The following is a 115343-nucleotide window of genomic DNA, read 5'->3' as shown; positions in this document are numbered from 1 at the left end:
ATTTTGATATTTATACTCATCAATTACTTCTCCTTTTATTTAAAATTTATTTTATTTAAATAAGCTATTCCAAGAGCTATAGCATCATATATATCGCTTGTCTTTACCTTACAATTCCTATCAATGTATTCTCCAACATCAATTATATTTTTTCTTATATATGTAGCCACTTCTTCTTTTTTAGCCTTACCATTATTCATAAGATATTTTCTAATAGAAACTGGATACATATATTCAATCTCTATATTATTTAATTTAACAGTTCTCATTATTGCTCCTAAGAGTTTTCTTAAACTAAGAATTGTTTTAGAATTTCTGGAAGTGAATTGGTCTTCAACTAATACAATTTGAATATTACAGGTTGAAATTAATTCTTGAATTGAATTACAGATATAACACATGCGTTCATCTTCAGTATCAAATTTATCTTTTTTAGTTACTATTTTCCCATATTTCAATATTTCTTTATTTCTATTTATGACTGTCCATCCAGTACTGGACATTGATACATCTAAAGCTAAGACCATTGAATCCCCTCTTTCATATGTATTTTAACTTGTTCTATAGCATTAGTTAAGTCTGAATTGTTTGGTATTACAATATAATTTTCATTATTTAGAAAGTCTTTAAATTTAAATTTATCATCTTTTAATCTTCTCTCAATTTCCTTAAAATTATCACCTCTACTAATAAGCCTTTTTCTTAATGCAATTTCATCTGTATTTATAAAAAATGGTACTAACTTAGTTTTTGTTCCCATAAAATATTTTTCTAGTGCCTTATATCCACTTGCATCTACTATAGTCAAAGCATATTTTTTATTCTTTAATTCAGACTTATGTATACCATATAACCAAGTGCTGCCATCATGAACTATATATTTTCTCATTTCAATAAAGTTACTTTTTTCTTCCTTAAAGAAATTATTATCTACAAAATGATATGCTTTATTGATGATTTCTAAGTAATTACGAGGAGGTCTTGTTGTATGTGATATTAGAATTGGAATATTGAATTGCTTTGAGATTTCACTTACTATACTGTCTTTGCCTGAACCTGAATATCCTAAAAATACAAACATATTTTTTAATTTTTTCATATTTATAGTTCTACCTTACATTCAAACACATTAGGATTATCAATAATCACTTGATGAAGTCCTTTACTTAATACATCTACTAAATATTCCTCATCTTCACTCTCTATACATCTATCTCTAAATATACAATGAAATAGCTCATGTAAAAATGTAGCTTCTTTTACTCTTTGTGATTGTAGATTATTAGATAACTTTATTGTTTCAGTTCCATAATCTGCTAATCCATAACATAATTGATTGTTTACTAGAATAGGCTCTTCAGTCTCCTCTATTTTATAAAACAATCCCCCTACTTTTACTTCTTTTGGTATATTCATTGAGTACTCTCCAATCTTATTAAAATTCATATTTTATTGTGATTTAGATTTTCTAAAACCTTTATTTACATTATATTTGCAACCTTTTCCATAATGAGAACATAGGGTTTTACAAAAAAACTGATTACTTTTGTCATCGTTTTTGCACCAAACACTCTCATCATTAAAATCTATCTCTTTTATCTGTTTAACTGTATCAGTAACAAAGGCAATTAATTGTTGTTCTAATGCTTTAGTGTATTTAATTTTCACTATAGCTCTTTCGTAATTTCTTATATTATCAATCTTATTTCTTTCAATTAATACTCCTTTTTCATTTTTAATGTACTTGCACATATCAAAAGCTACATATTCAATCATTTTATCTGGATATTTTTCTTTAAGATACATTGCGTATAAGATAAGCTGCATTGATTTTTTAGATAAGTCTTTTTTAGAAAATTTACTACTCGATTTGTAATCTATAACATAAACTTTATTACCTATTATATAATATAAGTCTATGTATCCCCTCATTGTAATTCCATTAATATAATACTCAAAGTATTCTTCTATACAGTATTTATCACACTCAATTGGTACAAAATATTCTAGATAATGTAAAATACATTCTAAATAATTAATTCTTGAATTTGGTGTAGGAAAGTTGTAATCCATTAGATTTGCATATTCTATAACTTCATTATATTTTTGAATAGCTTCTTGATTTGTCATTTTTCTTTGTTGTAATTCTTCTAGTAATCTATGTAATTCATTACCATAATAACCATAGCAATTTTGTTCTCGATCTAAATTTTTAATATATGTAAGATAATATTGAAATGGACATGTATAGAATGTATTTAATTTACTAAAACTATATAATTCTCTAGACATCTATTTTACCTTTCTAGTTTCCTTTTCTATCTGACTTTTAATTTCTTTATATAATTCATCAGATATGCTAGCATTTATATCTATACTTTCTTCTTTTATAGCTTCTTTGAACTTATTTATAAATTTATTAATTATATCAAATCCTGCCAACATCATAGAAAAGAAAATCCCCACAGAAATTATTATTTTCATTACATTTTCAAATATACAATATGAATTTAAGTAATATTCAATATTGACATTTTTTGCAAAATATACATTACAAATAAAATTAAGAATTAAAAAAAGAGTTAATAAATACAATGCCCTATACTTATTATTAATCATACTATTCATTTTTATCACTTATCCTTCCAATTGACTTTAACTCCCAAGAATATATCATTATTTCAGATGCTTTATATCTCTTACTTGTATCTAATTTAATGAATAGTTCTTCTACATCCTTAATTTTTCCTGTACAACATTTCATTTTTTCATCTTCATCCAACTTATACTCTATTTTTACTAAATCACCTGTATATAATATCTCACCATTTTTTAATAATATTTCTTGCCTAACTTCTTGTACCATATAATCATCTCCTATTAATATAATTTGCTATTTTCATTTACTAATAAAGTTATCTATATCAATCCTACTCTTTAATAATTTTTCAAATATATATTTTCCCAAATCACTAGGACTATCTTTATAATCCAATAGATTATCTTCATCCCAAATTACACTTATTTTCATCACATCCCTAATATCTTGAACTAACTTATATATCTTAGCTCTCCATGCAATATATTCTTCATCTCCTTTAATTTTAAATTGCCTATCAAAAGCTATGATTAATTCTTCAATACCTAAATCTATTAACATCTTTTTTTGCTCTCTACTAAAATTACTTCCACATATAGCTACAGAAGGATTATTTTTATAAATAGTTGCCATCTGCAATACTGATTTTTCACCTTCAAATACTATTACTTTTTTAGCTTGTTTAATAGCTTGTTTATTTATATTTAGCCCATATAAGTTAAGACTTAACCTATGATTATAGCACTTATTGTCATACCATAATGGAATATATTTACCAAAACTTTTAGCTTTATCTTCATCTAAATTTCTAACTCTAATACCAATTGGTCTACCTTTGTCATGCCAACAGAAATGTGGAATTACTATTTGATTTTCATATGGATTATAATGTATTTGATATGTTTTAAGAACTTCAAAAGATATGTTTTCATTTTCCCACTCTTCGATTGGGACTTGTTGAAAAGTTTTATATATATATGGCTTTTTAGGGGTAGGAAGTAATTCTATTTGTATATCTCTAATATTATCTATTTGTTTTACTTTTTTCCTTATTCTAAATCCTTTTCTTAGGATTGGTTGATTTGAAATACCAAAGAAATCTTTTATTTCATTAATAGCGTCTTTAAATTCATATTTATTTATATGTATCAATAAATCTATTAAGCTACCTATATGACCACAAGAACTATAGCAATGAAATGTTTTGCTTTCTGTATAATAAAATAATTTATATGAATCACCATTATGACATAAACAAGTATTAAATATTAACTGTCTATCATTGCTTTTAGGAGATAAGTCCGAACCTAAATATTCCATAAAACTTATCACCTCTTCATTAGTCAAATCCTTTATTTCCATAGTCATCACCTAGTATGACAATTGTCCTCTATAGACTTTTTCACACCTTCCTATTTCTTCAAATCTACCAGTCTTACCATAAAATCTTAGTAGAATCACATCTCCATCTTGACCTCTTCTTGACTTATTTAAAAATAATAATCTGTATTCTTTTTGTAAATCTTTCATATCAAACTGAATATACTCTCTTTCAGTAGTCTTTTTTAGCTTATTATATTTTAGTCTATATGGTTTTAAAAAGAATTTTTTATTATTTGAATCTAATTCTAAATCATTAACTACTTTTCTCATAAGCATTAATAATCCACACACATTCTTTACCGCTTTAGCTTCTGCTAAATCTGAAGCTGATAAGTAAGAACTTTTATTCTCTTGAGCCGTTACTAATTGCATAGATAGAAGTGTTATTACATTGTATTTATTTCCAAAGTTATCTAGTAATTTAGAGTTTTCTATTAACCTTCCTGTATAATTTGCATCTGATGAATTTTCTGACTTGAATGTATCAACTGCTATTACAGTAAATCCCTCATGTGCTACAAGTTCTTTACTTTTTCTTAATATCTCAGATATCTCAAACTCTTCCATATATATAAATTTTAAACTTTCTTCAAATCCTCTGTCTTTTAAGAACATTTCTATCTTTTCCATAAGCTCTTCTTCAAACTCTGTGAAGTCTCCATTGTCAATTTTATTTCTATCTAAATCATGATAATTAAATATGTTGTATGCTATAAATGACACTAACATACTTTTAAAATATTGAGATTTTTGTTCATTCGCAAATATAACTACTTTTTCACCCTGATATATCATAGCTAATATATAATTAAAGAACAATAATGTAGTTTTTCCTATTCCTGAAAATCCAGATATTATATTTATACCCCCACCTTTACCAAGTCCATTAGTTCTATTTGATAATATTGGTAAACTATATATATACTTAAGTTCTTCATTATCACTTAACCCTATTTCTTTTTCATTATATTCAAAGATGATATTATAAGACGTTCCTGCTTCAGTTTTTTGTTTTAATTTTTCTCTATCATCTTTGGTAAGTAAAAGATTTTCTACCTTCATATTATTTTTTATGGAATTTACACTACATGAAGATATTAGACCCTCATAAAATTCTTCAACTTCTCTACAACTCATAGATTGGAATAATTCAAATGGAATAAATTTTAATTCATTATGATCCATCTCTTTTGTTATATTAAAACCTCTTTTATTTAAAGCGATTAATAGATTGCTTTTAGCCAAATCATCAATATATGCTGATATATTAGTTTCTTTTCCATACTCTATAGCAGATGATAAGCTATTCCAACCACCATACTTTTCATATTCAGATTTGAGTTTATTTGAAGATACAAATTTAGCCACACTCGCTTCATCGAGTTCACTATGAGTTTTAGACATTGTTCTTCCTAATGAGAAAAAGAATTTTACTTTATCTATTATGAAGTCATTTTCACTAATTTTATATTCACTAAAAAGAGTTAATGATTTTAGCATTGTTCCTAAAACTAAAGTTTCTATAATACCTCTATCCTTTGTTATTTTTTCATATGCACTCATTAAGTCACCTCTTTAATTTTTTCAAATAAACTTTTTCTTTTATTAGTAAGTACCTTTTTCGGAGCAATTACTTCATAATATTTTTCACTTTCTTTGTATATCTTTTCATTTTCTCTTTCATCTTTTATTTGCTTATTTCTAATTGTTATATCTCTAATACAACCTTTTAATATAGTAAATACATAGCATAATTTAGGATATTCTTCTTCTATATCTTTTCTGTAGTTAAGCAATTCTATGATTTCATCTTTTTTTTCAAGCATACAGTCATATAATTCTTCTCTTGTATAACCACTTTTTATTATCTCTTGTAACATCTTATTTTTTTGATTACTTATAACTGTATAGCCGATAATATAATCTATACCAAGCTGACATTGTTTCCAGAAATATATGTCCTGCTGCTCTTTTCTATATTCCTGTTCATTACAGTAATATCTATTCTGCTTATTTCCACCAGATGTAATATGTTCTACTTTATAAGCATCTTTTGTATCTAATTTTTTCTTACAAACCTTACACTTACAATTCAAACTTTCCCCTCCTTATGCTATGTATTTATTGCTACCTCATTTAAGAGGTAGCATTTTTTTTACTTACACTCTACTTTTCTTAACTGTTGTATTTTCTTCTTCAGATTTGCCTTTTGATTTGTTTGTTAGAGAATTACCATCATCGTCTTCCTCAAATGATAATGCTAGTACTGATTGAACTGCATATCTTCTTAAGTAAGTTTCTAATGCCCCTCTAGCTTGTATATCATTAGTCTTAGCTGGTTTAAATGGTGCAGAATTTGATTCTATGTATTCTCCTGATGAATGTTTAAGTTTAGTTTTTATATAGACTTTATCATTACCTGCATCTTCTGCTGACTGCATTAGTATTAAATCATGTTTTGCTAATAATGGATTTACTACTTTAAGAATTGTATCCAGATTTGCATATTTAGACCTAAAAAATGGATTTGTATTGTCTTTTTGAATTGACTCTATCTCTAAATGGAAAGCTATTAATGCTTTTGTTATTTCAATTTGGCTATCACTTTCTTTTAATCCTTCAATCTTATCTGAATATAAATTTGATATATTCTTTTTTATTTCCTCATTCACTACTTTTTTAATATCATCCATAATTGTAGTTTCTTTATTTTCCATTCAATCTCTCCTTTTAATAGTTTATTTAATTTATAATTTAGAATGGCACATCATCATCACTTATTTCAACTGTCTTACCATTTTTATCAATATCTCTTTGTTTTTCTTTTTCATCTTTTTCTTTTATTTTTTCTTTCATTGCTTCTATGTTTTTATCTGTAAATGGATAATTTTTATCGCTTAATATTTCATCTCCTTCTTTCAAAGGTTCGTCTCCACCTTCTATTTCTAAAAATGTAAAAGCACTTTTTTTGATTCTTGAACCGAAGCCAGCCGATTTACTTGTAATTATAGATTTTACTGTACCTTCAAGAAGACCAACATCTCCCACCTTATATAAACTTTTAAATCCTTCTATCATATCTTTGTTATGTATTCTAAATGTCAGATTGCAACCTTGCTTACCATACTTATTAATTAGACCCTTAATCTCTAAGTACTCACCTAAGTCATCTTTTTTTTCTTCTATATTTTCAATTAATGTATATGCTCTCCAAACTTGACTTGCCTTTATTGGTTTTACTATTTCTCCCTTGTCATCAAGTGGATTATCTTTGTCATCATATTTTTCTCTGTTGCAAAAAGTTCCTGATATCTGGAATCTCTCTTTCTTTTCACCATCTTTATAGTATAAGTTATTATCTAATGAACAAACACATCTAACTATATCTCCTTTTCCATTTTCTGCTCTAGTTTTTATTTCATTAGCGATTGTCTCTATCCCTAAAAACATTTGATTTGGTGAGCCATCTGACTTAAACATTGATGTAAAGTAGTCTACATTCACTGATTCATTTGGTGCCGTTTCAACTTTTAAAGTAAATCTTATTGCTTCTTGGCCAGTTCCTTCATTCATTCTAGCTATATTTAATATATCTAAAACTTCTCCTGATACAAATACTTGATTATAGTTTATTCTTTTTTCTGCCATTCACACTTCTCCTTTATATTTAAAATTTAATTGCTAACAAAACTTATTACATCATTAAGTCTTTATATTTTGGTAATGTTTTAAAAAAATCACATAAGAATCTCCATTCTTCCATTTTATGATTTTCTCTTTGACTTATCATAGATTTTATTTGTAGATAATTTAATGTAACTCTTGCAGTTAACATTAAACCAGATGGACAATTTGATATTATTATTTTCCAAAGATTTTCTTTTGTGGCTTCGACTTTTTCTCCATTTCTGAGAATAATATTATTAGAGTTATTCAATTTCAATTTTTCAAAGTTATTATACTCATGAATTAACTCACTTAGAAAACTTATTGTATTTTTATCAACATATTTATTACACATATCATTAAGATTAAATTTAGATAATCTATGCATTTTACTTTGACTTGAAACATAATCATTATGATGATATCTGTCCCATTGTCTCCACATATATTCTGACCATTGTAAATCCATTTGGACTATTATCCCTTTAGAAAAGCAATCATGACCTGAACCTTGTTTTGATTTGCCTAATTGATTTGCTCGTTTTAAATATTTTTCTGAAATGTTTACTTTTTTCATATCTATTACCTGTTGTTCATACATCGGATAACCACTTGCAATTATACTTTCTTTAATTCCATAAACATACACGTTTGAAACATCAATAATTCCTGGCATTTTTATTCCACTTACATTCAATTTATCAACTCCTAACTTTCTACTATAATATAGCCTTCTTTGTAATGTCTTCCCATATTGTTCACCCTTTTATAATACTTATAATTATTCTCTCCATCTAATCTTGGTACAAATACATCTATAGCATTAGAGTTGCTAAAATATTTGTTAGAGCCTCTATCTTTAACAAGTTTTAAATTTCCATCAACTAATATTTTAGTTCCAAATTTAAGATGATTATTGGCCACAAAACCATATTGTAAATTTTCTCCTGTAGCCGTCACAGCTCCATACTTACTATTTTCACAATTTAAAGAAGTATAATAACTTACTTCTCATGTCACAGGAATTAGTTTTTCTATTTTTATTCCTAGTTCTTTTTCTAAATTAATTCTTTTAATTTCTAATTTATATTCAGAACTATTCTTATATTTTTCCCATTCATTTTTATACATTAAATTAATATTCCTTGCTGTACCTGCCATAAGTTCCTTATTCATGTTATTATTAACAACATCTTCTGTATTGGCAAATACATGTATTGTACTACCAGCTATTAAAGCTCCTGTTATTAGCATGTTCTTACACCTCATAGATACCCCCTAATAATATTAAAATTATCATTTTAATTACTTTTTTATCCAACAATAATATCTTTTCTTTATTTTTACCTTCTCTATTTTATCTGTAGCTATATTGTATAATATACCTTCTAAGTTCTCAATAGTTTTTTTACATTTTTAGAATTTATATATTTCTCTTTTAACCCTTTATTATTTCTTATATTCATAATATCATTTATATACTGTATATCATTAGATATTCTCATCAAACTCGTAAGAAAATAAACAGAATAGCTTCTAGGAATTCTTCTCCTAATAACTAAATCTATAGCTGTTTTAGCAGCATTATAACTTTTTAAATGAGTATGACCTTCTTCAAATTTTTTATTTGTATTGTAGACAATATATCCAGTTTTAGATTTGATAATAATATATTCTTTTTTCTCATATATTTTATTTGTATCCATTATAAATCCTCGATTTTACGCCATATCATTTCTAACTTTCCATGTTTTCTATTTAATCTTCTTCTAATTTCATATGCAGATTTAATTTCTTCTTTTACATTTTGCCACTTCTCTAAAACTTCTTCATACTCTTTATTCTCTTTTTGCAAAAAGAGTATTTCTTCATTTAATTCATCAATTTTCATACTTAATTCTCTATTTTTTTCTAATAAATCATAGTGTCTTTGTTCATCTATAATTATTGAAATCACTACCTTTCACCTGCCTCTTATATGCCATTTTGAGATTGTAATGTACAAATATAAACAGTATTTTATACAAAGCCTTAGGAAGCCATATACGAGGTCATATTTTTAATTTTCTATTTTCCAATATTCTTGAATCCACCATTCTGTCTCTGTATGACTTTTAATCCATTTTCCATTTACTTTTTTACTTTTAGCTTTTTCTTTAGTTGATTTTAAATATATTAAATCATAAATTCCAATTTTATTATCCTCGAAAATAGCTTTATTTACTTTGAAAATTTTTGTATTACCTGAATTTATATTATACAATGTGACTTTAGGAGAGTATTTAGTATCTATATCTATTACTAAACAATATCTTGGATTTGAATTACTATCTTTTATGTCACACGAACCCACAAATTCAAAATAAGCTTGTATTTTTTCATTGATTGGTATATCAGTATTTTCAATTTGACTTTCGAGATATGAACATAATTTTTTTGTATCAACTTCTTTAAATATTTTTTCTGTTTCTTTATTAGAATATTTCCTCATAATTTCCATCTTGCATGGTAAACTATCTTTTTTAAATTGTTTTTTACTATATATTGAGTTATAGATATCATAAGTTTCTAAAAGTTTGTTGGACTTTCCAAATTCCTCAAAGAAATCTAATTTAATTAGTATAGATAATTGTTTAGAGTTTATATGTCCTTGTAAGTCATTCAATAGCTCTAAAAATGAATCATATTTATTATCTTTAAGAGAATATAGATATTCTCCTATATCAGAATTTAAAAATTTAATGGATTCAATTCCCTTGTAAATACTATTTTTATCTCTATTAAAGAAGTATTCAGATTTTGAGAATCTAAATTTAGGATTTTCTAACTTAATACCAAAATACTTTATTTCATCTGTTAATTTTCTTGTTCTTTCTGTATCTTCATTATATAAGTTGAATGCTACAGTATAATATTCTAATGGATAATGTGACTTAAGGTATGCACAATATAAGCTGTCATATGCGTATGAAAGACTATGTGAAGCATTAAAGGAATACGAGGCGGCATCATTTACAACTTGCCATGTGTCCTCGAAATTATTTTCAGTTCCGACTTTTTTAATCCAGTTATTTTTTAGTTTAGTATGCAATTCTTTTAACTCTTTTTCTTTAAATTTCTTTTTTGCTACTTTCTTTATAATATCATAGCTCTCGGATTCCTCTATCCCTAACCATATTAGATACTTCATTATAGACTCTTGATACATAAGGTAATGGTAACTATCCTCTAATAATATATCTAGTTCTTTAACATTAGTTGTATATGGCTTTCTTTTAATGAAATTGTCTAATAAAGATGTGAAACCTGGTCTAATGCTCGCTACAAACGCACTTGTTTCAGCCACACTTGATATTTTGTATTTAGATGCTAGGTTTGTCGCATAGTCTGAGTCTACTTGATTTATAGTACAAGTTAATTTATTCTTGTATATCTCATAGGTTTTACTATTTAATAAACTATTCAGTTCTTCAATTGTAGGAATATTAATATTTGCTAATTCACAAGTTTTTCTGATTAGTGACCATACTTTCACTGTTAAATAATCATTTTTTAAATACTTATACTTATCACAATAATATCCATCTATATTACAACATATCCCATCCTTAGTTTTTAATAGTCCTACTTCTTCATCTATTGGTTTATCATATATAAGCATAGAACAGGGTGAGAAGGAAATGCTTTCTACAACTCCTACAAATACCTTTGATTCCTTTATTATATCTCTCCAAGAATCATCATTTATATATTTATCTAGGTTTTTAGCCACTTCATCATACTCTGATAATTTCATATCATTTGCTTTACACCATAATCTAAATGCTGATGCATCTTGTAACGGCTTATAACTTATCATCCAAGCACAATTTTCTTCTCCCAGCAAGTCTCTAGTTGCTTGTATAAATGGTTCTGCATCTTCAGCATTTAAATCTATATCTGGTAAAGATTTTGCTGATAGTATTCTTTCAACACTCATAAATCTAGTAGGGAATAATGGTACTGGAGCATTTAATCTATCTATTTCAGTAAGCCCTAAAAGGTTAGTTATTATAAATGAAGGTGCTGAACCTCTCCCCGTTTTAGTAAGAAGACCATTATATTCTTGTTTGGCTCTTTGAACTATTTTATAATCTATAATAAAGTAATCCTCCATATGGGTTTCCTCTATAATATCAAATTCATATCTTATAGCATCTAAGTATTCATTCCATCTATTTTTAGATATATTTTTTCTTTTCTCTAACCATTCTTTATTTAATATCTCTTTCAGTTCTTTATTTGGATTTTTAGATATTGATGGCAACTTTATATCTTCATTTATTAATGTGATTTCTTCGCATCCATCAAATATTAGAGTATTTTTTAATGCTATTTCAACTTCTTGCCTTGTTAATACATTTTGTTTTTCATATCTTTTAAATATATCATCTGAATTTGGATAATCTAAAATAAATCCATCTTCTTCAGGATAATTTATACCTTTAGCTTTAAGAAATTTAGTTCTATATTTTGATTCTTCTGGATAAATATAATGGCTATCACTGGCATGTATTATATCTATATTATATTTGTTACTTAACTCTAAAACATCTTTGTTATGTAAAGCTTGAGTTTTATGAGGGTGGGATTGCACTTCAAGAAAGAAATTACCTTTGAAATGACTCTTTAGTTTTATTATTAGTTCTTCTCTATTTTCAAGTTTTAATACTCCAGCTACACATGCAGTAGTAATAACCACATCCTCTGGTTTAAATATCTCAAATAGTATCTTTTCATCTATTCTAGGTTTATAGTAATACCCATTTGTATTAGCTAAACTTAAAGCTTTATTTATTTGCTTATAGCCACTATTATTTTTAGCAATTATTATTAGATGATAATTTCCTCTATCTTTCTCATTTATATTATTTACATAGTAAAATTCTGCTCCAACAATCATTTTTAAATTGCTTTTATCACATAAAGTTTTTGCTTCATGTACATTTCCTTGATATCCATGTTCTGTTGTAAAATATGTAGTATGGCCAAGCTCTATTGCCCTATCTATATATTGTTGTGGCTTGGTAATTACATCTAAGGTTCTAATATTTGAGTATATTTTATGGCTATGATAATTATTATATCTCAATTAATCACCTCTACCTCAAAGTCTCTTTTAACAAATTCTATCTCCACTTAAATATTTTAATGTTTTTTATTCTTTTTCCATTCACTAAATCTTCTATTCATTTTGAAATTTTCAAATTCATAATCTAAAAATTTCTTTTTTTTGAATTGCTCCTTTAGAAATTTATTTGTGAATTCTTTTTTAGTCAAATCAATCACCTCCAAAGAGGGAAAGATATCCCTCTTACTTATATAATACTATCTGATTTTCTTTTAATGATTTTTGAACCTCTATAACTCTTTGATTTGATGAGCCTCTATATTTTAATGAAATGTCTCTTTTTGAAATGTCAAATTTACCATCTATTAAAACATCAATATAATCTAAAAATATTTTTCTTGATAGATCTCTTAATATTTCTTCAAACAAGTAACCTGACCAAAGCCAGATATTTTTATTCGTCTCTATTTTAACTCTTTTTAAAAAATCAATTAAATCATTATCCTTTATTTGTTGCAATGGTTCTCCACCTAATATATTTAAACCTACTATATTATCATTTTTTAGATATGAAATAATCTTATCTTCCACTTTATTAGACCATACATCTCCGTAATTAAAATCTTGTAAATCTTTATTAAAACATCCCTTACAATTATGGGTACATCCAGATACAAAGAGTGTTGTTCTTACTCCTGGTGCATTTGATACATCAAACTTTCTTATTTCAGCATATTTCATTATTCATAACCCTTTCTTATAAATGAAGTACTCTGTCTCCTATTTCTTGAGTACGACCTTTATTCCAAAAGTTAGTTCCTATATAACCACAAGTCCTTCTCATAACCTGCATTTCAGTCTCATCTCTATTTCCGCATGATGGACAATACCAAGTTAAATTTTCATCTAGTTTTATTTCTCCAGTGTATCCACACTTATAACATATGTCTGGCTTTGTATTTATCTCTGCATATTGAATATTATGATATATGTAATTTATGATTTGTTCAACTGCTTCAAGATTTCTGCTCATATCAGGAACTTCCACATATGAAATACATCCCCCTGAACTTATACTATGAAACTGAGATTCAAATTTTAATTTACTAAAAGCATCTATTTCTTCACAAACATGAACATGATAACTATTTGTATAATATAATTTATCTGTTACATTTTCTATTTCCCCAAACTTTTGTTTATCTATCCTACAAAACCTATATACTAAATTTTCTGCAGGAGACCCATATAAACCAAATCCTAATTTAGTTTCCTCTTTCCATTCCTCACATTTATTTTTCATGTATTTCATAACATCTAATGCAAATTTTTCTCCTTCTTCTTCTGTATGACTTATACCTAGCATAACTTGAACCATTTCATATATTCCTACATATCCAAGGCTTAAAGTTGAGTATCCATTTTCTAAAAGTCTATCTATCTTCTCTCCTTTTTCAAGTCTAGCTATAGCTCCATGTTGCCAATGTATAGGTGATACATCTGAGAGTGTTCCTTTTAGCATGTTATGTCTAGTTAAAAGAGCTTCTTTGCACAATTCTAATCTTTGATCTAATATCTTCCAAAATAAATTCATATTCTTATCAGCTACTATTGCAATTTGAGGTAAATTTAAAGATATTACACCTTGATTGAATCTTCCATACCATTTATAATTTTCATTTTTATCTTTATATGTGCTAAGATGACTTCTACACCCCATAGGTGGGAATGTATTTCCTTCATAATTAGTACGCATAATTTTAGCTGATTGATAATCCAAGTAATCCTATATTTCTATAGGTTCTGACTATATTATATTCTTATATTCTATTAACAAATATAAGAACCCTCGCACTTCCAGTCGGGATTTCCACCCATTTACCTGTACTCTACTTGCTTCTCCCCATAGATATTTCTTCTATGTTCTGCTTTCGATAGTCGATTGAGTTTTTATTGTATAAAATATCTTCCATGTATTTAAGTAAAGTCTATTTTCTTGAACTGATTGATATAATGAAGTTGATTTTCCTTCAAAATATTCGTTAGCTAATTGTACTAAAGAGTCACACTCTATTATTGTTTTATCAAATATATTAACAGCCATAACTGGATATATGTCATCTTTGTTTTTAGCATTTATATTCATAGGAACAAATCTAACATTCCCTATCTCATACCCTTTAGAATTATCTATCCTATCTATGCTAAGATTATTTTCTCCATATATTTTATATGATTGTTTATACTCTTCAAAGCAAAATCTAGCATATTCTGTATAGTCTTTAAATTTAAATTTACCATTATATCTTTCATAATCTTTTGAGTTTGGATTGCAGCATCTTTCTTTTGCATATCTATAAAAACTTCTAAACTATCTAAGATTTTTATCCCCTATTTCTTCTCTTATAATATCATTATAATATTTAGAACAAGCCTCAGTATGTAATGTTTTACCTTCATTTAGCTGTCTTCTTATAGAATTCAATATATTAGTTTTTATAGCCCCACATTCACAACATTTATAAGTACATTCATATTCATCTATACTTATTATTTCAATTCCATACTCTTGATATTTTTCTTTTAAATCTTTATACATGGTCTTATTTTTTCTCACTTTAATATCCTCCAAACTATATTTTAGAAGATATATTACACAATAACTTACCACAGGATTAGCATATCTAATTTTAGACTTAGCTTTCCCTGTTAGCACAATCATTCGTCATCATTTACTATGACTACTATACGTTGATTGCACACCCTATGTTTATAGGTTCACGAGGTTATTCGAAATACATTTCTGTATTAAGTCCCAATTATCTCTTAGGAACTAACCTTTTGGTTGTGCATTCAGCAGCTAATTTTGTGATGTAGTCATATTTGCCACCTTCTAAACAATTATCCTCATCAAGAAGATAAACTAGTTTAGGGAAAGCCTCCCCTATTTCTTGTCCTTTGTAATTTTTCATTCCTTCTAATCTTTGTTTTATCATTTCCTCACAAATAAGAGCCATCTCTTCTTCGTATTCATTTCCACTTTCTACTTCAAGATAAATTGTTGCAAATGGTGCTTGCACACCCAAATTATATTTCTATAACCACAGACTATCTCTTTACCATATTAGTTAAACTAACTTAGGTAGATGGCACTTCCCATATAAGAATTTCACTTATATAGTACATTCTTCATAATCCCAAAAGGATTGTATGAATTAGTCGTTACACCTTCAAAGAAATTTCTTTCTAAGCTTGGCTCGGTATTGACATAGTTAAAATAGTTTTATAAATACTTCCATCTAAATCCTGCAAATTTCTTTCGTTGGCCTTTACAAACTTTATTTAAATTTCCACTTTTCTTTCCTTTATAAAAAATCTCTGCTTCTGCAACACTATTAAAAATTTCTCCAGTATCAATATTTTTTACAGGTATGTTTTTAATTCTACTTACTGAATTTGGCTCTATAATCTCTCCTTTAGCATCTAGATATCTATAAATATTATTGAACCCCTACATACTGCACAAATGTGAGATAAATTAATGTTCTCTTTTAATGCACAAAGACTAGCACTTTCATATATATTTCCAGTTGTAATATTTTTAACTCTTTTAGAGGTTTTATTAAGAACTCCTTTTTTCCCATACATATGATTTAATTTGCCCATTTGAGAATTTGATATTTTCATCTTAACATCTTCAGTCAAAAACGAATTTTTCCCTCCGCCTTTTAAATTATATCCATTTTGAGTAGTAAGACTTTTATATTTTTTTATATAATAACTTTCTCTTTCATTTAAATCTTCAATATTAGAGGCTACATATAAAATTTCCCACTTGAAATTTTCTTTTCCATACTTATTTATAGCATTAGAAAAAGCATACCTATATCCATACTTATAACTATTTTCATGTTGTCTTTTTCTTGTTTTTAAATCTAATATAGTTTGACCTATATATATTTTATTGTTTATCAAATTAGTAACTTTATATATTATCATAAAACACCTATCTTAACCTTAGTTTTCACCGATAGCAGCTTATTTAAGCCACACCCTGTATTTACAGGTTCACCACCTCATAATCTATAATGTTTCCACTATAGACGGCCAAGTCGACCATTCGTTGTCATCAAAGTTGAAAGCTGGTATCTAATCGTTTGAACTCCTGCTTTTAAATCATCTAATTTTCTATCATCAGCCAATTCTTTAGCTAAATTTTCGTCTTTATATTTATCTAAATATTTCTTATAGTATTTATCATATGTTTTTCTTAGATAAGGTGCTAAATGCTTTACTGTGATACTCTGCCCACCATATTGATTACTAGCCACTTGAGCCATTATTTGAGTAGTTACAGTACAAGCAGTACTAAATGACTTTGGAGATTCTACTAATTTTTCATTTATTACTGTTCCATTATCTAACATATCTTGAATATTTATTAAGCAACAATTAAATATTGATTGTAATGTATAATCCATGTCATGCCAGTGTATAACTCCTTCATCATGAGCTTGAACTATATGAGGTGGTATCAATTTTCTTCTAGTTATATCTTTAGAAACCTCTCCAGCAATTAAATCTCTTTGAGTTGATGCGATTATTGAATTTTTATTTGAATTTTCTCTTAAAATATCCTCATTCGTCTTGCTTATTAAACCTAATATGCTTTCATCTGTTGTATTAATCTGTTTTTTGAACGATTGAACAGCTCTATAACCTTCATATGCTTTAGCTGTATCTTTTTGACCATAATGTATAAGTCTATCATATACAAAATCTTCTATTTGATGAATCGTAGGAATATTTTTCTTATTATTAAATTCAAATTCAGCATCATTTGCTATTAATTTTGAGATATCCTCTATGTAAATTCCACTTCCATTTTTCATTGCCTTTTCTATCGCAATCTGTATCTTTGTATTATCAAAAGGTACCTTGCTCCCATCCCTTTTAATTATTTCCATTAAATCACTCTCTTTCTAATATTTATTTTCAACCTTTAAATAATACCCTTTTTACATACATGTTATCAATAATATTCTGTTTCCATAAGTGGTAAATATTTGACTATATAAAAATTATATTATACTGGTAAGATTCTTTGAGTTGAAATTTGATATGTACTTGATTCTTTTCCTGTTGTAAACAATATAATTGCTAAAATAATACATAATGCTAAATAAATCACTTTTTTTATTATTTAATCCTCCTTACTTAAAAATTAATTTATAATATATCAATATACTGAACCATCTAAAAATTTATATCACTTTCCTTCAATATGTATTTATTAATTATTTTTATTATTGTAATCAGACCTTTATTAGTTATATCAATCTTAGTTGATATTGAGTTTTTATATGAAAAAATATGAAGTAAATGTTTATTTTCACTTTTATATATTGATATTTCTGTGTCATCTACATATTTTGTAAATTTATTTTTATTATAATTAAATCTACATATCCTTAAATAATCATCTATTTCTTTACTGATCATAAGTTCAGATTGTTTTATACACATATCTTTAAACTCATTTTTTACTCTGTCATTTTCTTTTTTTACAATTTCTTTATATCTATTTAAATCAATTTTTTGAAAAGCTATGTCTTTTATATAGTCTTCACATTTATCTATAAACCTCTTAAATATAGCTATTTTCATTGTTCCATTCACAAATGCAACTACTTCATTTCCTTCTTCTAGTTTTTTAATTTCTGTTCTAAAAATCATTTCCTCTTCATCTACACTAGCTACTATTATCATACTCATATATACACTCTCCCTTCCATTGCAAAATCTACTTTATTTTTTAATTAACATTTTTAATGTTCCTTTATTAAACCTGGCATAATTTTATTTACAGTTTTACAAGAAATCTCTAATTTAATTGTTTTTGTAGCTATACCAATTATAAATTCTTCAAGTTCTTTATTTTTTTCTAAAAATAATTGTATTGTTTTTATATCAACATCTCTTCCAGAATTATTTTCAGATAGATAATCAATCATATCATATATGCTATATATTTTTTTACACTCAATATTCCCTATTTTTTTAGATAGTTTCTTTTTAGATAACCCAGTTAAAATACCTGCATCTAAAAGAAATTGTAAACAGGTTACAAACATACCATTATTTTTATTTTTTTCTAATATATTTATTTTTTCTTTTCTGCTTGATGTACTTTTTAGTTTTTTGAAGATGTTTTTTACAAATAATGCTTCTTGCATTTTTTCCTCCTTAAATCTACTGGGTATATTATTCGTCATATCATTTATTTTATTTACTTTTTTATTACTTGAAATTTTTATTTATACATTTCTCCACATTTTTTACATTGATAAATAAATCCTATTTTCGTACTTAATTTAAATATATCTCCACCACATTCACATTTTTTTATTCTTATCATTTTCTTCTTCATATTTATACTCCTCAAAAGAAATTGTTAGCTAAATGTTGTATCTAATAATCTTGATACTTTTTTTATTTTCCAATCTACAGGCAATATTCCATTATCAATTAATTCTGATAGTAAACAATTATATTCATCAATTTTTATCATATGTCCAATTGGACAGTTTTTGCAGTGCTTAGACTTGATACAAACATATTTTATAGTATTTAAAGCAACTATAGTATTTTTTATATCATCTTGTGTTAATTCTATTTCTTTATTATCCATTTTTCATCATTCCTTTAAATTTACTAAATTTTAATATTTACAAGGCTTCTACTGCTTCTTGAAATTTTAAATCTAATACATATTTTAATAACTCTTTATCATATTTATAATTTAAATACTCATCTATAGAGGCTGTATAAGCATTTTCTTTTTTATATTTTTTTATATACCATTTTTGAAATTTAATATAATCTTGCTCTGTGAGATATTCACTTGATAAGTTCAAAAGACTTCCTTTTTTATTTAATATTTCTCTGATCATATGATTCTCCTATTTTTGATATATTCATTTCATTTACTAATGAATCTTTTTATTCTGGCACTTAACCTTATTATACTTATGACATTCTATATTTTTTCTATTTGATATAATTTCCAAAGATAATTTATAAACCAAATTTTGATTTATATTTTTCAATTTTTTAAATAAAGACAACATTTTTATTAATTCTTTATGTTTTTCATCAACCATAACTCGCCTCTTTCTTGACTTTGTATATTTTTATATTTACTTTGTTATAATTACATTGTATATCTTATACTGTACAATGTCAATATATTTTATACTTTGTTTACCTAATACACTGAATATATTGACTTTGTCAATACCGAATTGTATAATTTAATTAATGGAGGTGATATATTGAACACAATGATATATAATCTAAAAAAATTAAGAAAAGAATTAGGATTATCACAAAAAGAATTTGGTGATAAATTAAAATTAACATCTGCGTCAATATCAAAACTTGAAAATGGAGAGAGAAATATCACTGAAAGACATATTTACCAAATATGTGAGGTTTTTAATGTAAATGAAGATTGGTTACGAAATGGAAATGGAAAAATATTTAAAAATATAGATGATATTGAATTAGCAGCAATGATGGGTAAGACATTTTCAAGTAATGATGAATTCTTGAAAAAAGTCTTTTTAACATTTGCAGAACTTACAGATGATGAAAGAGAAGTTGTACAAAAAATAATAAATAAACTAAGTAAATAGCCCTAGAAGGGCTATTTTATTTTAGATATAAAACTTTTAATTATGAGTAAAGAAGATAAATCCATTTTTTTGAGCATCTTAAGTATTTCTTCTGTAACTTGCTTTTTCATTAAATCCCCCCATATAATAAATAAAATAATTATAAAGTTAATACTTTTTACCCAATCATCTCCTCACTCTATTCCCATTTCAGGAACATTTGTTCTTAAAGAAACTAAAATCCCTCAGCATTTAGTAAAATTGAAGTTATCTGCATCTGAAATGAATATTTCATATATGTATTTTTTTAATAAATACCTACTCTATTAAAGTAGATTGCTTGATTAAATAATAAGATTTTTTTTAGAAAAGTTCAATACTAAAATCGCAAATGATAACAAAAAATACAAAAATATTAATTTTTTTCCTATTTTCCTACATAATAATATTATAACTCTTTCTCTATAAATCATCAAGAACATACATTCGATTCTTTTAAACAAATTATTTACCAAATTCTATCTCTCAATATATTTGATAAATAAAATTTTAATTCTTTTGCTTTTCTAGGAGCTACTTTAATTTTTATATTATTTTCTGTTAAATATACAAAATTATAGTTCAAATTATTAACTTGTAACAAATTTATAAGATAGCTTTTGTGACATCTAAAAAAAATCCCTTCTTTTAGCTTTTCTTCAAATATATCAAGTTTTTCATTTATTATATATTCATCTGTTTTTGTTATAACCTTTAATTTTCTTTTAACAATCTCTGCAAATAAAATATCTCTTTCTTCTATTATTATGATTTTTTTCTTTTTTTTTATATAAATAACAGCCTCTCTTTTTCTCCAATCAATAGCAAAATCAATCATTATTTTTTCAAAATTTTTGTAGTATATTGGTTTTATTAGGTATCTAAATGCATTTATTTCATATTCTTTAACAACATCTTCATTAGATTCAGTAGTAAATATAATCTTAACATTTTTATTTCTTTTTCTAATTTCTTTTGATATTTCAAATTCATTTTTATCTTCTAAGTTTAGATCCATTAAAACTAAATCTACTTTTTTAGAATCTTTTTCTAAAAGTTCTTCTACATTTTTAAATAATAAAACTTCATATTGTTTTATTTTTATTTTCTTTAAAAAAATCTTAATAAAGTCATGAATGATATCTCTTTGCATATCATCATTTTCACAAATAATTATTACCATAATAATCACTCCTCAAAATATATATTTAATAAATATTATATATTTTTGATATCTGAGTTTTGGTAATTATTGTAATTTGTTGTATTATAAATACTTTTTTTATCATTTTATGTCTGTAGAGCTAATTTTTATATTAATATAATTTTGTTAATTCTTTACTTATAAATTGTCATTCAAATATAACTTTTAAGTTATTGTTATATCCTTAAAAAATAAATTGATAAATGAGCAAGAAAATTTAGAAGAGTAAAGTTGTTATTATATTTTTATAATTAATTAAATAGATGTTAAATAGATACTGTTCATTGATTAAAACAGAAATTAATAATAACAATTAAAACAGAAATTTAAATCAATAATTAGAAAATAATAATAAGCTACTAATTATAGTAATTGCAATTAGTACAATAAAATATAAATTTTAATAATAATATGTTGTTGATGTATTGTTGTTTTTTTAGAATAAGTTTCTTAAGAAATTGAATAATTATATATTCTTATTGGAAAATTAAGTTATTAATATGTATAAAAAACTTTCTATTGTGTATATAATTTAATTAAAATAAGCATAAAAAAATAGAGCTAATATAGATTTTACACTCTTTATAGCTCTATTTAAGTATTTTATTATTTGAATACAAACACTAATAGGAGTAGTCAAAATCAATTTTTTTGAACTACTCCATATATTAAATTGCTATTGCTAAACTTCCATTCTTATTTATGCTCTGAACAATCAATGTTCTTATAAATGCTCCTGGATTACGTATCTCATTATAGTTTGTATCTTCTTCGTCAACTGTATATTTATTAAACATATAATCTAATGCTGCTAGTACTCTATTAACTCCATATTGTACTGCTAATCCAACTAAGTCATTTATAATAATATCTTTTTCTATTTCTAATTTATTTCTTAAATCTTCTTCAAATAAATTATATCTATCTAAATTTAACTGAGATAATACTTTACTATAATTAGAACTCAAGGAGCATCCTGTATCATCAAAGAATTTTAATATTTTTATTCTTACAGATTCTGTATATTTCTCTGAGATGCTTTCTTTCGTCTCATAACGCTTTGTATCTATTGTATCATTACTTATATCAAATAAAGTTTTAGTGCTTCTTAGAAAGGTATCTATACGCTTGTTTGATTTCTTTATGTACTCTGGAAGTATAGAGATAAGATTATCTTTTTTAAATCGTATTCTCTTACCTAATTTACTTCCTTTAGCATCAGCCCAAACTAATTTTTTAATTTCAAGTTTTAACTCATTTACATTTTCAAAACTTAATAGGTGATTTAAAGTATCTAATGACATAGTCAAGTAACCTTTTCCACCATCTTCTTTTTTAAGATGATTTTTGTACTCTTCATCTATGACTATATCAAATTTACCTCTTTTTATTTCTGTAGAATAAACTAATCCAACTTGTAATAATACATTATGATTATGTCTTGCTGTAACAACAGAGATATTGCATATATCAGCTATGTTTTGAAATGATATTGATTTTCTAACATAGTTTTTATTAGATACTATAAAATGATATGCTAGATATTGCTTTATAGCACTCTTACTTAAAGTAATATGTTTATTTACATTAGTTACAATCTCTATTGTACCTATTTCTGTTTCTTTTTCTGTAACATAAGAAAACTCTGATATAGTGTTTAATTTAGGACAATTTGAGCAAAAGTCATTTAATTTATTACTATCAAAAGAAGGATTATTTTTTATTGCACAAGAATTACAAGCGGAATAGTCTATTTTTTCTACTTTTCTTATAGAAGTTTTAAAAACATCTAAGATATCTTTTAATTTTGATTTTGATATTCTAGCAACTGGTTTTAATTCTTGCATATTATAATCCTCCTTTCTTAGTAATATTTCTATAAAATTATTATAACACATATGGTTACATGTTGTAAGAATGTGTAACATTAGTATTCATTTTTTTTGATTTTCATGATAGTATTTCTGCCGCAGTTATACTTTTGCTCTGCTTTTCTTATACTCAATCCATTATCTAAATCATTTTTTATTTTTTTTACCTGCTCATCATTAAATCTTTTGCTTCTCCTACCTTGCTGGACTACATAATAATTTTCATTTTCTAAAGTCTCATATTCAATTCCAGCTTTATCTAGCTTCTCTTTTTTCGAACTATCTACAATAAAGACTACTTTATCTTTATATTTAATACTCATATTGTGATAACCCCTTATATAAATATGTTTTATTTTTGTATTAATAAATTATCTACCAAATCAATAATTAAATTAGCATTTATTAAAAAGTCTAATCCTAATAAACCATTTACTTTTTCTTCTGGGTCAATCTCTCCAAAATCTAATTTTATATTTTCAAGAGTTATATCACCACAAGCAACCTTATTAACTAATTTCCTTACTGAATATTGAACAGTCCCACCATAACCAGAAGCCTTTACAATTGTATCATCATCATTAAATCCAATATCTGATTCCTCTAAATAAGAAGAAGATATTATAGTATGAGATGCTCCAGTATCAATGATCATATCTTTTACAAGGATACTTTTATTTTCAATTAAGATTTCTATATCTGTATATAATAGTCCATTTTTATATTTGAAATTTTTCATACTACAAACCTCTTCTTATACCAATATGTTTTATGATATCTATTACAAATTCTTTATTCTTGGTGTTATATACAATTTCTTTATCTTTACATCTGTTGAATTCTTTTAAAGCCTCTTTATTGTTAGGAATAACTTTTATAAGAGCTACTTCATCTACATACTCCTTTTCATTTTGTATATGCGATTCCAAAATTTCTAATTTTACAAATGAATTAGGATATAAGTTTCTAACCTCTGACCATTTCATAGAAATCAACTCCTTTATAGTATAAGAATATTATAATATTAGTGAGGTAAAATGTAAATATTACCTCATTAGTACTTATTTTGTTTTATATCTTGTATGGTTCTTGTACTACAATTCCATTTCTCAGCACATTTTCTTAAACTCATACCATTATTTAAGTCTTTTTTTATTTCACTCACATCTTCATTATTAAATCTCTTACTTCTTCTACCTTGTGTAACTACATAGTACTGCTTGTCCTTCAGGTCAATATATTTTATATTAGAGTTGTCTAATTCATTTACATTCTTTTTTTCTACAAGCACAAATTCTTTATCTTTATATTTAATACTCATAATTCTCTCCTTATATAAGATTAATTACTACGGAGTAGAGACCATTATTTTTTTATGGATTATTATTAAAAATATATTATTATAAAAATAATCTAAAAATTTTACATTTATATAAGTTTATCTTAACCAAATTAAAAGTTTTTGTCTATTTGAATTACTACGGAGTACAGACCATTATTCATATTGGAGAATAGTTATTTCAATACTTCTGAATTACTACGGAGCTGAGACCATTATTCATATTAGAGAGCAGCAATTTCAAGAGGTGTAAAAGCTGAATTTTAGAATAAAAAAAACTTTTCGACATTATTTTTATCTCAAAAAACAGCTTTTTTAGTGGTTTTTTGAATTACTACGGAGCACAGGCCATTATTTGTACTTTTTGAAAAATACCAAAAAACAATTACTACGGAGCACAGGCCATTATTCATAGTTTTTAATTTTAAAATTCGAGTAATAAGAAATACATAAGACTAATTACTACGGAGTACAGACCATTATTTTTTAATCTACTATATAAGATGGTAAAGATAAAACTGTATTATTTATTAGACATTTCCTTTTTTCAACATCCTCATAGAACCAAATATCAAAATATCCATATCCTACATCATATTTTTTTATTATAAATTGATTTTCCATAATTTCTTTAAGTCCATCTTCAATATATTTCATATTATCTTTTAGTTTATTTTTATTATTTAAATGTACATACCATTTTAGTTGTTCTATATCAAATGTATATTTTTTATCTACTATGTTTACTCCTTGACTAATTTCAAAACTTCTTCTACCTTCAAGTAAGTAAGCTAAGTTGATAGACTGTGGTAGTTTTAATTTTTTTAATTCATTTTTATACATTAATTCAGTTGAGACTCTTTCAATTTCTTCAACAAATGCTTTTGTAACTTGAACAGCATTTCTTCCATTTATTTCTTCTATATGGATTCTTGAAAATAGGTTGAAACTTGTTTGAGATTTTAAGCTACCATCTTTTTCATATGTCTCAGTATAAAAAGTATAAAATGGTAACTTCATTAATTTATCTCTTACTTTCTGATAATTTGCCTTAGCATCTGTCAATCCTAAATACTTTAATAAATCTGATAAGAAAAAAGTATACGAATTTAAATAACTATATGAATAAGCGAATCTGATTATATCTAAATCTTGTTTGTCTAAAAATAATTTACTAATAGCTTTTTTTTCTGTTGTTTGATTAGTAAGTTCTAATTTTAATCCATCAATGTTTTTAATATCACTTGAATTAGGGTCTAAATTAAATTCATAAAACATATCTATCTGTGTACCAGAATCATTTATAGCATCATATGGATGTGATTGATATAAATTCTCATCTTTTCTTGCCACATTTAAATGATTTATTTTTCTGCCTCTAGTGTGAGGTATAAATATGCCAGGAGCTAATTGTGATGGACTTTTAATAATTATCTTGTTAATATCAAATTCATATTCATCTTGTAAGATTTTAGTGACACATAGAATCAAATCATGTGAAAAGGCTGAATTAATTTTACTATCACTTAGTTCTTCAAGATAAATATAGTCAGATATTTTATAAGATAAATTTGAAGACCATTGTTCAAGAAAATCTTTTCTTATTTCAAGTAATTCTTCAGGACTATCCACGGCAGCAGTAATAATCCTACCAGTTTTTATAAATTCACCCTTAACAATTCCATATTCCTTTTTCAATAATTTATTTGCTGTTTTATTCATAGATTCTAATGTCATTCTCATCCATCTTTTTTTTAAGTCCCATGCATTTTTACTATGTTTTTTTCGTAATCTTTTAGCTTTAGTAGGAGTGTCCAATTCATCAATCTTATCAGCAATTGTAGAATATACAAAATCTTCAAAAATAGGCTTTACTTTTTCAGTAGGTAAATCATTTCGTATCCTAAAGATTTCAAAAAACTTTTTTGTTAATAATTTAAATGTCTCTGTATCATAAATAGCATGTATGATTAAATCTATTTTATTTAGATTTATGTTATTCTCTTTCACATCTTTACTCATAGCTTACTCCTTTTTAGCATATTTTTGCTTATAAATAGATAGAACTTCTTGTATCTTAAAGTTCAAATCATTGTCTTCTTTGAACTCTTTTAAGCTTTTATTAGTCCAATAGCCAGATTTAGTATATTTTTTTTCATTTAGTTGCATTTGATGCATAATACCAGAAATTTTTAAATTAGTGAAATTCAACTGTACTTTATTATCTAAATAAGCAGTAATTATAAGTAATCTTTTACGAATTGTTGAATATCCTATCTCTTTTAATCCATTTCCATATCGGGCATCTGGCTTAGTTTTAATCAGATATTCCGAATTAGAATTAAATAGATAAAATTCAGCCGCATTACTATCTTGCTCTAGATATTGTTTGTATTCTTTCTGCTCTAATGTTTCTTTTGTAAAATCAGATAAGAGTTTGTCCAATTTAAACTCTGTATCCTTTAATTTTATTAACCTTTTTTCTAAATCTATGTCTTTTATTTTTATACCCCTTATGTCTTCAGCATCTTTACCAATGAGTCCACAAAAAGCTGCGTAAATTATAAACTTATCTTGTGCATTAGTTAACTTATTACATACTTGAAGGACTTCATCTTTTGTTAGGTATTTTGATAAATCAAATTCAGCAACTAAATCTTTTGGCTTAGAAAAGTGAATATCATAGTTTAAAGTTTTAAATATCTTGTTAATCTTGAAAATTATAGCCATTATAGCATTGTATGTTTTATCCTGACTCATATCTCTTACAATTTTTTCTTTATCATTACCTACTATCTCAACAATATAGTCATTTTCCTTTTCAATAAGCTTTCCTTCTTTAGCAAACCAAAATATTAAAACTTTATAAACTTTGAGTATGCCAATCCTTGTTTTTTCATCTTCATTTTGTAATAGCTCTGATAATATATTTTCATTTTTTAAATTATAATTCATATGCTTAAACATCCTTTTTTTTAGTTATATATATTATAACACTTACCTTCTCCGTTTTAAATGGAAAATAAAAAATAACCTCAAAATAATAAGGTTATTTGCATTAAAACTACAATTTTATTGTCATTTTTATTTATCATACTTTTTTATGTATTCTAATAATGCCATACTCATTAAATCAGACTTATTAAACTCTCTATATTTTTCACAAAACTTATCAAATAAATTCCAAGCGTCTTTATTTAATCTAACAGTAGTCCTTATAGCGTCTTTAGATGGTAAATCAATTTTAATTCCATCTTGTATAACTTCTATAACATTTGTATCATCTTTTTTATCAAACCAATTCAAAACATCTTGTATCTTGTCATAGTCTTTTGCTAAAGAAATTATATTATTTTTAAATTGATTGTCAATTACTATGTTGTGACTGTTGTCATCTTCTATTGTCATATTAAATATATTATCATTATTACTCTGTGGTTTATTATTTACTACCTTTGTCATACCATTGTCACCAATAAATATATACTCATCATTTATACGCTTATAACCTCTTTTAGTGAGATATTTTCTTATACTACTTTCAGACACGCCAAGCTCTATGGCAACTTTAGTCAAACTCTTATTATCATTTAACTTATTATTAATATATTCAACTATATATGTTATATCATTATTTTTCAAATCGTTCCAAGTCATTCTAATCACCTCTAAATCAAGTATACTATATGAGATTACAATTGTCATACTATGTTCATCTTTTAATTCTATCTTTTATCTACATATATTTCTGAATTATATCATTTTTTTACAATATTATGTCTATCAAACAATAGATAATCAAACTTAGAATACACAAAATTATCCACCCAATAAAACTTTCCTTTTTATTATCAAACATATTCAAAAACTTTAATGAATCTTTAAATATTGAAATAGATAATTTAATAATTATACAAATTGCTAATGACGTAAACAATATTTTAAGCATTTTTTTCTCCTTATTAATATAGGTTATATTTAAAATTATAACTAAAAAATATCCTAAAATATATCATATATTTTAGGACATTTTTTTAGTATTATATATTTTTAAATTAATTATTTCTTAAATAAAGACCTTCAATAGAACAAATTTTTTCTATTGTATTTATAAAATCTGTACTATTCTCTATGTATATCATTACAGCCAAACTATTTATATCAAAAGATATTTTTAAATCTAATAAAAATATATTTATAAATATCTTTTCTCTAAAGGCTAATTTCAACAATGAATTAATAGCAAAATAATCATTTTTAATATCTTTAAATTGAAATAGGTTATTCTTAATAATTTTTAAATTTTCAATATCTTCTTCTGCTATTACATCTTCAATATTTTCACACTCTTTTTTATAATCAATATAATTTGTACTTATAATAATATCGTTACTATAGTTAAGTAATAATAGTGTTGTTTTTAAAAATTTATATTCTTCAAAAAGATAGTTAGATTTGTCAGAATATAAATCAAAAAAGATTTCTAAAACATTATGTGGAGAATCTACATTCATTCTTTTAGGGAATCTATCTATAAATTTAATATTTTTTTCCAATAAATCTGGTGACATAAGTTCAGTATCTATCCATAATGAATGTTCCTCTATGTTCTCAGCATAGTCACTACTTATAATTAAATTTTTAAAATGCTTATGTATTTTTTTTTCTAAATCCACTACTTACCAACAACCCTTCCTTCAGAATCTAATGAACCAATTCTATTGCCTTTTTTATCTTTTAATTTCCACTTGCTACCTTTATGACCATCCCTATCTGGGTCTATTTTCCAACCTGTTTTTGAATTTTCTCTAACTCCATTTTTTAACTTTTTATCAAATTTTCTAATACCAACTGTACCATCTGCATCCTTTAACTTCTGTGGTATCTTTTTCCATGCATTGTCAATTTCGTTTGCAGTGCTTTTTGATACACGATATATATCATATATTGTAAGCCCTGTAGCAGCAGTTATACCTAAAGCAGCAAAAACTGATGGAGCTATTGCTATAGCAGGAATAGCAAAAATTATTCTTTCTTGAGGATTGTTAGATTGTTCCTCTTGAATTTCTTGTTGACTTGTATAATTATCTTCGTCTAGTGCATATGTAGTTCTCATCAAAGGTATACCTAGCATTATAGCTGTTAGAGCAATAGCAATTGATTTTTTTAAGTTTTTTAATTTCATAAAATATCCTCCTTATATATTTAGCTTTAAATATATAACGAATGGAAATTGTGTTTTTGGACACTTATTCATAATAATTTAAAAATATGGATTAACTAATTTGATGATATTCTCTCCAATTAAAATTATCCCCTTCTTTTTTAAGCCACCAATAGTCTTCATGTGAACAACCATGACATTTTTTACATATCTCCCAAGGGTCATAGAAATCTAATCCAAGACCTTCCAATATACTATTCAATCCATGTCTCTCTTCTGGCATAACTCTATCCCCTATAAAATCTCTTATATTTTTATCATTAGGCTGATAATCTAGTCTCAAATCTGTGTAATCGTATAACAGTGGTGGCAAATAATTTATATTATCTACTATATCATACAATTTAAAACTAAATTTATCTTTATCTTCATCATAAATAAAATCACCTATAGGAATATCTTTAAACATTAGCGTATATTTGTCTAACATAATGTAATCTCTCCTTAACCAAATCAAATATCATTTCTATTCTAGTTTTTGAAATAACATCTTTATATTTTAATAATATTTTTTCTATATCTGAGTCATTAAAATCTAAATTTATTTGTGGAAGTTCTTTTATCAATTTTATTTGTGAATAATGTTTATTCATAAATGGTTTAGCTTTATCATACTTTTTTTTATTAAAAGGTTTAGTTTTTAATGTTTTTAATGTCTCGATATCTAACATAGAATATAAACTCAATCCATTATCAAATATTGGTGCAAATCTAATTTCATTCGTTTTAATATTCTTTATATATCCAAAATTATTATAATGTCTATCAATATTGTTGACAATGAAATCAAATATTAACATTTGATTTAAAAACTCTTTAAAGTTTGGGAAATCATCTATAATTGTATCATAATCCACTTTTCTATTATAATGTTTTCTCATAGTTATAAATTGTTCTTCATTGTCATTTAAAAAATTTAAACTTCTACATACCAGTATATTTTGTTCTTCAAAATCTGAATTTCCCTTTGTATGAATTTTTACTAAATCATATTGTATATTATTTACATTTAATAAACTTCCTATGTCACTACATATACATTCAGTAATAGGTTCTAATGAACTAAATTCTCCAAAAAATAAAGTCCCTGTTTTATAATAATAATTTGAATTTTTCCATTTATAATAAACACCCTTAGAACTTCCAATACCTGCAAAAGTATTTAAATCTTCCGTTCTGTAAAGCATAGTTTTCACTTCCATTCATTTGTTTAATTATGGGTTAAAAGTTCCACAAATCTTTATTTTTTTCTTTGTAGTCACCTAAACTTTCAAAATATTGTTCTAAAGGTCTATAATATTCATTAGAACAACTTTTTAAAGCGTGTCTATAATCATCTACAGTATCACTTGATACTATAATTAATTTCAAATTATTCTCAAGTATTTGTTTAAGTAATATAAATCTTCCTATTCTTCCATTACCATCTTGAAAAGGATGAATGATTTCAAATCTATAATGAAATTCTACTAAATCTTTTACTGTAATATCTTTTAAATTATTATACCATTCAATAAGTTCTAACATCTTTGGTTCTACTTCAAATGGTTGGGCTAATACACTATTAGTTCCTATTATTCTATTTGGTATTTTTTTATATACACCAGATAGTCCCATATTATGGATACTTGAGTTGTACATAAGTTGACCATGTAAATCTTTTATATACTTTTCTGTCAAACATTCTCCTAAAGTATCTATTACAGTTTCAAATACATAGCTTGAATTTACTGTTGTTATAACATCATCTAAAGTATGGTTACCTTTTACAATGTTGTGTTCAATTAAATCTTGTAAACTTTCACTTGTGAATGTACTTCCTTCTATTTTATTTGAATGAAATAAAAAATTATGCCTTAAGTCTTTATATAAAGCATTTGGTATGTTTTTAGTATATTTTAATTTTTCTATAAATTTATTTTCAATCAATATATTCATCTCCATTTTTAACTTTATTTCATATTAATAATATTAACAAAAAGTATTATATTTTACACTATATTTTGAACTTTATTTGTTAGTAATGATATTTAATTGAGAAAAAAATAATATTATTCTTTTCTCAATCATTCAATCACATAATGAATTAATTTTTTAGGAGTTCTATACTTACGAGATATAGAGTTCCTTTTTACATTCATTAGATATTATATCTAGTAATGTTCTCATCTTATCTCATTATTTACCATATTCTTTAAAATATCTAAATTATCATATACATATATAATACCATTTAAAAATTGAGTTTGTTGTTTTATATATCTTCTTATATCTCTGCTCTTTGGATATTTAACCAATAAGTCTTTAAATTTCTCAATAATTTCATTTCTTGCATTAATGTCTTTTTCTATGTATTCTAATTGATTTAATATTGATAACTTATCACAACGATTCATTTACGCACCTCCAGTTGACAAATAATATTTCATAATAGAAAAGACACCTTAATTTTAAGATGTCTTTTTATGTACTACTATTTAATTGCCTTAAGTTTAGCTATTTCATTCCAATTTTTAGATGTGGCTATTTCTACAAAGTTTATGTCACTTTTTAGAGAGTCTATTTTTTCACTAGCTTCTGTTATACCTTCCATGTTTCTAGCAACTTGGTTATAAGTTAAGTCTAGTTTATTCTTAATTTCTTCTTGTCCTTCTTTTAGGTCAATAAGTTGATTGTCAATACTGTCAAATCTACTTTGCATTTCCTGTAATAACTCTAATATTTTTTCATCCATGCCGTTCACACTCCTATTTTATTATTATAACATAATATTAAGTACTATATTCAAGTACTTAATAAAACAATCCGTGAATTATTTTACTAAATACTTGATGTGTTTTTGATAACACAGTACCTCACAACTGCTATGTCGTATTAAGTTTTTAAGGCACCATCGCATCCGAATTTTTAAATAGTGTTTTTCGGATTTTTATTTTTTATTTTACTCGATTAGTCTAAGTCGAGTAATTCAAACATTTCTTCTTTACTGAATTTAAGCAATTTAGCTATTTTTTCAAGTTCTTCAATTTTAAATGATGTTTTACCCTTTTCCTTATCATTATAAGTTGAAGTCGACATATTAATGTATGTGCTCAACATTTGTTGCGTGTATCCTCTGCTTTCTCTTAATTCTTTTAATCTATCTAAGTTCATTTTGTTCCCTCCAAGAATATTATTATTCTATAATAATACCATACTAAAGAGTTATATAAAAGACACCTTAAAGTCAAGATGTCTTTTTATGTACTGCTATTTAATTGCTTTTAATTTTTCTATATCAGACCAATTCTTAGATGTTATAATCTGTGTTGCATTTAAATCTTGTTTAATCTCTTTTATATCATCTTTTAATGCAACTACATGTTTTTCTGTATATTCTAGTTCAGTCTTAATATGTTTTACATCTGTTTTAATCTCAATAATATCTTTTTGCATTTCATGTTGTCCAGTTTTTAAGTCTTTAATATCATGCTCCATACTGTCTAGTCTAGTATTGATTCCTTTGATTTCACCTTGTATCCCTTTCATGCTACCTTGCATTTCTTGTAATAACTCTAATATCTTTTCATCCATCACGACCACACTCCTTTTATTATTATATCATAATTTAAGTGTCTTATTCTAACACTTACTAAAACAATCTAAAATAAATAGTTTAAATAATTTTAGTAAATATTAGATAGTTTATGAACAATGTAAGTGTTAAGCAGTACAAACTATAATTTTAATGCTTAATCTTTAGTGTTTTTGATAATGTAGTATTCCACAACTACTATGTCATATTAAATTGTATTGAGTGCCATTATAGAAGCAACTAAGTTGATACCTCAATTTTTATAGGCTTTAATTGGAAACCTTTATTAATATTATTTATAGCTAGGGCTTTAAGAAGGTTCTTTGCCTGTTACTTCATTTGAGAGGTGGCTTGGTGTTTTCTTGTTCTCCCTTGTTATGATTTAATTATATTATATTTAGAACAATATTACAAGCAAAAATGTTCTAAAAAATGTAAAAAATATTGGAATCTACTCTAAGTCAAGTAATTCCAATGGCTCTACATTTAAAAATTTTAAGATATTTTCAACTTCTGAAATGGAAAATTCCCTTTTTCCTGCTTCTTTATAACTGTATGCTCTTTGAGATATATTTATATAAGTAGCAAACTGTTGCTGACTGTATCCTCTTTCTATTCTTAATTCTTTTAATTTATCAAGTTTCATTTTATCACTCCTTTTTACTACATATATTATATAATATTTTAAGAATAGTATTTTGTCAAATTTGACAATATTGTAAGAATAAACAAATTACTATAAATTAGAATTATATATTTTAGCTTATTTTTCATATTCGATTCTAAAAACTAAATGTTATAATAAACAAGGCGAGTGTATTGGAACGTGCTTAGAATGGATTTAAATGGCTTGTACAATATATTGTTGTAATAAAATAGACTAGCTATAAACTAGTCCATTTTTCTATGTGGTTCTAATAATTCATTTGCATTTATATCTAAATAATATAGTATTTGTTCTAGTTCCTCTACTGAAAAATCCCTATGACCATTTTCCTTATAAGCATATGCTCTTATGCTCATACCCATTTTAGTACTTAATGTTTGTTGAGTATAACCTTTTTGTTCTCTTAACTCTTTTAACTTATTAAGTTTCATTATATCACCTCTTGTACTTTTAATATTGAGTGTGTTACAATATACCTATAATATACTACTTATAAGTATATTGTATCTTGTTATTAGTTATTAATCATGTTCATTAATATGTATAACAAGCCTATAAATGAGATTAAAGCAAAAACTATTTGTTCAGCCGATTTAATCATCTGAACTACGAGCTTTTCAAGTTGTGCGACCAATTCGATTAGCTCTTTTATTTTGTCTTTGGTTATCATTTAAGACACCCCCAATATTAAATTGTATAAGGTAGTGTTAATTACTACCTTAATTATATTATACTGTTTCAGGTAAAAATATGCAAGTAAAAAATTGCTTATTATTCAAATCCTTTAAGTTCAAGAAGTTCCTTCCAATTATTTATAATTATACTTTCTAAAATAGATAACTTATTATTGAATTTATTTGTATTACTTTCCATTTTTAATATAGCAGTTTCAACTGATTTCATGCTAATATTATCATCTGAACTACTAGTACTTTGAACAAGTTTCAATAAGTCAATTTGATTTACTATTTTATCTTGATTACTTTTTAATTCAATAATATCCGTACTTATTTTATTTTGTGAAGTTTTAATTTCTTTAATATCAGTTTTTAATTCTTCTAATAAATTGATTATACCAGTATCCATAGTTAACCCTCTTTTCTGTATATTTTAGTTATGTTTTAATATTATAACATGGATTCCTGTGGATAACTTATACAAAAAAAGAACTACTATATGTCAAGTAGTTCATTTGGGTTTATATCTAAGTAGTTACATATTTTCTCAAGTTCGCTTACTGTAAATTGATTTTCTCCTTTTTCTTTTCTGTGGTAATTTCTTAAAGATATATCTAACATTCTAGCAATATCCTCTTGAGAATATTTTTTTTCTTTTCTTATATCAATTAATTTTTCTAATTTCATGATATCACCTCATTAGTATTATAACAAAAAGGAGTTACTTAATGTATAAGGAACTCAATAAAGATATTAAAGATAAACAATATACATTGCTTTAAGTGCGAAATATAAGAAGAACAATAAACCTAGTATCCTTACTATTTGCAATGTAGTTTTAATATGTTGACTCATGTAATCACCTCATTTACTTTTGATATTAGGTGTGTTACAATATACCTATAAGAATGTATCTATATAGGTATATTGTATTGGTTATTAATTGTTAATTATGTATGTAAGTATTAATAGCCAACCGATACAAGAACATAAAGAAATCAAAATATGTTCAAGTGATTTAAATACTTGGACAAAGAGCTTTTCAAGTTGTCCTACCAACTCGATTAGCTCTTTTATTTTGTCTTTAGTTATTCTCATAACATCACCCCCTAATATTAAATTGTATAGATAAGGTTTAACTCTTATCTTAATTACATTATACAAATAAGTGACTTATTTGTCAAGACTTATATATCATAAAAATTAAGACTAAAATTTAGGGAAAATATTGCAATATAAAAATAGACTAGATTTATTTCAATCTAGTCTATCAATAATTAAAGTTCATTGTCTGTGAACTCATCATATTTTTTTATTGTTATAGTTTGATTATACTCGTCGTATTCAACTACAACGGCTCTATCTTCTTGAGTTATACCCATATCACGAACCCATGTAAATGGTAATGTAATTCTATTTGTTATATTACCACGACCACTTTTATTATATATAATATTTAATTTACGTTTTGTATTCTCCATATTATCATCTCCTTTACAACAAAAAAGTTATTACTAATATTAAAGTTATAATACTTATTACAAGCGATATTATGCTGATTATAAGGGTTAATTTATTACTGTTCATAAACATAAGAATATGGTAAAATAAAAGAAGATAGTACAGATAAGAGGGTGCCACCTCTTATCTGCTTATGTATTATCTGTTAGTAATTACTAATATAGCAGTTACTAAGTTGATTATAGAAGTTATTAAGCTAATTATTAATGCAATGTTTGGTATATTAGCTTTTGACTTCTTTTTTTGTTTTCTTCTTTCTTTTTTACTCATTTCTTTTACTCCTTTCTTCTTCAATTATCTATCTTGAAGATACTTATATTATACATGTAAGTTACGTGTATTATCAATATAAAAATAAATATTTTTGATTTTGTCTAAGTATAATAATATAAACTGATTTAATAGTTTAATCATGATTGATATAATAACTAAAAAGGTAGTAGATTAATACCATCTACTACCTTAATAATTAAAGTTCATTATCTGCAAACTCATCATATTTTTTAATTGTTATAGTTTGATTGTGTTCGTCATATTCAACTACAACAGTTTTGTCGTCTTGAGTTAATCCCATATCACGAACCCATGTAATAGGTAGACTTATCCTTGTATATGTTGAACCTGCCCCACCTTTTGCAAATGATATGTTTAATTTTCTTTTATTATCCATTTTAAAAACTCCTTTATTATTTATTTATTTTAATGAATATATATATAATTAATATTAAAAATATAATTTTTATTAATAACTTTGTAATATTTAGAAAAAGCTTTAATATTTTATTTTTCATTGTATAATTAGTCACAAAAATGATATAATTTAGTTACTAGAAGGTAGGTAGGAACTACCTTCTAGTAAAGTGTTAAAATAGTTTGTTTAATAAAGTTATTAATGCAACTATTTTAGCAATAAGCTTAATGATTGAATTAAGTGTTAGATTAAGCTTATCTATTATTTTGTTAAGTTCGTCAAGTGCCTTGACGAACTTTTCAAGTTTTTGTGACATCTCATCACCTCCTATAATTATATTATATATAGCATGATGTTATAAGTCAATAGAAAAATGGAAAATAAAGTTAATTTTTTATTTCTTCTTATTATATTTATAATTTCAATCATTGTAATATTATAAAAATTCTATTCATTAAAAAATATTGTTTATCATGGTTATTTAAAAGGCTTACCTATCCATAATTAAAAAATTTATAAAGTGAATGAAAAAAATAATTATAAAAAATAAAACATTCAATTATACAATGTAACAGTATTAGAATATGACATAATTATATTGTTAACTGACGTATTGCTGACAAAAATATAAAAAATATTGTTAAAATCATTGAAAATACTAGGTTTTATAAAAATAGACATAGAATAGTTTGTTTTATGCTATATATAATAGTAGTGCTTAAAAGTTTAGTGAAAAGTAATATTTTATTTTAAAAAATAATATTTATATGATTTTAATTAATAAAGTAAAGTGAAAATAGCATAGGGGTATTTTTAGGAAAGGCTTTGTGTTGTCAGTGAAAATTTTCGGCTAGTTCTTTCATTTCCACATTTAAATATTTATATAAATTACAGACGACTTTACAGAATAAATGACTCCATAGATTTCATGCAAAATTAAAACACATAAAATCTTTTTATTGAAACTTCTTATTCTAAAATTAAGTTTTAATATAGAAAATATAAAATAAAAATGTATGTATTGATTATTATAAAAACTACTAGAATAAATAAAAATAATATTATAAGTAATAACTTTAGATATACAGGATAATTTACTCTACTATATCAAAGTATTGTCTGTAAGAAAATGAATTTCAAAAGAGTATTAAAAGTTTACTATTACATTGTAAATAATCATGAAAAATAGACTTAAATACTATGAAAAAAATAAACTATATTTAAACTAAAAACAAGTTAAATATAAACTAATAAAAGTTTATGTAAATGCAATGGTGTATATTTAAACTAAAAATGAATTAAAATAAGTTCTAATTTAAACTTAAAAACAAAAAATGTCAATTTATAGTTGAATTTTTGTTTATAATTAATTCAAATATTAATTAATTATATGATATAATATAATTAGCAAATATTTACTTAGGAGGAATTAAAATGGAAGAAAATTACCAAGTTATAGGGTTAGATATAGGAAGAGGTTATGTAAAAGGATTTAGTAAGTATAATAGTATGGTTAAAGAATGTTTATTTAAATCTGTATTTGGTGATGGCAGAAATATAGATTTTGAAAAATATACAGACCCTATATATATAGATTTTGAAAGTGTTAGTTACTTTGTAGGATCTCTAGCAGAAAAAGAAAGTATAACTCCTATTAGAAATTCTGATGATTCAAAAACATCTTTTACAATGAGAATATTAGTTGCAGCCGCTCTTAATGAAATAGCTGTAGCCGATGAAGTAAAAATAATGATGGGTGTTCCATATAAATCATTTAGAAAAACTACATTAAAAGAAGTAATAGATACATATAAAGGTAAAACATTTAAAGTAAAAGATAAAATAAAAGGTGGACACAAAGAAATAAAAATATCTGATATATCAATTTTTAGAGAAGGAGATGCTGCACTATTTCATACATTAGAAGGAAAAGTAAATGAAGATAAAGCTGTTGGTATGGTTTCTATAGGTTTTAGAAGTACTGAAATGTCTTTCTTTGAAAAAGGTTTTGTATTTAACGATAAACTATCTGATACATTAGAAGCTGGAAATCAAGATGCATTAACAATGGTTCAGAAGCAACTAAAGGATAGAGGCATAATAAGAGAACTTAATGAAATAGATAGTTCTAATGATTATGATGAACTTAAAAAGGTTGCTTATATAATGGCTTCTGAAAGCACTGCTCAAAGAATTGCCTCTAAATGGAAGAACATTGATGAAATGGATGTATATGTATCTGGTGGTACTGCATTGCATATGAAATTTGATAATAGATTTAAAGTATCTGAAGATGCTCAAATGGCAACTTCTAAAGGCTTATTTGAAGTAGGTATCGAACAATTCTAGGAGTGATATAAATATGAAGAAATCATCTAGCTTTTATTTGGAAGAAGATATATTTGATGAAATAGAAAGATATCAGAATGATAGAAAAATAAGTAGTAGAAACACAGCTTTAGAAAGAATTATATTAGAATGGAAAAATTTATTAGAAGAAAATAAATTATTAAAACAATGTTTAGGCAATAGTACATTTAAAGATAATAAAGAAATTTCAATTACAGAAGAGAAAATTATAAAAAAAGAAAATCCAATTATTAAAAATATATTTAATAATATGCCAGATTAATGACAAATATCTGCTCTTTAATTTAAAGAGTAGATATTTAACAAGGTACTTGAGAACGGAGAGTTTATATGTTATAATGAAAATATACTATAAACAAAGATATTATTATTCATGAAGCTTTAATTTATAATAATTTTAACATAGTTTTATATAAACATTGTATTAGATTAATAAATAAAGAGGAAGGGTGTGATACTTATAAATAAAGGTAATGAATTTGTAAAAAGTGTAATTGTAACAGACAATAGAACTGGAGAAATAGTGGAACATCGAGGAATGAAAAGAGGCGAAATAGTCGAGATTAACAAAAGAAAAGTATGTTTTACACCAGAGCAAAAAGCTATTATGAATAATAAAAAAGAATTACCATCTCACAATTTTAAGCTAGGGGGCTTTGTATTCTGTGCTTATGTGAAAAATGAATTGTTATTTAATGAAATAAGTATAAGTAGAGCAAATATCAGTAGATTAATATATCTTACAACATATTTAAATTACAATACAGGAGAAGAAAACTTATTAGTGAAATATTCTAAATATAAAGAAATAGTCCCTATAGATAGAAAGAATATGAGAGAAATATTAAATCTTAAAGACAGAGCATTTAGAGAGTTTCTAACAGATGTAAAGAAAAACAATTTATTATATGAAAGTAATGGAAAATTTTATATAAGTACAGAGTATTTTACAAAAGGCATTTCTAAATTTAAAGATAAAGACTATACAAGAATATATATAAACACAAGTAGGTTCCTCTATGAACACAGCACTCCAAGACAACATAAACAATTAAGCTATATATATCAACTCATACCATATATACATTTCGAAAGTAATATATTATGTTTAAATCCAAATGAATTAGATATATCAAAATTAGAAAAAATGAGTTTACACACAATTTGTGAATTATTAAATGTTAGTACAATAAAACAAGACATGAATAGATTTAAAAAAGAATTGCTAAAATTTTATATAAAGTTAGATGAAAATAGGTTTTATGTTTTTAAATATGTAATAGTAGAAGGAACTTATAAAAGTATGGATTACTTTATTATAAATCCTTATGTTGTTTGGAGAGGTAATAATTTAAACATTGCTAAAAGAGCAATTAATTTATGCTTTTTCTAAATAAGTTTCTAAGATATAAGAGGTAATAAACCTTAAAAAATTGAAAAAGTTCAGTAAAAACAGCTGAAAAATAAAATTTATAGGTGGCATAGAAATGTGACTAAAATACAAAAAACTGGCATAAAAATGTTACTTATAGATAATAACATTTAATATTGTTAGCAAGATAAAGGTGAAATATGGAAAAAGAAGAATTAAAGGTAATATACTTAGAAGATTTATGTGAGATAGAAAAAACAAGTATACATAGAAATACATATCAGATTTTTGATGAAGAATATGAAGGTGAAATAGATAGATACTATGAATTAAGCCAAAGATCTTCATATGAAATAATTAATAGAAAACACAAAGAAGATTTCAAAGATGAGTTATGGGATTATGATGATACAAATTATAATGACAGATTACAAGGAAGGGAGATATAATCTTTTTAATGTACAATAATAACAATTTTTATGAAAATATAAATGGTAGATATGTTCAAGATTACATAAAGAATTTGGATTATAGTATAGGTGATTGTGAAGATAGAATTACGTATGTAGAAGAAATATTAGAAATTAAACATACTTGGTTTGAAGAAGTAAGTAGAAATTATACAGATAAATACTATAATTCTGTTTCAAAAAGAAACGAAGAGGTTATTACAAAAGTAAAGTATCAAGAGAAAAAACAGTTTAATAATGAATTTTGGGAAGAAATATTTGAACAAACTTCAGATAGCCCTTTAAATAAAGATGGTATATATTATGTAGACAAAAATGGTGAAGAAGTAGCAATGGAGTATAAGAGATTTATTAAGTGGTGTAAATTAAAAGATATAAGTCCAACTGAATATGTAGGTGCAGTTAATCCATTTAGTAGTAGTGAAGGAACATGGGATTATAACAATAATGATACTTCTAAAGTTAAATTAATATTAAATAAAAATGATAGCACATATTCAACATCAAATATAGCTAAAAGCTTAGAAATATTAGCGAGTTACATATTAGCAGTAGATGATAAAAGTAAAGAAACTAAAATAAAAATGTACAATTCAAAAGAACTTTTCAAAAGAGCATGTCAAGAAGAGGCTCTTCTAAATAAAATAGCTACAGTCAATGGTGAAAATACATATTCAAAAGCTTCAAATAAAGATGAACTCAAAGAAGATAATTCATTTGCAATTTTCCAGATACCCAAAAACTATAAAAAAATAAAAGATATTAAAATAAAATCTAAAGATATTAAAAAATATCCTATGTTAAAAATGTATTCAGATACTTATGAATGGTATAAAAGCAAATATAAGGAACTAGGATATAGAGAATTAAATAAGGAAGACTTGAAGATAAAAAGGGTAGTTAGAAAGAATTTGAAATTATTAAAAAATGACATGATTGATGCTAAAAATTCAATAGAAAGACCTATTGTTTGGAAGGCACCATTAAAAGACTCTGGTAACCCTGATTGGAATTATTTAAATATGTTTGATAAAACCCATGTCAAAGAACTTTTAAGAGTTCAGAAAGGAAATGATTTACAGGATGATTTATCATGTATTGTTATGGATTTAAATAACATTATTTCCAAGATTGAATTTACTAAAATACAAATAGATATATTAAGCATGTATAGGAGAGATAAATCTTTGGAGTATATTTCTGATATTATGAATATAACTTCTCCTGCAGTAAGCAAACAAATTGATAAAATAGTAAATAAAATAATTAGTACTTATGAAAAAGAGTATGAAGAAAATTACTATTATATGTCTGTTTGCAAAGGAAAGTACAAGAAGTGTAGCAGATGTGGGGAAATCAAATTATTATCTAAATTCGATAAGAATGGGAAAAAAGGATATAGGTCAAACTGTAAGAATTGCAACTAGTTGGTGGGGAAAAGTGGTTAAGAAAATGCTTGTTTAAAACATATTAATAGTGTAAGGGGATAAAAATAAGACCTCTTATTATCAAATGAAAATTACATGAAAAAGGGAGATTGGAAATATGAAGACTAAAGAATTTATAAAAATAATAGCAGATGGGCTAGAGATATCACAGATAAAAGCAAGAGAAATACTTGATGTGATAGAAGAAAAAAGAAATGAAGTATTAAAAAGCGGTGATGAGTTGACTCTTATGGGAGTAAAATATTTAACTAAGGTACAAAAAGGTAGAGAGGGTGAAATAACCCTTGAAAATGGAACTAAAAAGCTTTGGAAATCAGAAGATAAGATAATACCTAAATTAAAAGCAGTTAAATCTTTAAAAGATGCAGTAAAATAATGTATAGTACTATATATACTTAATATAATAGGAGTTAGAGGCTTATCTAGCTCCTTAATTTAAATCATTTTTATAATTGATTTAAACCCTGGGAAATAAATAATTCCCAGTAGATTTTATAATAAAAACATATAAAAAATAAATTTAAGAAAGATATTTATGAAAAATAATAAAGGAACTGTTTTAGAAAAATGTGAAATAGTAAAAGAAGAAGATGGAACAATAAAGATTGTAGAACATTTAAAAGACGGAGATCATGAAGTATTACTTAGTGATATTTTAGATAAATATGCTGGTGATACAGATTTAAATATAACAATTAGATTAAGTGAAACAATAGTCTAAGATTAGTATCTTAGACTATTTATTTTTTTACTAATATATTGATAATGATATTTATTTAATAAAATAGGGAGATATTAAATATGGAAGATATATTAAAGAGAAAAGAAAAAGAGACATTAGAAGATTATAGATTCAGAATTAGACTAGCAAAAGTTAATAAAGAAGTAGATTTAGATTGGGGTGAAATAGTTGAACTATTGGGTTTAGAATGTTCACCAGATCATTGTAGAAAAATCTCATATGGTTTAAAAGAGGCACATGATTATATTAATTCAAACATTCCAAAATATTTTAATGAAGAAAAGTTAAATGATATAGAAGAAAAGATATTAGAATTAAAAAAGATTAGAGTACAAATATCTGATGAAAGAGCTTTAGTTAATAGAAAAATAAGGGAATATTCAAGGCTAGATAGTATAATTAATTTATTTAATAAAAAAATAAATGAGAAATCACATTATAAGCCACTTTTAGAAACTTATAATTACAAAAGATATGAGCCTTTAAATCAAGAAGCTATTATTCTTATTTCTGATATTCATTATGGATTGGAAGTAATTAATTCATTTAATAGATATAATACTAAAATATTTAAAGTACGAATAAATTATTTGAAAAGTAGGATTGTAGAATATTGTGAACTTCATAAAATTAAGAGATTGCATATAATGCTACTTGGAGACTTAATTTCTGGTCATATACATAATTCTATAAGATTAGAGAATAGAGAGAATATAGTTGAACAAATTATAGAAGTATCTGAAATACTCAGTGACTTTATATATGAGCTATCTCAGAGAATTGATGAAGTTGTAGTTTATTCAGTAGGAGGAAATCATGATAGAGTTCTTCCAAAGAAAGATGAAAATTTAGATAAAGATAATTTTACACTATTAATAGATGAATACATAAAATTAAGAATTAATAATATAAATAATGTTATATTTCAAAACAATGTACAAGACAATGATATAATAATAGCCAAAATATGTGGAAATACATGTCTAGGAGTCCATGGAGATAAAGATAAAATCTCAACTGCAATTCCTAAGCTTACATCTCTAATAAAAGTCATTCCTGATTATATCTTCATGGCTCATCTACATAATTGTAAAGAAGATAGTTTTGGAGAAAGTGAAATATGTGTAAATGGAAGTTTCTGCGGAACAGATACATACGCTAAAAATCTAAGATTAAGTTCATATGCAATGCAAAAATTTATGATATTTAATGAAAATGGAAGATTGTGTACTTATAATATAAATTTAAGTAAACTATAAACTATTTATTAAGAGCTGAGTTAAGTTTATAGTTGTAGACTTATCTCAGCTCTTAATTGAACTGAATCTCCCTATTAACCACTAGGGAGTTAATTCTCTAGTGGTTTTTTTTATGGTGGTGATAATAATATATGGCAGTAAATAAGAAAAAATGTTCTTGCTGTAAACAAGAAAAATATGAAGAAAGATATTTCTGGAAAAGTTATAGTTATATATATTTAGATAGTGGAAGATTACCTGTGTGCAAAGAATGTTTTAAAAACATCTTTGATAGACTAGAAAATAAATATAATAGCAATATAAAAGCATTAAAACATACATGTCTTAATTTTGATATTTATTTTGATGATAAGTTAGCAAGTGAATTGAGAAATAAAAAAATTGAAGATTTTATTGATGAATATATGAAGATTATTAATCGAAATTCAAGATATCGAGGAAAGACATCAATTGATAATTCTATAGAAGATAAGATTAATTGTGCTTTTGAAGCAAATGAAGTAAAAATAAACAATGATATGGTTGAAAGATGGGGAGCTGGGCTAAGAGAAGAAGATTATATGTTCTTAGAAAATAAGTTTAACGAGTTTTCTACTGCATATCAATGTAAAAGACCTGCTGAAAAGATGCTATTAGAACAAATTTCTAAATGTTTATTAAGAAGTGATGAGGCACTAAGAAATGGTGATGCTACAGGATTTGAGAAAATGAATACCTTAATATCAAAACTTATGAATGATGCAAATATAAAGCCTATTCAAGAAGCAAGTTTAGCGGAAAATGAAACTATTACATGGGGTACATGGATTGATAAGATAGAGAATTATAGACCGATAGGAGAGCCTTCAGAGCAATTTAAAGATGTAGATAAAATAAAAACATATATTAATAAGTGGTTTATAGGGCAAATGAGAAAAGTATTTGACTTAGCCAGTGAGGACAATCCAAATGATAACTAAAACTAGAAAGTTAAATAATCATGAGATTAATTCAGATAAAACTAAAGCTTTTGAAGAAGGTATAATTGAATGGACTAAGTTCTATAGAGAAAATCCTCATAGATTTTGTATAGATTATTTTGGACTCAATTTGTATTTAGTTCAAAGCATTTTAATATATATGTTTGACAAAGTTAACTACGCAATGCTTATATGTGCCAGAGGATTTGCAAAGAGCTGGATTGCTGCCGTATATGCATGTTGTAGAGCTGTTTTATATCCAAATTCTAAAATTGGTATAGCTGCATTTACTAAATCACAGGCAGAGCTTATTATAAGGGAGAAAATAGAGAAAGAGTTAGTAAAACAATCTCCTATGCTAGCTAGAGAGATAAAAAAAATAGAATATAACAATAAATTCTCCAAAGTTACATTTCACAATGGAAGCACTATAGAAGCGATAGTCTCAAACGAGCAATCAAGAGGATTCCGTTTTAATATACTTATTGTAGATGAATTTAGATTAGTAAAAAAAGAGATACAAGATAGAATTCTTAAACCATTTCTAAATGTAAGTAGAAATCTAAAATTTAAAAAAGATGGAAAATATGAAGATTACCCTCCAGAGCCTAATAAAGAATTATACTTAAGTAGTGCATGGTTTAGGATGCATGAAGCATATGATAAATTTAAACTGTATGTGAAGGACATGATAGATGGTAGAGATAAATTTGTACTTAATTGTAATTATAAACTTTCTCTTCATCATGGAATACTGGATAAAGAAAGAGCAGATGAAATGAAAAGAGAAATGGATGCTGTTTCTTGGATTATGGAGATGGAATCACTTTTCTTTGGAGAAAATGAAGATGCAATATTTAAATCATCTTATGTAAATCCATGTAGAACATTAAAAAATCCGTTTTATCCTCCAACAGATTTAGAAGTATTATCGGCTAAAAATGGAAAAGTAAAGTGTAATTTACAAAAAAGAAAAGGTGAACTAAGGATAATTTCTGCTGACATTGCTATCGCAGAAGGAGACAATAATGATAATTCAGTATATACATGTTGGAGATTATTGCCCGAGAAAGATTATTATGAAAGAATGGTTGTTCATATAGAATCTCATAATGGTATGAAGCCAGATAAACAAGCAATAAGATTAAAGCAATTATTCTTTGATTTTGAAGCAGATTTCTTAGTTATAGACACTCAAGGAGTAGGTCAAAGTGTTTTATCTGATTTACTTAGAGTTAATTATGATGATGCTAGAAATAAAGAATATAATGCATTTTCTCATGCTAATACAAATCATTTACATAATAATTTTACTACAAAAGAAAATTATCCAGTTATATTTGAGATTAAGGCATATGGACAAATAAATCATGATTGTATAATTGGTTTACTGGATGTATTTTTAAAAAATAGAATGAAGATACCTATAAATGATGTAGAAGCAAATGATATGTTAAGTAGTACAGCTGGATATGCAAAGAAAAATTATACAGACCAAGCAAGAATGATATTACCATATAAACAAACTACGCTACTTGTAAACGAATTAATTAACTTAGAAACTGTTAAAAATGATGGTCAAAAGTGGCTTAAAGTTAAAGAAAAAGGAAAAGCAAGGAAAGACAGATATTCTTCTTTAGCATATGGGAATTATCTAGCAAATTTACTGGATATAGAATTAAAAAAGAGAAATAGTAAAGAAAATGGACAAATAATTTCATTCTGGTCAGGAGGTGGAAACCATAATAGAACTCAAAGGAGATAAAAAAGATTATACTTTAGACCAAATAAAGTACTTAAATGAGCAACTAAGGCAAAGAAATTATGCAATGATAGAAAATACTATAAATCTGTCAAATGAAATGTACAAGATAAGAAATATAAGTAGAGACCAAGTAAGAAAAGCTATGATAGACCCTTACAAAAACGTAGAATTACTACAAAAGGTAAGTCTTTTACTTAAAGAAACATCTGGTACATATAAAAGAATTCTAAATATGATTTCAACCATGAATACATTTGACCATTATATAATACCAACAAATATTTCTAAATTCAAAGATAAAGATGATTATGTCAACTCTTTTTTTAAGTCAGCTACACTTCTAAAAAAATATCAACTTAAACATATTTGTCCTTGGATAACTGAAAAAGTATTAGAGCAAGGAGAAATATACTTATATAAAATTGAAGATTCAAAATGTATAATGATGCAACAACTACCAGCTTCTTATTGCACAATAACATCCAAAGTAAATGGGGTATTAAGGTATGGTATTGATTTACGAAAAATAAATAGAAAGACCTTATCAGCATTTCCAGTAGAAGTTCAAGACGCATATAAAAAATTAAATGATGGAAGATTAAAAAAAGAAGACTTAATAGAAAATAAATACTATGAATTAAGTGATAATGCTGTAGCATTCAATATAGATATTGATTCCACAAAAGGAATACCATTTTTTAGCTTTTTATTTGATGATATCTTAGAGCTTGAAGATATGAAAGATTTAAAGGGTTCTAATGCAATTATTGAAAGTATTAAGCTAATACATGGAAAAGTACCTTATGGTAAAAATGATGAACCATTAGTTGCATTTGATTTATTAAGTGCATACTACCATGATATAAAATCCAATTTACCAGCAGGAACATCTGTAGCAGTAACTCCACTAGATATGGAGGGGATTAATCTAAGTGATGGAAAATCAAAGATTAATGATTATGTTAAAGAAGCAAAAGAATTTATATTCGATAATGCTGGAATCAATACTGCTCTTTTTAACTCAGATAAAATAAATACAGAATCTATTGCAGATGGTGTTATAGCAGATAGTTTAATACCAATGAGAATTCAAAATGAAATAGAGACATGGATAAATTATGAATTAAATAAAAAGAACTCATCTAAAGCATTCCAACTTTACTTTGTTGGTACAACTCATTTTAACCAATCTAAGATATCACAACAACTTAGAGAAAATATAAATAGTGTAGGAGATAGCAGGCTAGTATATTTAGCTAGTACTGGAAAAGAGCCAATTGAAATTGCTAATTTATATAAAGCAGAACAACTAATGGAAATAGATGATTTGTTGCCAGTTAAACAAGCTTCATATACATTTTCAAATAATGATGCTGGAAGACCTACTAATGAAGACAAAGGTGATGGTGGTACAAATGGAAATAAAACAGATAGAAAAGATGAAAACAAATAATAAAAGATTTATTATTGCATTTACAAGTGATAAAAAAGACGAATTAATGAAAAAAGGATTTACTTTTATTAATGAAAATAAATGTGGTGAAGAATCATTTTATTTATTTGAAAATAAGCCTGATGAGATATTTAATTTTAATAAGGAAGATTTTAAAGATATAAGTTTTAGCGATGTAATGTTTATTTAAGGAGGTGAGACGTTGAAAGTAGTTAGTATTCCATGTGGATTTGAGACATTTTCTAATGAAGAAGATGATAGAAAATTAAATGTAAAACTAAAAATTTTACATGAAGGTAAAAATTTAAATAAAACTAAGTTTGATTTGTCAACTATAAATGAAGCAGAATCAACTTTATCAGATATACCAATACTTGGATACATAAAATATGATGAAGAAGAAAATGCAGTAGATTTTGATGAACACAATATGATAACTAAAGTTGTAAAGGATGAGGATGGTTATTCTATAGAGTATAAATTCTTAGAAAGACCGCTTGGTGTGATTCCAAATAATACTGAAATAACTTATACAGAAGAAGATGGAAAGACATATCTAAACTGTACAGGACTTATCTGGAAACATTATTCTAACTCAGCATATCAATTATTGACAGAGTCAAAGTCAAAAAGTGTAAGTATGGAAATAGCAGTTGAAGATGGAGAGGTTGATAAAGCTGATGGATATTATAGTATTAAAAAATTTAGTTTTTTAGGAATTACTATTTTAGGAGATGATGTTGCACCTGGAATTGAAGGGGCATCTATAAATACATATAGTAATTTTTCAAAATATAAAAAAGCAATTTATGATATTTGTAAAGAAATGTATTCATTTAAAGGGAAGGAGGAAAATGTATTGGATAAAAAGAAAAATGATTTATTATCAATAGAAGATATAGATATTTCTATTAATAGTCAATTAAAAAATAAGATGGTTGAGGTTGAAGACCCTTATTGGGGAGGTAAATACACAGCAAGAGAATATTATTTAAAAACTATTCTACCTGAAGAAAAAATAGCTATATTAGAAGATAATATAAATTATTGTAATTATTATGGTGTACCATATTCTATAGATGGAGATGATGTTGTTTTAGATTATGAAAACAGAAAATCATATACAGAAGAATGGAGAGAGAAAAAAGAAGGAGAAGTTATAGAAACTTTTTCTAAAGAGGATACTTTAAAAGAATTAGTACTTGAAAAGTTTAGTGAAAAAGAAACTGAGATAAAAAATCTAACTGAAGAGTTGGGGGTTTTAAGAAAATTCAAGGCCGATAAAGAAATGGAAGAATATAAAGTAGAAGTTTCTAGTATTATCTCAGAGTTTAATTCTTTAACAGAAGATGAAGTTAAGATTTTTAAAGAATCCGCTATAAACAAAGAGTTATCTTTAGCGGATTTAAGGAAAGAGTTAAGTTTACTTGATTATACTAAGTTAAAAGAAAACACAAAGAAATTTAATTCTGATAAGGGACTTATAGTTGAAGAAGCAAAAATAAATTATTCATCTACATTAGAAGATGAAAATAAAAATACAAAATCATATGAACAAATATTGAAAAAACACTCAAATAAGTAGTGTTTATTTTTATGAAAAAATAAAAAAGGAGATATAAAAATGGCAGATAAAGCGATATTAAATTGTGATATAGACAAGTACCCAGATGTTGTAACAGCAAAGAATGGAAGTGATGTACTAGAAAATGGTGCAATAGTTGCATTAGGTGGCTTAGTCGATTCAGAGCTAGGAAATGATTGTTATAAAATAGAAAAGTTATCAGAAGGATGCAGATTTGGAATTTTAGACAGTGTTGCACTTCAATATGATGAAAGATTAGATGAAAGAGATTATGAATTAAAAGCAAGTGAAATAGATAGAGTTAGATTACCTCATAAGGGATTATGTATGACTTTAGCTAAAAAACATTTTGATGGTGTAGTAGCCGTTGGAGATGAATTAGAACTTAAAGCAGATACATATAAGTTTACAAAGAAAACTACAGGTGCAGTAGTTGCAAAAGTTGAAGAATTATATAGTTTCAATGGACAAGAATCAGTATATGTATCTTTTATGTAATAACAAATAGATGAGCTGGAGACAGTTTTTTAAAAATGAAAAATGACTAAAGAAAGGTGGAAAAAAGATGGCTATAGATATAATAGCATTAAAAGATTTATCAAATGATATATTAAACGGAAAAGTAAAAAATTATGCTCAGTGTGAGGATGCATTAAGAAAAGAAATAATAGATATATGTGGAGGTAAATGGGGACAATATACATTCTTTGAAAATAAATATAAGATATTCCAAATATTATCTGAAACAATAACTGATAAAGTAAATAGATTAACTGAAGAAGCCTTTTCAGATTTTTGTGATGTAGAAAACTTTGATTTAGGCAATAAAAAAGAATTTACAGTTAAAAATACTGACTTATTAAGAATTGCAAATATAGCTGAAGGTAAAAATAGTACAAGAAGACAAAGACTATTAGGTAAAAAAGTCCCTACATCTGCATTTAAATTAGCAATAGCTATATATGAAGAGTTTGATAGATTTATAGCTGGAAGAATAGATTGGTCTGAAATGGTAGACAGAGTATCTTCTACATTCCAACATCATATAGCAGAGGCAATAGCATCTACTATGGAAGGGGCTTACGCATCTGTGCATACTAATTTAAAAACTAGTGCTGCTTATTCAGATAAGGACTTAAAGAAAATAGTTAATAAAGTAAAAGGTGCTACTGGACAATCTGTTGCTATATATGGAACTCCAGAAGCAGTAGGAAATATAGAAGGTGTTGGAGCTGACTTAGATAAAGATGACAAAAGAAATTTTGGATATGTTAAAAACTTTAGTGGAACACCTGTAATAGAATTACCTAACTATTATGATGCTGAAAGAGATAAATGGGCATTAAGCAATAATATTTTATATGTTATACCAAATGATGAAAAGATAATTAAATTAGGATTTGAAGGTGACACAATGATAATAGAAAATACTGATGGAATAGCTAGAGATGACCAACAAATAGAGATGTTCATGTCAAGAAAAATGCATTTAGGTGTTGTTGTGGCTTCTAAATTTGGAATGTATAAAATACAATAATATTATTTAGAAGGGAGATTTTTTTATGGCTGCTAAGACAAAAAAAGATGTTTCAGAGGAAGTTGAACAAATAAAAACTTCTAAAAAAACATATAAACAATTAAGAAATGAACTGAGGAAACTCAAAGATGAAATAGAAGTAGAGATAATGAACTTAGATACTGGAACAGTTTTATATAGAGATAGAGATGAAAGATTAGTCTTTGAAATGAATAAAGTAGGAGAAAAGATATTTATTATACTATCCGACTTATATGAAATATCAAACAAACATAGAGGTTATTTTGAAAACTATCTTATAACTATAGTGGATGTTGATAGTGATGATTATACTGTTGAGGATATATTGGAGTATTTAAGTTTAAAAGATGTTTACGAAGGTTTAGGTGGGTATGATTTAGACTACATAAATTATATATTATTAAAATTAGATAATGATAGATTTGTAAATATAGTTGAAAAAGCTAACTATGGACTAATAGAGTGTTTAGGCTCAAGAGTAATCGAATTATACAAAAAGGGTAAGTTTGATTCTCATTATAAGGAACGTTTAATAGCTACTAGACTAGGTTTACAAAGTTTATTTGAAGATTAAAGGTGATGTTATGGCTACACCAATAAAAGAGATATATAAGCAATTTCTTTCTCTAATAAATGATGAAGAGATGTTATTACTTGAAGAAGAAATAATTGAGGATATGATGTATTCATATCTTCAAAAGGCTACATTTGATTTTTTTGAATGTAAAAAAGATTTATCTATAATGGGACAAGAAGAATCATGTATTACAATTCCAATTGACCAGTCAGAATATGTTTTTAATCAAATTAATAAAAATTATGATATTTATTTGATTGGTAAATCTACAAATAAAGAATACGAAATCAATAGAGATTATACTATAGAATTTAAAGAAGAAAATTGTGTAATAACCTTTGAAACAGAAACAGAGGAAGAAATTTTATTTAAGAGTAAATATTTAGGTGAAATAGTTTCAGACCTTGATTTAGATGAAATAATTATATTAGCTTATGGAATGATGATTTGGTGGCTTCAACCTAAGATTCTTAGAGAAGAAAATTTAAAACAGATGTTAACTGACTCAGATTATAATACTAAGTCTGGTGCTAATATGTTAGCAAAGCTTTGTTTGTTAGAAGTTCAAATTAGAGAGCAACTTGCCAAATACAAGACAAGATATGTATATAAAGGTTTTAAAGGTTGGGATAAAATTGAATAGCTATATTAGTAATTATAAAAAAAGAATTGGACTAGGATGCTCAACTCCTAAAGAAAAAAGAATATTACAACTTAGATTAAGCTTTAAGAAATATTTAAAAGAAACACCAACCTGTATTGAAGTACCTATAACTGATATAGATGAAGTTTGTATAACAGAAGATACTAAAAGATCTATAGTTGCAATTAATGATATAACTAATAATGATAAAAGGTCACTAGATGAAAAAAATCTATTAGTTGAATCGGATTTAAATGTAGATGTAGGTTGTTATCTTTTTTATGATAATTGTTACTGGCTGACTATATTTAAAGAACATAAAGAAATGGATACATATAAGCATTTTATAATAAAAAGATGTAATCAATTCTTTAATTATAAGTATAAAGGTCAGACATATAAAATTCCTCTCTCAGTAGAAAACTTAACTTTATATTCTGATGGTATGGCAGATAATAAATATACATCTGTAGCAGATACAAAAAGACAACTTTATTTTGGAAGTAATCATATAACTAAAACTATAGATATTGACACTAGAATAATGTTAACTGGTAAAACTGTATTTAGAGTTACATCGGTAAATGACTTTGAGTATAATGGCAGAGAAACAGGCTCAGATGGACTTATTAAAGCTATATGTTTACAAGATGCTTTAATTTCAAAAGATGATACAATAAATAATATTGCTTATAATGAGTTATCTGAAAATGATAATGTAATTATCCCATTTAGTAAGATTATGGGTGAAGAATTTATTAATCTAGGCGAAGAAAATGAATACACTATAGACCATGCTCAAGGTGTTGAGTGGCTCTTAGAGAAGCAGTATAACTATTGTAACATAATTAATCAAGATGAGAAATTGTGCGTCTTACAATCTAACACACTAGCTAAATATTCTGGCTTAGAAGTACTGCTATTAGCTAAAGATAAAGATACAAATGAAATAATAGATACTAAAAAGATAATGCTAAGGGGGTAGATATTATTAGTTTATATGGATTTCCCTAACAAGTTAATTTCAAATATTGGAACAACTCTAATGTCAAATCAAGACTTCGCTAAATTTATGATTTATAATGATGAATGCCAAAAAGATATTCTATCCATGCCTGATATAAAAAACCCAGTTAAAGAGCTTAGAAACAAGAAGGTATTTCTAAATAGAAGAGTGGAAAAAGTATTAAAAGAAGCAGATATATCAGTTTTCATAATTATGTCAGAGTATAGACCATGTTCTGAGGGAAGTAGGACAGTTAAAAAAACAAAGATAGAAATTGGTGTTGTCTGTCATGATGAATGCCAAGATACGGCAAATGGCCTAAGAGATGTTGCGTTGATGTGTTGCATAGTCGATATAATAACTCAAAATGAGGAAATAGCTGGTATAGGTAAGATTAAGTTAGAAAATGTATATCAAATGTATAATTTAAGTACTGATTATAATGGATTTGTAATAACTGTATCTGCTGAAAGTTTTGGTGATATGTAATGTTAGAAAATTACTATATTACAGGACTTCCAATTAAACTAGGTGAAACACTAGGAACTATATATCAACCTACTATTGAAGAGCTTATTAATTCAGATATGGCTAATTTAGAGCTGGTCAACCCGTTTCTAATACTTGAGAAGAGTTATTCTCAGCTATGTAACGAGGAATCATTTGAACTAAAATGTAAGTATGATGCTATACCCATCTTAGATTTAATGATGTTAACATCAAGGAAAAACTCTTCTGAGAAAGTTGAATTACTTAGTGATAAAATAAAAAAATCTTTATCTATATTATATAAAACTGACATTAGAAATATTGAGTATATGAATAATATTAAAATAGGTATTTTAATTAAATCAGAGGATAAAAAGAAAAATGCTTTTATAAGCAGAGAAGATTTTGGACTAGTATCAGATTTAATTTTAGAAATGTTTTGTATTGATAAAAAAAGCTTCCAAGATGATGAAGATAAATGGATTGAAAATACTGGTTCTGAGAGAGAAAGAAAGTTAATTGAACACTTCAAAGAAAAGGAAAGAAAAAAAAGAGAAAAAGAAGCATATCATTTATGTGATTATATAAATATAGTTCAAAATATAGATGGGCATATTCATATAAATGAAATATTAAAAATGACTTATTGGCAACTGATTAATATTTATAAGACTAAAATTCAATTTAAGAATTATAATGAAAACTTAGGTTATGCATGGTCTTTTAAATACCAAATTGGAGCAGATAAGATGAAACATTGGTCTAAAGAAATAAAAATACAAACTAGCACTGTTAAATAGCAGTGTTATTTTTATGTAAAAATGAGAGGATGATGAAATAATGAGATTTGCGATAAAAGATGCAAGTAATATAATAGTAAAAAATAAAACAACTGGAGAACCACTTTTTTATACAGCAGATTTAAATGCTTTTAACTTTAAATTGGATTCAGAATCAGTTTATGCTAAAGCGAAAGGTGCGAATGCCATTGCCTTTGATGGGAGCGTGACTTGTAGTTTAGCACTTGAGCAAGAGGTAATACAAATGCCACAACTGGCAATGCTATTAGCTTCTGATATGGTTGAAGAATCTGCTAAGGTTGGTAAAAGAAAATTATTAACTTCTGATGCTACTAAGAAAGTTACTTTAGAAAATGTAAAACCAGTCACTAATAGTATATCTGTATATAGTGTTGAAAAAGATGGTATATCTTTAGTTAAGAAATTACAATTTACTTCAACTGTAACAGGTTCTAATACGGAGATAACAATATCTACTGCTGATTTTAATGCAGGAGATAAGGTAGCAGTATTTTATTTAGAAGAGTTACCAAAAGCAAAAGTTATAAAAATAAAAGAAGAATCTACTGCTCCAAACTATGTAGTAGAGGCAGATGTTATGGCTAAAACTGCTGATGGTGAATATATGGTATTATATATGACTATTCCAAATGCAAAAGCACAAAGAAGTATAGAGTTAAATCTTACTGCTGAAAATCCATCTGGATTTAATATGACACTAGATGTTTTACCAGATGAAAATAAAGAATATGTAACATTTGCATTTGTTGGAAATGAAGATGTTAGCCCTATTAGAATGGCCTCTATGTTAGGTGCTGAATTAATAGATGAAAGTGATGTTAAATCTAAGAAATAGTGAATTGCCCTACTCTTTATTGAGTAGGGGTTATTTTTTTACGTTTAAATATAATTTTAATCGGATTTGAACTTAAAAAAATGAAAGAAGGTGATAAATTGGTATTTTTAGATGATAAGTTTTTATTTGATAATATCTCAAGCGAATCTATGAACATCAAGTTGGTTACATTGGGTGATGATGATATTTTAAATGAATATGGGTTACCTTATGAAGAAGCAATTAAATCTGATAATACTTTTAATAAGAATCCTTGTTACTCGGAGGATGAAACTACTATTGAACCAATAACATTACAATTCTGTTTGTGTAGTGAACATGGAGAGGCTTATGAGTGGGATGATTATACTTTAGAGAATATATGTAATTGGTTTTGGCAGAGAGAATTTAAACCATTTATATCCTTTGACAATATAGAAGAAATTTATTATTTGAAGGCAAGAAAGATAACAAAAAAGTATACAAAAGATAAAAAAGGTGTATTGGAAATAGAGTTTCAGCCCTATACGAATTATGCATATAGAAATTTCCAAAAATCAATAACTGTTAAAGATACAAGGGAAATTAAACTAAATAATGTATCTAATGCAGATGAAGAATATGCCCCAGTAATTGATATTGAGTGTTTGAAAGATGGAGATATAACTATTAGAAATTCTACTATCAGTGATAATGAAGAAGATAGTCTAGTTATAAGTGGATTAGAATTAAATGAGAAAATAACGATAGATAATTTGTACTATACTGTTTTAAATGACAATGGAGAGAATAGATTTAATATTGTTAATAGAAAGTGGATTAGGTTAAGAAGAGGTGTAAATATATTGAAATTTACTGGAAACTGTAAAGTTTCTATTAAGTGTAAATATCCAATAATAAAATAAGGGAGAGATAGATATGAATAAGATACAAGTAGATAAATTAATGCAAGATGAGGTTAGAGCTATTATACCTATTGTAGATGAGAATGGTAAAGAGGAGTACATAGAGGTTAGAAATCCTGATAAGAAAACTAAGGAAGAGATATTAAATAAAATATGGGCTGGTATGGAAAATCCAGATTTAGCATTTTCTCAAGAAGATATTCTTAAAATGTTAGTTGATGAGTTGACTAATATAGAACTAAATATTGAAATAGAAAATTTAATAAATGGTAATATATCTAGTGAATTAGAAACTGTGATGTATCACATAGGTCAAATAGAGAATGAGTTAACTGCATCCTTACTAATGAATACTGAGATTAAATTAGGTCAGTTAAAAAATGATATATTACAAGATAGAGTACTCAAAGAGACTGAAGAAATCGAAAAGATGAATAATATCAAAGATAAGGTAGTGAATTAGATGGTATTTAAGTCTCTAGATGAGTTAGTTGCTTATACTAAAGTTAAGATTGCTGCATCTATGCCTGAAGTTGGAGAAGAAATGAAAGCAATCATGAAAGAAGAGGTAGTTAAACAAGCTTATGGAAGTTTTATCCCAACTATTTATGAAAGAACAGGAGATTTATTAGATGCTTCTGAAATAGCTGAGATTACTGCGAGTTCTGTCACATCTGAGATAAAAAATAATGGTGGGTGGAGTTCTCTTAAATGTGGAAGTTTCTTTCCCATGTATGGATTTGAAGGTGGTAGTGTTTGGACTCATGGTAGTACTAAAGAAGAACCTAAGTTTAGACCAAAGACAAATATAATGAGTGAAAGTGAAGCTAAAGTAAGAACTAAGATACCAAAGTGTTTTAAATCTAAAATGAATGAATTAGGCGTACCTTTAGGATAACTAATGAAGAGTTGTTTTCATAAGCGGAAAAATACAATTGGACTATCAAAGAATATAGGATACTTATTAGCAAAGTTTGAATGCTAAAAATTTAGAAAAAATAATTGCAGATATGAGAAAAAAGCTGTTATAAAAGTAGAATAAATTACTAGACAACAGCTTTTATATACTTTCAAAACCTAATCTACTTTAGGTAATTACTTCAAACAGATTAATCAAATAAAATATATTCAATTATTCTATATTTTGAATCATATTAAAATTCTAAATAATTTGCAAAAAACTTATCATCAAATCTTTTACATTTGTAAATGATAATGCAGGAAAGTTTTGCAAATAATGGCCTATAATTGGGAAAAATATTACAGCATGAGAAAATTCCACATGTTTATCCTTACCAATATCATCTGGGTTCAACATTCCGCAATTATGATAAAGTTCCACAACATGGCATAATTCATGAACAAATACATTGAAGAAATTTGCCTCTATAGGTACTTTTGCTATAGTCTGGAATATATCCTTGGCCATGTCACTTGTGGTTGAATTGAACTTGTTAGTCCAGTTTTGTTGTTCTTTAACATTTCGAATAACTTTCCTAAATGTAAGTAATTCTCTTACAAAATCAAATTTATTTTGAATATAAATTCCTGTATTTTTAATGGCTTCATAAGTTTTTAAATCATGATTCATGTTCTCTAATTTTAGTTCAATAAGGAAATCTTTGTCTTTCAAATTTGATGTATAACCAGGAGAGTTAATGTTGCTTAAGCATGAAACTACAAGACTATAATCACCTGAACTTTTATAAAGTTCTTCAGTAAACTTTCTCTCATCATAATTTATTTTGTTTAAATTTTGTTGGTTGTAAAATAGATAGTAGACATCAAATCCAGGATTGCAAAATTTCCAATTTATTTGATTAAACCAGGCACATGAAATCATTGACAAAATTGACGAAAATTCACAATTACCATAAGTATCACCATATGATGATACGAACAAAATGTTTCTTTTAAAGCTATTATTTTGTATTTTGTTTAACTTTTTGTTATAGTCTGTACTAAAATAACCTACTTTTACTTTTAAATCATCTCCATTAACTCCACGTAATGTTCTTTCTATTAGACTTAAATTATCGCAAGTAGAAACACCTGCTTCCTTATCAATATCAAAAAATATCTTTGACATAAAATATCTGCTGATACTAGTCATATTATGTTTCCCTATATTACTTAATCAACTAAGTAATAGCTTATTAAGTAATATTTTCCTTTCATTAGAATATATAACTATAATTAGTTATGATGGTTTATTTTGAATATGATTAAATTGAAATGAATAATTATTTTTTTAATAGCTATTTTTTAAAAAGAAGTTAAAAGTATAAGTAATATATTAACTTTTGAAAATTTAATATTCCATGAATAGTTATATAATTGAAAAATATTCATGACAATATATACGAAAAATTATACCATATATATTTTGCTATAGATAGTTTTTAATTACAAATTATTTTACTCAATTCTATAATAATTAAATTTGGTTTCTCAACTATAAAATATATAAATATTACTTTAATAAATAAGTGTTTTTATACACTAAAAAAATAGATGATATATGCTTTAAAAAATTATATAACTATGAAGTTTTGTTCTTTAGGGCTATTTAAGAGATAATACATTACTGTTGCAAATTGGTTAAAATGTTCCAAGAAAGTAAATTTGTTAGTAAAGAATATTGTTGATATTTATAGTATAGAACATGCCTTTCCGATGGAAAGATTTGAACATGGTGGAGTATAGTAACATGGTAGTACTAAAGATAATCTATATATAGACCTCAAGCTTATTATATGATGAGAGCAAAGCTAAAGCACAAGAGATAGTACATAGATGTTTTTAAAACTACAATGAATGGATTAGGTGTACCAGTAGAATAAACTTTATCTTTGTCGAATTTAAACGGTTTAAACATAATATATTGACTGATATAATAAAATTATAGAATATTTTAGGGGGAAATATATTATGTTTAAGAAAAAGTTAATAGCTGTAATAATGAGTTTGACTATGATTAGTATAGGGAGCTTTTCATATGCACACTCAGGAAGAACTGATTCATCTGGAGGCCATCGTGACAATAAGAATAAATCTGGATTAGGAAGTTATCACTATCATTGTGGTGGTTATCCAGCTCATCTACATAATAATGGTGGTTGTCCTTATACTGGAGTAGGAAGTAGCTCTGGAACAACAACAACTTCGGTTAATAATGAAGAAAAGCAAAAGAAATCTGTTGGAGAAAAAGGATATAATCAAGGATATGAGGATGGGTATAAAGGGAACTATAGTTCAGCAAGTTATAGTGGAGATTATAGTGATACATATGAATCAAAGTACTCAGAAGGATATGAAATAGGCAAGACCAAATTAGAAGAAGAAGAAAAGGCAGCTGAAGAGGCTGGATATAATTTAGGACTTACAGGTGTTAAATCTAATAATAAATATGAAAAAGAAGCTTTAAAAAGTGCTTATGATACTGGATATTCGAATGGATACAATGAATATAAAACTAAAAAGATAGAAGAATATAAAGCTAAAGGAATAGAGGATAGTAATAAAGATAAAGAGAAAATGACATTTGAAGAAAACATAGATTCTGAGTTTAAAGATGCTTATAATAGTGCTTATGATGAAATACAAGAACAATTAAAAAATGATTATAACACTAAAGGATTTGAGAGTGCTATCAAAGGAGAAAAGTTTGATACATCAACTATAGGTAATGTTAAATATTCTAATTGGTTTAAAGAAGGATATGATAATGGTAAAGTTAAACTACCTAAAGTAAAAGAAAGTGTATATAATCAAGGTTACAATGAAGAAGATTTTAGTGTACCAAGTGAAATGAAGTCTATTGAGACTAAGTTAAAAGGTATATATGATGATGGATTAGAAAAAAGAGAAGAAGAGAAAAGTAGAAATATTACATATGGTGTTGGAGCTGGAACTGTAGCAGTAGCTGCTGGAGTAGTATATAAAAAGAAAAAGCACAAAAAGATGTAGATACTAGATATATCAATGATGACAAGTATATGACAAATATAATTTTAAGTATATTTATTTGAAATATATAAGGGAGGTTGTATCTGTGGGATTTAATTTTAGAAAAAGCATAAACTTAGGTGGTGGAGTAAAATTAAATTTAGGAAAGAAAAGTGTAGGGATAAGTGCTGGTGTTAAAGGTGCTAGAGTCTCTGTTAATTCAAAAGGAAGAAAATCAGCTACATTGAGTATACCTGGAACTGGGATATCATATACAAAAACTAGTACAAAGAAACGTAAACCTAAATAGAAATAGGTATTAAAAGACAATCAATTGAGGTTGTCTTTTTTATTTTAAAGATATTACATAGTTTATGACCCCATGAAGTTTTATAAAAATGATTTAATATATAGCTGTAATAATGGTAAGTGTGAAATATACATAATATGTCAATATATGCTATAATTTTATTAACTATAAAACATTGAATGTGAGGGGATATTATGGGTCAAAAGGAAGTGAAGTGTCCTAAATGTAAAGAAATCATTATGGCAGAAGATTCTAAAGAAGTTTGCTTCTGTATAAACTGTGGAGAAAAGATAGATTTAAAAAGTATAAATCTAAAAAAATCATCTCCTGATTTTAATATGTATAAAAGTGATAAATATAGAAAGCTTGCAAAATTAGCTAAATTGGAGTATGATTCAGGTAATTGGGGTCAAGCGTATGATTACTATTGTACAATTCTAGAATCTAACCCAGATGATTACAACTCTTTGTTTTTTAAAGCTGTTTCAAATATAAGATATTGTGACTTAGATGATTTAAATATAGATATCTGTTTAAATTACATAGAAAAAGCTTGGGATTTATTTGTAAAATTTAATCCTAGTACTGAAAGACTTTTTAGACAGAAACGTATAATGACAACTGAATTATACAATGTTGCAATTGAAAGATTTAACTATGCTCAAAGATATTTTTTTACAAATCAAACTTCTGAAGAGCATATACGTTTATATTGGGATAATTTAGAAGAATGCAAAAAAATGTTTTCATATAATGCTAATTTTCTACAGGACTATAGAATTGGAGAAGATGAAGGTTTAAGAAATATATATTTAGACTCAGCTAAAAGTTTACTTAAATGTATCACAGAGCTTTATACGAGTCGTAAGTATGTAAAAGGTTTTAATTATGATAAGAATCAAGAGATTATAGATTTTATTAGAGTGAAAACAACTAGTGAACTTTCTGCATTATACAATGATACAGTATCAGATATAAAAAAATATGAGCCAGATTATGAAGCTCCAAGTATAAATACAGGATGTTATATAGCTACCGCTGTATATGGCTCTTATGACGCAACAGAAGTATTAGTACTAAGAAAATTTAGAGATGATATTTTATCTAAGCATTTGTTAGGAAGAATTTCTATAAAAGTATACTATACTTTAAGTCCGCCTATTGCAAATTGGTTAAAGGATGCTAAGAAAGTAAATCTATTAGTAAAAAATATTCTTGATAAATTTGTACATAGATTAAGTAATAAATAGTGATTTAATAGAGACAGTCAATTAAGATTGTCTTTTTTATTTAAAAGATATAATATTTTTACAGATTATTAAAAAGTAAATTATGAATTATAAAAATAATAAAGATGATAAGTATTAAAATTTCAATAGACATTTGTATTTTTTTATTATTTTTATAATTTATCCATGTCATTATACTTAATAGAGTTATGAATAATAATGTTATAATTGTTAATGGTATTTTAATTATATTTAATAATTCCAAAATTACTAATATCATTGATATCACTGAAATCATCAATGATAAATCAGATAAGAATTTCTTTTTCATAAGATACCTCCAGTTTATATTATATACTTATTATAAACTAATAAGGATTGATTTGAAATTATTTTAACATAAGTTAGCTATTTTAATGATGACAGAGGTATGACAATCATAATTAATTAAAGCATATGATTTGAATACTTGATTTTACAAATATATACAATTAATAGAGGTAATTCTACATCTTTCCTGCTATAATTATAGTGTTGGTAGAATAGGCTTTGGGGGACAGTAAAATTACTGTAAGCTTATAACGGATATTATAGGGGGGGATTTTATATGAGTGAAGATGAAAACAAAGTATCGCAGGAAAATGATAGTACTAAATTTTGTACATCATGTGGAGAAAAGTTATTAGAAGGACAACTTTTTTGTTCCAAGTGTGGTAAAGGTGTGGATGAAAAAGAAGTAAAAGGTAAAAAAGCACCTATAAATAAAAAATATATTTATATTTTTGCTGGTATAATATTGGTAGTTATAGTGGGAATTTTTGCTAATAATAGTATTAAAGAAAAAAAACAACAAGAGGCAAGAGAAAAATATATGATGACTATTATAGATTTTCAAGAGAAAAGTTATGTAGCAGGAGCTAATTTAGAAGATATTTCTGATACTATTCAGACATATTGGAAAGAAAATATTTATGATGATAAACATGGCTCTGATATTGATGCTGCTATTTTTTCAGCAATGGCAGATAAAAGTGGTGAAATAGCACAAGCTAAAACATATGATGATGAGCTTTTAAAAATATATAGTACATTAAAAAATATTCCTGAAGGTAGCGATGATTTAAAAACTATGTTAGAAACAATAGATAAGTTTTATAATTCATATACAAATTTTTATAGTTTTGCAACTGAACCAAGTGGAAGTTATGTAGATTATTCTGATAGTAATAATACTAAGACAGATGACTTTCTATCAAATTATAGGGCTTTAGAAAATATAATAAAATCAAATAGTGAATTTGCAAAGATTAAGGCATTATCAGAGAAACAAAAAGAAAAAAGTTAATATTTATGCATGGTTTAGATTGATAGGTGCCTTAAATTTATTAATAATGAAATTTTAAAAGATACTTTCTGTGAGGAGGTATCTTTTTTTATTGGAAAAATGTGACCTCGTATATGCGTTTTTAAGGCTTTGCGAAAATGATTACTTATATTTACCTTAATTGCTTAGAATCGAACATAAGAGGTTGTTTTTTTATACTGAAAGTGTTGGAATTTAAACAAGTGTTCCTGAGAGGAACATTTTATTTGCTGTTTAGTAATTTCAATGATGACAGAAGTATGACAAGTATAATTATGTTTATATATTTATAAATAAAGATAAGCATCTCTGATTGTTGAGATACTTATTTTAGGTTATTTTTATCTTGTATTAGCTTATCTACTAGACTGGAGATTAAGTCTAGGCAATCATCGTTTAGTAGGTTTATTTTATTGGATAACGAAGGGATATCTTTAAATTTATTCTTAATAAATTGTTTGTGTATCTTCTTTTCAGCCTTTTCTACTATATCATATTCTTCATTACTACCAACCATAAATTTATTATTATCCAAAAAATGTATTTCGTTATATTTATTAAAATCTTTCTTTGCTTTATCTTTAAATCCAAGAAAACTGTAAAGTTCTCCCCTATTTAAGTATGCTTGAGAAAAATTCTGGTCTAAACTAATTGCATTATTATAATCATCTAATGCTTCTTCAAATCTATTTAATAGAGTATACATAAAAGCTCTTGACATATACAGATTTTTAGTAAAAAAATCATCATAAATATTACAAATAGTGTACAGATTCATTTCTAAGGAGTAAGACTCCAAAGAATTTTTTATTTTCTTTTTTTGCATTGATGTTAATGGAACATATTCATTTTGTATTATTTTTATGTCATAAATATCTTCTAGACTTAAAATATTAAAATTTATAATAATATATGTAGATGTGTCTAGAGCTACAGCTAATTTTTCAAGTATATCTAGACTCGGAGTTCTTTCTTCTCTTTCATAATTACCTAATGCAACTCTTGATATACCAGCCTTCTTTGCTAATTGTTCTTGTGTCATTCTTCTATCTAGTCTAAATGTTTTTATATTTTCTCCAACACTCATATTATCAGCTCCTTTTTCATAAGTGTAGCATATATGACAACAAATGTATATGTTTTGTTGTCATTTTGAAATAGTGCTATTATACTAAACTAAGATAACAAAAAGTATATGAATGTTATTATGTATTGTCTTGATTTTAAGTATAATATTATCTTTAGGTTAATAGAAAGATTTTGTTTAGATATATATTGAGGAAGATATGAGCTATTTATATGCTTTTTTAGGTTGAATATTAAAAATATGTGAAATTGCTGAAATAAAAAAGAAGAATGTATTTTAATCATTCTCTTTCTTATTGTTAAATATATTAATTATATTAATGATTGCTTCCAATTCATTATTATTTAATTTCTGAGATTCTGAATATAATTTTTTTATAAGAACATCTTTTTGTTTAGATTTTATTGTTTCATTTATGGATTCATTAGTTATAATTTCATCTTCTCGAATAGATGATAATCCAGCTATAGTTGCATTAACTGAGTAGTTCGTCTCAGAAAACCCTAAAAGATAATCAGTGGTAACATTAAAATATTGTGCTAATTTTATTAATGTAGATTGGTCTGCAAATCTTCTACCTTGTTCATACATACCTATTGTGCTTGCAGAAATACCTATCTCTTTACCTAATTCAGATTGTTTTAATTTTTTTTTAAGCCTTAATTCTTTCAATCTTTCTCCAAACATGATATCACTCCTTTCTTGTATTATACCACAAAAAAGGTGATATATAATATATTAAATCTTGACAACACAAAACGAATGATATATGATATAAATTAATCACACGAAAGAGGTTATTAAACAACTAAATGTGTTAAACAAAAAAAGATTCTACAAACTTTGGCGAGCAGTAGAACCTTTAATTAGATTGATATAATAATCAATAACACTAATTTTATTATATCAGTCTCTTAATAAAAATTCAAATAAAAAGGGAGATGTGTGTATGAGTAATGAAAAAAGAAATGAAGTGTTCACAAATGAACAATTGGGTACAAGTGTTAGAACGATAAACTTCGAAGATGGAAGTATAGGTATTAATGCTGAAGATACCGCAATAGGTTTTGGATGGTATCAACAAAAAAATAATAAAATATATCCTAAATGGGAAAGAATGAATGGATTTATAACTGAAATGGGGTTTTCTCCACTTGTGGGGAAAGATGATTACATACCAGAGTCACTTTTCTATATGTTAGGAATGAAAGCTAAAAATGAAGCAGCATTAAAATTTCAAAAATGGTTAGCTACAGATGTAATACCAACTATTCGTAAACATGGAGCATATCTAACTGACACAAAGATAGAAGAAATACTATCTAATCCAGACACAATTATTAAATTAGCAACTGACCTAAAAGAAGAGAGAGAAAAGAGAAAAGCTTTAGAAGTAACAAATAATAAACAACAACAAATCATAGGTGAACTTAAACCAAAAGCAGATTATACAGACTTGATACTTAGAAATAAAGGATTGGTAACTATAACTCAGATAGCTAAAGATTATGGAATGAGTGGTAAAGCTATGAATAAGAAACTACATGAATTAGGAATTCAATTCAAACAGAGTGGACAATGGTTATTATATAGTGATTATCAAAGTAAAGGATATACTCATTCTGAAACAATAGATATTGTAAAGGTTGATGGAACTCCCGACATTAAAATGAATACTAAATGGACTCAAAAAGGAAGATTGATGATATATAAGAAATTAAAATCTATTGGAGTATTACCTATTATAGAACTTGAAGAAGTTTGTTAGGTGAATGATATGAGAGATGAATTGAAAAGATTAATTGATTTATTGGATGATGGAGTTGTGGGTATAGTGTATTCTTTTGTAGCTGTATTTTTCAAGTAATTATATGGAAGGTAATTTAGAATAGAACTAGATTTAGTTAAATATATTGTTAAATAGTATGTATTATATATGTTAAAGTACTTTTATCTATAAATTAGTACTTTAACATACTTAAAATATACTTAAATATGTATAAGACAACTTAAATATGTTAATATATAAAATAAAGAATAAATTGTTTTTATATATTATAATAAATGTTTAATGAATGGAAGTGATAAAATGAATAGATTATTGGCAGAACAAGTTTTTAAGCCAGGTGCTTTTCCAGAATATACATATGTATCAAGAAAATCAACTGATTTAGGTATAGACTATGAACTTAGACTAAGACAAGCCTTAAAGGTTTCTGGTTATTTGACTTCTATAATTGGCCCATCTAAGATGGGTAAGACTGTTTTATGTGAAAAAGTTATAGCTTTAGAAAATCTTATAGAAATGTCGGGAGTAGATTTTAAAGATAGCGAAGATTTTTGGAACATTATAGGAGTGAAAGTGGGTTTATCTGTTAGCGGAGAATTTGGAGAGGTAAACCTAAAGGGAAATATGGAATCAAAAAAAGAAATTAATAAATCTGAAAAATTTGTATTAAATAAAGACAGAGTAATCAAATATTTTAAAGATAATGGACTAGTATTAGTGCTTGATGATTTTCATTATGCTTCAGAAGATGTTCAAATACATATAGCTCAGCAATTGAAAGATGCTATAAGAAAAGAGTTTAAAGCAATAGTAATATCACTTCCTCATAGAGCAGATGATGCTATAAGAAAAAATGCAGATTTGACAGGTAGGATTAACTCAATAAATATAGAACCTTGGAAGGAATCAGAGCTAGAACAAATTGCAATAAAAGGATTTCGAGAACTGGGTATAAATATTAAAAATGATATATCCAGAAAGATATCTATAGAAAGTTTAACTTCTCCTCAATTAATGCAGTATATATGTTTAAGCATATGCACATTAATAGATTCAGATGCAGGAAATATTAAAGAAGTGCCAGAAGATGTTTTGGAAATAGCATATAAGTTTACAACTATAAATCTAAATTATAATGATGTTGTAAAAATACTAAAGGAAGGCCCTAATCCAAGAGGAAATAAGAGAAAGTTGTATAAAACTAATATAGATAAAGAACTAGATATATATGGATTAATAGTAGAATCTATAAGGAAAAATCCTCCTTTAGTTGGATTAACATTAGATGAACTTAAAAGAAGAATAGATGATTTAATTATATGTGATATAAAAAAACCAGATAAAAAAACCATTAGAGAATCACTTAATAAAATACAAAACATTATAACTGAAAAGGATGGTATTTATAAAGTACTAGAATGGAAGGATAATGTAGTTCATATTTTAGACCCATTATTTTTATTTTATCTGAGATGGGGAACATATTAATTAGAATGGGGTAAATTAAATTGAGTCAAAAAGTAGAATTAATTTCAAACTTACTTAATGAATTAGAAGCAATGAGTGATATAAGACTAATTAAAGAGTATATAGACAATATAGATATTTTAAATATTCCTTTTAGACAAACTGAAAAATCTGATATTGATAGATTATTGATGTATCAAGAAAATGATTTTTCTAATATGGCTACTAGAAAAAGTATCTTATCTGCTAAGTCTAGGTTAATAACTTACTTAAGGTCATTGTTAAATAACATTGAAAATAAAACTAATTTAAGTAATATGGGTGTATTTACTGAAGATGTCGCCAAAATGATTATAAGAAATGTGCTGAGTAATTTTTATATGCATCTATATGAAATGTATGAAGCTAATACTCATGGGAAGGCACATATAACTAAAGATAAATTAAATGATATAAAAATAGGAAACGAATATGATGTTCAAAGGATTTTATATTCACTTATAAAACCTATTTTTCCAGACTCAAGGGTAGAAGTCAGTGATGATACAGGAAATGCATCTATTAGATATGATATATTCATAGAGCAGTATGACTTAGTTATAGAAGTTAAGTGTTCTAGAGAATCTATGACTGAGAAGAAGTTAACAGAAGAAATAGGCTCAGATGGATTTCACTATAACTATAGGAACATATTTTTCTTTATATATGATAAAAATAGAGTTATAAAAAATAAAGTGGCATTTGTTAATACATATACTAGATGTGATGAAAATAAAAATATAGAAACAATAGTTATTCAACCTATAAATCTATAAATCAATTTAGGGTATTTTCATTTAAATCTACATGATAGACTACATAGAGGTGATTTAGGATAAAAGGAAGGTAATTTAGGTTACCTTCCTTTTGGAGAAGGTGAGATTATGGTTAAAGATGTTAAGTTGAATAAGGGTATGTGTAGAGATGAAGTTAATAGGTTGTTGAAGGAACATGATGTTGATTTAGAGCTGGTTGATGAAATATATGGTGGGAATAACTTTAATCATAAATGGAAATGTGAATGTGGAAATATAATAGCAAAAAGAACTTGGCAGACTATAAAAGGCAAAGGTGCTTTAAGATGTATTAAATGTAAATATAATAAGATGAAAGATAAACATAAAATAGAAGTCGAGAAAGATTCTGGATATAAATACATAAACAGTTATTTTAAAGGAGATATCCTACCTAAAGGAGATATAGCTAATGCAGTTTATGTTGAGATAAGACATAAGTATTGTGGAAGTGTATATACTGTTGTTGCAAACTCTTTTATAAATGAAAATCAAAGATGTGGAAATTGTTGCAGAAAATATGAAAACAGTTTTGCATATTATATTGAAAAAGAGCTAGGTGAAGGGTTAGATAAATATTGGGATTTTGAAAAAAATACAGTGAATCCTTATTATATATGGAAAAATAATACAACTAATGATGTATGGATAAAATGTATAAAAGTAGAATATCATGATAGTTATAAAACTATAGCTCATAGTTTTACACAAGGATATAGATGTTCTTATTGTCATCCAACATTTAATAACAAACAAAATCATCCTAAAGATTCTTTTGCTCAATATCATATAGATAATACAGATAAGAATTTTATAGAAAAGTATTGGAGTAAAAAAAATAAAATCAATCCTTGGAAAATTAGGCCTCGTAGTGAAGAGAAGATATGGATTAAATGTCAGAACAAAGATTATCATGGTAGTTATAATGTAGATTGTGATAGCTTTACTAGAGGAGGTAGATGTCCTTATTGTAATCCTAGAATACTGAAGAATATTCATTTTAAAGATTCGTTTGGATATAATAACTTAGATAAAGTATTAATTTCATGGCATCCTGATAATAAAATTTCACCATTTAAAATTGCACAAAATACACATAAAAAATATAAGTTTATATGTCATGAATGTGGTAATGTGTTTAAAAAACAAGTTGTAAATATTACTCAAAGAGGAGATTGGTGTCCAATATGTTCAATGAGTAAAGGAGAAAAAAGAATTAAAGAATGGTTGATTAATAATGATGTAACGTATATATATGATGAAGAATATTTTATGGAATTAAAAGGTATAAATGATGGAGTATTAAGACCTGATTTTATATTACCAAAATTAAATATATGGATAGAGTATAATGGTGAATTTCATGATGGGAGCTTAACTAATTCATACCAAACTGAGGAGCAATATAAACAACAACAAGAGCATGATAAAAGAAAAAGAGAGTATGCTAAAAATAATGGATATAAGCTATTAGAAATATGGTATTGGGATTTTGATAATATAGAAGAAATATTAGATAGAGAAATAAGAAGTCTGCTTTAAGTAGACTTCTTATTTGTAGTATAAATTTTCCTTTAGACTTGATATAATTGAAGTATCAGAGTATAGGGGGAGATATTATGTTTAAGAGATTGTTATTGATTTTAATGATTGGTTTGTTAGGATTTGGGGTTGTTGGATGTAGTGATAGTAAAGAAGATACAAATGAAGATATTTATTACTCAGAAAAAATGCATGATAATCCAAATGAAAATGCTTTTAAGGATGGAATAGCAAGAGTTAAGCTAAATGGGAAATATGGATATATAGATAAAAAAGGTAATACTGTAATAGAACCAGAATTTGATTATCTTGGATATTTTTTCGATGGATTAGCTGTTTGTCAATTTGGAACTGGAGATAATGAAAAATATGGATATATAAATGAAAAGGGAGACATAGTTGTTAATCCTCAATATGATTTAGCATTAGATTTTAGTGAAGGATTAGCTAAAATTAAATTAGATGGAAAAGATAAGTATATAGATACAAAAGGTGATATTGTAATAGATATTAAAAATGAGCAAAGTTTTTCATTTAGCAATGGATTAGCTAGAGTTCGAGTAAATAATAAATACGGTTTTATAAATAAAGAAGGTAAGTTTGTGATAGAACCTAAATATGAGTCAGCAGAAAATTTTTATGAAGATTTAGCTGCCGTAAAAATAAACGATAAAGAAGGTTGTATTGATAAAGAAGGAAATTTTATAATAGAACTGAAGTATGACTCTTTAATGAGTTTTTATGGTGGTTTAGCTTCTGCATACAAAGAGGGTTCATACTTTACTATAGATAAAAATGAAAATGTCATTTCAAAAGAGTCATTACGAAGACCATATACTAAATCAGAGAATTTATTTGTATTTCAAAGTAAAAACAATAAATATGGAGCAATAAATAGAGAAGGAAAAGTAATTATTAAGCCTCAATTTCAAAAATTATATAATTTCAGTGAAGATTTAGCGGTAGTTAATATTGGAGATAAATATGGATATATAGATAAAACAGGTAAGATAGTTATTAAACCTCAATTTGAAAGTGCATGTGCGTTTAAAGAAGGATTGGCATTTGTATGTATAAATGATAAATGGGGAGTTATAAACAAGAATGGTGAAATAGTTATTAAACCTAAATATGAAGATATAGTTAAAATCTATAGTTAAATTATTAAGGCAGTCAATTGACTGCCTTTTTTTATGCAGAAAAGGAGTGTGATTTAATGTCGGAGTTTAAAATTAGAACCAGTATAGAGCTAGATGATTCTAAAGCTAAAAAACAAATGGCAACTTTGCAAGAATCAACCAAAGGAAAACCTATTAAATTAGATGTACAGATGAATACTTCATCTTTAAATAATTTAAAACAATTGGAAGCAGTATTAACTAAAATTAATGCTTTAAGCACAAAAACTCAAAATAGTTTATTCGGAGGAAAGTCATTTAATAATTCTGGTATAAGTAAAGCTTCTAGCCAATTTGCTAAATTACAAAGAGATGCTACAAATTTACAAAGTAAATTAGCTTCATTAGGAAAATCTGGGTATGTAGATACATCTAAATTAAAAGCATTATCAAGTGATTTAAAGAAAATACAAAATTTAAATTTTAAAAATATGAATAGTAGTGGAATGAACGCTGCTATATCGGGAATGGAATCATTAAAAAATAAATATAAAGAATTAGAATCAGCTACCAAACAATCTAAATTCAATGCTAAATTTGATATAAATACATCAAAAGCACAAGCTGATTTAGATAGATTAAGACAAAAGGCATTAGAATTAGGTCAATCAACTTCTGGAATTGATAAGCTTGAAGCTAAATTAAAAGAACTTTCTAATTTACCAATGGATAAAAAGGCCAATGAATTAGCTAGAATAAAGTCACAAATAAGTGGTATGAAATCTAGTTTTTCTGGATTAAATTCCAGCCTAAAAACTACAAATGGGTTCTTCCAAAATTTATATTCTAGTATGAGTACCTTTACGCTTGGAAACATGATTGGTATGGGCATGATGAGTTTTGCTAGAAATATAAAGACAACAATTGTGGAGTTAGATAGTAGTTTTAGAGATTTGATGAAAGTTGCTCCAGATAATTTTCGAGGAACAACAGAGGATTTAAATTCACTTAGAGACTCAGCTATTGAAGCTGGAATAAGTGTTGCTCGTTCAAGTACAGACATAATACAAGGAACTGCAAAAGCACTTCAAACTGGTATAAAAGATGTAAATGATGCGATGGAATATGCTACAAAATCAGCACAATTTGCAAATGTTTCAGATTTATCACAGGAAGATTCCAATACATATTTAACATCAATAATGTCAGCATATGGTGGTGTAGCTAATAGTTTAAAACCTCTTCGTACTGAATTACAAGGTGCAGGAAAAGATTACAATAATCTAACAAAGTTCTCAGACCTTGCCAATTATGCAGGAAATAATTTTGCTGTCACAACTGGAGATATAGGTTCAGCATTACAAAGAAGTGCAAGTGTATTAGCTGGATTTGGAACTTCAATGGAAGATTCAATTGCATTAGTAGTTGGAATGCAGGAAAGTACACAAAATGCAGAAAAGACAGGTTAACAAATAGCCCTTTTACATAGCAATATGTAATCGAATCGAGAATATGCTGGAAAGCCCTTAGAGCCTTGATTAGTAAATATATTTGGAAACTTGTATATTATCTTAAAATATCAAGGATTGGGTAATCAGCAGAGATAGACCTAAGTTAATATTAATAAGGTAAGCTCTCAACGACTACCAATCGACATCCTTATGGGATGATGGTATAGTCTATTCCCTTAATAAATATCTGGAAACAGAGGGTATAAAAGACAGCTTTAAAAAGTATTGCAGTGAACCTAGCGGGAGTAAAGGCTTCAGCCAAAGAAGGAACTTTAGAAGCTAATAAAACAAATAAAGCCTTCAAACAACTAGCAAATATAGATATTTGGAATAAACAGACTGGTGAAATAAAAGGAACAATGGATGTTCTAGGGGAGCTAAATACAAAGTGGAAAGACCTTAATGATGACCAAAGAAATGGTATCGCTGAGGCAGCAGCTAAACTTTTGGCGTGTTAAACAGAAATGTTTAATATTATAAGGGGGCAAAATCGGTGAAGGCTGAGATGTTAACACCGAGGTAAATTGAAGAATTAAAAAACTTTAATCACCGTAACGCATAGGAAATGAACCTATGCTATTTTTATGTTTAAAATAGTATAGAATAGAATTTTCCCACGAGTGTCCTCCATCTTAACAGATAGTGCTGAAGATGAAAATATATGCTGAACTTGCATGAATAAGAAATGTAAGAACATAAGGATAAAAAGCCTTATGGATAACAAAATTGGGAAAATATCACATAAATAGTTTTGTTGCTTTAATGAACAACTGGAAAAACGTTATAGCTTATCAGGAACAGTATAAACAGGGGTTAATGGTAGGTTCAAGTGACAAGGAAAATAAAAGATTCGTAGATAGTGCAGAAGGGAAGATGATACAACTATCTGAAGGATTAAAGAAATTAGTAACAACAACAATATCTACTGATATGTTTAAAGGAGTATTAGATGTTGCTATTTCCTTTGTAAATGTTTTAGATAAAATTGTCAGTGGATTTGAAAAAATAGGAATGAGTATTCCTTTGGCTGTAGGTACAATTGGTGGACTATTTGCAACGATTAAAGGATTAGGCACAACAGGAGCAATACCTAATTACTTTGCCAACACTATGAATAAATTAATACCAATAGATACTAAAGATACTGAAAAAGCTATAAAATCATATGTTAATTCTCAAGCCAAATTAAATAATTATCAAAAACAAGGTTTATTGCCAATTGTTAATTACAATAAAGAATTGGGAAAAATGTCAAATAGTTATAACAAACTTTCCGCTAATACTGAAAGAGTAATATCTTCAAATAATAAAATGAATCAATCTTCAGTAAAAGGGGTTAAGGCTAGTAAAGAAACTGCTAATGCTATGAAAGAAAATGCACGTTCTCTCTATATGATAAATTCAGCCTCTAAAGATGTTAATAAACTTAATAATGATACTAAAAGAAATTTACCAGTTGTCAATTATAATAAAGAGACAGGAAAAATGGTAAATGACTACAATAAATTATATATTAGTGGTCAAAAAGTTGCTTCAGTAAATAATAAAGTAAATGAATCTTCAATGAAGGGAATTAAGGCTAGTAAAGAAACTGCCAATTCAATGAAACAAAGTGCCGAAGCTATGAAACAAAATGCTGATGCGAGAAAAGAAAGTATTCGTTCGCTTTATGCAGTCAATTCAGCATCTAAAAAAACAGGTGAAAGTGCTAATTCAGCTTCAAAAGGTGTAAATGAACTTAATGACGGAATGAAAAGAAGTATGGTTGGTAGTTTACTTGCAAATACAGGTGTAACTTTATTAAATGGTGCATTTTTAGGACTTGCAACAGCAGGTATATCTACCGCTGTAAAGATGATAGATGAATACGTCCGTAGAAATGAAATAGCTAAGGAACAAGCAGAAGAAAGAATTCAAGTTGCTCAAGATGAAATAAATGGATATAAAAGTCAAAAAGATGGTCTAAAAAGTATTCAAAAAGAATATGACACATTGTATAATAAGTCAAATAAGACCCCAGAAGAATTAGAAAGGTATAAAACATTAACAAAAGAAATAGCAGAACTGATGCCTGAACTGGTTGTAGGAAATGATAGTGATGGAAACGCTATTTTAAATATGCGTGGAGATGTTAGTGACTTAATTTCTGATTTAGATGAAGCTATAGCTAGAAAAGAAGCTCTAATGGCTGGTGATAAAGAAGAGGCTGGTAAAATTGCATTAGACGAATTAAATGAGAAGGATACTGGAAAAGTTAGAAAACAAGGTGTCAATGGATTCTTTGACCAAGTAGTTAATTATAAAGATGCAAAAGAGAAACTTGCAGGTATTCAAAATGAAACGAATTCAAAAATTGTAGAGACTGAATCAAAGATGAATAAAGCTCTCTTAATGGCTCAAACTGGAAACGATGGACAGAGAGAAAAGGCATTAGCAGAATACCAGAAATATTATGAAGAAAGACAAAAAATAGTTGATAGTGGAGAAAGTGAATATCAAAGTAAACTTAATGAAATTCAGAAAAAATCAAATGAAGCAGGAGTAGGAATATTTGCTGGTATAAAATCTGATATTTCATTTTCTGATTTTACTTCAAAAATTCAAAGTGAAATACTATCTCTTCAAGGTTCATTAGATTTTTCTGATTTTACAAGAGAGGAATTTCCAAAAGTACAAAATGCAATAATGGCATTGGGTTCATCTGGAATTGATTTATCAAATTTTAAAAAATCATTAGATGAAACAAATAAAGCTTTTCAAAGTGGCCAAATTAGTGTTGGAGATTATAATAAAAAGATAGATGAATTAGCTAAATTAGCATCTGATGGTACTGGTTATGATGTTGACTTTTGGAAAGACATGCTTGATGGAATAACGCAGGGTTCATATGAAGCTTCAAGAGGAGTAGAATCTTTTTTAAAATCTTTTAATAAAACAGATAATGATTTAAGAAATGGCGACTCTATGGCTAAAACACTTAAACGTCAATTTGAGGCTGTCAATAATACTTTAGAAGACATGATGAGTCCAAATCTAACAAAAGATATGGTTGAAAAGTATTCTCAAAATAAAGACCTTCCAAAAGAAATCAGTAAGATGTTAAGTGAATTTTCTATAAATGGAATTACTGGTGATGAACAAGCCTTTGCAATAAAAGTAATGTATGCTTTTCAACAAGGAGATACTAAAGAAGCAAGGCAAACATTAGAAGCAATAAATAAGGAATTAGATGCTAAAGGTTTAGGTACAATAGATATAGATGCTTTATTTAATGATAAAGAAGCTGTTGAAGAAATAGGAGCTTTTGAAGCTAGATTAAATCAATTTAAAGATAAAGATATTGCTATTAAAATAAAGGATAATACTAATATAAAATCTGTTAAAGAATTAGATATTCTTGATGAGCAATTAAACAAATTTAAAGATAAAGATACTAAATTAAATTTTATAGCTGATTGTGGTCAAGCATTTGAAGGTGTTAATTCTTTAGATGAAGCTATAAAAAATATTCCACTTAAAAATCTTGTAAAATATGATATAGATGTTAGTAATGATAAAAAACTTCAACAAATGAAAAATGACTATGAGTCCTTACCTAAAGATGCAAAATATATAATTGATACTGAAGTCATTGGTCAAGAACACATAGGCAAAGTCAAAGATATGATAGAAAAACTTCCTACAAATAGAGAAATGACTCTCAAATTTATTGAAGAAAATAAAGATGTAATTGAAGATGCGAAAGACTATCAGGATATTCTTGATAATCTTGCTAAAAATCCTGATGTAGCATTGAAATATGGAATAAAAATAGAAGGTATAAAAGAGTTTGAAAAAGTAAAAGGATTATTTGATAGTATAACAGATAAGAATTTACAGAAAAAATTTGCAAATTTCTCTATACAGTATCCAGATAATATTGATGTTATAAAATCTTTATTTGATAATGCACCATCTGGTAAAAAAGAAGCCACTTTAAGTTTCATGATAGAAAATGCAGATAAGCTTCAAATGGTGCAAGAATTATTTGATAAAGCTCCAGACGAGCAAAAGGAAGCTGTTATTAATTTTATTGTAAATAATTTAGATAAACTAAAAGAAGCAGGTAGCTTACAAGAATTAATAAATAGTTTACCTCCAGAAATAAAGAAACAGTTAGGAATAGAAGTTGAAGGAGGAGAAAATGCAGAAAAAACTGTTAATACAGTTCAAAATGCAGATGGAACTAAGGCTGACCTTTTAGTAAATGCAGAAGTAAATGGAGAGTCACAAGTAGTTGAATGCATAGAAACATTAGATAAAAATGGAAATAAGACATATACTCCTAATTTAAATCCTCAAGTTAATAATAGTGAAAAAGTTGTTCAATGCATGAGAATATTAGATGAATATGGAAATGAATCCTATATTCCAATTGTAAAACCTGAAGTAAGCAATAAAGAAGAGTTAGATAGTACTAAACAAAAAATGGATGAGTTAAATGGTAAAACGGCTACTCCAACTGTTGATGTAAAAACTGAGGGTAAAGAAGAAGCAGAACAAACTGCTGAATTTATACAAGGTATATCACCTATAAAAGTTGTAGAACTTTCTTTAAACAATCAAGGAAAAGATGAATTAGACAGTACTAAACAAAAAATGGATGAGCTTAATAGTGAAAAAGTTGAACCAGTTGTAGGAGCTATTGGATTAGAAGATACTGCAAGTAAAATAGCATCATTAGGACAACAAGCCAAAGAGTTTGGTCAGAATAACTATAATATAAATCTTAATGCAGAAACTTCTCAAGGTGCAAAAAATATATCAGGGCTTATAGCTAGAGTAAAAGAATATTTATCATTAAAAGTATCTACACTTGTATTTAAAACAGAAACCGCACAAGCTGCAAAAAATGTATCTGGATTATTAGCCAAAGTACAAAGTTACGTAAACAGATATGGTGGAAAGACTATTACAACTAGATTTAATGCATATACAGCACAAGCTGCACAAAATATTAGTGGTTTAATGAGGAAGATAGAATCATTTAAAGCAAATTATGCAGGAAAAACATTCACTACTACATTTGTAACTAATAAAGTAACAAATACTTCAGGTGGTGGAGGAAACAATAATTCAGATAAGAATAATACTGAACATACCTCTGTTACTGGTGGGACTCCAATCCCAGCCAATCTATCAGTTCAACCTAGAACACTTTCAGAACCAGTTCCCATAAGTGAAGAAACTCCTGTAACAAAGCCATCCTTATTCTCAAGAGCATTATCAAGAGCCGCAGCACCAATAAAAGCTCTTAAAACATTAACTCAAGACACTCCAATAGATAAAAATTTTGATGCCATTATAAAATATGAGATAGAGTTATTTAAAGAATTAGAGAACCAACTTTCAAAAGTAACAAATGAATTGTCTTTGTTAGATAAACAAATGAAAAATGCTACTAATGAACAGAAACTCAATTATCTTAAAAAGCAAAATGAACTATATAAAGAGCAGGAAAGACTTTTAAATAGAAAAGAAGCTCTTACAAAAGATGAAGCAAATAGATTTAAAAAGGTATTGAGTGACAAAGGTTTCAAGTTTAATTCTGATGGCAACATGACAAATTATGAAGAGTTATCTATAAAAAAAGAAAAAGAATTAGCTAAACTTGAAGCAGAGGCAAATAAAGAGAAAGCATCTGATAAGACTAAGAAGAAATATGAAGATGCTAAAAAAGCTTGGGATGAAACTAAGAAATATCGTGATGAATATTTAGATATCATGTTTACTGAACTACCAAAAGTAGTTGAAGAAAAACAAGAAGTAGTAAATGCTACAAAAGATATAGAAAAAGCAGAGCGAGATTTAAGAAATGAGGCTTGGAAGCTACACAAAGAATCTGAATGGACATCTATGAATAGAGATGTTGAAGAAGTTAATAATCAACTTGAATTGTTAGATGTACTGATGGGTAGTGCTTTTGGAGTTAAAAAAAATGATTTACTTCAACAAAAACTAGATTTATTAGAAAAACAGAAAAAAGAAATGAGTGAAACTACGGCTTACATGAAACAAAGTCAAAATGAAATAAAGGGTAAACTTCAAGGTTTTGGATTTCAATTTAGAGATGATGGTACAATAACTAACTACATTCAACAACTAGACAAGTTATTCCAAAGTAATGATAACTTTGATGAAGCGAAAGAATTAGTTGATGCATACCTAGATTTAATGATGGATAAAATTCCTGACGCTGAAAAAGAAATGGCTAAGTTAGATGCTACAATTAAAGCAGCATTAAAAGAAAAGTTAGAAACTACTAAAGAAATAGAAGATGAGATAACTAAAGTTTATGAAAAGCAAATTGAAGAACGTAAGAAACAGATAGATGATGAGCTTAAAAAACGTCTTGATGCACTTAATAAAGAAAAAGAAGCCTACAATAAAGCTAGAGATAAAGCAGATTATCAGCGTGATTATGATGATAAATCAAAAGAAATAGAGGAACTTCAAAAGAAATTAGATATTGCTGAAAGAGATAGTTCACTATCAGGACAAAAGAAAGTACAGGAATTAAGAAAAGAATTAGAAGAGGCTAAGAGAGCATTAGAAGATTTAGTTCAAGACCAGATTGATAAAGATGTAAATGATATGTATGATGATGAAAGTGATAGACTCCAAGATGAAGCAGATAAGGCTAAAGAAGATTTGGATAATAAGTATACTAAAGAAGAATTAGCTAGATTAATCAAAGAAGCATTAAATACAGGATTATTTACAGACATAAATGGTGAGGTTCATGATTTACAGCAAACATTGCTTGATTTTGCTGATAAGTATGGTGATGGATTAGGGGCTACAGGGGCTATTATAAAAAGTGAATTAGTTGGTAACCTTGAAATTGCTAAAAAAGTAATGGAGGATATGTTAGATATTCAAGATAAATTAGGTGTTGGTGAATATAGTAATTATTCAGTACCTAGAGGTCGTAGTTATCAACCTCAACAATCTAATCAAAATCAATTTAATTACAATGCTCCATTAGTTAGTGTACAAGGTACTATGAATAGGGATATATTAAAAGAAGTAGAAAAAATGATTAAAAAATCTCAAGATGAACTTGCTAAAGAAATAGTAAGAAAAACTAAATATTAAAATATTATGGCTTTTTATTTTAAAAAAGTTATTTAATTAGAATAATGACAACATTGACAGTTGTGACAATATTGGAGTATAATTATGATATAAATGATATAAAATTTATATCATAAAGACAAAAAGAGACTACAAACTATTTGCAGTAGGGTGTAGTTCTTGAAGTTAACAATAAAAAAAATAATAGATTTATGTATTACTTTCAGAATCACTAGACCCTCCAGTCTGGTGATTCTTTAGTTTTCTAATAGATGCTTTCAAATTTAAGATTGCATCTATCAGCTTTGTCAAATGATTTATTATTCTCGTAATCATAATTATCATTATTAAAAATAAAACTAAGTACTCCATAGTCTCACCCCCTTTCCTGGGGATTTTAACTAAAGAGCCATCACCCTAATAGTCTAAACTGTAGTCTCTAAAATCATTATACCATAATTTACCACCATGTTGAATTTAATATTATATTGACTACGGCAGTAGAATAAAGATATAATATAAATAACAGAAGATTAAAAATATTTTACATAAAAATTAACTACTTACTTTAAGCCACCTTACACAAGTGGCTATTTTCTTGTATAAAATAAATTATTATAGTTAAATTTATATATATATTTATATATAAATTAATTAGTAAAGATTAATATTTGTGTTACAATTTATATATACTATTAGGAGGTGTTATTATTTTAAACAATAGAGATTTACTGATGGCTAACATGTTGAATACTATAGTTCCTATTTCTCGATTCAACAAAGGAGAAGCTAATAAGATATTTGATGAAGTAAAACAATCTGGAAGTAAAATTGTTGTGAAAAACAATGTTCCAACTTGTGTCTTGATTACACCTGAAAAATATGAAGAGATGATAAATGTTATAGAAGATTACAAACTTCTTCTTGAAGCAGAAAAAAGAATGAATAATATAAATGAAGAGGGTTTAATATCTCAAAGTGAGATTATGAAATATTTAGATATTAGAGAAAAAGACCTTGAAAATGTTGAGGTGAATTTTGAATAATGAAATAGAATATTTTTTATACAAAAGATTCTCATAAAGATTTTGAAAAATCAGACAATTCTTAAAGAAAACAAGTTTTAAAAGCAATTGAAAAAGTTTCTTACAATCCTCTACCTAGTCCTGATGGATAGGGAAAGCCATTAGGCAATAAAGGGAATAATAATCCTACAAATTGTTTTAAAATAAAATTAAGAGGTATTGGAATAAGAGTAGTTTATAATTTAGTAATGGAAAATAATATTATGAGAATAATAGTAATATCAGTAAGAGAAGATAGCCTAGTATATGACATTGCAAATGAAAGAGTAAAGGAAATTGCGACTACAACTGAATAATAATATTTTAGTCCATCTTTAATGATGGGCTTTTTTAATGTAAAGAAGGTGATAAAATATGCATTTTAATGTGAATCTCAAACAAATCCAAAGAGAGTATAATATAACCCTCCATAAAGTTAACAAAGAAATTCTAGGTGAAATTCCAATAGAATTTATAGATAGTTTAACTCGTAGCATTGATGGTACAGATGAAATTCAATTTACCATACCAAAATTTATAACAAATCGCTTTTCATTCCAAAAAATAATAAATCCATTGTATTATGAAGTAAGTAATGAACGATTTATATGTGTAGATAATAAAGAGTATTTTGTAATAAAAGAAATAAAAGAAGATGGATATAAAAATAAAGTTATTAGAGCAACATCAGCAGAAGTTAAACTGGGTAAGATAAATTTAAATATTGAAGATATGGGACTACAATTATTTACAGAAGATAAGGATGCTGGAATAATTAGTCTTAATAATTATATGAAAGAAGAAACTGGATGGACTTTAGGCAATGTAGATGACTCAATAGGTTATGAAACTACTGATACTGGAGAAAAAAGAGAAAAGGTAAGGTGGCAAGAAAGTGTAGATAGTAATTGGCATGACTTTTTAATTAATGATATTAAAGAAGAATTTGGATGTGTTGTTCAATTTGATACATATAATAAGAGAGTTCATTTATATGATGTAGATAGCTTTGGAGACAATATAGAATTAGTATTATCTTATGATAACTATATAAAATCACATGAAAAGACTAGAAATTCAGATGAAATAGTCACTAGAATGACATTGGTTGGAAATGAAGAGATGGACATCATTGGAGCTACTGTAACAGGATATAAATATATTGAAAACTACTCTTATTTTTTAGAAAATGGTGAAATGAGTAAAGACTTAGTGACTGCAATACTTAAGTATAATGAGATGATTAAATTAAGAGAAGTTGAGTGGTTAAAATTAATAGATGAAAAGAATAAAAAGAATAAAGAATTACGAGACAATAAAAATAAACTCCAAATAATCTATTCTACCATCAATGCACTATATAGTATTAAAAAGACATATGAGACAAATAAAGATACTGCTAATGCTGCCAAAGTAGCGTCAGATATAACTAAGAATAATGATGAAAAAGTAATACTTGAAGTAACTATAAAAAATTTAGAACAACAAGTACTGGAATTAGAAGATAGTATAAAACAAATAAACATATTGTGTAAGAGAGAAACCGCGACTAATGAAAATGGACAATTAATTTTTAATGAAATATTACTAGAAGAATTAAAAGAATTTATTTATTGTGATACTTATACGAATGATTCATTTTTGGAGGTTGAAGACTTAATTGAAACAGGAAAAAGAGAGCTAGAGCTTAAGTGTAGACCAACAGTGGATTGGACAATAGACTCTGTAAACTTTTTAAATAGAATTATTAATATGGAGTTTAGACAACATTGGAATGGGTCATTAAGTGTGGGTGACATAATTATATTCTATGATAGAGCAGAAGGCGCTGAGGACATAATATATTTTGTTGGATATACACAAAACTTTAAAGATGGAAGTTTAAATTTGGATTTATCTAATAAGAAATTAAAGGAAGATAATACAAGAACTATTTCTGATTATTTAACTAAATCAAAACATACTATGGATTCAGTTAATAAGAAAAAGTACTTACTCAATAGACAAAAATTCAATAGAATGAATGTCCCAGAAAGTGTGGTGTCCTAATGGCAATATATGATAATAGTTATACACTAAGTTATATAAGAATAACAGGATGTATAGTGACTTATAATGAAGAGGTTTATACTGTACAAAATGAATCAACAAATAGAAAGTATATATACTGGAACGCAAACAACCCTTATAAACTTGAGACTTCTAATTTAATGTTAGATAGAAGTAACACAAGATTTTTAATAGTTATAAATGATAATGGAATTCATACTGAGGTACCTAATGAAAGTGACATATTTAGTATAAATTATGATGGAGATTCTCAAAAAAACATAGAGAAAGAGATCTATGCTTTATATGAAACAGATAAAGAACTTGGAGATAGATTTATTTCTGTTGAAAAAGATTTAGATGGAATACGACAAACAGTTGGAGATGTAAAAGAATATACTAGTTATATTAAAGAGAATATTTCAGTTATAGATCAAAAATCAGATAACATAAATATATTTGTAAAGGAAGCAACTAAAAATTTTAATGACTCTAAGGAGCTTAGTAAATTAAGAGAAGATACAAATAACCTTATAATTAAGCTTAATTCTGATTTAGGATTATTTAATTCTAATATTAATGAATATTTTAGAGATGATGAAATTACAGATATTGAAAAGGCTCAAATATCTACACAAATAAGTTTATTAGACACAGATAAATATAATTTATACATTCAAATACAAAAAATAATTGATAGGTGTCAATCAAATAGTGATAGTACAAGTATTGCTGCAATTAACAGTTCTAAAACAGCTTTAGACAATGCACATAATAATCTTAAAACAATAATCAATTCAGTTATATCTGATAATATAATCACTCCTTCAGATGTAATTCTAGTTACAAATGGATTTGCAAAGTATAATTTAAGGGTTAATGAACTAAAAAATACCCTTGATGGAGTATTCCTTAAAGGCATGGGAGGAAGTGTTTCAGAAGAATTTGCACAAATAAATGTAAAAGCTAATGAAATAGCTTTAAGTGTAAAAAAGCTTGATACTAATGTTGGAGAAATGAGTTCTGAGATTAAGTTAATGGCAGGAGAAATTGCTTCAAAGGTTTCAGAAGGTGATATTTCTTCAATTATAAGGCAATCACCTACAGATATAAGAATTGGATTTAATAAGATAGCCGATTCTGTTGTTATAAATTCTAGTGGTTTAACAGTAAATCAAGGAGCTATAGCATGCGATATATTAACTACTCCGTCTGGTCATGAACCAATAATACGATTATTCGGGAGTAGCAAGTCTGGATTTGCAATAGATGCAAGAAAATCTGATGGTGCTAGTCAAGCATCAGCTATAAGATTAAAATATGATAGCAATAATTATTTTTTTGTTGGAAGTGGAAGTGCTGCTATATATATAAATGCATATGAGAATTATAAATTTGGTTCAAATAATGCTAAATTTGGAGCAAATAAAATAGATGTTGGAGATGACGGATATACAAGAATGGATTTAACAGGAGGAAATTTTCGTCTTTATACTTCTGAAGACTGGGATGATGACAATGGAATAGTAATCTGGAAAAAAGGTGCCATTTCTTTTATGATAAATGGAGAAGAAAGACAACACTTTTCTAGAAATGGTTCTAAATCTGGAGCAATAGAAATAAATGGTACAACATTTGGTATGTCTCCAGTTGACAGTCCTAAACTTTTAATTGAAGATGTTTTATTTGATATAGATATCGAGGAAACTGGTACAATAATAAAATTAAATAGTATCTTTTCTCAGAGTATATTAAATTTTGCAGTATTTAGTTCTAATAGCAATTGTAAAATCATTGAAAAAGGAAGTGACTATTTTAAAGTTCAAGGCTATACAGGTAAATGTGATTTTAGAATAATAGGAAAAAGAATAGGATATGAACATACATATTATAAAATAATGGGTGGTGAAGAGCAAAATGGCAATTGGAAAGAGTAAGTTATTAGCAACAGGTCAACAAGTTTATTATTGGAGAATATCAACTGTAAATATCTCTTATAGTAACAACATGGCTCAAATTAAAATAGCAGGATATATTTCAGAAGATGCAAGAAGAAATGGTTTAGATGCGGTTGAGTATGAAAACATATCTGTTATGGATGATAATTTTGATACTTATTTTGGAATTAATATATTGGATGAAATAGGTAAAAATCCACTTGAGTCTGGGTACAATTACTTAAAAGAAAATATAGATAAATTTAAAGAATCTTTGGATATATAAGGAGGAGAACAAAATGGAAGTAAATATACAAAATGCATACATGATAGCTATAGAAGAAATAAAGAGTTTACATAGTGATCTTATATTACATAAAGCTTTAAATGTACAACATCAAGAGGACATAAATAAATTAAAGACAAAATTAGAAGAGTTAAAGCAAGAAAAAAATAAAAATCAATAGGATGTGATACTTTGAGAAGTTATGAAATAAAAAATTATCCTTTAGTATTAGATTTTAGTAACTATAGAATAAATAAAAGTCTAGTAGATTCATTTATTTATGATGAAAATGATACAAACACAGCAGTAATAACAGTGGAACTTAAAAATAATGATAAATCAATTGATTTATCAGTTTATGATTACATAACTCTAAACATAAAAAAAAATGATGGAACAACAATTGATCAACAATGTAAGATCATAGATGAATCTAAAGGAATAGTAGAAATAATATTTTCAAAACAAGCACTATTATGTTCAGGTCTACACTCATTTCAAATAGCACTAATAAATGAAGAAAGTCAGATATTCTCTCCAAAAGTTTTCTATAGAGTAGAAGAAGGCGTTTTAAATGATAGTGATATAGTAAGTTCAGATGAATACTCAGTTTTGATGATTCTTATATCTCAATATAAAGATAGTTTAAAAGAACTGAAAGATTTAAAAATAAAAATAGAAAATCTTGAAATTACTATACTTAAAAATGAAGAATTAAGAGACTTAGCAGAACAAGAAAGAGTAGCCTCAGAAATTATTAGAAAAGATCAAGAAATTACTCGTCAAAATCAAGAAACAGAGAGACAAAAATCTATACAAGAAATGGAATCAGAAATTGATGATAAAATTACTGACATTCAATATCAATTTGATGAAAAATCCCAACAAATAACTGATGATATCAATGAAACTAAAGAAAATTTAATTGAAGATATAACAAATACTAAATATAATATAAATCAAGACATATTGACAACTAAAACTGATTTAATTAATTCAGTTAATTCTACCAAAGAAACTCTAATTACAGAAGTAACAACAGTCAAGACTGACTTAACAAATTCATTTAATGAAACCAGAGATAATGTAATTGCTGATATTTCAACAACTAAAACTGATTTAATAAACTCAATTAATTCTACTAAAGAAACTTTAACTACAGAAGTTACAACAGCCAAAACTGACTTAATTAATTCTGTAAATACATCTAAAGATACTATGGAAAATAAAGTACAAGAAGCCATAGATGCGATTCCACCAAAAGACGAGTTGAAGGGTAAAGATGGACTTGGCTTAGAGATAAAAGGTAGTGTAGATACTGTAGATCAGTTACCAACAGACCCAACTATAAGCGATACCTATTTCGTTGGTTATGATCTATATATATATGATGGTGCTGAATGGAAAATAATAAAAGATTTAAGAGTTAAAGGAGATAAGGGTGATACTGGTTTAACAGGAAAAAGTATAGAGTTTATATGGGATAATACTCAGTTAGGTATTCGTCAAGAAGGATCAACTGAATATGTATATGTAAATTTAAAAGGAGATACTGGAGAACAAGGATTATCTCCATATGATTTAGCAAAGTTAAATGGATTTGAAGGTACAGAATTAGAATGGTTAAATTCATTAAAAGGATTAAACGGATTTACACCAACAATTGGAGGAAATGGTAATTGGTTTATTAATAATGTTGATACAGGACAATCCTCAATTGGGTTAAAAGGCGATCAGGGAGATAAAGGTGATATTGGTATCACAGGAAAATCAGCTTATGACGTTGCTATAGAAAATGGATTTGAGGGAACAAAAGATGAATGGTTATTATCCTTAAAAGGAGATGAAGGAGATACTCCATTAATAGGTGAAAATGGAAATTGGTTCATAAAGGGAGAAGATACTGGTAAACAATCAAAAGGTGATAAGGGAGATATAGGAAGTGGTTTAGAAATAAAAGGATCTTTTGACACCATAAATGAATTACCATCAGAAGGAATAATTGGAGATGCTTATCTGGTACAACAGCACTTATATGTTTGGGACAAGATAAAGAAATGGGTGGATTGTGGTATAATTCAAGGCCCCCCTGGTAAAGATGGAGCTTCTACTTGGGATGACATATTAGACAAGCCAGAAACATTTAATCCTACAAATCATACACACTTAATGAGTGATATAACAGGATTAAAATTGGATGCAGATACTGTCACATATAACAATAAAATTAGTAATTTAAATTCCATAAATGTTCAAAAAGCAATTGATGAATTAAAAGGGATTGTAGATAGTAAATCTGATTCTATTATGTATACCAAAATTATTGAGCAAAATGAATGGAAACAGACAAATGATTTGTACTCAATAGAAATTCCACATAATTTATCTTCTAAAAACTTATTTATTAGTATATTAAACAATGATACTAATATAAATTTGATTTCTTCTTATAAGATAATTGATATAGATACAATTGAGATATACAATGACGAAGCAATTAATGCCACTGTTGTTGTTTTAGGAAATAGCTCTAATGTATCATATATACCAGTAATTGGAGATAATGGAAATTGGTTTATAAACAATGTTGATACAAAAAAAAGTTCTATCGGAATTACTGGTGAAAAAGGTGATAAAGGAGAACAAGGTGATATAGGATTAGCAGGTGATAATGGTAAATCAGCCTATGAAATTGCACTTGAAGATGGATTTGTTGGCTCTAAAGATGAATGGTTACTATCTTTAAAAGGTGATGAAGGTATAACACCGATGATTGGTGAAAATGGTAACTGGTTTCTTGGAAATATTGATACAGGAAAAGTATCAAAGGGTGAAAAAGGTGATGTTGGAACTGGATTACAAATAAAAGGAGCATTTGATACTGTAGAAGAGCTTCCTCAAGAAGGCAATACTGGTGATGCTTACTTAATTCAAAGACACCTACATATATGGGATAATATAAAAAAATGGATAGATTGTGGTGTAATTCAAGGTGAAAAAGGCGAAAGTGGTACATCTAACTGGGAAGATATATTAAATAAACCAAATACATTTAATCCAAGTAAGCATATTCATGTTATGGATGATATAGAAGGGCTAAAGTTAAATGCAGATACTGTTACATATAATAATGAAACAAGTAATTTAAAAGCTATAAATGTACAAAAAGCTATAGATGAATTAAAAAGTGAAATAGACACTAAATCTGAGTTAATGATCTATACTCAAAATATAACATTGGATAATTGGTTAGAAAAAGATGATTTATATTATATAGAAATAAATCATAATCTCTCTTCTGAAAACTTATTTATCAGTATTTTGAATATTGATACCAATATAAACCTAATAACTTCATATAAAGTTATCAATGATAATACTATCAATATATATAATGATACACCTGTTAATGCAAATATTTTAGTAATATCTGATAATATAAATATAAATTACTTGCCAACTATAGGTGAGAATGGTAACTGGTTTATAAATAGTACTGATACAGGTAAAAGTTCTTTAGGTACAACAGGTTCTAAAGGAGAAGCTGGTAAATCAGCATATGAAGTTGCAATTGAAAGTGGATTTACTGGTACAAAAGAAGAATGGATAATTTCCTTGAAAGGTGATAAAGGCGATTCTGGAACATCTAATTGGAATGATATTAATGGAAAACCCAATTCTTTTAACCCATCTTCTCATAATCATGGCTGTTCATCTAGTAAATCTCCAACTAGTGGTTATATAACATTGGGTTCAGATTTAGGCGGATTAATAATAGAATGGACTCAAATTAAATTATCATTTACAGTTGCTGATACAAAAAGAGGAGTAGGAAATTTACCTATAGCATTTCCTACTGCATGTATTGGTTTATATAGTGCTATATCTTCAGAAGGAGATAATGCATACTTTTCTCATGGAGTAGCAAAAGAAAGCGGGCTATCATCCACTAAATTTGGATATCATGTTAAGGCAACTGGCTCAGTAGCTGATATAGAAGGGACACTTACACTATATATACTTGCAATTGGGTATTAAAACTTTATAGTTTCAAGAAGGAGATAAAAAATGAAAAAAATATTTAAGATGGGTTTGAAAAAAGATTTAAAATCATTCAATGGATTTTATATAGAAGATATTCATAAAAATAATATGCCTAAATATTATATAAATATTGCAGAAGATCTTTGGAATTATTTATTAGAGTTAGGTGATTTCAAATTTATAGGGAATTACAAAGAAAAGAAAGATTTATACACTATTCAGGAAAAAGATCACTTTGAAAAAATTATTCCAAATTCTTATGCTGAAAATAATATAGCATTAGAAGATAGAATTTCCGCAATTGAAAAAGCAATGTTGGCTGTATTATTAAAATAATTGATGGGAGGTGAATTAAATGAACTTATTATATAACTTTTTACTTAATATGTGGAAGATTGGTAATATAGATGAAAAATATTTAAATACTATGTCATCTAATAAAATTATCACATCAAAGGAAAGAGATATGATAGTCTCTACATCTAAAATAAATGTTAAAGGAGTAGATAATATTGGATAGTAATAAAATTTTAAGATTACAAGCTGAGGATATAAAATATAATAATGTCATTAGTGGATTAAATTCCACTAATACTAAAGATGCAATAGATGAGTTAAGGAATTTAATAAGACAACCTGACTCTATCTATAGTACAACTTTAGATATTATTTTAAATGACTGGATTTTAAAAGATGGTTTTTATCATAAATCTATAAAACATAACTTAGATTCCAAATGTTTACTAGTAAGTATAGTAGAAAAAGATACAAAAAGTAGTTTATTATGTTCATATAAAATAATAGATAACAATACAATTGAATTATTTAACGAAATTGCTGTTAATGCAACTGTAAATATAGTAGGTATTAATACAGATATAATACCTATTCCAAGTATAGGAGAAAATGGTAACTGGTTTATAAATGGAGAAGATACTGGTAAATCATCTAAAGGAAATAAAGGTGATATTGGAAATGAAGGAAAATCTGCATATGAAACATGGAGAGGTGTATCTGAAAATAAAGATAAAACTGTCCAAGAATTTATAGATAGTCTAAAAGGGATTAAAGGTGATACTGGAATAACACCTTTAATCGGAGAAAATGGTAATTGGTTTATAGGTGAAAATGATACTGGTAAACCATCTAGAGGAGAAATTGGAGATTTAAATGTTAATACAGACTTTAGCGAACTAGAAACTGAAAGTAAAAAAATTCTTGAAGCTATAAATGAAATTAATAAGAAAGCTGGAGATTCTAATGGGAATATAACTGGAGATATAGCTATTGAATTAGCTATATTAAAAAATAACTATACTATACTTCTAAATAAAATGTTAGATTTTTCAATAGAAATGGATTTAGAACAAAACGCTACAATAGATGAAGCTGGATACTGGTATGATACATTAAAAGATAATAAAAATATAATAGCTATGAATGATTTAAAATTAGATACAATAGGGAAATGTATAAGTGGTATTTATGGAAGTGTAACATTCCGAAATATTGAGATTCCTTTTATATCTAATAAACTTAGATATATTCATGAATTAGATAATAACTCAATTGATAGCATCGTTAATCAAACGTATCCTAAAGACTCTACTCAAATTAATTTAGACAAGTACAAATATACTATAAGATAAAGAGGTGGATTTAAAATTGAAAACAATGAAAACTAAATTATATCAACGTGGTAATTATTTTGGAAATAATAATATAAATTTAAAAAAATTTGATAAAACTTATGATTCATTTAATTTTGTAAAGTTTTTTAGTGGAAATCAAAATGTAACATTTGCATTAGATAAGAATAATAATGCTTATGCTTGCGGATATAATGGAATTTATTTATTAGGATTAGGCAAAGACAAAAAGAATGTTAAGATGTTTACTAAAATAAATGTAGATAATGTTAAAATGATTACATGTGGATCACAGCATAGTTTACTATTGACTAATGATGGATTTGTATATGGAGCAGGACTAAACACTAATGGTCAAATTGGAACTGGAGATACTAATTTAAGTAAAGAATATTATGAATTTACTAAATTACCAATAGACAATGTAAAATCTATTGCTTGTAGTGCTTATAATTCTTATGTAGTAACTAATGATAATTTATTATATTCATGTGGAAAAAATAATTTTGGAGAATTAGGATTAGGCGATACTACACAAAAAAATATATTTACTAAAGTTAGTATTGATAATGTTAAAAATGTTTATTCAAAAGATAATTTTACTATTGTATTAAAAAATGATAATACAATATATTCATGTGGTTATAATTATTATGGACAACTAGGATTAGGTGATAATACTAATAGAAATGAATTTACTAAAATTAATATTGATAATATAAAGAAAGTAAGTGTTGGTAATAATCATGTGGGTATATTAACTACAGACAATAAATTATATTTTTCAGGTAAAGGTAATAGTGGAGAATATGGAAATGGAAGTACTACTAATTATTCTGTTTTTACATTGTCTAATCAAACTAATGTTAAAGATATTAATTGCTCAACAAATTTTACATATATTTTAAAAGATAATGGTGATGTTTATACTGCTGGTATGAATAGTAATAATGAATGTATGGTACTTAATAACTATAGTACACAAGGTATTACATCATTTACAAAAATAGCTGCTAATATAAAAGAAGTGTTTTGTTGTTGTAATCATAGTTTTTTAATAGATTCAAATAATAATATATTATTAGGTGGGAAAAATTATTTTGGAGAATTAGGATGTTTTTTTAATGAAAATATAGTATATGGTCCTAAACAATTTAAATTTCATAATACTGATAATATAAAAAATATATTCAAATATAAAGATAAAATAATGTTATCTAAAGATAATTGTGAAATACAACATATAAAATTATCTGATAACTTTCATGATTATAAACAGATACTATTAACTAATAACAACATGTTTATATTGTTGAATAATGGCTCACTTTATGGATGCGGATTAAATACAAGTGGACAATTAGGTTTGGGAGATAAAATAAATAGAAGTTTATTTTGTAAAGTGCCTATAAATAATGTATCAGAAATTTATTCAGATAGGTCAGGAGTAACTACTTTTTTAATTACTACTGACGGAACAGTTTATTCATGTGGTTTAAATAATTATGGTCAACTTGGATTAGGAGATAAATCCAATAGAAATACATTTACTAAAGTTGATAACATTATTAATGTTAAACAAATATGTATAGAAAATAATTATACTTTAATTTTAACTAATGAAGGAAAAGTATTTGGTTGTGGAGAAAACAGTTATACTCTTATTAATCGTACTTCTACATTTTCTAACCAAATGCATAATATAGATAGTGCATCTTATATAGTTCGAAAAATGGCAACTTACAATGATAATATTTATTTTATATTAAATAGCAATGAACTTTATGTAAAAGGCTCTAATAGTTATGGAGAATTGGGTCTAGGAAATAATTCTACTAGATCATCATTTTACAAAGTTCCAAACCTTTATTGGTACAATTCTGCCAGTACTCCTGAAGTAATTGATGTAATTCCAACATATAATGGTTGCATAGCAATAGGTAAGGATAATAGAATGTATACAACTGGAATAAGTTCTTTAACATCATTTAATGGAGCTTCTTATTATCGTTTTGGTAGTCATAGAAAAAATGATACTAGTTCTACAGTCAGTACTTATTATTTTTATGCTGATTATAATAATTATAATACATATGTAGAATCTGTAGGATTCGTTAATAACTATAATTCTTTATTAAAAATAAAAGACTCTTATGCATATTTTGGAAATGTAAATAATACTGGTTACAGTTCACAGACTATAAGTAGTGTTCGTTATGCAATTGGTATAGAAAATTTTGTTTTATATTATACAACATCGAATGAATTAAAATTACTTAATTATACTAAAGATAAAAACTTAGAATTTCCAGAGTCATATCCAGTTAGAAATGTAAAAGAAATTATAAGTAGCGAAAATAATAGTGCAATTATAATAGATACAAATAATAATATATATTGTATTGGACAAAATACTAGTAATAAATTTGGGCTTGGTGATAACTCTGGTCTTCATATAAGACAATTAGTAAATATCACTGACCAATATAATTCTTATATTACTATGGACGAAATAAAAAAAATAGAAGCAAAATTATCAGTAACATTTATATTGAAAAAAGATGGAACAGTATATTCATGTGGTTTCAATGGTTATGGGCAATTAGGTCTCGGTGATACTATAAATAAATATGAATTTACTAAAGTTCCCATTGATAATGTAAAAGATGTTATTACTAGCGGTTCTACTACTTTTATAGTAAAAAATGATAACACAATATATAGTTGTGGATACAACAAATATGGACAATTAGGATTAAATGATACTGTTGATAGAAATATTTTTACTCAAGTTGACATTAAAAATATTAAATCCAATATAAAAAAAATAGTTCTTTCTCAGTTTGATAGCTACTTATTATTTGAAAATGAATTAGCATATGGATGTGGCTATAATTATCATGGAGAACTTGGTTTAGGTGATATAACTCAAAGAAATATATTTACTTTAATTGATACTAATGCAATAAAAGACATTTATTGTGCTAATTATGTATTGGCAATAAAAAGAGATATTGTTAGTAATAGTATTTATATGTGTGGATATAATAATGTAGGTCAATTAGGTGCATCCAATGAAATTCAATATACTACTCTAACTCTGGTAAAAGAAAATATTAGAGATGTATATTTAACTGATTGTAACACATTCTTAATAACGACAAATAATACTTGCTTTGTTTCAGGACAAAATAATTATAAATGCTTAGGGCAAAATATTACTGGAAATATTAAAAGTTTTACAGAATTATCATTACAAAATGTAAATAAAGTTATGTGTAATGATAATGCTACATTATTTTTAACCTTTGACAATATGCTTTATACAGCTGGACATAAAAATTATGGCTCAATGCATGATAATGCAGTTTATAGTAAAATAAAAGAAAATATAAAAGATATATTTTGCACAGCTTCATGTGGATACTGTTTAGATATAAACAATACTTTATATGGAAGTGGTTCAAATTCTTATGGACAATTAAGTCAAGGAAATTCAAACAATTATCAAACTAGTTATGTTCAAGTATCTACAGATGTAAAATCTCTATTTGCTTCTTATGATAGTATTTATATTCAAAAAAATACAAATAATTATGAAGTTTGTGGAAGAAATTACTATGGACAATTAGGAATAGGTAATACATATTATGGTCGTAATAATAATTTAGATAATACAGCTAGCCCTTATATTTATAATGCATTATCATCTACTTTTATAAGTGGGGATATTGTTGATATAAAACAGACATATAATTATATATTAATTAATAATAAAATAATTATTCCTACAGACACAGACATAGACTATTCAAGTATATTTGGTAATACATATATAGGATACAAATACATATCTTTACCTTTTGATAATATAAAAGAAGTATCTTTATCTAAGACTCATGTTATTGTTTTATTAAAAAATGGCGAAGTATATGGTTGTGGCTCTAACGAATATGGGGAACTATTTAAAGAATTAACCATAAAAAGTTATAATGAATTTATCAAGCTAGATATTAGTAATGTCAAACATATCGCATGTGGAAATAATTTCACATTTTATATAGATTCCATAGATAACAAATTAAAATGTATAGGCAAAAATACAAATTATGAATTAGGTATTGGTCATAACGAAACTGTAAATACAATTCAAACTGTAAGCACTATAGAAAATATAAAGAATATTTATATTACAAATAATTATGTTCTTGCTTTATTAGAAAATAATACTTTATATGCACAAGGAGTAAATGTTAATAGTTGTTTTGGATTAGGATTAGATACTATTAATGTTTTATATAAAGTATTTGTTAAGATAGCTGATAATATAAAAATATTAAAACAAATAGATGATAAAAATATATTTTATATTGATAATAACAACAACTTACAAGTTTCTGGTAAAAATAAACCTTCCTTCTATATAGATGATACATTAAATTATATATCTAGTTTTTCAGCAATTCCATTAGATGAAATAGATAATATAGTTGAGATGTTATCCACTGATGATACTTTATATATAATATCAAGAATTTCATCAGAAGATACTAATATAGAATTAGTAGATAAAACATTAAATTCTGTTAGGGTAAATATACAAGACGTAAATAATGATATAACAAAAGTAGAAATGATTATAAATGGAGAATCCATAGAAACACTATCTAAAACAAGTGTTGATTCAATTATATTCAACATTCCAAAAGACAAATTAAAAGTAGGTAGCAATAGAATAATGTTTAAAGCTTATTCTAAATATGAAAATCTATACGATACTATGTTTATATACAAAGAGTCAACAGGTAATGAGAATATTATTGGAAGTTCAGTTTTAATAAACAATAAAATTTATAAAATATCAGATGTTATAAATCAAGATATAGATGATGTCATAATTATATTAGATAGAGGATTAGAAAATGAATTACAATGTGAAGATACCATATCCATATTATTAAACAATATAAAAGTTCAAGTAAGAACAAATAAAACTGGACTTTTTAAAGACACCATATTAAAAGAAATCAAAAAAGTTGACTCTGGATACCAAGAAATCTATGAATTTGAAGAATCAAATATGTCTATGGTACAACCAAAGATAATAGTTGAAAAAGGTGATAAATGGACATCTATAAAAAGACCTTCAATATTACTAAGTTATGATCCATTACAATTCCAAGAAAACTAAACAACAGTAGGAGGTAAGAATGTTAAAAATAGATAAAAGGAAAATATATGATATTAAAAATAAAACAAAAAATGATATTAAATTTAATGATATAAATACAAGTCAAAGAACTCAAGATAATGACATTACGGATTTAATGTTGGCAACTGCTGAAATATGTGAAATGGTACTAGGCAGTCAATCAGAAGCATCTACTATGTCATTAAAAAATATAAAATCAAATGAAGGAGGAAGCAGTATGGCAGCAATTTATGTAGGACTAATAGAAAGAGGTTTAAAAACAATTGACCAAGTACCTGTAAAATACAGAGAAGAAGTAAGAAAAATGTGTGAAGCACTAGAAATTCCATTATCATAGAACTTTAAGAGTTCTTTTTTTATGCTTAAAATAGAGAGTTACTAATGTGACTCTCTAACTTAAAGAAGAAGGTGATGAATTGTTAAATGAAGAAATAATAAAAAAGTTAAAGAATGTACCTAATAGCACTAATGATGAAATTATAAAAGTTAATACAAATATAGATAATACTAAAGGAGAGTTGAATGATAAAATAGGAGATACAACTCTACTTAAAACAACAGATAAAACAAGTCTTGTAAATGCAGTAAATGAGGTAAAAATAAATTTAAATAATATAGAAACTATAGCAGAGAAAATAAGCATAAAAGATACAGATAATTTTTTTTCAAGTGAGGATGTAGAGGGAGCATTAAAAGAACTTTTTCAAAATGTCGATAATGGGAAAAACCTAATTGCTAGTGCCATTACCGACAAGGGTATTAATACTAGCAAAGATGATACTTTTCAAAAAATAGCTGAAAATATAAATAAATTAGTAAAACTTAACCATCCTCCTATATTAAGTAATATAACTGTATCAAATATTAAAGTAGGAGGCTCTTATACACTGAATTATACTTGTACAGATGAAGATAAAGATACATTAATCCATAGACTTAAAATAGGAGATAATGATTTTATTTCTATTAATCCTAGTAATAATGACAATAATTTTACTTATATAGGAAATGGACTAAGTCATAATACCAGCTATACTTGTTACATAGAAGTAAGTGATGGTGATAAAATAGTATTATCTAATCCATTCACAATAACTATACCAAAAGCAGAGATATATGGAGTTAAAATTGATGAAGGTAACAGTAATCCATTAACTTGTGTGACTTACATTGAAAGTTCTCAGGGAGTAATACCTGCCAATTCAACTGGTTATGGAGGATGGTCAAATATATACCCTTTTAAAGATATAAAACCTTGTGGTTTTAAGTCTGGAAAGTTATACAAATATATTAATCCACAAAATTTTTCTAAATATTTAGATGGAAGTGATGTCATTGGAGATGTTGACGTAATGATTGAGTTTCCAAAAATATATTGGAAGTTTACCACAACAACTAATGGTTATGAAATAAGAATATCAGAAGCTAGAATTGATAATAATTATATATGCATGGCTCATACTGTTGGTTCTACTGAAAAAGAAAAAATATATATTGGTGCATATTTAGGATATAATATTGATGGCAAATTAAGAAGTGTTTCTGGCTATACACCTACTGTGTCAAAAACTATTGGAGAATTTAGATTACATGCCCAAGCTAATGGATCTGGGTATCAACAATATAATTATTATTGTATGTTAATGTTACAAATATTATATTTAATAATGTACAAATCTCTTAATAGTCAGTTACAACTTGGGTTTGGATATACTGATGAAACAGAGGAGTATATGACTACAGGAGGAACAAATTATAATGGAATGATTTATGGGTCTAATGGCAAGAAACAAATTAAATTTTTAGGAATAGAGGATTTGTGGGGGAATTATAATCAATGGGTAGATGGGTTTTATAGTGATAATGATTTAAACATGATGATAAGTGATAATTCAATATTTAATGATAAGGGAACTGGATATATAAATCGAGGTCGTGGTGCAAATCAAGAATTAGGTGGTTCTATCAGTAGAGTTCAAGCTACTAATCATTGTGGATTTACAATAAAATCATCTGACAATGGAGCAAGTGATAAATATTATTGTGATGCTGGTGCCTTATTTTCCAATTCTGTACCAATAACAGGAGGATTTAAGGGGATTGGGTCAGTTGCAGGAATTTTTCTTTTCATGGTTAGTTATTCTTCTTCATACTCTGATAATAAATTTACTTCTAGGTTAGTGTACATGTAAAAAATTAGTTATTTTAGCATGAATATATAATTCTAAATGATAAATTTATCTCAGTGATAATATAAAACATATGGTTATTATGTATATTTAAAAATACTATGCAAGATAAAAATTTATTTTAAGAATATTATGATCAAAAAACATTTTACATTATTTATATGTTTGAAAAATATGGATGTAATATAAATGAATTTATTGATACCTTTTAAAATACATAAAAAATATCAATCCTCTGTTAGTAATCCTATAAAGTAAATACAAAATAAATTTAAGGATTATTTAGATTTGATTGTTGAATCTAAATGGGAAAGTTTATAAGAACGGAAATTATATAGAAAGCTAAGATATATTGTCGTAATCAAGAAAGACTTAGTAAGAACTATATTATATAGTTCTTTTTTTATTGAAAGAAACTAAGGACTATACATAAATGTAGTCTTTTAAATAAAAAAAGAAGGTGATAAATTTTGTTAAATGAAGATGTGGTAAAGAAATTAAAAAATGTACCTAGCGACACTAATTCACAACTTAATAAAAAAACAACTATTAATGATGCAGAAGAATCTGAGACTACAACATATTCATCAAAAAAAATAAAAAATTTAGTAGATACCATAGAAAATACAGCTAATAAAATAACTATAGAGGATGTTGCTAATAATTTTACAAGTAACAATGTAGAGGGAGCACTAGATGAGCTTTTTCAATCTGTCAGTAATGGGAAAGAATTAATCGCTACTGCTATTACTGACAAAAAAGTACCAACTAATAGTAGTGATACATTTCAAACTATGGCAAGTAATATTAGTAGTATAAAACAAATGCCAAATATGCCTGATGATGTTGAAGAAGTTTGGGAATTTACAGGCCATACAGGTGGAGTATATTCAGTATGTGTAGATCTAAATAATACTATAATTAGTTGTAGTCATGATAGAACAATAAGAAAAATATCTTCAAGTGGTACTGAGATATGGACGTTCACAGGCCATACACTATCAGTAGAATCCATATGTGTTGATAAACAAAATAATATCTATAGTGCCAGTGATGATTACACAGTAAGAAAAATATCTCAAAGTGGTATAGAAATATGGAAATTTACTGGCCATACAGGGTATGTTAAAGGTGTATGCGTAGATTTAAATGGAAATGTCTATAGTGCCAGCGATGACTATACAATAAGAAAAATATCTTCCAGTAGTGCTGAGATATGGAAGTTCACAGGTCATACAAGTTATGTCTTTTCTGTATGTACAGATTTAGATAACAATATTTATAGTGGTAGTTATGATAATACTGTAAGAAAGATATCTTCTAACGGTATAGAAATATGGAAATTTACAGGTCATACAAGTTCAGTGTATTCAGTATGTGTAGATTTAGATAGTAATATTTATAGTGGTAGTTATGATAAATCTATAAGAAAAATATCTTCAAATGGAACTGAGATATGGAAATATAATGAAAATACTAGCAATATATTTACAGTCAATACAGATTCTGAAGGCTCAGCCTATATTGGAGGCAGAGATAAAATTATAAGGAAAATATCTTCAATTGGCACAAAAATATGGGAGTTTGAGGGTCATACTGATTATGTCAAATGTATTTCTATAGACTCTAATAGTAATGTTTACAGTGGTGGATATGATAATACTATAAGAAAATTTCAACAAAATTTAGGTATTTTAGTTACAAAAGATAACCAAAGCGAGATACATAAGGTAACTAAATTAAGAACTCTTGTAGAAGAAGTATTTCCTTATCCTGATAATATATGGACAACTAATCTTGATGTTGACATAATCATGTCGACATGTATAGATTTCAATGATAATATAATAAATTGTGATGGATTTGATAGATCAGTAATTAAAACATCACCTTCAGGTGATCTTATCTGGAAATATAATTTTTTATTTAGTTTAGGTATATATTCAGTATGTACTAATAATGACGGTTTAGTGTACTGTGGAGGCATCAGCAATCTAATGTTTTTATCTGATCCTGATGTTGTTTCTAATGAATTGCCTTTACATTCAGATATCATTATTAGTCTAGCAATTGATAATAGTAATAATTTAATAAGTGGTAGTTATGATAATACTATTATAAAAACATCATTAGAAAGAGACGATACATTCATGAAGTCACTCTGGACATTTACAGGACATACTGATCATATTACTGTAGTTACAGTTGATTTACATGATAATGTGTATAGTGCTAGCAATGATAAAACAGTAAGAAAAATATCTTCTGATGGTGTTGAAATATGGAAATTTATAGGGCATACTGATTCTGTAAATTCAGTGTGTGTAGATTCTAAATATAATGTATATAGTGCTAGTAATGATAAAACAATAAGAAAAATATCTTCTAATGGTGTTGAGATATGGAAGTTTTCAGGTCACACTGATTCTGTAAACTCTGTATGTGTAGATTCAGAGTTTAATATTTATAGTGGAGGATCTGATAGTACAATAAGAAAAATAGCCCATAATGGTGTTGAGATATGGAAATCAACATCTTTTACTAAGTCAATTAAATCAATATTATTAGATTCATCTAATAATATTGTTATAACTTATAATCTTAATACTATAAGTAAATTGAAAAATACACATGTATTACAAAAAGTAGCTTATTATAACTAATTTTAGGAGGAAATAGAATGCAAAAATACTTAACAGGATTGGAACATAAGGAAGGTAACATTTATAAAGTGAATTTAATACATAATATGCCATTTGATAAAGTTAATGGCTTAGGAAAATCAGCTCAAGAATTGGAATTGAATGGTGTTCTAATTGATACATTAATTGAAGCTGAACATAAGGAAGGGTTTGCATCTATTATGTATGTAGATAAGGCAACAAAAGAGATTACATATGAGTATGTAGAAATACCATTGACACCAGAACAAGAAGCTCTAAAGAAAGTCAAAGAATTAGAATTAGAAAATTCTAATATAAACTATGCACTAATGATGGGAGGATTAATATAATGTTAGGATTTGAAAAAATAAAATACTATTATAATAATAACATGTGGACTAAAGAAATGGTTAAAAATGCAGTACTTAAAGAAAAGATAACAGCGAAGGAATATAAAGAAATAATAAGTGAGAACTATATGGCATAGTTCTTTTTTTATTGAAAGAAACTGAGGGCTACATATAAATGTAGTCCTCTAAATAAAAAAGTAGGTGATGGATTGTTAAATGAATATGTAGTAAAAAATATTAATAAATTGGATAAAGAGCAAGATAACATTAATCTAGAACTTAGTAAGAAAGCAAGTAAAGAAGATTTAGAGAAAGTAATACAAAATGGCACTAATGTAGCTGTATCTAAAGATATTTCAACAAGTGATTGGACACTAGAAGAAAATGCATATACAACTATAATTGAACATAATCTTGTAACTAAAAAAGTACTTATAAATTTAATAGATAAAACTACTAATAATAATGTATTTTGTTCATATCAAATTTTAGATGATAATAGTATAAAAATTTTTAATGAATCAAACAATGAACTAGAATGTATAGTTATAAATGGAAATTCAGCAACAAATATGATTTCAGCAACTATTGATGATAATAGAAGTACTGAAGCAACAACTTATTCCTCTATAAAGATAGAAGCATTATTGAAAGTTTTAAAAAATAAAATTGATGATATAGAAAACCTCAAGAAAGTTGACAATATAAGATGTACTACTGATACAGGGGAATATACAATAGAAAGTAGCCAAAAAGGTTATCTAACTAATTTCAATATAGAAGGAAAAACATTGGTTAACTTAGCTAATCCAAATAATATAACTGCAACAGAAGGTTTACGATATTTAAATCCATTCAAGTACATTGAAAAAGAAAAGCAATACACTTTTATTAATTTAAGTAATAAAGAGATATATTATTTCCATGACAATACAATTAAGTTTCAGATGAATCCTAATAGTAGAACTTTATACACTATAGACATAGATATAACTGATACTAATTGTCTTTGTATTGCTCATAGTATAAAAGGATGGGGAGAAACTGATGCAGATAAACAAGAGTTTACTAAGTCTGTAATGATTTTAGAAGGAGATTATACTAGTGAAGATATTTTTTATTTTGAAGGGTTACAAAGTGTTGGCCAAGGAGATAATACAGAGCTTTTATCTTATAAAAGTGATGGAAACTTATTTAATGGTGAATTTAGAAATGGTAGCTATATAGATGATGGAAGTTTTTATGCTGATAATAGTGCTACTTCTAACAAGAATTTTATAATGGTAGATGGAAATGAAAAATATTCAATTAACTATGATTTAGATGCAACAGGGAAAATATTTGAGTACGATGAAAATAAAAAATGTATAAAAAGCACAGCTATTACAAATGCTTTCTCTTTTATTGCTAGTGAAAACACTAAATACATAAATTTTTTTATTGGTACTAATTCAATTGGATATTCTCCAGATATAAAAGTTATGCTTAATATTGGTGAAATTAAGGGATATGAAAAATATAAATATGATAAGAAGATAATACCTTATGCATTAAGAAGTTTATCTAATTCAATCAAAGATGAAATAGTTTTCGAAAATAGCTATAGATTAATACAAAAATGTGAAGAAATTACTTTAAATGGAAATGAAAATTGGGGAATCCACACAAATATAGAAAAAACAAATACAATAGTATTTGCAACTTCTAAAGGAATAATAAATTCTAATGAAGACACATGCATATTAAATTCAGATAAATTCAAGCCTGTGTCAGCAAATATTCTTGCAAATTGCGACTACGAATGTATCTCAAATGGTGGAAATGCAGGATATGAAACAATGATAAGAATAGCTAAGACAAAAGCTGATAGTTTAGAGACATTTAAAACTTGGTTAAAAAGTAATAATATTACAGTTATATGTCCATTAGAAAAACCACAGGAGATTGAACTTGTGAATTTAAGTATGCAAAATTTTAAAGGTAAAACAAAATTTTTGTTATCTACAGGAAGTATAATACCAAAAGTAAGTTTTGAAGTAACTCAAAATTTTGGTAACAATATAGAAATTTTAAAAAGTAAAATTAACACTTTAGAAAATATATATACTTATAGTAAAACCATAGAATTATCTGATAAGTTGTTAAATGGATGGAAAAAAGCATATGATATACATCAAGGGTTAATGTTAAGTAAAATAGGCAATATTGTTCAAATTTCTTCTGTAATTAAAGATGGTCTATTTACAGCAGGTACAATAATTGTTTATTTACCTAAAGAGTTTACACCAAGTAAGATTGCACCAATACAAATATTTGATAGTGGGGAGAGTTTAGGCTCTTTGGAAATAAGACCAGAGGGATATATAAAAATAGCAATAGTTAATAAAAATAGTACTAGGATAATTTTTAATGGAAGCTATATATTAGACTAAAAGGGAGATCTTAAGAATTTCTTTTTTAATTTAATAGGAAAGGAGAATATAATTTGCTAAATGAAGAAGCTAGACGAAAAATATTAAATTTACCAGTTGATACAAATAAAAGGCTTGAAGATATAGAAAATTTAAAAGAAATACCTAATATTCCTTATGCGACAGATACAGGAGAATGTACTATAGAAAACAGTAAGAAGGGATATTTGACTAATTTTAATATACATGGTAAGACACTAATTAATTTATGGGGAAAAACTAATTCAGATTTTTCTTTATGGAAATCAACTTTCTTAGATGGAAAAATAAATATACTAACAGAAAATGATATAAGATATTCTAATTTTTTTACAATCAATTATACTTTATATAAACCAAATACTGTATATACAATAATAGTTGATGTTGATAAAAACACCTTACCTAGTACAAGTGGAATATATATTCATAGTTTAGGTGAAGAAAATTCCGTATTTATTCCTAACCTGACAAATATAGCTATACTAGGAGGAGTAATTGGTAAATTCAGATATAAATTTACAACAATATCAGACTTAAGTGATTGTAATATTGTCTTAAGAAGTGTTCTAGATAATGATACACTTACATCTGGTTATGAAGTAAGTTTAAAAATTACCATATTAGAAGGAGATTATACAGATGTTAATATAGATTACTCTAATGAACTGTTAAGTGTTGGACAAAGAGATAAAATAGAACTTTTAAGTTATCCATATAGTGGAATTAATATCTTTAATAAGAATGCCAATTTTAAAGATAATTATATTTTACAATATCTTAATGGAGAGGAACTTATTTCTGATGCTAGTAATCATAAATATACATTAGACTATATAGAAATAGAAGCAAATACAGAGTATACTTTTTATAATTGTAGTAGAAATATTTGTTGGTATGATATAAATAAAAGTTTTATTCCAACACCATTAAATGAAAGAATAATAGGAGATAAAGATATCTTTTATGTTGCTAGAAGCCCTAAAAATGCAAAGTATCTAAGAGTTACTATAATAAAAGATTTGCATGATGATGGTAATAAAACAATTATAACTAAAGGAAATAAATATGATAAAAAGAAAATTCCTTATACATTAAGAAGCTTACCAAATGGAATAAGAGATGAAATAGTCTACAAAAATGGTTCATATAAACTAATACAAAGATGTGAAGAAATAGTTTTTAATGGTAATGAAAATTGGATAGAAGTTCATGGAATGTATGAGTTTAGATTAAATTTAGACATATCTGTATTAAGATTAGATATGTCTAAGTTTGTAACTAACTTATACAAGCAATCTCATGTAGACTATATATATAATGTTCAAACTGAATCAGCATTATCTATATCAACAGAAAATGGAATAGGTGTAATAGATATAGTAGATACTTCAATATCTCCTTTTAACATTGCTGACTTTAAAGAAAAATTAAAGAAAAATCCTTTGAAAATAATTTATGAATTAGAAACACCAAGAGAAATTAAACTTAGTCTACTAAATTTGGAGCAATATGATAATCAAACTAAATTTATTTGTAACTCAGGCATTGCGATACCAAATATTAGTTTTGAAAGGACACAAAATTTAGGTAGCCATATAGAAGTTATTAGAGAGAATTTAAAAGACATTACATCAATAATTAAAACTGAAAGTAATATTGATTTTAAATTTATAAATGGATGGGATAAAGTGTGGCAATCAGCTACTATTACAAAGGTAGAAAAGTATTTATTTATAAACATGATTATAACAAAAAATACATCATCTACTGTTTTAGAAGAAGCAATAATTAAATTACCTTTAGGAATATCAAGACAAAACTATTCTTGTCCAGTTATGAATTCTTCTTGTGAACAAGTTGACACTGTAGGGATAGCTTGTGTAAATAATACTATACTAATGTTAACTCCAGGTCATGATATTACGAATAAAGGAATTTTAATTAGTGTTGTTGTAAATTTGGAGGTCTAAAGTATGAATAAAATGAAATTTAAAATAATAAAAGAGCATAATTTCTCAAAAGAAGAAATTGACAACATAGAAATTGACAATTTTTTTATTACAGGTAATGGACAATTATGGACTCCTTTAATAAACAAAGAAGGAGAGCTAATTAAGACAGGTGAACAGTCTTATAACGAATGGCTAGAATTACAAAAGAATCCACCTAATTCAGAACCATCAATTGAAGAAATAAATGCAAATAAAATCATAGTTTTAATAGAAAATCAAAAGGAGCAAGACAATCTTTTAATAGATAATGCTTATAGAATAGCTATGTTAGAACTTAACACAAACAATGTGTTATAAAATTATAAAAACTTGGAGGAAAGAATATGTATAATATTTTAAAAAGAATGATTGAGCAAAAGAACTTTGATACTAAAGAGGAATTACAAACTAAGTTGGATGTATTTTATGCTATGAATAGGATAAAAGAAAGTGAGTACACAGAGTTAACGACTTTATTAAATAAAGAAGGAACAGTAGTAGAGCCAACAATATAGGTTCTTTTTTTATGTTTAAATTTAGAGGGCTGACTAATCTCAGCCTTTTTATTTATTGAAAGGAGTGGTGATTTTGAACATAAAAACATTAACAATCCATGCAGGTCATAATCCAGATTATAAGGTCGGCTCTGGAGCAGTAGGTAATATAAAAGAATCTACAGAGGCAAGAAATGTACTAAAATATCTAATATCTTTAACTCAAAAAGAGTATAAAGTATATGATTGTACTTGTAATGATGGAACTTCTCAGAGTGATATATTGAATAAAATTATAGCTAAATGTAATTCATATAACTCGGATTTAAATGTAAGTGTTCATTTTAACTCAGGTGGAGGTAGAGGTGTAGAAGTTTTAGTTTATAACTTAAATGACAAAGAAACTGTTGAAATAGCTTCAAGAATTTGTGAACAAATAACAAAAACTTACCATGCTAAAGGGGATAAAGCTTTTAAAAACAGAGGTGTCAAAGAAAAGAAAACTCTAGCATTTTTAAGAAGAACAAAAACAAAATCACTTTTAATTGAATGTTGCTTTGTAGATACAGATGATACTAAAAATTATAATGCTAAAGATATGGCCATAGATATTGCCGAAGGAATATTTAATAAATCTATAAATAGAACGCAGGAGGAAAAAATGAAATATACAATAGTTTATGAAGGAGAAGTTGATAAAGCTATATCCAATGTAATGGCCATAAATTATAAATCTGATGAAGTCTATGTATGTGAGTTAAAAAATTACATACCTGGTCATTGTCAAAACCTTTATGTAATAGGTTCAGCCAGTGACAAAATTAAGACTAGTGAAAGATTCACTAAGTTACAAGGCGATGATAGATGGGCTACACTTCATAAAGTATTAGATTTTATAGGTAAGTAGGAGGTATTAAAATTGGATATATTAGATAAGCCGATAGCAACACTAGAACAAGTCTTTGCATATTTAGATACATTAAATAATAACTCTAATCCACCACACTATTTATGTAAGGCTATAGTACCAATAATATACAAAGAAGCAGAGAAAAAAGGTGTAAATCCAGTTATTGCAATTGCTCAAGCATTTGTAGAAACTGGATATTTTAATTTTAGTAGAGTTTTAAGTCCTTCATATTGCAATGTATGTGGACTCAAAGGGAATAAAGGTGGTGGAGATTTAGACCCATCAGCTCATACAAGATTTAGTTGTTGGGAAGATGGAGTGTCAGCATTTATAGACCATCTAGCCCTATATGCTGGAGCTAAAAGTTATCCAAAATATAACGAATTAGTTGGTAAAAATGAATACAAAGTTAATGGAGTTACATTAGATCCTAGACATTTTCCATATTTGCATGGAGAAGCTAAGACAGTTGAGAGTTTATCTGGTAAATGGTGTCCAGATATGGGCTATGGTCAAAACATAATAAATATATGCAATAAGATAAATTCAGTGAAAATGGAAAATAATGATATGAAATTAGAGCAAGTAAAAATTAAAGTAAAAGAATTAAGTGACATTCTTGGATAGGAGGAAGTTATATGGATATAATGCAGTTTATACCTCAGAATTTGATAATGCTAATAGGGGGTCTTTACATATTGGGGACTTTTATAAAAGAATCAAATATTAAAAATAAATATATACCTTTTACATTATTGATTATAGCAATAATAAGTAGTTGTTTATTTATGAATGAGTTGTCAATAGAAGCTATCTTTGAAGGTATTTTATGCTGGGGAGCGTCTATAGGCATAAGTCAAATACAAGTACAAAATAAAAAGGAAAAATAGATGTTATCTAAAGAAATGATTGAATTATTAAGCCAATATGGATATACAGCTATACTATTAACAATAGTAATATTATGGTTTGGCAGATATTTAGAAAAAAATAGACAACTGGAACAAGATGATAGAAAAAAAGAAAGGGTTTATTTTTCAAGAGAAATTAAGGAACAAAGAACTTTATTTGGTAATACAATAGATAAATTTGATGATAAATTAGATAAATTTGCAGAAGCATTAAACACTAATAATAGTAGACTTGAAAGAGTTGAAACAGACATAACAGAAATAAAAGATAGATTAAAGACTAGAGATTAATTTTTCTAGTCTTTTTAAGGAAGTGAGATATTGACAACATTTGAAAAGAGAAGTAAAAGAATTAAAATAGATGGAGATATAAACAAAAATAATGAGAAATTAATAAAAGGATTTCTTCAAGCTAAGAAAATAGCTGGATTAAGCGAAAAAACTATCTATGTATATAGGTGTGATTTAAATACATGGTCTAGATATCTACATGATGAAATGTGTGATTTACTTATTGAAGATTGTACTGAAGACGATATAATGGAGTATATTTCATTTAGGATTGAAGATAATCATGTTAATAGAATCAAAGTAATATTCTCAGGCATTTCATCTCTATATGACCATCTTAGAAGGAAAAGAATCGTAAAAGAAAATCCAGTATCACTAATAGAAAGACCTAAAAAAGGATTACCTGTTGTAGAAAAGCATTTTTTAAATATAGAACAAGTTAAAGAACTACAAGATAAATTGTCAAAACAAGATGATTTGCAATTAGAAGTTTATATAAATTTTGCTTTGTCAACTGCTGGTAGAGTTACAGCTACAAGTAATCTGACTTGGGAAAATATAGACTTTGATAATAGAGTATGTGAGAATATCAAGGAAAAAGGTGGAAAGATAGTAGATTTTTACTTTAGTGATAAAGTAAAAGATTTATTATTAAAACTAAAAAAACTGAGAGAAGAAGAAAATATAATAAATGATTATGTTTTTTTAGTTAGGTATAGTGGAGAATATCATAAAGCTACATCAGATGTATTAAGAAGTTGGGCTAAGAAGGCTGGTAAATTAATATATATAGATAATTTAGCACCTCACTCATTAAGACGAAGTTTTGCAACTATAGCTAAAGCTAATAACTTACCACTTGAAGATATCTCAACTATCCTGAATCATGAATCCACTGATACAACTAAGATATATATAAAAGAAGATAAATGTAAAATTTCTAAATCTAAAGATTTAATAGGACTATAAAATTAAAAAGAAGTCATATTATGGCATGTAAAGATAAGAAAAAAGGAAATAGATAATAATAAGACCTCTAGGGATTACTCTTAATTGAGTTTTCTTTAGAGGGCTTTATTTTTTTGTCCATAATGACTTTTTATGCAAATTTTCTATGTTTGTAAAATTCTATTCATTAGTATCTTACTTTATTAAAGTTACGTTTTTTCATTAATAATTAAACAATATTCTAAAGAACCAATAAAACTTTCTATAGAATTAGAGTGTACTTCTTCTAGAAATCTTTTGGTTTCAAATGCTTTATATTCTCTTTCTGTTATAAGTATTGTGTAATGAGTATATTTCTCTATTTTTTCTGCATCCAAAAAATTCTTTTTAACTAGTCGCGATAAAAGTGTTAGAGTTGTCGTTGCCTTCCAGTCCCATGCAAATTCCATAGCATTGATAACTTCTTTAGATATTACTATATCATTTATGTGCCAAATAAACTTCATAACTTTCAATTCCGCTTTTGGTATGTTTTGTATTAACATATGAACAACCCTTTCTAATTCAAAATAAGTAACAATTAGATTTTTAATTCCCTTACAGACAAATTCTTATGAGATTAGCAATCTTATTTGCAAAAATTATTTTAGACTTAAATGCCCTATATAAATTATTCATGTATATAGATTATTATATTATACTCTGCAAATGGTTACAATATAAAAAACAGAAAGGAGAGTATAATTATGGATGTAGATTATAAAGCATTAGGAAAAAGAATCAAAATTGCAAGAATTAAAAATGGGATAACTCAAGAATCTGTTGCTGAGGAAATAGATATAACCCCATCTCATATGAGCAATATCGAAACTGGAAAAACAAAGGTAAGTTTGTCTGTGTTAGTTAATATTGCTAATGCTCTTTCTGTTACGATAGATGAATTGTTATGTGATAATGTATTAAATTCTAAAATTATATTTGAGGGAGAAGCTAAAGAAATTTTTAATGATTGTGATGAGTATGAAGTTAGAATACTTGTTGATGTTTTAAAGTATATGAAAGAAGCTATGCGTAAAGATAGAGAAATAAGAAATCGATTTGATATGTAAAACCCAGATTTTTTAGTTAAGTATATCAAGATTATATATTACAGTTTCAAAAATAGAAAACATATTAAAATTCTAATTTTAACTAGTCTTTAAATTGGAATTTAAGGAATAGTATTTATACGATATAAAATCTATTATATCTACTCTTTCTCATGTTAGGTAATTAAAAATAAGTTATTTTATGCATTACGATTTATTATATTTAATGATATAATAAGATTAAGTATGACAATGTTGAAAGGAATGATATTATGAAAGAACATGAATTAGAGATAAATATCTCAATACCAATTTCTCTAGTTATTCTTATTTAGCTATAGTCTCTATAGTAATGCTAGGTATGTCATCTTTAAATAATTTTGCTAACATATCATCTATACCTGTAAATGCTTTAGGTTCGACAGTTGGATTTGTTATGTTTCAACTTTTAGTTAGTTTTTTTAAAAATAGAAAATCTATAGATTAAAATATTATTTACATTAAATTTTGTTTTAATATTTTTAATTTGTGGTATAATAAAAGCAAGGAAATATATTTTACTTAACTTTGAGTGATGTTTCCATTAACAATTAGATATTAATGTTTGTTTTTTTGGAACTTAATATTAAGTTCCCAACCACTCTTAGTTTTGCGGCTGCGAGTGGTTTTTAATTTATCATAAATGTAACTGGCTATAACACCGGCTACAATACTCATCATTAGATTTTCCATAACTTTTCACCTCCTTTCTTGGAAGAAAGGGAGGAAATCCTTATGGAAACACCACTCATAGCGTTTTCAAATATGTCTTCCTTGCTATGTTTATTATATCATAAATATTGGAAATATAGAATTTCAAATATGCTCTAGTTAAATAACTATTTCAATATACATATAGTTTAGATATTAAATTTTATTATATCACCTTTAGCATTCTATGAATGTTTTTTGTTTACGTTATAATAAGGATATTAAAATGTTTATCATAGGAGGAATAATGTCCAATAAAAGAAATCATTTAGCAGAGAATGATATTATCAAAGTAATAAAAGAATATATAAATAACTCAATTTATAATCACGCCATACTAATTGATGGAGATTGGGGAAGTGGTAAAACATATTTTATAAAAACTAATTTAATAAAAGAAATAGAGTCTTATAGTGATAAAAAAGTAGTATATATATCTTTATATGGAGTAAAATCTAATCAAGATATTTCTAATGATATATATATTAATGTATTTGATAAGACAAAAGGTATTAATACGGAATCTACTAAAACAACCAAAAATATATTAACATCAGGAATTAAAATAGCTGCTGATATTTTAAAAAACAAAGGAATAGACATATCAAATTTTAAAGATATGTTTGAAGGAATTTTAGACTTAAGCAAATACATATTAATTTTTGATGACTTAGAGAGATGTAATTGTAATCTCAATGAGGTACTTGGATATATAAATAATTTTGTAGAACATGATGGAGTCAAAGTTATAATTGTTGCAAATGAAAAAGAAATCAAAAGTAATGAATCTTATAAAAAAATAAAAGAAAAATTAATTGGAACAAATATAAAGTATACTCCTGATATTGAATCTACAACAAAACAATTAATTGAGTTATATGTTGAAGACAGTAAATTAAAAGAAATTTTATTAAGTAAAGTACAAGACTTTAATAAATTGGCAATAGAAAAAGAACATATTAATTTAAGAACATATCAATTTTTTATTTCCAAAGTAATTACTTTAAATAAAATGCTTAGTATAAAAGAAGAAATATACAATTCGGTTATGGACGCAATTTTAGATTACACCTTTAAAGTTTGCATTTATTATAAAAAAGGAATCTATAAGACTGAATGGGAAAAGGGGCTATCTTATGGGTTCATTTGTATGAGTGAGAAAATAAATCTGAATGATTATATCATGGGATTTAAATTTATTGATGGATATATCATATCTAATATATTAGATAAATTAGATATGGAAAGTACTATCAAAGATTATTACAATGATATAGTTGAAAATGCGAAAGATACAAATGACCCACTTAATAAATATTCCGCTTGGTGGGAATTAGAGGATTCAACTGTAAAAGATGGTTTAGAGGAAATTTTTAATAATTTAAAGGAAAATAAGTATTCAATTAGCTTATATCCTAAAATTGTTGGATATATATTAAATTTAACTGACTGTGGTTTTGATAATTCTTATGAAGAAAGATTCTTCAGTGTTATGAAAGCTAATGCACTAAAAGTAAGAAAAGAGATATATCTAAACAAATCATTTCCTTATGTAGATTCTAAAGACTTACTTGATAAATATAAGAATATTCTTAATGATATACAAAATAATCTCTCTCAATATAAACATACAAATTTAAATGAAGAACTTAGACTCTGTTTATCAGATGAATTTAATTGGGGAGAAGATTTCTTGAATTATATTACTAATAAAGAAAAATATTATTATATAGAAGAAGCATCACATATAATGGAGCAACTAGACATTGAAAAGATAATATTTTTAATTAAAAGCTCTGACAATCATAATCTTACTTGTTTTAGAAAAGCTATTATATCAATATATTATTCTGATAATAATATAAAAGAACTTTTTGGCAATACTACTGAAGCATTAAATAAATTAATAAATAATATAGAAAATATAAATACAGATAATTTTGACAATATAAAAAGATATAATATAAAATTGATATTAGAGTTTTTAAATAAAAAGTATGAACTCCTAAAATAAACACTTTTACCATAACCTAATTAATATATATTATATTTATTGGGTTATGGTATTTATAAAAACCAAATTCAAAAAAATGACGTTCTATATGCCATTTTAAGGCTTTATAAAAAATTTACTTTATGTTTATACCTTTAATTTTTATTATTAATTAGCTTTGAATAAGTTTTCAGATATTCTATCAGAGGCTTCTTTATCCATTTCTTTAAGTACATGAGAATATACATTAAGAGTAGTATTAATATTTGAATGTCCTACCCTTTCAGATATAACTTTTATAGGTACTTTAGAATTTATAAGTAAAGTAACATGTGAATGTCTTAAGTCATGGAATCTGATATGTGGTAAATTATTATTCTCTAAAAACTTTCTAAATCTCTTACTCATAACATCTTCAGCAATTGGATTCCCTTTTCTATCAAAGAATAGTAAGTTATGTTCATTTCTAATAATACTTCTTAATAATTTCTTATTCTGTTCTAATTTATAATCTTTTAGTAAATTCATAAGCTCTACTGGTGCGAATATTTTTCTAATTGAGCTTTCAGTCTTAGGCTCTTTAAGTATAACAGAACCATCTAATCTACTAGTTATCTTACTTACTGTTATTGTATTTTCTTCAAAATCAATACTATCCCAAGTCAATCCTAAGACTTCTGAAAGTCTCAAGCCTAGCCCTGTAGCCAAACTGATGGGCAGTTCCATGTTGGTATTTTTAGCTACTTCTAATAATTTTAGCATCTGTTCTTTATCATAAATTTCATTTTTAAATTTTTTAATTCTAGGACTTTCTATACCATCTATAATATTTTCTTTTATTAACTTAATTCTATAGGCTCTCTTTATTGCAAGTCTTAACACATTTATATGAACTTTTATCGTTTGAGGATTTAAATTACCAGCTAAATCATCTATATAATTTTGTATATGAATATTTCTTAACTCTTGTAGACGATATCTCCCAATGGAAGGATTAATATGATTTTTACAAATGGCCATATAACCATTGTATGTGGAAGCCGATACATTATCTTTGTACTTCTCAAGAAAATCTAATAAAAAATCAGATAGTGTTATTTCATTTGGAATAAGAAAGCTATCTTTATATATACTATCCTTAACTTCGGCCAATCGTTTGTTAGCATCTCTTTTTTTATCAAATGCTCCCATATTCTTTTGTTTTCTTTTTCCTGATTCATCATCTCTAAATTCTAGGTACACTACATAATTTTTATTTCTTTTCCTTATAAAAGCGTTCAT

General features: G+C 26.3%; 129 protein-coding genes and 3 pseudogenes (1 of these 132 running past the window's edge). 64 read left to right on the top strand and 68 right to left on the bottom strand.

The genetic code is table 11. The features are described from left to right. From ACTG48_RS22050 to ACTG48_RS21895, 32 genes and pseudogenes are all read right to left on the bottom strand, one after another. Positions 1-20: the beginning of a dUTP diphosphatase gene (locus ACTG48_RS22050; protein WP_479918897.1), read on the bottom strand. Its footprint begins 514 nt before the window's first position; 20 of the gene's 534 nt are visible here — the first part of the coding sequence; it begins with the start codon at positions 18-20; its stop codon lies off the left edge, out of view. Between the two features lie 15 nt (positions 21-35). After that, positions 36-527 (bottom strand): crossover junction endodeoxyribonuclease RuvC, encoded by a 492-nt coding sequence (locus ACTG48_RS22045; RefSeq protein WP_479918896.1) that lies wholly within the window; start codon positions 525-527, stop codon positions 36-38. Continuing rightward, complete coding sequence (locus tag ACTG48_RS22040; protein WP_479918895.1) at positions 518-1099, bottom strand: guanylate kinase; 582 nt, start codon at positions 1097-1099, stop codon at positions 518-520. The genes ACTG48_RS22045 and ACTG48_RS22040 overlap by 10 nt, the downstream gene beginning before the upstream one ends. 2 nt (positions 1100-1101) lie before the next feature. Continuing rightward, positions 1102-1416 carry a hypothetical protein gene (locus ACTG48_RS22035; RefSeq protein WP_021383081.1) on the bottom strand — a complete coding sequence of 105 codons (315 nt, stop codon included), beginning with the start codon at positions 1414-1416 and terminating at the stop codon, positions 1102-1104. A gap of 33 nt (positions 1417-1449) precedes the next feature. Then, positions 1450-2292: a PD-(D/E)XK nuclease family protein gene (locus ACTG48_RS22030; RefSeq protein ID WP_479918894.1), complete on the bottom strand. Its 843-nt coding sequence runs from the start codon at positions 2290-2292 to the stop codon at positions 1450-1452. Further along, entirely contained in the window at positions 2293-2619 is a 327-nt protein-coding gene (locus tag ACTG48_RS22025; protein WP_479918893.1) for a hypothetical protein, read from the bottom strand. Position 2620: 1 nt separating this feature from the next. After that, complete coding sequence (locus ACTG48_RS22020) at positions 2621-2866, bottom strand: hypothetical protein (RefSeq protein ID WP_479918892.1); 246 nt, start codon at positions 2864-2866, stop codon at positions 2621-2623. Between the two features lie 33 nt (positions 2867-2899). Next, complete coding sequence (locus ACTG48_RS22015) at positions 2900-3961, bottom strand: CHC2 zinc finger domain-containing protein (protein ID WP_021383121.1); 1062 nt, start codon at positions 3959-3961, stop codon at positions 2900-2902. Between the two features lie 9 nt (positions 3962-3970). Then, on the bottom strand, positions 3971-5545 hold the full coding sequence (locus ACTG48_RS22010) for a DnaB-like helicase C-terminal domain-containing protein (RefSeq protein ID WP_479918891.1): 1575 nt from the start codon (positions 5543-5545) through the stop codon (positions 3971-3973). Continuing rightward, positions 5545-6078: a hypothetical protein gene (locus ACTG48_RS22005; protein ID WP_479918890.1), complete on the bottom strand. Its 534-nt coding sequence runs from the start codon at positions 6076-6078 to the stop codon at positions 5545-5547. Before ACTG48_RS22005 ends, ACTG48_RS22010 begins: the two co-directional genes overlap by 1 nt. A gap of 63 nt (positions 6079-6141) precedes the next feature. After that, the gene (locus tag ACTG48_RS22000) at positions 6142-6699 is read right to left on the bottom strand and encodes an ERF family protein (RefSeq protein ID WP_167641153.1); all 558 of its coding nucleotides are present in this window, start codon (positions 6697-6699) and stop codon (positions 6142-6144) included. Positions 6700-6736: 37 nt separating this feature from the next. Then, positions 6737-7630, bottom strand: coding sequence for a hypothetical protein (locus ACTG48_RS21995; RefSeq protein WP_479918889.1), 894 nt, complete (start codon positions 7628-7630; stop codon positions 6737-6739). 46 nt (positions 7631-7676) lie between these two features. Next, complete coding sequence (locus ACTG48_RS21990; RefSeq protein ID WP_479918888.1) at positions 7677-8345, bottom strand: hypothetical protein; 669 nt, start codon at positions 8343-8345, stop codon at positions 7677-7679. Positions 8346-8356: 11 nt separating this feature from the next. Continuing rightward, positions 8357-8608, bottom strand: a complete 252-nt coding sequence (locus ACTG48_RS21985) for a hypothetical protein (RefSeq protein ID WP_021383145.1) — start codon at positions 8606-8608, stop codon at positions 8357-8359. Positions 8609-8659: 51 nt separating this feature from the next. Next, on the bottom strand, positions 8660-8917 hold the full coding sequence (locus ACTG48_RS21980; RefSeq protein ID WP_479918887.1) for a hypothetical protein: 258 nt from the start codon (positions 8915-8917) through the stop codon (positions 8660-8662). Between the two features lie 119 nt (positions 8918-9036). After that, on the bottom strand, positions 9037-9354 hold the full coding sequence (locus ACTG48_RS21975; RefSeq protein WP_021383026.1) for a hypothetical protein: 318 nt from the start codon (positions 9352-9354) through the stop codon (positions 9037-9039). Beyond that, the gene (locus ACTG48_RS21970) at positions 9354-9605 is read right to left on the bottom strand and encodes a hypothetical protein (RefSeq protein WP_021383111.1); all 252 of its coding nucleotides are present in this window, start codon (positions 9603-9605) and stop codon (positions 9354-9356) included. Before ACTG48_RS21970 ends, ACTG48_RS21975 begins: the two co-directional genes overlap by 1 nt. Before the next feature lie 102 nt (positions 9606-9707). Continuing rightward, positions 9708-12779 carry a PHP domain-containing protein gene (locus ACTG48_RS21965; protein ID WP_479918886.1) on the bottom strand — a complete coding sequence of 1024 codons (3072 nt, stop codon included), beginning with the start codon at positions 12777-12779 and terminating at the stop codon, positions 9708-9710. A gap of 56 nt (positions 12780-12835) precedes the next feature. After that, entirely contained in the window at positions 12836-12967 is a 132-nt protein-coding gene (locus tag ACTG48_RS21960) for a hypothetical protein (protein WP_021383042.1), read from the bottom strand. A 34-nt stretch (positions 12968-13001) separates the two neighbouring features. Further along, positions 13002-13499 carry an anaerobic ribonucleoside-triphosphate reductase activating protein gene (gene nrdG, locus ACTG48_RS21955; RefSeq protein ID WP_227825332.1) on the bottom strand — a complete coding sequence of 166 codons (498 nt, stop codon included), beginning with the start codon at positions 13497-13499 and terminating at the stop codon, positions 13002-13004. Between the two features lie 16 nt (positions 13500-13515). After that, positions 13516-14535: pseudogene (nrdD, locus tag ACTG48_RS21950) on the bottom strand (anaerobic ribonucleoside-triphosphate reductase); the annotation flags it as partial. A gap of 141 nt (positions 14536-14676) precedes the next feature. Beyond that, positions 14677-14904 (bottom strand): hypothetical protein, encoded by a 228-nt coding sequence (locus ACTG48_RS21945; RefSeq protein WP_479918885.1) that lies wholly within the window; start codon positions 14902-14904, stop codon positions 14677-14679. A 53-nt stretch (positions 14905-14957) separates the two neighbouring features. Next, positions 14958-15110, bottom strand: coding sequence for a hypothetical protein (locus ACTG48_RS21940; protein WP_479918884.1), 153 nt, complete (start codon positions 15108-15110; stop codon positions 14958-14960). A gap of 19 nt (positions 15111-15129) precedes the next feature. Continuing rightward, positions 15130-15375 (bottom strand): hypothetical protein, encoded by a 246-nt coding sequence (locus ACTG48_RS21935; protein ID WP_479918883.1) that lies wholly within the window; start codon positions 15373-15375, stop codon positions 15130-15132. 211 nt (positions 15376-15586) lie between these two features. Then, positions 15587-15835 (bottom strand): annotated as a pseudogene (gene nrdD, locus ACTG48_RS21930) (anaerobic ribonucleoside-triphosphate reductase); the annotation flags it as partial. A gap of 406 nt (positions 15836-16241) precedes the next feature. Beyond that, positions 16242-16757, bottom strand: a complete 516-nt coding sequence (locus ACTG48_RS21925) for a GIY-YIG nuclease family protein (protein WP_479918882.1) — start codon at positions 16755-16757, stop codon at positions 16242-16244. 113 nt (positions 16758-16870) lie between these two features. After that, positions 16871-17725 (bottom strand): annotated as a pseudogene (nrdD, locus tag ACTG48_RS21920) (anaerobic ribonucleoside-triphosphate reductase); the annotation flags it as partial. A gap of 289 nt (positions 17726-18014) precedes the next feature. Continuing rightward, positions 18015-18533 (bottom strand): hypothetical protein, encoded by a 519-nt coding sequence (locus tag ACTG48_RS21915; RefSeq protein WP_021383058.1) that lies wholly within the window; start codon positions 18531-18533, stop codon positions 18015-18017. A gap of 53 nt (positions 18534-18586) precedes the next feature. Beyond that, positions 18587-18994, bottom strand: coding sequence for a DNA ligase (locus ACTG48_RS21910; protein WP_479918881.1), 408 nt, complete (start codon positions 18992-18994; stop codon positions 18587-18589). Positions 18995-19212: 218 nt separating this feature from the next. Next, on the bottom strand, positions 19213-19449 hold the full coding sequence (locus ACTG48_RS21905; RefSeq protein ID WP_021383153.1) for a hypothetical protein: 237 nt from the start codon (positions 19447-19449) through the stop codon (positions 19213-19215). 37 nt (positions 19450-19486) lie between these two features. Next, positions 19487-19711 (bottom strand): hypothetical protein, encoded by a 225-nt coding sequence (locus tag ACTG48_RS21900; RefSeq protein WP_021383150.1) that lies wholly within the window; start codon positions 19709-19711, stop codon positions 19487-19489. 36 nt (positions 19712-19747) lie between these two features. Beyond that, the gene (locus ACTG48_RS21895; RefSeq protein ID WP_479918880.1) at positions 19748-19921 is read right to left on the bottom strand and encodes a hypothetical protein; all 174 of its coding nucleotides are present in this window, start codon (positions 19919-19921) and stop codon (positions 19748-19750) included. A 180-nt stretch (positions 19922-20101) separates the two neighbouring features. Here ACTG48_RS21895 and ACTG48_RS21890 point away from each other — a divergent pair, with 180 nt between their 5' ends. Beyond that, positions 20102-20455 carry a helix-turn-helix domain-containing protein gene (locus ACTG48_RS21890; RefSeq protein ID WP_044212557.1) on the top strand — a complete coding sequence of 118 codons (354 nt, stop codon included), beginning with the start codon at positions 20102-20104 and terminating at the stop codon, positions 20453-20455. A 487-nt stretch (positions 20456-20942) separates the two neighbouring features. On the opposite strand, the gene ACTG48_RS21885 is transcribed toward ACTG48_RS21890, so the two are convergent. The 28 genes from ACTG48_RS21885 to ACTG48_RS21750 form a co-directional block, all read right to left on the bottom strand. Then, the gene (locus ACTG48_RS21885; RefSeq protein WP_021383099.1) at positions 20943-21656 is read right to left on the bottom strand and encodes a LytR/AlgR family response regulator transcription factor; all 714 of its coding nucleotides are present in this window, start codon (positions 21654-21656) and stop codon (positions 20943-20945) included. A gap of 689 nt (positions 21657-22345) precedes the next feature. Continuing rightward, entirely contained in the window at positions 22346-23524 is a 1179-nt protein-coding gene (locus ACTG48_RS21880; RefSeq protein ID WP_479918879.1) for a hypothetical protein, read from the bottom strand. 80 nt (positions 23525-23604) lie between these two features. Further along, the gene (locus tag ACTG48_RS21875) at positions 23605-23871 is read right to left on the bottom strand and encodes a helix-turn-helix domain containing protein (RefSeq protein ID WP_167641047.1); all 267 of its coding nucleotides are present in this window, start codon (positions 23869-23871) and stop codon (positions 23605-23607) included. Positions 23872-23900: 29 nt separating this feature from the next. After that, positions 23901-24287 carry a retropepsin-like aspartic protease gene (locus ACTG48_RS21870; protein WP_021383052.1) on the bottom strand — a complete coding sequence of 129 codons (387 nt, stop codon included), beginning with the start codon at positions 24285-24287 and terminating at the stop codon, positions 23901-23903. Position 24288: 1 nt separating this feature from the next. After that, complete coding sequence (locus ACTG48_RS21865; protein WP_021383056.1) at positions 24289-24534, bottom strand: hypothetical protein; 246 nt, start codon at positions 24532-24534, stop codon at positions 24289-24291. A gap of 68 nt (positions 24535-24602) precedes the next feature. Next, positions 24603-24869, bottom strand: a complete 267-nt coding sequence (locus ACTG48_RS21860; protein ID WP_227825339.1) for a helix-turn-helix domain containing protein — start codon at positions 24867-24869, stop codon at positions 24603-24605. Positions 24870-25373: 504 nt separating this feature from the next. Then, complete coding sequence (locus tag ACTG48_RS21855) at positions 25374-26909, bottom strand: hypothetical protein (RefSeq protein WP_479918878.1); 1536 nt, start codon at positions 26907-26909, stop codon at positions 25374-25376. Between the two features lie 3 nt (positions 26910-26912). After that, entirely contained in the window at positions 26913-27842 is a 930-nt protein-coding gene (locus ACTG48_RS21850; protein ID WP_479918877.1) for a hypothetical protein, read from the bottom strand. A gap of 129 nt (positions 27843-27971) precedes the next feature. Next, positions 27972-28592, bottom strand: a complete 621-nt coding sequence (locus ACTG48_RS21845; RefSeq protein ID WP_236877239.1) for an integrase — start codon at positions 28590-28592, stop codon at positions 27972-27974. Between the two features lie 350 nt (positions 28593-28942). Beyond that, positions 28943-29563 (bottom strand): hypothetical protein, encoded by a 621-nt coding sequence (locus ACTG48_RS21840; protein ID WP_479918876.1) that lies wholly within the window; start codon positions 29561-29563, stop codon positions 28943-28945. Then, the gene (locus tag ACTG48_RS21835) at positions 29563-30072 is read right to left on the bottom strand and encodes a hypothetical protein (protein WP_479918875.1); all 510 of its coding nucleotides are present in this window, start codon (positions 30070-30072) and stop codon (positions 29563-29565) included. Before ACTG48_RS21835 ends, ACTG48_RS21840 begins: the two co-directional genes overlap by 1 nt. Before the next feature lie 91 nt (positions 30073-30163). Beyond that, positions 30164-30541 carry a hypothetical protein gene (locus ACTG48_RS21830; RefSeq protein ID WP_479918874.1) on the bottom strand — a complete coding sequence of 126 codons (378 nt, stop codon included), beginning with the start codon at positions 30539-30541 and terminating at the stop codon, positions 30164-30166. Next, a complete protein-coding gene (locus ACTG48_RS21825) occupies positions 30513-31313 on the bottom strand; it encodes a HipA domain-containing protein (protein ID WP_479918873.1) in 801 nt (266 codons plus the stop codon). The genes ACTG48_RS21830 and ACTG48_RS21825 overlap by 29 nt, the downstream gene beginning before the upstream one ends. A gap of 19 nt (positions 31314-31332) precedes the next feature. Continuing rightward, positions 31333-32049, bottom strand: a complete 717-nt coding sequence (locus ACTG48_RS21820; protein ID WP_479918902.1) for a Fic family protein — start codon at positions 32047-32049, stop codon at positions 31333-31335. 227 nt (positions 32050-32276) lie between these two features. After that, positions 32277-32507 (bottom strand): hypothetical protein, encoded by a 231-nt coding sequence (locus tag ACTG48_RS21815; protein WP_227825345.1) that lies wholly within the window; start codon positions 32505-32507, stop codon positions 32277-32279. A gap of 77 nt (positions 32508-32584) precedes the next feature. Beyond that, a complete protein-coding gene (locus ACTG48_RS21810; RefSeq protein WP_219673422.1) occupies positions 32585-32845 on the bottom strand; it encodes a hypothetical protein in 261 nt (86 codons plus the stop codon). A 215-nt stretch (positions 32846-33060) separates the two neighbouring features. Beyond that, positions 33061-33264, bottom strand: a complete 204-nt coding sequence (locus tag ACTG48_RS21805; protein WP_021425105.1) for a helix-turn-helix transcriptional regulator — start codon at positions 33262-33264, stop codon at positions 33061-33063. A gap of 96 nt (positions 33265-33360) precedes the next feature. Continuing rightward, positions 33361-33684, bottom strand: coding sequence for a hypothetical protein (locus ACTG48_RS21800; protein WP_479918872.1), 324 nt, complete (start codon positions 33682-33684; stop codon positions 33361-33363). A 452-nt stretch (positions 33685-34136) separates the two neighbouring features. After that, the gene (locus tag ACTG48_RS21795; RefSeq protein ID WP_021373110.1) at positions 34137-34331 is read right to left on the bottom strand and encodes a helix-turn-helix transcriptional regulator; all 195 of its coding nucleotides are present in this window, start codon (positions 34329-34331) and stop codon (positions 34137-34139) included. Positions 34332-34576: 245 nt separating this feature from the next. Beyond that, positions 34577-34783 carry a helix-turn-helix domain-containing protein gene (locus tag ACTG48_RS21790; protein WP_021383090.1) on the bottom strand — a complete coding sequence of 69 codons (207 nt, stop codon included), beginning with the start codon at positions 34781-34783 and terminating at the stop codon, positions 34577-34579. 83 nt (positions 34784-34866) lie between these two features. Further along, positions 34867-35022: a hypothetical protein gene (locus ACTG48_RS21785; RefSeq protein ID WP_154106815.1), complete on the bottom strand. Its 156-nt coding sequence runs from the start codon at positions 35020-35022 to the stop codon at positions 34867-34869. A gap of 101 nt (positions 35023-35123) precedes the next feature. Next, positions 35124-35438, bottom strand: a complete 315-nt coding sequence (locus tag ACTG48_RS21780) for a hypothetical protein (protein WP_479918871.1) — start codon at positions 35436-35438, stop codon at positions 35124-35126. An 86-nt stretch (positions 35439-35524) separates the two neighbouring features. Next, positions 35525-35716 (bottom strand): helix-turn-helix domain-containing protein, encoded by a 192-nt coding sequence (locus ACTG48_RS21775; protein WP_219673426.1) that lies wholly within the window; start codon positions 35714-35716, stop codon positions 35525-35527. 252 nt (positions 35717-35968) lie between these two features. After that, positions 35969-36127, bottom strand: coding sequence for a hypothetical protein (locus ACTG48_RS21770; RefSeq protein ID WP_479918870.1), 159 nt, complete (start codon positions 36125-36127; stop codon positions 35969-35971). A gap of 179 nt (positions 36128-36306) precedes the next feature. Further along, positions 36307-36510 carry an AbrB/MazE/SpoVT family DNA-binding domain-containing protein gene (locus ACTG48_RS21765; RefSeq protein WP_479918869.1) on the bottom strand — a complete coding sequence of 68 codons (204 nt, stop codon included), beginning with the start codon at positions 36508-36510 and terminating at the stop codon, positions 36307-36309. Positions 36511-36688: 178 nt separating this feature from the next. Continuing rightward, positions 36689-36820 carry a hypothetical protein gene (locus tag ACTG48_RS21760; RefSeq protein ID WP_255616465.1) on the bottom strand — a complete coding sequence of 44 codons (132 nt, stop codon included), beginning with the start codon at positions 36818-36820 and terminating at the stop codon, positions 36689-36691. 199 nt (positions 36821-37019) lie between these two features. Next, the gene (locus ACTG48_RS21755) at positions 37020-37220 is read right to left on the bottom strand and encodes an AbrB/MazE/SpoVT family DNA-binding domain-containing protein (RefSeq protein ID WP_479918868.1); all 201 of its coding nucleotides are present in this window, start codon (positions 37218-37220) and stop codon (positions 37020-37022) included. A gap of 193 nt (positions 37221-37413) precedes the next feature. Beyond that, positions 37414-37557 (bottom strand): hypothetical protein, encoded by a 144-nt coding sequence (locus ACTG48_RS21750; protein WP_165478437.1) that lies wholly within the window; start codon positions 37555-37557, stop codon positions 37414-37416. A gap of 1118 nt (positions 37558-38675) precedes the next feature. Between ACTG48_RS21750 and ACTG48_RS21745 the strand changes: the two genes are divergently transcribed. The 24 genes from ACTG48_RS21745 to ACTG48_RS21630 all read left to right on the top strand — a co-directional run bounded on the left by ACTG48_RS21745 (position 38676) and on the right by ACTG48_RS21630 (position 58375). Beyond that, positions 38676-39590 carry a ParM/StbA family protein gene (locus tag ACTG48_RS21745; RefSeq protein ID WP_479918867.1) on the top strand — a complete coding sequence of 305 codons (915 nt, stop codon included), beginning with the start codon at positions 38676-38678 and terminating at the stop codon, positions 39588-39590. Between the two features lie 13 nt (positions 39591-39603). Then, positions 39604-39873 (top strand): hypothetical protein, encoded by a 270-nt coding sequence (locus tag ACTG48_RS21740; protein WP_021383071.1) that lies wholly within the window; start codon positions 39604-39606, stop codon positions 39871-39873. Between the two features lie 189 nt (positions 39874-40062). Continuing rightward, complete coding sequence (locus ACTG48_RS21735) at positions 40063-41004, top strand: hypothetical protein (RefSeq protein WP_223153134.1); 942 nt, start codon at positions 40063-40065, stop codon at positions 41002-41004. 179 nt (positions 41005-41183) lie between these two features. Continuing rightward, complete coding sequence (locus ACTG48_RS21730) at positions 41184-41432, top strand: hypothetical protein (RefSeq protein WP_223153133.1); 249 nt, start codon at positions 41184-41186, stop codon at positions 41430-41432. 8 nt (positions 41433-41440) lie between these two features. Further along, positions 41441-42880, top strand: a complete 1440-nt coding sequence (locus tag ACTG48_RS21725; protein WP_479918866.1) for a hypothetical protein — start codon at positions 41441-41443, stop codon at positions 42878-42880. A 118-nt stretch (positions 42881-42998) separates the two neighbouring features. Continuing rightward, positions 42999-43277: an HU family DNA-binding protein gene (locus ACTG48_RS21720; protein ID WP_021383106.1), complete on the top strand. Its 279-nt coding sequence runs from the start codon at positions 42999-43001 to the stop codon at positions 43275-43277. A gap of 159 nt (positions 43278-43436) precedes the next feature. Further along, positions 43437-43622 carry a hypothetical protein gene (locus tag ACTG48_RS21715; protein WP_021383067.1) on the top strand — a complete coding sequence of 62 codons (186 nt, stop codon included), beginning with the start codon at positions 43437-43439 and terminating at the stop codon, positions 43620-43622. Between the two features lie 80 nt (positions 43623-43702). Next, positions 43703-44902 (top strand): metallophosphoesterase family protein, encoded by a 1200-nt coding sequence (locus ACTG48_RS21710; protein WP_021383116.1) that lies wholly within the window; start codon positions 43703-43705, stop codon positions 44900-44902. Between the two features lie 131 nt (positions 44903-45033). Then, on the top strand, positions 45034-45861 hold the full coding sequence (locus tag ACTG48_RS21705) for a hypothetical protein (protein WP_021383133.1): 828 nt from the start codon (positions 45034-45036) through the stop codon (positions 45859-45861). Continuing rightward, entirely contained in the window at positions 45851-47626 is a 1776-nt protein-coding gene (locus ACTG48_RS21700; protein ID WP_479918865.1) for a terminase large subunit domain-containing protein, read from the top strand. Before ACTG48_RS21705 ends, ACTG48_RS21700 begins: the two co-directional genes overlap by 11 nt. After that, positions 47595-49079 (top strand): hypothetical protein, encoded by a 1485-nt coding sequence (locus tag ACTG48_RS21695; RefSeq protein ID WP_479918864.1) that lies wholly within the window; start codon positions 47595-47597, stop codon positions 49077-49079. The genes ACTG48_RS21700 and ACTG48_RS21695 overlap by 32 nt, the downstream gene beginning before the upstream one ends. Beyond that, positions 49042-49269, top strand: coding sequence for a hypothetical protein (locus tag ACTG48_RS21690; RefSeq protein WP_479918863.1), 228 nt, complete (start codon positions 49042-49044; stop codon positions 49267-49269). The genes ACTG48_RS21695 and ACTG48_RS21690 overlap by 38 nt, the downstream gene beginning before the upstream one ends. A gap of 12 nt (positions 49270-49281) precedes the next feature. Beyond that, a complete protein-coding gene (locus tag ACTG48_RS21685) occupies positions 49282-50664 on the top strand; it encodes a hypothetical protein (RefSeq protein WP_479918862.1) in 1383 nt (460 codons plus the stop codon). A gap of 39 nt (positions 50665-50703) precedes the next feature. Then, positions 50704-51162, top strand: coding sequence for a hypothetical protein (locus ACTG48_RS21680; protein ID WP_479918861.1), 459 nt, complete (start codon positions 50704-50706; stop codon positions 51160-51162). A gap of 67 nt (positions 51163-51229) precedes the next feature. Continuing rightward, positions 51230-52201 carry a hypothetical protein gene (locus tag ACTG48_RS21675; RefSeq protein WP_223153125.1) on the top strand — a complete coding sequence of 324 codons (972 nt, stop codon included), beginning with the start codon at positions 51230-51232 and terminating at the stop codon, positions 52199-52201. 25 nt (positions 52202-52226) lie between these two features. After that, positions 52227-52796 carry a hypothetical protein gene (locus tag ACTG48_RS21670; RefSeq protein ID WP_479918860.1) on the top strand — a complete coding sequence of 190 codons (570 nt, stop codon included), beginning with the start codon at positions 52227-52229 and terminating at the stop codon, positions 52794-52796. After that, positions 52786-53442 (top strand): hypothetical protein, encoded by a 657-nt coding sequence (locus ACTG48_RS21665; protein WP_479918859.1) that lies wholly within the window; start codon positions 52786-52788, stop codon positions 53440-53442. Before ACTG48_RS21670 ends, ACTG48_RS21665 begins: the two co-directional genes overlap by 11 nt. Further along, the gene (locus ACTG48_RS21660; RefSeq protein ID WP_479918858.1) at positions 53435-54427 is read left to right on the top strand and encodes a hypothetical protein; all 993 of its coding nucleotides are present in this window, start codon (positions 53435-53437) and stop codon (positions 54425-54427) included. The genes ACTG48_RS21665 and ACTG48_RS21660 overlap by 8 nt, the downstream gene beginning before the upstream one ends. Positions 54428-54442: 15 nt before the next feature. Beyond that, on the top strand, positions 54443-54937 hold the full coding sequence (locus ACTG48_RS21655) for a hypothetical protein (RefSeq protein ID WP_479918857.1): 495 nt from the start codon (positions 54443-54445) through the stop codon (positions 54935-54937). Then, positions 54937-55737 carry a hypothetical protein gene (locus ACTG48_RS21650; protein ID WP_479918856.1) on the top strand — a complete coding sequence of 267 codons (801 nt, stop codon included), beginning with the start codon at positions 54937-54939 and terminating at the stop codon, positions 55735-55737. Before ACTG48_RS21655 ends, ACTG48_RS21650 begins: the two co-directional genes overlap by 1 nt. A gap of 40 nt (positions 55738-55777) precedes the next feature. Continuing rightward, entirely contained in the window at positions 55778-56593 is an 816-nt protein-coding gene (locus ACTG48_RS21645; RefSeq protein ID WP_227861671.1) for a hypothetical protein, read from the top strand. Positions 56594-56673: 80 nt separating this feature from the next. Next, on the top strand, positions 56674-57477 hold the full coding sequence (locus tag ACTG48_RS21640) for a phage tail domain-containing protein (RefSeq protein ID WP_479918855.1): 804 nt from the start codon (positions 56674-56676) through the stop codon (positions 57475-57477). 13 nt (positions 57478-57490) lie between these two features. Beyond that, positions 57491-57940: a hypothetical protein gene (locus ACTG48_RS21635; RefSeq protein WP_479918854.1), complete on the top strand. Its 450-nt coding sequence runs from the start codon at positions 57491-57493 to the stop codon at positions 57938-57940. Continuing rightward, positions 57941-58375, top strand: a complete 435-nt coding sequence (locus ACTG48_RS21630) for a hypothetical protein (protein ID WP_479918853.1) — start codon at positions 57941-57943, stop codon at positions 58373-58375. A gap of 264 nt (positions 58376-58639) precedes the next feature. Here the strand turns inward: ACTG48_RS21630 and ACTG48_RS21625 are convergent, their stop codons facing one another. Continuing rightward, positions 58640-59566, bottom strand: coding sequence for a hypothetical protein (locus ACTG48_RS21625; protein WP_479918852.1), 927 nt, complete (start codon positions 59564-59566; stop codon positions 58640-58642). Positions 59567-60408: 842 nt separating this feature from the next. Between ACTG48_RS21625 and ACTG48_RS21620 the strand changes: the two genes are divergently transcribed. From ACTG48_RS21620 to ACTG48_RS21610, 3 genes are all read left to right on the top strand, one after another. Beyond that, a complete protein-coding gene (locus tag ACTG48_RS21620; RefSeq protein ID WP_479918851.1) occupies positions 60409-61446 on the top strand; it encodes a YHYH domain-containing protein in 1038 nt (345 codons plus the stop codon). 85 nt (positions 61447-61531) lie between these two features. Then, entirely contained in the window at positions 61532-61735 is a 204-nt protein-coding gene (locus ACTG48_RS21615) for a DUF4236 domain-containing protein (RefSeq protein WP_021383048.1), read from the top strand. Positions 61736-61929: 194 nt separating this feature from the next. After that, positions 61930-62985 carry a CFI-box-CTERM domain-containing protein gene (locus tag ACTG48_RS21610; protein WP_479918850.1) on the top strand — a complete coding sequence of 352 codons (1056 nt, stop codon included), beginning with the start codon at positions 61930-61932 and terminating at the stop codon, positions 62983-62985. A 58-nt stretch (positions 62986-63043) separates the two neighbouring features. Here the strand turns inward: ACTG48_RS21610 and ACTG48_RS21605 are convergent, their stop codons facing one another. Then, entirely contained in the window at positions 63044-63295 is a 252-nt protein-coding gene (locus ACTG48_RS21605) for a hypothetical protein (protein ID WP_479918849.1), read from the bottom strand. Between the two features lie 276 nt (positions 63296-63571). Here ACTG48_RS21605 and ACTG48_RS21600 point away from each other — a divergent pair, with 276 nt between their 5' ends. Then, on the top strand, positions 63572-64309 hold the full coding sequence (locus tag ACTG48_RS21600) for a zinc ribbon domain-containing protein (protein WP_021383139.1): 738 nt from the start codon (positions 63572-63574) through the stop codon (positions 64307-64309). Between the two features lie 343 nt (positions 64310-64652). Here the strand turns inward: ACTG48_RS21600 and ACTG48_RS21595 are convergent, their stop codons facing one another. After that, complete coding sequence (locus ACTG48_RS21595; protein ID WP_479918848.1) at positions 64653-65414, bottom strand: helix-turn-helix domain-containing protein; 762 nt, start codon at positions 65412-65414, stop codon at positions 64653-64655. A gap of 276 nt (positions 65415-65690) precedes the next feature. Next, complete coding sequence (locus ACTG48_RS21590) at positions 65691-66101, bottom strand: helix-turn-helix domain-containing protein (protein WP_479918847.1); 411 nt, start codon at positions 66099-66101, stop codon at positions 65691-65693. Between the two features lie 262 nt (positions 66102-66363). On the opposite strand from ACTG48_RS21590, the gene ACTG48_RS21585 reads away from it, so the two are divergent. The 8 genes from ACTG48_RS21585 (at position 66364) to ACTG48_RS21550 (ending at position 80811) form a co-directional block, all read left to right on the top strand. After that, positions 66364-67182 (top strand): phage antirepressor, encoded by an 819-nt coding sequence (locus ACTG48_RS21585; protein ID WP_479918846.1) that lies wholly within the window; start codon positions 66364-66366, stop codon positions 67180-67182. 303 nt (positions 67183-67485) lie between these two features. Beyond that, entirely contained in the window at positions 67486-68691 is a 1206-nt protein-coding gene (locus tag ACTG48_RS21580) for a hypothetical protein (protein ID WP_479918845.1), read from the top strand. 20 nt (positions 68692-68711) lie between these two features. Continuing rightward, positions 68712-69485, top strand: a complete 774-nt coding sequence (locus ACTG48_RS21575) for a PD-(D/E)XK nuclease domain-containing protein (RefSeq protein WP_479918844.1) — start codon at positions 68712-68714, stop codon at positions 69483-69485. 108 nt (positions 69486-69593) lie between these two features. Beyond that, positions 69594-71045 carry a zinc-ribbon domain-containing protein gene (locus ACTG48_RS21570; protein WP_479918843.1) on the top strand — a complete coding sequence of 484 codons (1452 nt, stop codon included), beginning with the start codon at positions 69594-69596 and terminating at the stop codon, positions 71043-71045. A 77-nt stretch (positions 71046-71122) separates the two neighbouring features. Further along, positions 71123-72205 carry a WG repeat-containing protein gene (locus ACTG48_RS21565; RefSeq protein WP_479918842.1) on the top strand — a complete coding sequence of 361 codons (1083 nt, stop codon included), beginning with the start codon at positions 71123-71125 and terminating at the stop codon, positions 72203-72205. Between the two features lie 56 nt (positions 72206-72261). Beyond that, positions 72262-73632 (top strand): phage tail tape measure protein, encoded by a 1371-nt coding sequence (locus ACTG48_RS21560; protein WP_479918841.1) that lies wholly within the window; start codon positions 72262-72264, stop codon positions 73630-73632. Between the two features lie 272 nt (positions 73633-73904). Then, a complete protein-coding gene (locus tag ACTG48_RS21555; protein ID WP_159067237.1) occupies positions 73905-74132 on the top strand; it encodes a hypothetical protein in 228 nt (75 codons plus the stop codon). A gap of 268 nt (positions 74133-74400) precedes the next feature. Then, a complete protein-coding gene (locus tag ACTG48_RS21550) occupies positions 74401-80811 on the top strand; it encodes a hypothetical protein (protein ID WP_479918840.1) in 6411 nt (2136 codons plus the stop codon). 189 nt (positions 80812-81000) lie between these two features. Here ACTG48_RS21550 and ACTG48_RS21545 read toward each other — a convergent pair whose 3' ends face one another. After that, a complete protein-coding gene (locus ACTG48_RS21545; RefSeq protein ID WP_018112694.1) occupies positions 81001-81162 on the bottom strand; it encodes a hypothetical protein in 162 nt (53 codons plus the stop codon). A 362-nt stretch (positions 81163-81524) separates the two neighbouring features. Between ACTG48_RS21545 and ACTG48_RS21540 the strand changes: the two genes are divergently transcribed. The 24 genes from ACTG48_RS21540 (at position 81525) to ACTG48_RS21425 (ending at position 110252) form a co-directional block, all read left to right on the top strand. Beyond that, a complete protein-coding gene (locus ACTG48_RS21540) occupies positions 81525-81836 on the top strand; it encodes a type II toxin-antitoxin system Phd/YefM family antitoxin (protein WP_479918839.1) in 312 nt (103 codons plus the stop codon). A 393-nt stretch (positions 81837-82229) separates the two neighbouring features. Then, positions 82230-83903, top strand: coding sequence for a hypothetical protein (locus ACTG48_RS21535; RefSeq protein ID WP_479918838.1), 1674 nt, complete (start codon positions 82230-82232; stop codon positions 83901-83903). Beyond that, the gene (locus ACTG48_RS21530; protein ID WP_479918837.1) at positions 83903-85840 is read left to right on the top strand and encodes a tail fiber domain-containing protein; all 1938 of its coding nucleotides are present in this window, start codon (positions 83903-83905) and stop codon (positions 85838-85840) included. The genes ACTG48_RS21535 and ACTG48_RS21530 overlap by 1 nt, the downstream gene beginning before the upstream one ends. Continuing rightward, entirely contained in the window at positions 85821-86126 is a 306-nt protein-coding gene (locus ACTG48_RS21525) for a hypothetical protein (RefSeq protein ID WP_479918836.1), read from the top strand. The genes ACTG48_RS21530 and ACTG48_RS21525 overlap by 20 nt, the downstream gene beginning before the upstream one ends. A 13-nt stretch (positions 86127-86139) precedes the next feature. Next, entirely contained in the window at positions 86140-86307 is a 168-nt protein-coding gene (locus ACTG48_RS21520; protein WP_479918835.1) for a hypothetical protein, read from the top strand. A gap of 11 nt (positions 86308-86318) precedes the next feature. Next, on the top strand, positions 86319-90164 hold the full coding sequence (locus tag ACTG48_RS21515) for a gp53-like domain-containing protein (protein ID WP_479918834.1): 3846 nt from the start codon (positions 86319-86321) through the stop codon (positions 90162-90164). A gap of 30 nt (positions 90165-90194) precedes the next feature. After that, positions 90195-90506 carry a hypothetical protein gene (locus ACTG48_RS21510; protein WP_479918833.1) on the top strand — a complete coding sequence of 104 codons (312 nt, stop codon included), beginning with the start codon at positions 90195-90197 and terminating at the stop codon, positions 90504-90506. Between the two features lie 19 nt (positions 90507-90525). After that, positions 90526-90690 carry a hypothetical protein gene (locus ACTG48_RS21505; protein WP_167640766.1) on the top strand — a complete coding sequence of 55 codons (165 nt, stop codon included), beginning with the start codon at positions 90526-90528 and terminating at the stop codon, positions 90688-90690. Beyond that, a complete protein-coding gene (locus ACTG48_RS21500; RefSeq protein WP_479918832.1) occupies positions 90683-91819 on the top strand; it encodes a hypothetical protein in 1137 nt (378 codons plus the stop codon). The genes ACTG48_RS21505 and ACTG48_RS21500 overlap by 8 nt, the downstream gene beginning before the upstream one ends. A gap of 25 nt (positions 91820-91844) precedes the next feature. After that, on the top strand, positions 91845-97010 hold the full coding sequence (locus ACTG48_RS21495; RefSeq protein ID WP_479918901.1) for an RCC1 domain-containing protein: 5166 nt from the start codon (positions 91845-91847) through the stop codon (positions 97008-97010). Between the two features lie 19 nt (positions 97011-97029). Then, positions 97030-97368, top strand: coding sequence for a CD1375 family protein (locus ACTG48_RS21490; protein WP_479918831.1), 339 nt, complete (start codon positions 97030-97032; stop codon positions 97366-97368). A gap of 79 nt (positions 97369-97447) precedes the next feature. After that, positions 97448-99223 carry a hypothetical protein gene (locus ACTG48_RS21485; RefSeq protein ID WP_479918830.1) on the top strand — a complete coding sequence of 592 codons (1776 nt, stop codon included), beginning with the start codon at positions 97448-97450 and terminating at the stop codon, positions 99221-99223. Positions 99224-99690: 467 nt separating this feature from the next. Continuing rightward, positions 99691-101883 carry a WD40 repeat domain-containing protein gene (locus tag ACTG48_RS21480; protein ID WP_479918829.1) on the top strand — a complete coding sequence of 731 codons (2193 nt, stop codon included), beginning with the start codon at positions 99691-99693 and terminating at the stop codon, positions 101881-101883. 17 nt (positions 101884-101900) lie between these two features. Continuing rightward, positions 101901-102233, top strand: a complete 333-nt coding sequence (locus ACTG48_RS21475) for a hypothetical protein (protein ID WP_479918828.1) — start codon at positions 101901-101903, stop codon at positions 102231-102233. After that, on the top strand, positions 102233-102370 hold the full coding sequence (locus tag ACTG48_RS21470) for an XkdX family protein (RefSeq protein WP_479918827.1): 138 nt from the start codon (positions 102233-102235) through the stop codon (positions 102368-102370). Before ACTG48_RS21475 ends, ACTG48_RS21470 begins: the two co-directional genes overlap by 1 nt. 72 nt (positions 102371-102442) lie before the next feature. Continuing rightward, on the top strand, positions 102443-104665 hold the full coding sequence (locus ACTG48_RS21465; RefSeq protein ID WP_479918826.1) for a hypothetical protein: 2223 nt from the start codon (positions 102443-102445) through the stop codon (positions 104663-104665). 53 nt (positions 104666-104718) lie between these two features. Continuing rightward, complete coding sequence (locus tag ACTG48_RS21460) at positions 104719-106656, top strand: hypothetical protein (RefSeq protein WP_479918825.1); 1938 nt, start codon at positions 104719-104721, stop codon at positions 106654-106656. 3 nt (positions 106657-106659) lie between these two features. Continuing rightward, the gene (locus tag ACTG48_RS21455; RefSeq protein WP_479918824.1) at positions 106660-106995 is read left to right on the top strand and encodes a hypothetical protein; all 336 of its coding nucleotides are present in this window, start codon (positions 106660-106662) and stop codon (positions 106993-106995) included. A 26-nt stretch (positions 106996-107021) separates the two neighbouring features. Beyond that, positions 107022-107192: a hypothetical protein gene (locus tag ACTG48_RS21450; RefSeq protein ID WP_167640758.1), complete on the top strand. Its 171-nt coding sequence runs from the start codon at positions 107022-107024 to the stop codon at positions 107190-107192. A gap of 73 nt (positions 107193-107265) precedes the next feature. Then, entirely contained in the window at positions 107266-108078 is an 813-nt protein-coding gene (locus ACTG48_RS21445; protein WP_479918823.1) for an N-acetylmuramoyl-L-alanine amidase, read from the top strand. A gap of 12 nt (positions 108079-108090) precedes the next feature. Then, a complete protein-coding gene (locus ACTG48_RS21440) occupies positions 108091-108708 on the top strand; it encodes a glucosaminidase domain-containing protein (RefSeq protein WP_479918822.1) in 618 nt (205 codons plus the stop codon). Between the two features lie 11 nt (positions 108709-108719). Further along, a complete protein-coding gene (locus tag ACTG48_RS21435; protein ID WP_167641148.1) occupies positions 108720-108971 on the top strand; it encodes a phage holin family protein in 252 nt (83 codons plus the stop codon). Then, positions 108972-109283 carry a hypothetical protein gene (locus ACTG48_RS21430; RefSeq protein WP_479918821.1) on the top strand — a complete coding sequence of 104 codons (312 nt, stop codon included), beginning with the start codon at positions 108972-108974 and terminating at the stop codon, positions 109281-109283. 30 nt (positions 109284-109313) lie between these two features. Further along, positions 109314-110252: a tyrosine-type recombinase/integrase gene (locus ACTG48_RS21425; RefSeq protein WP_479918820.1), complete on the top strand. Its 939-nt coding sequence runs from the start codon at positions 109314-109316 to the stop codon at positions 110250-110252. A 188-nt stretch (positions 110253-110440) separates the two neighbouring features. Here ACTG48_RS21425 and ACTG48_RS21420 read toward each other — a convergent pair whose 3' ends face one another. After that, the gene (locus ACTG48_RS21420; protein WP_479918819.1) at positions 110441-110776 is read right to left on the bottom strand and encodes a BlaI/MecI/CopY family transcriptional regulator; all 336 of its coding nucleotides are present in this window, start codon (positions 110774-110776) and stop codon (positions 110441-110443) included. A 201-nt stretch (positions 110777-110977) separates the two neighbouring features. Between ACTG48_RS21420 and ACTG48_RS21415 the strand changes: the two genes are divergently transcribed. Both ACTG48_RS21415 and ACTG48_RS21410 read left to right on the top strand, forming a co-directional pair. Further along, positions 110978-111340, top strand: coding sequence for a helix-turn-helix domain-containing protein (locus tag ACTG48_RS21415; RefSeq protein WP_021383128.1), 363 nt, complete (start codon positions 110978-110980; stop codon positions 111338-111340). Positions 111341-111680: 340 nt separating this feature from the next. After that, positions 111681-111806: a hypothetical protein gene (locus tag ACTG48_RS21410; protein WP_479918818.1), complete on the top strand. Its 126-nt coding sequence runs from the start codon at positions 111681-111683 to the stop codon at positions 111804-111806. A 110-nt stretch (positions 111807-111916) separates the two neighbouring features. Here ACTG48_RS21410 and ACTG48_RS21405 read toward each other — a convergent pair whose 3' ends face one another. Continuing rightward, positions 111917-112051, bottom strand: a complete 135-nt coding sequence (locus tag ACTG48_RS21405) for a hypothetical protein (RefSeq protein WP_284182537.1) — start codon at positions 112049-112051, stop codon at positions 111917-111919. Positions 112052-112316: 265 nt separating this feature from the next. Between ACTG48_RS21405 and ACTG48_RS21400 the strand changes: the two genes are divergently transcribed. Further along, positions 112317-114083, top strand: coding sequence for a P-loop NTPase fold protein (locus ACTG48_RS21400; RefSeq protein ID WP_479918817.1), 1767 nt, complete (start codon positions 112317-112319; stop codon positions 114081-114083). A 147-nt stretch (positions 114084-114230) separates the two neighbouring features. On the opposite strand, the gene ACTG48_RS21395 is transcribed toward ACTG48_RS21400, so the two are convergent. Then, on the bottom strand, positions 114231-115343 hold a 1113-nt coding region (locus ACTG48_RS21395; protein ID WP_479918816.1), incomplete at its 5' end, for a tyrosine-type recombinase/integrase.

Source organism: Clostridioides sp. LIBA-6822 (assembly GCF_056688955.1).
This window is presented reverse-complemented; position numbering and strand designations above follow the sequence as displayed.

What these genes read in the sequence shown, in the direction of transcription:
- ACTG48_RS22045 (WP_479918896.1), bottom strand. Translation starts at nt 527, where the DNA reads ATGGTCTTAGCTTTAGATGTATCAATGTCCAGTACTGGATGGACAGTC.
- ACTG48_RS22040 (WP_479918895.1), bottom strand. Translation starts at nt 1,099, where the DNA reads ATGAAAAAATTAAAAAATATGTTTGTATTTTTAGGATATTCAGGTTCA.
- ACTG48_RS22035 (WP_021383081.1), bottom strand. Translation starts at nt 1,416, where the DNA reads ATGAATATACCAAAAGAAGTAAAAGTAGGGGGATTGTTTTATAAAATA.
- ACTG48_RS22030 (WP_479918894.1), bottom strand. Translation starts at nt 2,292, where the DNA reads ATGTCTAGAGAATTATATAGTTTTAGTAAATTAAATACATTCTATACA.
- ACTG48_RS22025 (WP_479918893.1), bottom strand. Translation starts at nt 2,619, where the DNA reads ATGATTAATAATAAGTATAGGGCATTGTATTTATTAACTCTTTTTTTA.
- ACTG48_RS22020 (WP_479918892.1), bottom strand. Translation starts at nt 2,866, where the DNA reads ATGGTACAAGAAGTTAGGCAAGAAATATTATTAAAAAATGGTGAGATA.
- ACTG48_RS22015 (WP_021383121.1), bottom strand. Translation starts at nt 3,961, where the DNA reads ATGGAAATAAAGGATTTGACTAATGAAGAGGTGATAAGTTTTATGGAA.
- ACTG48_RS22010 (WP_479918891.1), bottom strand. Translation starts at nt 5,545, where the DNA reads ATGAGTGCATATGAAAAAATAACAAAGGATAGAGGTATTATAGAAACT.
- ACTG48_RS22000 (WP_167641153.1), bottom strand. Translation starts at nt 6,699, where the DNA reads ATGGAAAATAAAGAAACTACAATTATGGATGATATTAAAAAAGTAGTG.
- ACTG48_RS21995 (WP_479918889.1), bottom strand. Translation starts at nt 7,630, where the DNA reads ATGGCAGAAAAAAGAATAAACTATAATCAAGTATTTGTATCAGGAGAA.
- ACTG48_RS21980 (WP_479918887.1), bottom strand. Translation starts at nt 8,917, where the DNA reads ATGAGGTGTAAGAACATGCTAATAACAGGAGCTTTAATAGCTGGTAGT.
- ACTG48_RS21975 (WP_021383026.1), bottom strand. Translation starts at nt 9,354, where the DNA reads ATGGATACAAATAAAATATATGAGAAAAAAGAATATATTATTATCAAA.
- nrdG (WP_227825332.1), bottom strand. Translation starts at nt 13,499, where the DNA reads ATGAAATATGCTGAAATAAGAAAGTTTGATGTATCAAATGCACCAGGA.
- ACTG48_RS21945 (WP_479918885.1), bottom strand. Translation starts at nt 14,904, where the DNA reads ATGAATATAAATGCTAAAAACAAAGATGACATATATCCAGTTATGGCT.
- ACTG48_RS21940 (WP_479918884.1), bottom strand. Translation starts at nt 15,110, where the DNA reads ATGCAAAAGAAAGATGCTGCAATCCAAACTCAAAAGATTATGAAAGAT.
- ACTG48_RS21925 (WP_479918882.1), bottom strand. Translation starts at nt 16,757, where the DNA reads ATGATAATATATAAAGTTACTAATTTGATAAACAATAAAATATATATA.
- ACTG48_RS21915 (WP_021383058.1), bottom strand. Translation starts at nt 18,533, where the DNA reads ATGAGTATGATAATAGTAGCTAGTGTAGATGAAGAGGAAATGATTTTT.
- ACTG48_RS21910 (WP_479918881.1), bottom strand. Translation starts at nt 18,994, where the DNA reads ATGCAAGAAGCATTATTTGTAAAAAACATCTTCAAAAAACTAAAAAGT.
- ACTG48_RS21905 (WP_021383153.1), bottom strand. Translation starts at nt 19,449, where the DNA reads ATGGATAATAAAGAAATAGAATTAACACAAGATGATATAAAAAATACT.
- ACTG48_RS21900 (WP_021383150.1), bottom strand. Translation starts at nt 19,711, where the DNA reads ATGATCAGAGAAATATTAAATAAAAAAGGAAGTCTTTTGAACTTATCA.
- ACTG48_RS21895 (WP_479918880.1), bottom strand. Translation starts at nt 19,921, where the DNA reads ATGGTTGATGAAAAACATAAAGAATTAATAAAAATGTTGTCTTTATTT.
- ACTG48_RS21890 (WP_044212557.1), top strand. Translation starts at nt 20,102, where the DNA reads ATGATATATAATCTAAAAAAATTAAGAAAAGAATTAGGATTATCACAA.
- ACTG48_RS21885 (WP_021383099.1), bottom strand. Translation starts at nt 21,656, where the DNA reads ATGGTAATAATTATTTGTGAAAATGATGATATGCAAAGAGATATCATT.
- ACTG48_RS21880 (WP_479918879.1), bottom strand. Translation starts at nt 23,524, where the DNA reads ATGCAAGAATTAAAACCAGTTGCTAGAATATCAAAATCAAAATTAAAA.
- ACTG48_RS21875 (WP_167641047.1), bottom strand. Translation starts at nt 23,871, where the DNA reads ATGAGTATTAAATATAAAGATAAAGTAGTCTTTATTGTAGATAGTTCG.
- ACTG48_RS21870 (WP_021383052.1), bottom strand. Translation starts at nt 24,287, where the DNA reads ATGAAAAATTTCAAATATAAAAATGGACTATTATATACAGATATAGAA.
- ACTG48_RS21865 (WP_021383056.1), bottom strand. Translation starts at nt 24,534, where the DNA reads ATGAAATGGTCAGAGGTTAGAAACTTATATCCTAATTCATTTGTAAAA.
- ACTG48_RS21860 (WP_227825339.1), bottom strand. Translation starts at nt 24,869, where the DNA reads ATGAGTATTAAATATAAAGATAAAGAATTTGTGCTTGTAGAAAAAAAG.
- ACTG48_RS21855 (WP_479918878.1), bottom strand. Translation starts at nt 26,909, where the DNA reads ATGAGTAAAGATGTGAAAGAGAATAACATAAATCTAAATAAAATAGAT.
- ACTG48_RS21850 (WP_479918877.1), bottom strand. Translation starts at nt 27,842, where the DNA reads ATGAATTATAATTTAAAAAATGAAAATATATTATCAGAGCTATTACAA.
- ACTG48_RS21845 (WP_236877239.1), bottom strand. Translation starts at nt 28,592, where the DNA reads ATGACAATTGTAATCTCATATAGTATACTTGATTTAGAGGTGATTAGA.
- ACTG48_RS21835 (WP_479918875.1), bottom strand. Translation starts at nt 30,072, where the DNA reads ATGAAATTAAAAAACTTAAAAAAATCAATTGCTATTGCTCTAACAGCT.
- ACTG48_RS21830 (WP_479918874.1), bottom strand. Translation starts at nt 30,541, where the DNA reads ATGTTAGACAAATATACGCTAATGTTTAAAGATATTCCTATAGGTGAT.
- ACTG48_RS21825 (WP_479918873.1), bottom strand. Translation starts at nt 31,313, where the DNA reads ATGGAAGTGAAAACTATGCTTTACAGAACGGAAGATTTAAATACTTTT.
- ACTG48_RS21820 (WP_479918902.1), bottom strand. Translation starts at nt 32,049, where the DNA reads ATGAATATATTGATTGAAAATAAATTTATAGAAAAATTAAAATATACT.
- ACTG48_RS21815 (WP_227825345.1), bottom strand. Translation starts at nt 32,507, where the DNA reads ATGAATCGTTGTGATAAGTTATCAATATTAAATCAATTAGAATACATA.
- ACTG48_RS21810 (WP_219673422.1), bottom strand. Translation starts at nt 32,845, where the DNA reads ATGGATGAAAAAATATTAGAGTTATTACAGGAAATGCAAAGTAGATTT.
- ACTG48_RS21805 (WP_021425105.1), bottom strand. Translation starts at nt 33,264, where the DNA reads ATGAACTTAGATAGATTAAAAGAATTAAGAGAAAGCAGAGGATACACG.
- ACTG48_RS21800 (WP_479918872.1), bottom strand. Translation starts at nt 33,684, where the DNA reads ATGGATGAAAAGATATTAGAGTTATTACAAGAAATGCAAGGTAGCATG.
- ACTG48_RS21795 (WP_021373110.1), bottom strand. Translation starts at nt 34,331, where the DNA reads ATGAAACTTGATAAATTAAAAGAATTAAGAATAGAAAGAGGATACAGT.
- ACTG48_RS21790 (WP_021383090.1), bottom strand. Translation starts at nt 34,783, where the DNA reads ATGAAACTTAATAAGTTAAAAGAGTTAAGAGAACAAAAAGGTTATACT.
- ACTG48_RS21785 (WP_154106815.1), bottom strand. Translation starts at nt 35,022, where the DNA reads ATGATAACCAAAGACAAAATAAAAGAGCTAATCGAATTGGTCGCACAA.
- ACTG48_RS21780 (WP_479918871.1), bottom strand. Translation starts at nt 35,438, where the DNA reads ATGGATACTGGTATAATCAATTTATTAGAAGAATTAAAAACTGATATT.
- ACTG48_RS21775 (WP_219673426.1), bottom strand. Translation starts at nt 35,716, where the DNA reads ATGAAATTAGAAAAATTAATTGATATAAGAAAAGAAAAAAAATATTCT.
- ACTG48_RS21770 (WP_479918870.1), bottom strand. Translation starts at nt 36,127, where the DNA reads ATGAGAATAACTAAAGACAAAATAAAAGAGCTAATCGAGTTGGTAGGA.
- ACTG48_RS21765 (WP_479918869.1), bottom strand. Translation starts at nt 36,510, where the DNA reads ATGGAGAATACAAAACGTAAATTAAATATTATATATAATAAAAGTGGT.
- ACTG48_RS21760 (WP_255616465.1), bottom strand. Translation starts at nt 36,820, where the DNA reads ATGAGTAAAAAAGAAAGAAGAAAACAAAAAAAGAAGTCAAAAGCTAAT.
- ACTG48_RS21755 (WP_479918868.1), bottom strand. Translation starts at nt 37,220, where the DNA reads ATGGATAATAAAAGAAAATTAAACATATCATTTGCAAAAGGTGGGGCA.
- ACTG48_RS21750 (WP_165478437.1), bottom strand. Translation starts at nt 37,557, where the DNA reads ATGTCACAAAAACTTGAAAAGTTCGTCAAGGCACTTGACGAACTTAAC.
- ACTG48_RS21745 (WP_479918867.1), top strand. Translation starts at nt 38,676, where the DNA reads ATGGAAGAAAATTACCAAGTTATAGGGTTAGATATAGGAAGAGGTTAT.
- ACTG48_RS21740 (WP_021383071.1), top strand. Translation starts at nt 39,604, where the DNA reads ATGAAGAAATCATCTAGCTTTTATTTGGAAGAAGATATATTTGATGAA.
- ACTG48_RS21730 (WP_223153133.1), top strand. Translation starts at nt 41,184, where the DNA reads ATGGAAAAAGAAGAATTAAAGGTAATATACTTAGAAGATTTATGTGAG.
- ACTG48_RS21725 (WP_479918866.1), top strand. Translation starts at nt 41,441, where the DNA reads ATGTACAATAATAACAATTTTTATGAAAATATAAATGGTAGATATGTT.
- ACTG48_RS21720 (WP_021383106.1), top strand. Translation starts at nt 42,999, where the DNA reads ATGAAGACTAAAGAATTTATAAAAATAATAGCAGATGGGCTAGAGATA.
- ACTG48_RS21715 (WP_021383067.1), top strand. Translation starts at nt 43,437, where the DNA reads ATGAAAAATAATAAAGGAACTGTTTTAGAAAAATGTGAAATAGTAAAA.
- ACTG48_RS21710 (WP_021383116.1), top strand. Translation starts at nt 43,703, where the DNA reads ATGGAAGATATATTAAAGAGAAAAGAAAAAGAGACATTAGAAGATTAT.
- ACTG48_RS21705 (WP_021383133.1), top strand. Translation starts at nt 45,034, where the DNA reads ATGGCAGTAAATAAGAAAAAATGTTCTTGCTGTAAACAAGAAAAATAT.
- ACTG48_RS21700 (WP_479918865.1), top strand. Translation starts at nt 45,851, where the DNA reads ATGATAACTAAAACTAGAAAGTTAAATAATCATGAGATTAATTCAGAT.
- ACTG48_RS21690 (WP_479918863.1), top strand. Translation starts at nt 49,042, where the DNA reads ATGGAAATAAAACAGATAGAAAAGATGAAAACAAATAATAAAAGATTT.
- ACTG48_RS21680 (WP_479918861.1), top strand. Translation starts at nt 50,704, where the DNA reads ATGGCAGATAAAGCGATATTAAATTGTGATATAGACAAGTACCCAGAT.
- ACTG48_RS21675 (WP_223153125.1), top strand. Translation starts at nt 51,230, where the DNA reads ATGGCTATAGATATAATAGCATTAAAAGATTTATCAAATGATATATTA.
- ACTG48_RS21670 (WP_479918860.1), top strand. Translation starts at nt 52,227, where the DNA reads ATGGCTGCTAAGACAAAAAAAGATGTTTCAGAGGAAGTTGAACAAATA.
- ACTG48_RS21655 (WP_479918857.1), top strand. Translation starts at nt 54,443, where the DNA reads ATGGATTTCCCTAACAAGTTAATTTCAAATATTGGAACAACTCTAATG.
- ACTG48_RS21650 (WP_479918856.1), top strand. Translation starts at nt 54,937, where the DNA reads ATGTTAGAAAATTACTATATTACAGGACTTCCAATTAAACTAGGTGAA.
- ACTG48_RS21645 (WP_227861671.1), top strand. Translation starts at nt 55,778, where the DNA reads ATGAGATTTGCGATAAAAGATGCAAGTAATATAATAGTAAAAAATAAA.
- ACTG48_RS21640 (WP_479918855.1), top strand. Translation starts at nt 56,674, where the DNA reads ATGAAAGAAGGTGATAAATTGGTATTTTTAGATGATAAGTTTTTATTT.
- ACTG48_RS21635 (WP_479918854.1), top strand. Translation starts at nt 57,491, where the DNA reads ATGAATAAGATACAAGTAGATAAATTAATGCAAGATGAGGTTAGAGCT.
- ACTG48_RS21630 (WP_479918853.1), top strand. Translation starts at nt 57,941, where the DNA reads ATGGTATTTAAGTCTCTAGATGAGTTAGTTGCTTATACTAAAGTTAAG.
- ACTG48_RS21625 (WP_479918852.1), bottom strand. Translation starts at nt 59,566, where the DNA reads ATGTCAAAGATATTTTTTGATATTGATAAGGAAGCAGGTGTTTCTACT.
- ACTG48_RS21620 (WP_479918851.1), top strand. Translation starts at nt 60,409, where the DNA reads ATGTTTAAGAAAAAGTTAATAGCTGTAATAATGAGTTTGACTATGATT.
- ACTG48_RS21610 (WP_479918850.1), top strand. Translation starts at nt 61,930, where the DNA reads ATGGGTCAAAAGGAAGTGAAGTGTCCTAAATGTAAAGAAATCATTATG.
- ACTG48_RS21605 (WP_479918849.1), bottom strand. Translation starts at nt 63,295, where the DNA reads ATGAAAAAGAAATTCTTATCTGATTTATCATTGATGATTTCAGTGATA.
- ACTG48_RS21600 (WP_021383139.1), top strand. Translation starts at nt 63,572, where the DNA reads ATGAGTGAAGATGAAAACAAAGTATCGCAGGAAAATGATAGTACTAAA.
- ACTG48_RS21595 (WP_479918848.1), bottom strand. Translation starts at nt 65,414, where the DNA reads ATGAGTGTTGGAGAAAATATAAAAACATTTAGACTAGATAGAAGAATG.
- ACTG48_RS21590 (WP_479918847.1), bottom strand. Translation starts at nt 66,101, where the DNA reads ATGTTTGGAGAAAGATTGAAAGAATTAAGGCTTAAAAAAAAATTAAAA.
- ACTG48_RS21585 (WP_479918846.1), top strand. Translation starts at nt 66,364, where the DNA reads ATGAGTAATGAAAAAAGAAATGAAGTGTTCACAAATGAACAATTGGGT.
- ACTG48_RS21580 (WP_479918845.1), top strand. Translation starts at nt 67,486, where the DNA reads ATGAATGGAAGTGATAAAATGAATAGATTATTGGCAGAACAAGTTTTT.
- ACTG48_RS21570 (WP_479918843.1), top strand. Translation starts at nt 69,594, where the DNA reads ATGGTTAAAGATGTTAAGTTGAATAAGGGTATGTGTAGAGATGAAGTT.
- ACTG48_RS21565 (WP_479918842.1), top strand. Translation starts at nt 71,123, where the DNA reads ATGTTTAAGAGATTGTTATTGATTTTAATGATTGGTTTGTTAGGATTT.
- ACTG48_RS21560 (WP_479918841.1), top strand. Translation starts at nt 72,262, where the DNA reads ATGTCGGAGTTTAAAATTAGAACCAGTATAGAGCTAGATGATTCTAAA.
- ACTG48_RS21545 (WP_018112694.1), bottom strand. Translation starts at nt 81,162, where the DNA reads ATGGAGTACTTAGTTTTATTTTTAATAATGATAATTATGATTACGAGA.
- ACTG48_RS21540 (WP_479918839.1), top strand. Translation starts at nt 81,525, where the DNA reads ATGGCTAACATGTTGAATACTATAGTTCCTATTTCTCGATTCAACAAA.
- ACTG48_RS21535 (WP_479918838.1), top strand. Translation starts at nt 82,230, where the DNA reads ATGCATTTTAATGTGAATCTCAAACAAATCCAAAGAGAGTATAATATA.
- ACTG48_RS21530 (WP_479918837.1), top strand. Translation starts at nt 83,903, where the DNA reads ATGGCAATATATGATAATAGTTATACACTAAGTTATATAAGAATAACA.
- ACTG48_RS21525 (WP_479918836.1), top strand. Translation starts at nt 85,821, where the DNA reads ATGGCAATTGGAAAGAGTAAGTTATTAGCAACAGGTCAACAAGTTTAT.
- ACTG48_RS21520 (WP_479918835.1), top strand. Translation starts at nt 86,140, where the DNA reads ATGGAAGTAAATATACAAAATGCATACATGATAGCTATAGAAGAAATA.
- ACTG48_RS21510 (WP_479918833.1), top strand. Translation starts at nt 90,195, where the DNA reads ATGAAAAAAATATTTAAGATGGGTTTGAAAAAAGATTTAAAATCATTC.
- ACTG48_RS21505 (WP_167640766.1), top strand. Translation starts at nt 90,526, where the DNA reads ATGAACTTATTATATAACTTTTTACTTAATATGTGGAAGATTGGTAAT.
- ACTG48_RS21495 (WP_479918901.1), top strand. Translation starts at nt 91,845, where the DNA reads ATGAAAACTAAATTATATCAACGTGGTAATTATTTTGGAAATAATAAT.
- ACTG48_RS21490 (WP_479918831.1), top strand. Translation starts at nt 97,030, where the DNA reads ATGTTAAAAATAGATAAAAGGAAAATATATGATATTAAAAATAAAACA.
- ACTG48_RS21475 (WP_479918828.1), top strand. Translation starts at nt 101,901, where the DNA reads ATGCAAAAATACTTAACAGGATTGGAACATAAGGAAGGTAACATTTAT.
- ACTG48_RS21470 (WP_479918827.1), top strand. Translation starts at nt 102,233, where the DNA reads ATGTTAGGATTTGAAAAAATAAAATACTATTATAATAATAACATGTGG.
- ACTG48_RS21455 (WP_479918824.1), top strand. Translation starts at nt 106,660, where the DNA reads ATGAATAAAATGAAATTTAAAATAATAAAAGAGCATAATTTCTCAAAA.
- ACTG48_RS21450 (WP_167640758.1), top strand. Translation starts at nt 107,022, where the DNA reads ATGTATAATATTTTAAAAAGAATGATTGAGCAAAAGAACTTTGATACT.
- ACTG48_RS21435 (WP_167641148.1), top strand. Translation starts at nt 108,720, where the DNA reads ATGGATATAATGCAGTTTATACCTCAGAATTTGATAATGCTAATAGGG.
- ACTG48_RS21430 (WP_479918821.1), top strand. Translation starts at nt 108,972, where the DNA reads ATGTTATCTAAAGAAATGATTGAATTATTAAGCCAATATGGATATACA.
- ACTG48_RS21420 (WP_479918819.1), bottom strand. Translation starts at nt 110,776, where the DNA reads ATGTTAATACAAAACATACCAAAAGCGGAATTGAAAGTTATGAAGTTT.
- ACTG48_RS21415 (WP_021383128.1), top strand. Translation starts at nt 110,978, where the DNA reads ATGGATGTAGATTATAAAGCATTAGGAAAAAGAATCAAAATTGCAAGA.
- ACTG48_RS21410 (WP_479918818.1), top strand. Translation starts at nt 111,681, where the DNA reads ATGTCATCTTTAAATAATTTTGCTAACATATCATCTATACCTGTAAAT.
- ACTG48_RS21405 (WP_284182537.1), bottom strand. Translation starts at nt 112,051, where the DNA reads ATGGAAAATCTAATGATGAGTATTGTAGCCGGTGTTATAGCCAGTTAC.
- ACTG48_RS21400 (WP_479918817.1), top strand. Translation starts at nt 112,317, where the DNA reads ATGTCCAATAAAAGAAATCATTTAGCAGAGAATGATATTATCAAAGTA.